Annotated in this window: 120 protein-coding genes; 27 read left to right on the top strand and 93 right to left on the bottom strand. The window is 35.7% G+C overall.

What is annotated here, in order from left to right:
* Positions 1 to 31: 31 nt before the first annotated feature.
* The 3 genes from EKM68_RS06935 to EKM68_RS06925 all read right to left on the bottom strand — a co-directional run bounded on the left by EKM68_RS06935 (position 32) and on the right by EKM68_RS06925 (position 2,871).
* Entirely contained in the window at positions 32 to 1,198 is a 1,167-nt protein-coding gene (locus tag EKM68_RS06935) for a PH domain-containing protein (protein WP_125589180.1), read from the bottom strand.
* A complete protein-coding gene (locus EKM68_RS06930) occupies positions 1,188 to 1,673 on the bottom strand; it encodes a PH domain-containing protein (protein ID WP_125589178.1) in 486 nt (161 codons plus the stop codon). Before EKM68_RS06930 ends, EKM68_RS06935 begins: the two co-directional genes overlap by 11 nt.
* An 88-nt stretch (positions 1,674 to 1,761) precedes the next feature.
* A complete protein-coding gene (locus EKM68_RS06925; RefSeq protein ID WP_125589176.1) occupies positions 1,762 to 2,871 on the bottom strand; it encodes an SLC13 family permease in 1,110 nt (369 codons plus the stop codon).
* A gap of 201 nt (positions 2,872 to 3,072) precedes the next feature.
* Between EKM68_RS06925 and EKM68_RS13550 the strand changes: the two genes are divergently transcribed.
* Together EKM68_RS13550 and EKM68_RS06920 are read left to right on the top strand one after the other, a co-directional pair.
* Positions 3,073 to 3,225, top strand: coding sequence for a DUF6095 family protein (locus tag EKM68_RS13550; RefSeq protein ID WP_164509377.1), 153 nt, complete (start codon positions 3,073 to 3,075; stop codon positions 3,223 to 3,225).
* Positions 3,226 to 3,302: 77 nt separating this feature from the next.
* Positions 3,303 to 3,497, top strand: coding sequence for a hypothetical protein (locus tag EKM68_RS06920; RefSeq protein ID WP_125589174.1), 195 nt, complete (start codon positions 3,303 to 3,305; stop codon positions 3,495 to 3,497).
* A gap of 63 nt (positions 3,498 to 3,560) precedes the next feature.
* On the opposite strand, the gene EKM68_RS06915 is transcribed toward EKM68_RS06920, so the two are convergent.
* Both EKM68_RS06915 and EKM68_RS06910 read right to left on the bottom strand, forming a co-directional pair.
* Complete coding sequence (locus EKM68_RS06915; RefSeq protein ID WP_125589172.1) at positions 3,561 to 5,147, bottom strand: Nramp family divalent metal transporter; 1,587 nt, start codon at positions 5,145 to 5,147, stop codon at positions 3,561 to 3,563.
* 38 nt (positions 5,148 to 5,185) lie between these two features.
* Positions 5,186 to 5,626: a universal stress protein gene (locus EKM68_RS06910; RefSeq protein ID WP_125589169.1), complete on the bottom strand. Its 441-nt coding sequence runs from the start codon at positions 5,624 to 5,626 to the stop codon at positions 5,186 to 5,188.
* Positions 5,627 to 5,978: 352 nt separating this feature from the next.
* Here EKM68_RS06910 and EKM68_RS06905 point away from each other — a divergent pair, with 352 nt between their 5' ends.
* Positions 5,979 to 6,668 (top strand): metal-dependent transcriptional regulator, encoded by a 690-nt coding sequence (locus EKM68_RS06905; RefSeq protein ID WP_125589167.1) that lies wholly within the window; start codon positions 5,979 to 5,981, stop codon positions 6,666 to 6,668.
* On the opposite strand, the gene EKM68_RS06900 is transcribed toward EKM68_RS06905, so the two are convergent.
* Entirely contained in the window at positions 6,650 to 7,558 is a 909-nt protein-coding gene (locus tag EKM68_RS06900) for an ROK family protein (RefSeq protein WP_125589165.1), read from the bottom strand. The two genes, EKM68_RS06905 and EKM68_RS06900, sit on opposite strands and share 19 nt — an antisense overlap.
* 140 nt (positions 7,559 to 7,698) lie before the next feature.
* Here EKM68_RS06900 and EKM68_RS06895 point away from each other — a divergent pair, with 140 nt between their 5' ends.
* A complete protein-coding gene (locus tag EKM68_RS06895) occupies positions 7,699 to 8,466 on the top strand; it encodes a biotin--[acetyl-CoA-carboxylase] ligase (protein ID WP_164509376.1) in 768 nt (255 codons plus the stop codon).
* Here the strand turns inward: EKM68_RS06895 and EKM68_RS06890 are convergent.
* The 11 genes from EKM68_RS06890 to EKM68_RS06840 form a co-directional block, all read right to left on the bottom strand.
* Complete coding sequence (locus EKM68_RS06890) at positions 8,458 to 9,684, bottom strand: NRAMP family divalent metal transporter (RefSeq protein ID WP_125589161.1); 1,227 nt, start codon at positions 9,682 to 9,684, stop codon at positions 8,458 to 8,460. The two genes, EKM68_RS06895 and EKM68_RS06890, sit on opposite strands and share 9 nt — an antisense overlap.
* Before the next feature lie 31 nt (positions 9,685 to 9,715).
* The gene (locus EKM68_RS06885) at positions 9,716 to 10,465 is read right to left on the bottom strand and encodes a LamB/YcsF family protein (protein ID WP_125589159.1); all 750 of its coding nucleotides are present in this window, start codon (positions 10,463 to 10,465) and stop codon (positions 9,716 to 9,718) included.
* A gap of 19 nt (positions 10,466 to 10,484) precedes the next feature.
* On the bottom strand, positions 10,485 to 11,792 hold the full coding sequence (locus EKM68_RS06880) for an acetyl-CoA carboxylase biotin carboxylase subunit (RefSeq protein WP_125589157.1): 1,308 nt from the start codon (positions 11,790 to 11,792) through the stop codon (positions 10,485 to 10,487).
* Positions 11,793 to 11,803: 11 nt separating this feature from the next.
* A complete protein-coding gene (locus EKM68_RS06875; protein WP_125589155.1) occupies positions 11,804 to 12,211 on the bottom strand; it encodes an acetyl-CoA carboxylase biotin carboxyl carrier protein in 408 nt (135 codons plus the stop codon).
* Between the two features lie 15 nt (positions 12,212 to 12,226).
* On the bottom strand, positions 12,227 to 13,243 hold the full coding sequence (locus tag EKM68_RS06870; protein ID WP_125589153.1) for a 5-oxoprolinase subunit C family protein: 1,017 nt from the start codon (positions 13,241 to 13,243) through the stop codon (positions 12,227 to 12,229).
* Positions 13,236 to 13,970, bottom strand: coding sequence for a 5-oxoprolinase subunit PxpB (gene pxpB / locus EKM68_RS06865; protein WP_125589151.1), 735 nt, complete (start codon positions 13,968 to 13,970; stop codon positions 13,236 to 13,238). The genes EKM68_RS06870 and pxpB overlap by 8 nt, the downstream gene beginning before the upstream one ends.
* 584 nt (positions 13,971 to 14,554) lie before the next feature.
* Positions 14,555 to 15,112, bottom strand: coding sequence for a ClbS/DfsB family four-helix bundle protein (locus EKM68_RS06860; protein WP_225422975.1), 558 nt, complete (start codon positions 15,110 to 15,112; stop codon positions 14,555 to 14,557).
* A gap of 157 nt (positions 15,113 to 15,269) precedes the next feature.
* Positions 15,270 to 16,145, bottom strand: a complete 876-nt coding sequence (gene sdaAA / locus EKM68_RS06855) for an L-serine ammonia-lyase, iron-sulfur-dependent, subunit alpha (RefSeq protein WP_125589149.1) — start codon at positions 16,143 to 16,145, stop codon at positions 15,270 to 15,272.
* Between the two features lie 9 nt (positions 16,146 to 16,154).
* Entirely contained in the window at positions 16,155 to 16,826 is a 672-nt protein-coding gene (sdaAB, locus tag EKM68_RS06850; RefSeq protein ID WP_125589147.1) for an L-serine ammonia-lyase, iron-sulfur-dependent subunit beta, read from the bottom strand.
* Between the two features lie 137 nt (positions 16,827 to 16,963).
* Positions 16,964 to 18,175 carry an amidohydrolase gene (locus EKM68_RS06845; RefSeq protein ID WP_125589145.1) on the bottom strand — a complete coding sequence of 404 codons (1,212 nt, stop codon included), beginning with the start codon at positions 18,173 to 18,175 and terminating at the stop codon, positions 16,964 to 16,966.
* Between the two features lie 15 nt (positions 18,176 to 18,190).
* Positions 18,191 to 19,372: an MFS transporter gene (locus EKM68_RS06840; protein ID WP_125589143.1), complete on the bottom strand. Its 1,182-nt coding sequence runs from the start codon at positions 19,370 to 19,372 to the stop codon at positions 18,191 to 18,193.
* A 297-nt stretch (positions 19,373 to 19,669) separates the two neighbouring features.
* On the opposite strand from EKM68_RS06840, the gene EKM68_RS06835 reads away from it, so the two are divergent.
* A complete protein-coding gene (locus EKM68_RS06835) occupies positions 19,670 to 20,881 on the top strand; it encodes a GGDEF domain-containing protein (RefSeq protein WP_164509375.1) in 1,212 nt (403 codons plus the stop codon).
* Between the two features lie 79 nt (positions 20,882 to 20,960).
* Here the strand turns inward: EKM68_RS06835 and EKM68_RS06830 are convergent, their stop codons facing one another.
* The 6 genes from EKM68_RS06830 to EKM68_RS06805 form a co-directional block, all read right to left on the bottom strand.
* Positions 20,961 to 22,388 carry a C69 family dipeptidase gene (locus tag EKM68_RS06830; protein ID WP_125589139.1) on the bottom strand — a complete coding sequence of 476 codons (1,428 nt, stop codon included), beginning with the start codon at positions 22,386 to 22,388 and terminating at the stop codon, positions 20,961 to 20,963.
* Positions 22,389 to 22,487: 99 nt separating this feature from the next.
* On the bottom strand, positions 22,488 to 23,894 hold the full coding sequence (locus tag EKM68_RS06825) for a C69 family dipeptidase (RefSeq protein WP_125589137.1): 1,407 nt from the start codon (positions 23,892 to 23,894) through the stop codon (positions 22,488 to 22,490).
* 94 nt (positions 23,895 to 23,988) lie between these two features.
* On the bottom strand, positions 23,989 to 24,477 hold the full coding sequence (locus EKM68_RS06820) for an isochorismatase family protein (protein WP_125589136.1): 489 nt from the start codon (positions 24,475 to 24,477) through the stop codon (positions 23,989 to 23,991).
* A gap of 80 nt (positions 24,478 to 24,557) precedes the next feature.
* Positions 24,558 to 24,836 (bottom strand): hypothetical protein, encoded by a 279-nt coding sequence (locus EKM68_RS06815; protein WP_125589134.1) that lies wholly within the window; start codon positions 24,834 to 24,836, stop codon positions 24,558 to 24,560.
* Positions 24,837 to 24,953: 117 nt separating this feature from the next.
* On the bottom strand, positions 24,954 to 25,376 hold the full coding sequence (gene arsC / locus EKM68_RS06810; protein ID WP_225422974.1) for an arsenate reductase (thioredoxin): 423 nt from the start codon (positions 25,374 to 25,376) through the stop codon (positions 24,954 to 24,956).
* A 12-nt stretch (positions 25,377 to 25,388) separates the two neighbouring features.
* Entirely contained in the window at positions 25,389 to 26,393 is a 1,005-nt protein-coding gene (locus tag EKM68_RS06805) for an NAD-dependent epimerase/dehydratase family protein (protein WP_125589130.1), read from the bottom strand.
* A gap of 92 nt (positions 26,394 to 26,485) precedes the next feature.
* Here EKM68_RS06805 and EKM68_RS06800 point away from each other — a divergent pair, with 92 nt between their 5' ends.
* Together EKM68_RS06800 and EKM68_RS06795 are read left to right on the top strand one after the other, a co-directional pair.
* The gene (locus EKM68_RS06800; RefSeq protein ID WP_125589128.1) at positions 26,486 to 27,133 is read left to right on the top strand and encodes a TetR/AcrR family transcriptional regulator; all 648 of its coding nucleotides are present in this window, start codon (positions 26,486 to 26,488) and stop codon (positions 27,131 to 27,133) included.
* Between the two features lie 68 nt (positions 27,134 to 27,201).
* Complete coding sequence (locus EKM68_RS06795; protein WP_191987375.1) at positions 27,202 to 28,230, top strand: LCP family protein; 1,029 nt, start codon at positions 27,202 to 27,204, stop codon at positions 28,228 to 28,230.
* 87 nt (positions 28,231 to 28,317) lie between these two features.
* Here the strand turns inward: EKM68_RS06795 and EKM68_RS06790 are convergent, their stop codons facing one another.
* A complete protein-coding gene (locus EKM68_RS06790) occupies positions 28,318 to 28,641 on the bottom strand; it encodes a thioredoxin family protein (protein ID WP_125589126.1) in 324 nt (107 codons plus the stop codon).
* A 172-nt stretch (positions 28,642 to 28,813) separates the two neighbouring features.
* Between EKM68_RS06790 and EKM68_RS06785 the strand changes: the two genes are divergently transcribed.
* The gene (locus tag EKM68_RS06785) at positions 28,814 to 29,086 is read left to right on the top strand and encodes a metal-sensing transcriptional repressor (RefSeq protein ID WP_125589124.1); all 273 of its coding nucleotides are present in this window, start codon (positions 28,814 to 28,816) and stop codon (positions 29,084 to 29,086) included.
* Positions 29,087 to 29,196: 110 nt separating this feature from the next.
* Here the strand turns inward: EKM68_RS06785 and EKM68_RS06780 are convergent, their stop codons facing one another.
* From EKM68_RS06780 to EKM68_RS06765, 4 genes are all read right to left on the bottom strand, one after another.
* On the bottom strand, positions 29,197 to 30,144 hold the full coding sequence (locus tag EKM68_RS06780; RefSeq protein ID WP_125589122.1) for a DMT family transporter: 948 nt from the start codon (positions 30,142 to 30,144) through the stop codon (positions 29,197 to 29,199).
* 63 nt (positions 30,145 to 30,207) lie between these two features.
* Complete coding sequence (locus tag EKM68_RS06775; protein WP_125589120.1) at positions 30,208 to 31,041, bottom strand: methyltransferase domain-containing protein; 834 nt, start codon at positions 31,039 to 31,041, stop codon at positions 30,208 to 30,210.
* A gap of 98 nt (positions 31,042 to 31,139) precedes the next feature.
* Positions 31,140 to 31,841 carry a VIT1/CCC1 transporter family protein gene (locus EKM68_RS06770; RefSeq protein WP_125589118.1) on the bottom strand — a complete coding sequence of 234 codons (702 nt, stop codon included), beginning with the start codon at positions 31,839 to 31,841 and terminating at the stop codon, positions 31,140 to 31,142.
* A 16-nt stretch (positions 31,842 to 31,857) separates the two neighbouring features.
* Complete coding sequence (locus tag EKM68_RS06765; RefSeq protein WP_125589116.1) at positions 31,858 to 32,556, bottom strand: VIT1/CCC1 transporter family protein; 699 nt, start codon at positions 32,554 to 32,556, stop codon at positions 31,858 to 31,860.
* Positions 32,557 to 32,787: 231 nt separating this feature from the next.
* On the opposite strand from EKM68_RS06765, the gene EKM68_RS06760 reads away from it, so the two are divergent.
* Entirely contained in the window at positions 32,788 to 33,246 is a 459-nt protein-coding gene (locus tag EKM68_RS06760) for a Fur family transcriptional regulator (protein ID WP_125589114.1), read from the top strand.
* Positions 33,247 to 33,302: 56 nt separating this feature from the next.
* Here EKM68_RS06760 and EKM68_RS06755 read toward each other — a convergent pair whose 3' ends face one another.
* Entirely contained in the window at positions 33,303 to 33,584 is a 282-nt protein-coding gene (locus EKM68_RS06755; RefSeq protein ID WP_125589113.1) for a hypothetical protein, read from the bottom strand.
* Positions 33,585 to 33,729: 145 nt separating this feature from the next.
* On the opposite strand from EKM68_RS06755, the gene EKM68_RS06750 reads away from it, so the two are divergent.
* Together EKM68_RS06750 and EKM68_RS06745 are read left to right on the top strand one after the other, a co-directional pair.
* Positions 33,730 to 34,428 carry a response regulator transcription factor gene (locus EKM68_RS06750; protein ID WP_125589111.1) on the top strand — a complete coding sequence of 233 codons (699 nt, stop codon included), beginning with the start codon at positions 33,730 to 33,732 and terminating at the stop codon, positions 34,426 to 34,428.
* Positions 34,418 to 35,815 carry a sensor histidine kinase gene (locus EKM68_RS06745; RefSeq protein WP_125589109.1) on the top strand — a complete coding sequence of 466 codons (1,398 nt, stop codon included), beginning with the start codon at positions 34,418 to 34,420 and terminating at the stop codon, positions 35,813 to 35,815. The genes EKM68_RS06750 and EKM68_RS06745 overlap by 11 nt, the downstream gene beginning before the upstream one ends.
* 24 nt (positions 35,816 to 35,839) lie before the next feature.
* Here the strand turns inward: EKM68_RS06745 and EKM68_RS06740 are convergent, their stop codons facing one another.
* Positions 35,840 to 36,130, bottom strand: a complete 291-nt coding sequence (locus EKM68_RS06740; RefSeq protein ID WP_125589107.1) for a helix-turn-helix transcriptional regulator — start codon at positions 36,128 to 36,130, stop codon at positions 35,840 to 35,842.
* Complete coding sequence (locus tag EKM68_RS06735; protein WP_125589105.1) at positions 36,123 to 36,503, bottom strand: type II toxin-antitoxin system RelE/ParE family toxin; 381 nt, start codon at positions 36,501 to 36,503, stop codon at positions 36,123 to 36,125. The genes EKM68_RS06740 and EKM68_RS06735 overlap by 8 nt, the downstream gene beginning before the upstream one ends.
* 249 nt (positions 36,504 to 36,752) lie before the next feature.
* On the opposite strand from EKM68_RS06735, the gene EKM68_RS06730 reads away from it, so the two are divergent.
* The 3 genes from EKM68_RS06730 to EKM68_RS06720 are packed head-to-tail and all read left to right on the top strand — an operon-like array spanning position 36,753 to position 39,814.
* On the top strand, positions 36,753 to 38,261 hold the full coding sequence (locus EKM68_RS06730) for an AMP-binding protein (protein WP_125589103.1): 1,509 nt from the start codon (positions 36,753 to 36,755) through the stop codon (positions 38,259 to 38,261).
* A gap of 3 nt (positions 38,262 to 38,264) precedes the next feature.
* A complete protein-coding gene (locus EKM68_RS06725; protein ID WP_125589102.1) occupies positions 38,265 to 39,083 on the top strand; it encodes an ABC transporter permease subunit in 819 nt (272 codons plus the stop codon).
* Complete coding sequence (locus tag EKM68_RS06720) at positions 39,083 to 39,814, top strand: ABC transporter ATP-binding protein (protein ID WP_191987374.1); 732 nt, start codon at positions 39,083 to 39,085, stop codon at positions 39,812 to 39,814. Before EKM68_RS06725 ends, EKM68_RS06720 begins: the two co-directional genes overlap by 1 nt.
* A gap of 44 nt (positions 39,815 to 39,858) precedes the next feature.
* Here EKM68_RS06720 and EKM68_RS06715 read toward each other — a convergent pair whose 3' ends face one another.
* From EKM68_RS06715 to EKM68_RS06680, 8 genes are all read right to left on the bottom strand, one after another.
* Positions 39,859 to 40,377, bottom strand: coding sequence for a helix-turn-helix domain-containing protein (locus EKM68_RS06715; RefSeq protein WP_125589100.1), 519 nt, complete (start codon positions 40,375 to 40,377; stop codon positions 39,859 to 39,861).
* Positions 40,378 to 40,492: 115 nt separating this feature from the next.
* Complete coding sequence (locus EKM68_RS06710; RefSeq protein WP_125589098.1) at positions 40,493 to 41,620, bottom strand: zinc-ribbon domain-containing protein; 1,128 nt, start codon at positions 41,618 to 41,620, stop codon at positions 40,493 to 40,495.
* A 9-nt stretch (positions 41,621 to 41,629) separates the two neighbouring features.
* Positions 41,630 to 42,430 (bottom strand): SGNH/GDSL hydrolase family protein, encoded by an 801-nt coding sequence (locus EKM68_RS06705; protein ID WP_125589096.1) that lies wholly within the window; start codon positions 42,428 to 42,430, stop codon positions 41,630 to 41,632.
* The gene (locus tag EKM68_RS06700; RefSeq protein WP_125589094.1) at positions 42,430 to 43,284 is read right to left on the bottom strand and encodes a zinc ribbon domain-containing protein; all 855 of its coding nucleotides are present in this window, start codon (positions 43,282 to 43,284) and stop codon (positions 42,430 to 42,432) included. Before EKM68_RS06700 ends, EKM68_RS06705 begins: the two co-directional genes overlap by 1 nt.
* Before the next feature lie 184 nt (positions 43,285 to 43,468).
* Entirely contained in the window at positions 43,469 to 44,314 is an 846-nt protein-coding gene (locus tag EKM68_RS06695; RefSeq protein ID WP_125589092.1) for a PTS system mannose/fructose/sorbose family transporter subunit IID, read from the bottom strand.
* A complete protein-coding gene (locus tag EKM68_RS06690; protein ID WP_125589091.1) occupies positions 44,314 to 45,060 on the bottom strand; it encodes a PTS mannose/fructose/sorbose/N-acetylgalactosamine transporter subunit IIC in 747 nt (248 codons plus the stop codon). The genes EKM68_RS06695 and EKM68_RS06690 overlap by 1 nt, the downstream gene beginning before the upstream one ends.
* 5 nt (positions 45,061 to 45,065) lie before the next feature.
* Positions 45,066 to 45,557, bottom strand: coding sequence for a PTS system mannose/fructose/N-acetylgalactosamine-transporter subunit IIB (locus tag EKM68_RS06685; RefSeq protein WP_125589089.1), 492 nt, complete (start codon positions 45,555 to 45,557; stop codon positions 45,066 to 45,068).
* A gap of 2 nt (positions 45,558 to 45,559) precedes the next feature.
* Positions 45,560 to 45,979: a PTS sugar transporter subunit IIA gene (locus EKM68_RS06680; RefSeq protein WP_125589087.1), complete on the bottom strand. Its 420-nt coding sequence runs from the start codon at positions 45,977 to 45,979 to the stop codon at positions 45,560 to 45,562.
* A gap of 268 nt (positions 45,980 to 46,247) precedes the next feature.
* Here EKM68_RS06680 and EKM68_RS06675 point away from each other — a divergent pair, with 268 nt between their 5' ends.
* The 3 genes from EKM68_RS06675 to dagF (EKM68_RS06665) all read left to right on the top strand — a co-directional run bounded on the left by EKM68_RS06675 (position 46,248) and on the right by dagF (EKM68_RS06665) (position 51,075).
* Positions 46,248 to 49,049, top strand: a complete 2,802-nt coding sequence (locus EKM68_RS06675) for a sigma 54-interacting transcriptional regulator (protein WP_125589085.1) — start codon at positions 46,248 to 46,250, stop codon at positions 49,047 to 49,049.
* 174 nt (positions 49,050 to 49,223) lie between these two features.
* A complete protein-coding gene (locus tag EKM68_RS06670) occupies positions 49,224 to 50,324 on the top strand; it encodes a DgaE family pyridoxal phosphate-dependent ammonia lyase (protein ID WP_125589083.1) in 1,101 nt (366 codons plus the stop codon).
* A gap of 10 nt (positions 50,325 to 50,334) precedes the next feature.
* Entirely contained in the window at positions 50,335 to 51,075 is a 741-nt protein-coding gene (gene dagF, locus EKM68_RS06665; protein WP_125589081.1) for a 2-dehydro-3-deoxy-phosphogluconate aldolase, read from the top strand.
* A gap of 42 nt (positions 51,076 to 51,117) precedes the next feature.
* Here the strand turns inward: dagF (EKM68_RS06665) and EKM68_RS06660 are convergent, their stop codons facing one another.
* The 19 genes from EKM68_RS06660 to EKM68_RS06570 all read right to left on the bottom strand — a co-directional run bounded on the left by EKM68_RS06660 (position 51,118) and on the right by EKM68_RS06570 (position 65,198).
* Positions 51,118 to 51,768, bottom strand: a complete 651-nt coding sequence (locus EKM68_RS06660; protein ID WP_125589079.1) for a histidine phosphatase family protein — start codon at positions 51,766 to 51,768, stop codon at positions 51,118 to 51,120.
* Positions 51,769 to 51,819: 51 nt separating this feature from the next.
* Positions 51,820 to 52,473, bottom strand: coding sequence for a histidine phosphatase family protein (locus EKM68_RS06655; RefSeq protein ID WP_125589077.1), 654 nt, complete (start codon positions 52,471 to 52,473; stop codon positions 51,820 to 51,822).
* Between the two features lie 103 nt (positions 52,474 to 52,576).
* The gene (dagF, locus tag EKM68_RS06650) at positions 52,577 to 53,317 is read right to left on the bottom strand and encodes a 2-dehydro-3-deoxy-phosphogluconate aldolase (protein WP_125589075.1); all 741 of its coding nucleotides are present in this window, start codon (positions 53,315 to 53,317) and stop codon (positions 52,577 to 52,579) included.
* Positions 53,318 to 53,355: 38 nt separating this feature from the next.
* Positions 53,356 to 54,021 (bottom strand): DUF4310 family protein, encoded by a 666-nt coding sequence (locus EKM68_RS06645; RefSeq protein WP_125589073.1) that lies wholly within the window; start codon positions 54,019 to 54,021, stop codon positions 53,356 to 53,358.
* A gap of 11 nt (positions 54,022 to 54,032) precedes the next feature.
* A complete protein-coding gene (locus EKM68_RS06640) occupies positions 54,033 to 54,812 on the bottom strand; it encodes a DUF4311 domain-containing protein (protein ID WP_125589071.1) in 780 nt (259 codons plus the stop codon).
* 2 nt (positions 54,813 to 54,814) lie between these two features.
* The gene (locus EKM68_RS06635) at positions 54,815 to 55,183 is read right to left on the bottom strand and encodes a DUF4312 family protein (protein ID WP_125589069.1); all 369 of its coding nucleotides are present in this window, start codon (positions 55,181 to 55,183) and stop codon (positions 54,815 to 54,817) included.
* A gap of 18 nt (positions 55,184 to 55,201) precedes the next feature.
* Positions 55,202 to 55,555 (bottom strand): SFCGS family glycine-rich protein, encoded by a 354-nt coding sequence (locus tag EKM68_RS06630; protein ID WP_125589067.1) that lies wholly within the window; start codon positions 55,553 to 55,555, stop codon positions 55,202 to 55,204.
* Positions 55,556 to 55,568: 13 nt separating this feature from the next.
* The gene (locus EKM68_RS06625) at positions 55,569 to 55,907 is read right to left on the bottom strand and encodes a hypothetical protein (RefSeq protein ID WP_125589065.1); all 339 of its coding nucleotides are present in this window, start codon (positions 55,905 to 55,907) and stop codon (positions 55,569 to 55,571) included.
* A 9-nt stretch (positions 55,908 to 55,916) separates the two neighbouring features.
* Complete coding sequence (locus EKM68_RS06620) at positions 55,917 to 57,017, bottom strand: DgaE family pyridoxal phosphate-dependent ammonia lyase (RefSeq protein WP_125589063.1); 1,101 nt, start codon at positions 57,015 to 57,017, stop codon at positions 55,917 to 55,919.
* Positions 57,017 to 58,144 (bottom strand): amidohydrolase/deacetylase family metallohydrolase, encoded by a 1,128-nt coding sequence (locus EKM68_RS06615; protein ID WP_125589061.1) that lies wholly within the window; start codon positions 58,142 to 58,144, stop codon positions 57,017 to 57,019. Before EKM68_RS06615 ends, EKM68_RS06620 begins: the two co-directional genes overlap by 1 nt.
* 89 nt (positions 58,145 to 58,233) lie before the next feature.
* Positions 58,234 to 58,938, bottom strand: a complete 705-nt coding sequence (locus EKM68_RS06610; protein ID WP_125589059.1) for a GntR family transcriptional regulator — start codon at positions 58,936 to 58,938, stop codon at positions 58,234 to 58,236.
* Between the two features lie 197 nt (positions 58,939 to 59,135).
* On the bottom strand, positions 59,136 to 59,960 hold the full coding sequence (kduD, locus tag EKM68_RS06605) for a 2-dehydro-3-deoxy-D-gluconate 5-dehydrogenase KduD (RefSeq protein WP_125589057.1): 825 nt from the start codon (positions 59,958 to 59,960) through the stop codon (positions 59,136 to 59,138).
* Between the two features lie 71 nt (positions 59,961 to 60,031).
* Positions 60,032 to 60,679, bottom strand: coding sequence for a bifunctional 4-hydroxy-2-oxoglutarate aldolase/2-dehydro-3-deoxy-phosphogluconate aldolase (locus EKM68_RS06600; protein ID WP_125589055.1), 648 nt, complete (start codon positions 60,677 to 60,679; stop codon positions 60,032 to 60,034).
* Between the two features lie 43 nt (positions 60,680 to 60,722).
* A complete protein-coding gene (gene hxlB, locus EKM68_RS06595; RefSeq protein ID WP_125589053.1) occupies positions 60,723 to 61,265 on the bottom strand; it encodes a 6-phospho-3-hexuloisomerase in 543 nt (180 codons plus the stop codon).
* The gene (locus tag EKM68_RS06590) at positions 61,262 to 61,885 is read right to left on the bottom strand and encodes an orotidine 5'-phosphate decarboxylase / HUMPS family protein (RefSeq protein ID WP_125589051.1); all 624 of its coding nucleotides are present in this window, start codon (positions 61,883 to 61,885) and stop codon (positions 61,262 to 61,264) included. Before EKM68_RS06590 ends, hxlB begins: the two co-directional genes overlap by 4 nt.
* Positions 61,886 to 61,887: 2 nt before the next feature.
* Complete coding sequence (locus tag EKM68_RS06585) at positions 61,888 to 62,847, bottom strand: sugar kinase (protein ID WP_125589048.1); 960 nt, start codon at positions 62,845 to 62,847, stop codon at positions 61,888 to 61,890.
* A gap of 37 nt (positions 62,848 to 62,884) precedes the next feature.
* The gene (locus tag EKM68_RS06580; protein ID WP_125589046.1) at positions 62,885 to 64,177 is read right to left on the bottom strand and encodes a transporter permease; all 1,293 of its coding nucleotides are present in this window, start codon (positions 64,175 to 64,177) and stop codon (positions 62,885 to 62,887) included.
* Between the two features lie 3 nt (positions 64,178 to 64,180).
* A complete protein-coding gene (locus tag EKM68_RS06575; protein ID WP_125589044.1) occupies positions 64,181 to 64,930 on the bottom strand; it encodes a sugar phosphate isomerase/epimerase family protein in 750 nt (249 codons plus the stop codon).
* 13 nt (positions 64,931 to 64,943) lie between these two features.
* Positions 64,944 to 65,198 carry a hypothetical protein gene (locus EKM68_RS06570; protein WP_125589042.1) on the bottom strand — a complete coding sequence of 85 codons (255 nt, stop codon included), beginning with the start codon at positions 65,196 to 65,198 and terminating at the stop codon, positions 64,944 to 64,946.
* A gap of 248 nt (positions 65,199 to 65,446) precedes the next feature.
* Between EKM68_RS06570 and EKM68_RS06565 the strand changes: the two genes are divergently transcribed.
* Entirely contained in the window at positions 65,447 to 66,433 is a 987-nt protein-coding gene (locus EKM68_RS06565) for a LacI family DNA-binding transcriptional regulator (RefSeq protein ID WP_125589040.1), read from the top strand.
* A gap of 56 nt (positions 66,434 to 66,489) precedes the next feature.
* Here the strand turns inward: EKM68_RS06565 and EKM68_RS06560 are convergent, their stop codons facing one another.
* The 25 genes from EKM68_RS06560 to EKM68_RS06440 all read right to left on the bottom strand — a co-directional run bounded on the left by EKM68_RS06560 (position 66,490) and on the right by EKM68_RS06440 (position 90,872).
* Positions 66,490 to 66,975: a PTS sugar transporter subunit IIA gene (locus tag EKM68_RS06560; protein WP_125589038.1), complete on the bottom strand. Its 486-nt coding sequence runs from the start codon at positions 66,973 to 66,975 to the stop codon at positions 66,490 to 66,492.
* A complete protein-coding gene (locus EKM68_RS06555) occupies positions 66,976 to 67,758 on the bottom strand; it encodes an HAD-IIB family hydrolase (RefSeq protein WP_125589036.1) in 783 nt (260 codons plus the stop codon).
* 2 nt (positions 67,759 to 67,760) lie between these two features.
* Positions 67,761 to 69,443 (bottom strand): PTS transporter subunit EIIC, encoded by a 1,683-nt coding sequence (locus EKM68_RS06550; RefSeq protein WP_125589034.1) that lies wholly within the window; start codon positions 69,441 to 69,443, stop codon positions 67,761 to 67,763.
* A 108-nt stretch (positions 69,444 to 69,551) separates the two neighbouring features.
* Positions 69,552 to 70,313 carry a MurR/RpiR family transcriptional regulator gene (locus tag EKM68_RS06545; RefSeq protein WP_125589032.1) on the bottom strand — a complete coding sequence of 254 codons (762 nt, stop codon included), beginning with the start codon at positions 70,311 to 70,313 and terminating at the stop codon, positions 69,552 to 69,554.
* Between the two features lie 162 nt (positions 70,314 to 70,475).
* Positions 70,476 to 71,435, bottom strand: coding sequence for a sugar kinase (locus EKM68_RS06540; protein WP_125589030.1), 960 nt, complete (start codon positions 71,433 to 71,435; stop codon positions 70,476 to 70,478).
* A gap of 3 nt (positions 71,436 to 71,438) precedes the next feature.
* Complete coding sequence (locus EKM68_RS06535; RefSeq protein WP_125589028.1) at positions 71,439 to 72,185, bottom strand: sugar phosphate isomerase/epimerase family protein; 747 nt, start codon at positions 72,183 to 72,185, stop codon at positions 71,439 to 71,441.
* An 87-nt stretch (positions 72,186 to 72,272) separates the two neighbouring features.
* Complete coding sequence (locus EKM68_RS06530; RefSeq protein ID WP_125589026.1) at positions 72,273 to 73,172, bottom strand: aldose 1-epimerase family protein; 900 nt, start codon at positions 73,170 to 73,172, stop codon at positions 72,273 to 72,275.
* 23 nt (positions 73,173 to 73,195) lie between these two features.
* Entirely contained in the window at positions 73,196 to 74,158 is a 963-nt protein-coding gene (locus tag EKM68_RS06525; RefSeq protein ID WP_125589024.1) for a C-terminal binding protein, read from the bottom strand.
* A gap of 21 nt (positions 74,159 to 74,179) precedes the next feature.
* Positions 74,180 to 74,944, bottom strand: a complete 765-nt coding sequence (locus EKM68_RS06520) for an SDR family oxidoreductase (RefSeq protein WP_125589022.1) — start codon at positions 74,942 to 74,944, stop codon at positions 74,180 to 74,182.
* Position 74,945: 1 nt separating this feature from the next.
* Positions 74,946 to 76,199 (bottom strand): MFS transporter, encoded by a 1,254-nt coding sequence (locus EKM68_RS06515; protein ID WP_125589020.1) that lies wholly within the window; start codon positions 76,197 to 76,199, stop codon positions 74,946 to 74,948.
* Between the two features lie 114 nt (positions 76,200 to 76,313).
* Positions 76,314 to 76,994, bottom strand: coding sequence for a FadR/GntR family transcriptional regulator (locus EKM68_RS06510; RefSeq protein ID WP_125589018.1), 681 nt, complete (start codon positions 76,992 to 76,994; stop codon positions 76,314 to 76,316).
* A gap of 141 nt (positions 76,995 to 77,135) precedes the next feature.
* Entirely contained in the window at positions 77,136 to 77,786 is a 651-nt protein-coding gene (locus EKM68_RS06505) for a histidine phosphatase family protein (protein ID WP_125589016.1), read from the bottom strand.
* A 70-nt stretch (positions 77,787 to 77,856) separates the two neighbouring features.
* Positions 77,857 to 78,519 (bottom strand): deoxyribose-phosphate aldolase, encoded by a 663-nt coding sequence (deoC, locus tag EKM68_RS06500; RefSeq protein ID WP_125589182.1) that lies wholly within the window; start codon positions 78,517 to 78,519, stop codon positions 77,857 to 77,859.
* A gap of 656 nt (positions 78,520 to 79,175) precedes the next feature.
* Positions 79,176 to 80,039: a class II fructose-bisphosphate aldolase gene (locus EKM68_RS06495; RefSeq protein WP_125589014.1), complete on the bottom strand. Its 864-nt coding sequence runs from the start codon at positions 80,037 to 80,039 to the stop codon at positions 79,176 to 79,178.
* Positions 80,040 to 80,055: 16 nt separating this feature from the next.
* Positions 80,056 to 80,451 carry a tetratricopeptide repeat protein gene (locus EKM68_RS06490; protein ID WP_125589012.1) on the bottom strand — a complete coding sequence of 132 codons (396 nt, stop codon included), beginning with the start codon at positions 80,449 to 80,451 and terminating at the stop codon, positions 80,056 to 80,058.
* Between the two features lie 11 nt (positions 80,452 to 80,462).
* Positions 80,463 to 81,752 carry a PTS sugar transporter subunit IIC gene (locus EKM68_RS06485; RefSeq protein WP_125589010.1) on the bottom strand — a complete coding sequence of 430 codons (1,290 nt, stop codon included), beginning with the start codon at positions 81,750 to 81,752 and terminating at the stop codon, positions 80,463 to 80,465.
* A gap of 26 nt (positions 81,753 to 81,778) precedes the next feature.
* Positions 81,779 to 82,078, bottom strand: coding sequence for a PTS sugar transporter subunit IIB (locus EKM68_RS06480; protein WP_125589008.1), 300 nt, complete (start codon positions 82,076 to 82,078; stop codon positions 81,779 to 81,781).
* A 14-nt stretch (positions 82,079 to 82,092) separates the two neighbouring features.
* Positions 82,093 to 84,189 (bottom strand): BglG family transcription antiterminator, encoded by a 2,097-nt coding sequence (locus EKM68_RS06475; protein ID WP_125589006.1) that lies wholly within the window; start codon positions 84,187 to 84,189, stop codon positions 82,093 to 82,095.
* Between the two features lie 229 nt (positions 84,190 to 84,418).
* Complete coding sequence (locus EKM68_RS06470) at positions 84,419 to 85,069, bottom strand: histidine phosphatase family protein (RefSeq protein ID WP_125589004.1); 651 nt, start codon at positions 85,067 to 85,069, stop codon at positions 84,419 to 84,421.
* A gap of 50 nt (positions 85,070 to 85,119) precedes the next feature.
* The gene (locus tag EKM68_RS06465; RefSeq protein ID WP_125589002.1) at positions 85,120 to 87,174 is read right to left on the bottom strand and encodes a BglG family transcription antiterminator; all 2,055 of its coding nucleotides are present in this window, start codon (positions 87,172 to 87,174) and stop codon (positions 85,120 to 85,122) included.
* A gap of 58 nt (positions 87,175 to 87,232) precedes the next feature.
* On the bottom strand, positions 87,233 to 87,862 hold the full coding sequence (locus EKM68_RS06460) for a beta/alpha barrel domain-containing protein (protein ID WP_125589000.1): 630 nt from the start codon (positions 87,860 to 87,862) through the stop codon (positions 87,233 to 87,235).
* Positions 87,863 to 87,873: 11 nt separating this feature from the next.
* Positions 87,874 to 88,767 carry a 4-hydroxy-tetrahydrodipicolinate synthase gene (dapA, locus tag EKM68_RS06455; RefSeq protein ID WP_125588998.1) on the bottom strand — a complete coding sequence of 298 codons (894 nt, stop codon included), beginning with the start codon at positions 88,765 to 88,767 and terminating at the stop codon, positions 87,874 to 87,876.
* A gap of 29 nt (positions 88,768 to 88,796) precedes the next feature.
* Entirely contained in the window at positions 88,797 to 90,056 is a 1,260-nt protein-coding gene (locus EKM68_RS06450) for a PTS ascorbate transporter subunit IIC (protein WP_125588996.1), read from the bottom strand.
* 33 nt (positions 90,057 to 90,089) lie between these two features.
* Positions 90,090 to 90,380: a PTS sugar transporter subunit IIB gene (locus tag EKM68_RS06445; RefSeq protein ID WP_025024678.1), complete on the bottom strand. Its 291-nt coding sequence runs from the start codon at positions 90,378 to 90,380 to the stop codon at positions 90,090 to 90,092.
* A 27-nt stretch (positions 90,381 to 90,407) separates the two neighbouring features.
* Entirely contained in the window at positions 90,408 to 90,872 is a 465-nt protein-coding gene (locus tag EKM68_RS06440; protein WP_125588994.1) for a PTS sugar transporter subunit IIA, read from the bottom strand.
* A gap of 287 nt (positions 90,873 to 91,159) precedes the next feature.
* Here EKM68_RS06440 and EKM68_RS06435 point away from each other — a divergent pair, with 287 nt between their 5' ends.
* Positions 91,160 to 91,765: a KpsF/GutQ family sugar-phosphate isomerase gene (locus EKM68_RS06435; RefSeq protein ID WP_125588992.1), complete on the top strand. Its 606-nt coding sequence runs from the start codon at positions 91,160 to 91,162 to the stop codon at positions 91,763 to 91,765.
* 97 nt (positions 91,766 to 91,862) lie between these two features.
* Here EKM68_RS06435 and EKM68_RS06430 read toward each other — a convergent pair whose 3' ends face one another.
* The 3 genes from EKM68_RS06430 to EKM68_RS06420 are packed head-to-tail and all read right to left on the bottom strand — an operon-like array spanning position 91,863 to position 95,511.
* The gene (locus tag EKM68_RS06430; RefSeq protein ID WP_125588990.1) at positions 91,863 to 92,837 is read right to left on the bottom strand and encodes an aliphatic sulfonate ABC transporter substrate-binding protein; all 975 of its coding nucleotides are present in this window, start codon (positions 92,835 to 92,837) and stop codon (positions 91,863 to 91,865) included.
* A 3-nt stretch (positions 92,838 to 92,840) separates the two neighbouring features.
* Positions 92,841 to 94,361, bottom strand: a complete 1,521-nt coding sequence (locus EKM68_RS06425; RefSeq protein WP_125588988.1) for an AMP-binding protein — start codon at positions 94,359 to 94,361, stop codon at positions 92,841 to 92,843.
* Positions 94,315 to 95,511, bottom strand: a complete 1,197-nt coding sequence (locus EKM68_RS06420) for an acyltransferase (RefSeq protein ID WP_125588986.1) — start codon at positions 95,509 to 95,511, stop codon at positions 94,315 to 94,317. Before EKM68_RS06420 ends, EKM68_RS06425 begins: the two co-directional genes overlap by 47 nt.
* A 232-nt stretch (positions 95,512 to 95,743) precedes the next feature.
* On the opposite strand from EKM68_RS06420, the gene EKM68_RS06415 reads away from it, so the two are divergent.
* The 4 genes from EKM68_RS06415 (at position 95,744) to EKM68_RS06405 (ending at position 100,211) form a co-directional block, all read left to right on the top strand.
* Positions 95,744 to 96,658: a metal ABC transporter solute-binding protein gene (locus EKM68_RS06415; RefSeq protein WP_125588984.1), complete on the top strand. Its 915-nt coding sequence runs from the start codon at positions 95,744 to 95,746 to the stop codon at positions 96,656 to 96,658.
* Positions 96,658 to 96,771: a putative metal homeostasis protein gene (locus EKM68_RS13545; protein ID WP_164509374.1), complete on the top strand. Its 114-nt coding sequence runs from the start codon at positions 96,658 to 96,660 to the stop codon at positions 96,769 to 96,771. Before EKM68_RS06415 ends, EKM68_RS13545 begins: the two co-directional genes overlap by 1 nt.
* Before the next feature lie 128 nt (positions 96,772 to 96,899).
* Complete coding sequence (ppdK, locus tag EKM68_RS06410) at positions 96,900 to 99,518, top strand: pyruvate, phosphate dikinase (protein WP_125588982.1); 2,619 nt, start codon at positions 96,900 to 96,902, stop codon at positions 99,516 to 99,518.
* Between the two features lie 66 nt (positions 99,519 to 99,584).
* Positions 99,585 to 100,211: a CBS domain-containing protein gene (locus tag EKM68_RS06405; protein WP_125588980.1), complete on the top strand. Its 627-nt coding sequence runs from the start codon at positions 99,585 to 99,587 to the stop codon at positions 100,209 to 100,211.
* A 37-nt stretch (positions 100,212 to 100,248) separates the two neighbouring features.
* Here EKM68_RS06405 and EKM68_RS06400 read toward each other — a convergent pair whose 3' ends face one another.
* The 4 genes from EKM68_RS06400 to EKM68_RS06385 form a co-directional block, all read right to left on the bottom strand.
* Positions 100,249 to 100,665 (bottom strand): Fur family transcriptional regulator, encoded by a 417-nt coding sequence (locus tag EKM68_RS06400; protein ID WP_125588979.1) that lies wholly within the window; start codon positions 100,663 to 100,665, stop codon positions 100,249 to 100,251.
* A gap of 43 nt (positions 100,666 to 100,708) precedes the next feature.
* The gene (locus EKM68_RS06395) at positions 100,709 to 101,188 is read right to left on the bottom strand and encodes a GNAT family N-acetyltransferase (protein ID WP_125588977.1); all 480 of its coding nucleotides are present in this window, start codon (positions 101,186 to 101,188) and stop codon (positions 100,709 to 100,711) included.
* A gap of 1 nt (position 101,189) precedes the next feature.
* On the bottom strand, positions 101,190 to 101,999 hold the full coding sequence (locus tag EKM68_RS06390; RefSeq protein ID WP_125588975.1) for an SDR family NAD(P)-dependent oxidoreductase: 810 nt from the start codon (positions 101,997 to 101,999) through the stop codon (positions 101,190 to 101,192).
* 70 nt (positions 102,000 to 102,069) lie between these two features.
* On the bottom strand, positions 102,070 to 102,648 hold the full coding sequence (locus tag EKM68_RS06385) for a TetR/AcrR family transcriptional regulator (protein WP_125588973.1): 579 nt from the start codon (positions 102,646 to 102,648) through the stop codon (positions 102,070 to 102,072).
* A 99-nt stretch (positions 102,649 to 102,747) separates the two neighbouring features.
* On the opposite strand from EKM68_RS06385, the gene hemH reads away from it, so the two are divergent.
* Positions 102,748 to 103,692 (top strand): ferrochelatase, encoded by a 945-nt coding sequence (hemH, locus tag EKM68_RS06380; RefSeq protein ID WP_125588971.1) that lies wholly within the window; start codon positions 102,748 to 102,750, stop codon positions 103,690 to 103,692.
* 10 nt (positions 103,693 to 103,702) lie between these two features.
* Here the strand turns inward: hemH and EKM68_RS06375 are convergent, their stop codons facing one another.
* Complete coding sequence (locus tag EKM68_RS06375) at positions 103,703 to 104,557, bottom strand: DUF3737 family protein (protein ID WP_125588969.1); 855 nt, start codon at positions 104,555 to 104,557, stop codon at positions 103,703 to 103,705.
* Between the two features lie 75 nt (positions 104,558 to 104,632).
* Complete coding sequence (locus EKM68_RS06370; RefSeq protein ID WP_125588967.1) at positions 104,633 to 106,138, bottom strand: PucR family transcriptional regulator; 1,506 nt, start codon at positions 106,136 to 106,138, stop codon at positions 104,633 to 104,635.
* A gap of 210 nt (positions 106,139 to 106,348) precedes the next feature.
* Here EKM68_RS06370 and EKM68_RS06365 point away from each other — a divergent pair, with 210 nt between their 5' ends.
* From EKM68_RS06365 to EKM68_RS06355, 3 genes are read left to right on the top strand one after another with little or no spacing between them, the layout of a single operon-like run.
* Positions 106,349 to 108,304, top strand: coding sequence for an oxidoreductase (locus EKM68_RS06365; protein WP_125588965.1), 1,956 nt, complete (start codon positions 106,349 to 106,351; stop codon positions 108,302 to 108,304).
* 15 nt (positions 108,305 to 108,319) lie between these two features.
* Positions 108,320 to 109,180 (top strand): SDR family NAD(P)-dependent oxidoreductase, encoded by an 861-nt coding sequence (locus EKM68_RS06360; protein WP_125588962.1) that lies wholly within the window; start codon positions 108,320 to 108,322, stop codon positions 109,178 to 109,180.
* Positions 109,181 to 109,192: 12 nt separating this feature from the next.
* Positions 109,193 to 110,041 (top strand): acetoacetate decarboxylase family protein, encoded by an 849-nt coding sequence (locus EKM68_RS06355; RefSeq protein WP_125588960.1) that lies wholly within the window; start codon positions 109,193 to 109,195, stop codon positions 110,039 to 110,041.
* A 42-nt stretch (positions 110,042 to 110,083) separates the two neighbouring features.
* Here the strand turns inward: EKM68_RS06355 and EKM68_RS06350 are convergent, their stop codons facing one another.
* A complete protein-coding gene (locus EKM68_RS06350) occupies positions 110,084 to 110,590 on the bottom strand; it encodes a hypothetical protein (protein WP_125588959.1) in 507 nt (168 codons plus the stop codon).
* Positions 110,591 to 110,832: the final 242 nt, after the last annotated feature.

Here is a 110,832-nt window from a genome sequence, read left to right as displayed (position 1 = left end):
TTCATTGATTTAGATGATTAACTATACCAATTTATAAGAATAGGTCGATACTGTTGCACTTGATTTGACAATTTGGGTCTGTAATCAAGCTAAAAACAAGTGCATTACGCAAATCATAATAATAAGTCTTTGCCGCCGCAGGTTCCACTCTCAATTCATCCACTGGAATGTGTGGAAAAAACTTTCTCAAAAAATCATTCAGCTTAACCGTTTCAATTACTGGCATAACAATAATATCTTTTTCTGTTTCTTCTTTTTTGGAATTAGAAATAATTACCAACTTGACTGATGCAATATGTAGCATTCTTCTCAATAAAGTTTGTTTGACTACAACTGCCTGAATCCTGTTCTTAGACAAACTAGTTTTTTTTGTCTTAAAAAATCCATATTGCATTTCAAATTGATTATCAGTCTTATCCAGATGAAAGTGATAATACTTGGCAATCAGAACAAATACCGAAACCAAATAAAAGAGCAGCAATACTATCAGCAGTCCACCGACTACTAACAACCATCCTAAATGTACAAATTCATTAGCAGCTTCTTCGTATAATTGCTTACTGATCGAATGCTGGATCTTCCCATAGAACGCTAGAACCACTAACAATCCTGATAAAAATGCTGGTGAAGTCAGAGAGAATTTTAGTAATTCATGCCAAGTTATCGAATATGATTCTGTTACCTTGCTGATAGACGCTTGTTCCAATGAGGTTTTATCAAAAAAAGTTTCCTGTGAAACATTTTTTGTAACTTCTTCTGAATTAAATTTTTGTTGATAACGATTTAGTTCGTCCTTAAGTTCCACAGGAACTGCAACCAAGCTCACTTCTGGACCTTCAGAATGCCCAGCCGTCTCTATTTCTAGTTCTTCTAGCTTGAATGGCTTCAAAAAGAACCATTGATTTGCCGTTACATTCTGAATTCGATCATACGGGATATGATTAACTTTTTTTACAAACACACCGTTTTTAATTAATATTTCATTATCAAAAAATTGATAACTGAATGTAAAATATTTAATAACGTCTCCCGTGACAATCAATATTATTATTGTCAATAGACCCAAAAGTGACCAGATCTTAGACTGATTATAAAAAGCAAACACATACACAATCGCCGGAACGATCCAATTCTTAATATCCTTGTACAAGAAAAACAACATTGCCACTGGATGTAGCCTTTTCGGATCAGATATCATTCTTCGCCTCCTGAGCCAGCTTCATGATTGTTTCCTTCAACTGATCAGCTTGTTCCGAATCAATCCCGTCAATTTCACTCTTACCTGCTGCAGTCACAATAACGATCTTCTGCAAGTTTTTCCATCGCAAGATTGGGCCTTGCTTAAGAGTGACATTTTGTACTCTAGCAATTGGAATAATTATTTGCTTCCTGAAAAAATATCCACTATGCAATTGAACTTGTCGATCATCAATATAATATGTCCAGAAATTCCATAAATACACGACATAAAAAAAGCTGGCAATCAAACACATTGACCCAATTGCAATAACAATTCCTTCTCCTATATTGAAATAATTACTAGTATCATTCGGTATAACTAACTTGATCAAACTAACAGCTTGAACAACTATCAAGAAGATAATAAATTCAATTACTGCGTGAATTCGCCAAATAGTCTTAATGCTCTTAGGCAATTTTTCTACTTTGTCCATACATCCCCATCCCTCTATGATATTTCTTTTGAGTATATCAAAGGTACCGAAACAAAAAAAGAACCTCACACAATGTGTGAAGCTCTGTCTAAAGTCCAAAATCAATTAAGAAATATCCGATTGTTCCAATTATCAACAACATTGAGAAATTAATAATACTGAACCACATTAGATACTTACCAGGATGTTCTTTGAAGAAGAATCTATATTGTTTAAAGGCCAATAAATTAGCCAGTGAGGCCACTACTGAACCTAGTCCACCGATATTGGTACCCAAAAATACCGCATGAACATAAGTAGTAAATTTAGAAATCAAAATAGTCGATGGGACATTACTGATAAATTGACTAGTAATAATTGAGGTTAAATATGTGCTTCCCTTTGTCTGAATAAAGTTATGCAAATGATTAACGATTGCCGGATCACGATTAAGATTACCAACTGCAATAAAAAAGCACATAAAAATAAGTACAATTGAATAATCGACCGATTCCAGAATATGAGGATTAATAAAAATCACTAGTAACAAAGCAGCAATCAATGAACCCCACATAGGAATAACTTTGAAAATTCCCAAGAAAATAATAACTGTAACAAAAGCTGTCAAAGTCAGACTAGGAATATTTAATTCGACTGTTGGTAGTTTACTCAATTCCACTTTGTCTTTGGCAAAAAATCTTGTTACTAAGAAAATTGCTAGAAAGTTAACAATTGTAATCGGTGCAGACATTGTAAAAAATTGAGCTATTCCTAAGTTATAATGTGTCAATAGGAACAAATTATGTGTATTACCGAAAGGAGTAAAGATACTACCTAAATTAGCTGCCATAGCAATTACTATGACAGGAAATACTGGATTTACTTTTAAATGTTTAGAAAGTTGGTAATATAAAGGTACCAACGTCAAAATAGTAACATCATTAGTTAGGAACATCGCTCCGAAAAACGATATACTTGCTAGTATGAGCATCATTTGCCGGGTAGTTTTTGCCTTATGTGTTAAATACGCCGCATAATACTTTAAAAAATCTAAATAATCATAAATTTGAATTATGATCATCATTGATAATATGGAAGCTAATGTCTTCCAATTAATATCCATTAACTGCGGTGGACTTATAAAGATGGAAGTGAGGATTGCTGCTGCCCCAGCAATCCACAAAACCTTATCTGAAAAAACTCGTTTTAATACAGCCATTTACGTTTCCCCTAAAAAAGAAATATCCTCATTAATATAAGTATAAGGATATTTCGTGAAATGAAAAAGATAATTATGGAAATTTGCTATTTTAATTTTGGCTTCTTAAATTTTTAAAAATATTTTGTTACAAAAAGCCTTATACATTTTAACTTAGATATAATTAAAATGAAAGACTACCAAAATCCAGGAGATGATAATATGCAAATATTTTTCGCTATTTTAGTATTTATAATCGGTATCGCAGTCGCTACAATATCATTCAAAGCTAAGAAAGAATCAATGTATTATCTACTATTATCAGTCGGAACAGCAGTTTTCTTTTTTGGAATCTTTTTGATATTCCCTAAATAAAAATATTTTTCTTCCCTCCTTAAAACGTTTTCTGTTATAATTCTTTTACTAAAAAATTTTAAGGGGGACGACGTCTAATGATCTTAAAAAGAACATCTATTTTGCTATTGGTATCAATGATACTGACTATTTTGGAAATGACAGTAAATCCAGGATTTCATCTTGGTAGAATTTTCTTGGTCATATCAAGCATTTTATTAGTCGCCGCTGCTTTGTGGTTTGTAAAAGACAATTATCAAGTCACTCCAAAAGCAGAAAAAATTAAAAAATAACAATAAAAAGGCTCAGATTGCGAATTTGCAATCTGAACCTTTTTGATTTATTTCAAACGTGTTCTATTCTTCATCAGCAAGTTTTGATTTAGCCACTTGTTCTTTAAGTCTCTTATTACCATGTTGTAAATCAGTTACCGTCCAAACTAACAATGCCAAGACAGCAAATATTAAAATATAAGCAATGATTTTAGACACAGTCGTATCAGATGACGATGGATTATTTCCAAAGAATGCCAACACTTGGTCTGGCAAACTGATCAGGTTCAATATTGTCAAACCTACAACTGAGAACCAACCTAACGCCTTGATCCACCCACTGTTCTTAAATCTATGTCCCATCTCATCTTCACTATCTGTCATCATCAATAATGGCAACATTGAAAATGGTAAGGCGAAAGCTAAGAAAACCTGTGAATTATTCATTAAATTATTCAAAGCAGTGTGTTCATCAATTGCGCTCTTACCGCTAGTCAACATAACACAAATCAAAACAGGAATAACTGAGATCAAACGTGTTACTAATCTTCTTAACCACAGAGGCATCTTCATGTGGACGAAACCTTCCATTATAACTTGACCAGTTAATGTACCAGTGATAGTTGAGTTTTGACCAGATGCCAGTAAGGCAACAGCAAACAATGTTGAAAGAATACCTGATTTAGCAACGCCAATCAAAATATTATTGCTCATTGTCGAAGTATCTGATAATGCTTCATACAATCCAAAGAATGAAGGATCTTTAACTGAACCAGTCTTAAATACCGCAACACCCATGATCAATAGCAATGCATTAACAAAGAATGCAGCTGTTAATTGAATATTTGAATCCCAAGCTGAGAATCTAACATTTTGAGCAACTGATTCCTCATCATTGTGATCAACCTTACGTGTTTGAGAAATAGCTGAATGGAGGTACAAATTATGAGGCATAACAGTTGCACCAATGATACCTAAAGCACCACTCAATGGTGTCATACCGGCAACCTTTTCGCTAGAAGAGAATGTTCTAGCGGTTGGTATCAAGCCCTTAATAACTCCACCCCAATCAGGGTCAGACAATGCGACTTGATAAACAAATACGAATAAAATAACTAAAATCAAGCAAACAACGATTGCTTCGATTTTTCTAAAACCAATTTTCGTTAATAATAGCAATACTAAAACATCCAAGACAGTAATGAATACTGCAATTACTAATGGAATGTGAAACAACAAGTACAATGCGATGGCAGCACCGATAACTTCGGCTATATCTGTCGCCATGATCGCAAACTCTGTTAAAATCCATAAAACAATTCCTAATGCCTTACTCGTTCTGGCTCTAATGGCTTGCGCCAAGTCCATACTGCTTACAATTCCTAGTTTAGCAGCCATATATTGTAATAACATGGCAATTAAACTAGAAATTAGAATAACTGACATTAGTAAATATTGAAAATTTTGACCACCAGTAATTGATGTTGACCAATTACCTGGATCCATATAACCAACCGCAACTAGCGCACCTGGTCCTGAATAAGCTAATAATGTCTTAATAAATCCCTTATCCTTTGGTACCGAAACCGTACCATTGATCTCTTCTAGTGAAGGACCATTCGCATATTGGATAAGTTTATGCTTGCGTGGAGTCTCATTTTCCTTTGCCATAAATTAATCTCCTTAATCCTAAATAACATATTTAATTTTCAACGAACAATCATTATAGATATCGGTGAATACTTTGCCATATAAGCTGCTTGTGAGCCAAAGTATTTGCGTAGTCCTCGTTTTGATAATGAACCGATAACCAACAAATCAGCTTCTGAACTGGGAATAACTTTTTTAACAATAGTTTCACCCGGATCCCCTTCGGCTACGATAGCCTCGACCTTCTTCACACCAGCATGCAATGCTACATCACGATACTCTAATATGTGTTGATCGAGCTCTTCTCTTTCACCATGGACATAATCTTTAGTTAAAGCTTGATAGACGTTCATTTCATCATTCTCCAAAATTGAAGTAATGATCAATGTAGAACCATCCTTGATACAACGTCTCATTGCATAACGAAATGCAAGTTGAGCATCATCAGAATCATCTACACCTACTAAAACTCTTTTAAAACTATTTTTAGTTTCTGACACTCTTACCACTCCTTTCTACGACCCTTATTCTATCCCAAATTAACTATCTGTAAAGATTTTTTTAGGAGTGGCTAATAAAAGAATCACATTTTTTAATTAAAAACGAATTTTAGAAAGCGGTAACTTGCTTAATATAATAGTCATTTCATTTTTAATATCAGTTCCTGAAAAAAGTTATGAAAACTTTTACCATCAGGATATTCATTGATATCATAATAATAAAAAAGCTCATTTTATACAAAATAATTTATTTTCTTAAATATTTAAGTTAGCTTAGCCTAATTTTAAAGTTGACATAATCTATAAATAAAAATATGCTTAGGTTATTAAAAATATATTCTGGTGATTAATAATGAGTGATTTGAATTTTTTGAAATTAATATATGAATTGGGTGGTTCCTTACACAACGTCAGTAATGGAGATATTGCAAAAAAAGCACATCTTAGTAATGCCTCGGTCACCGAGCGAACTAAAAGTATAGCTGAGAATACTGGTCTATTATCATATACAAAATACTACGGATCTAGATTAACCGAAAAAGGCATCTTACTAATCAATCCTTACATTCAACAGCAACGACTAATTGAAGTTTGGCTAGTTAACGATCTTGATTTCTCATTAGAGGAAGCACATAAGGAATCTGACATTCTCACCAATAAAATCAATACACAATTTATTGATCGTTTAAATGACCGATTGAATTATCCAAAATTTTGTCCACACGGAAATATCATTCCTAATAACTCACAAATGATTACTGATAATCAGCTAACCTTAGTTGATAACCTAGTATTAGATCAAAAATACATAGTCAAAAGTTTTGCTGAAGACAGCTATATATTCAGTATTCTGGAAACTATCGATATTAAATTGCAAGACACGGTTCAATTATTGAGTGTAGCAGAGGATAATATCATAATCTTTAATTTAAGAACTGATACCAAACAACTGTTGCCCAAAACATTAGGAATCAATTCGCGTAGAAAAAAAGAGTTCAGCCATTGTAGACTGAACTCTAATAATTACGATTTTATTTCTTGAATCAATTGATAAACTGCGCCAATCATTTTGGCGTCACCACTGGCCAACTTTGCAGCAACCAAGTTAGGAACACTCATCGATGCGATACTATTGCGTGATTTCTGAATCCTAACTACTTCCTGATTTAATTTCTCCATAAACTTTTCGTTTTTGGTAATACTGCCGCTGAGTACCACTGCCTCAGGATCAAACGCCATATTGAGATTGATTATTTCCTTAGCTAAACTATGACAATAGCTCTTAAGAACATCCCCAGCCAATGGTTCACCACCATTAGCACGATTAATGACCATTTCCGGACTAGTAGCACCATAATCAGTATACTGATTATAACGACGCAACAATCCGAGGACCGGTGCGCCACGATAATTCAAAGACCCCATTTCAGTATCAATATCATCTTCATCTGTTAGCATCCAGCCAAACTCACCAGCTCGAGAATGCGAGCCATGATATATTTTATCATTAATAATAATTGCTCCACCAGCACCAACATCTAACAACAAACCAACATAATCATGATAATCCTTTGCTACTCCCAGCCACTTCTCGGCAATTGCTACAGCATTAGCGTTGTTCTCAATATAAACTGGCAACTCAGTCTTCTCTTCCAAAATATCCTTCAGATTAACATCATACAATGGCTTAACAATGCCAGCGGTAGTCAATAACCCATTATCCTGAACTATCCCTGAAACACTAACGGCAACACCTTCAAATTCTCCAGCCTTCTGATCTAAGTCAAATAATGCATTTTGAAGGTTTACCAATACCTCTTCTTTTTCACCTGTCGCAGACAATTCACTCCGATTTGATAAATTCCCAAATTCATCGACTCTGGCGTACTTTATTGATTTACCACCTAAGTCGACTCCAATATACCCACTCATAATTTCTCCAGCTTATCTTAAATTAATAACATATAGGGTTATTATACCAGTTATACCAATTGGATATTTGGGTCTGTTGTGTCATGCTGCCCTCAATTCACAAAATTAATAATGATAAACTAATATTAAGAGGAATTAATATGACAAATAAACCTTTAAATAAATCAGAAATTCAAGCACGATTGAATACTCCAATCAAGATTTTAAAATTCAATAAAATTGATTCCACCAATACTTTTTCTAAAGAATATATAGTCGAACATCATAATGGGATTACAGCTGTGATTGCGGAAACTCAAACTAACGGCTATGGACGTTTTCAACGGGAGTTCTATTCGCCTCAAAATACGGGGATTTATCTGAGTATCATAATTCATACCGATAAAGTCATTCCTGGTCTACTAACCACCATGACAGGACTGGCCATTGTTAAAGCTTTGAAAAAAAGTTTTCATAAAGCTGATTTAAAACTCAAGTGGATCAACGATATCCTCCTCAATGGTAAAAAAATCGGTGGTATCCTAGCGGAAAACATCCCTGATGACAACAAAAATAATTTGATTATCGGTATCGGCATAAATTTAAATACGATCGAATTTCCCAATGAATTAAAAAAAATTGTAGGGTCAATCTCTGATGACCCTACAATAGATAGAAACAAAATAATTGCTGATATTTTAAATTGTTTTTTTGAACAATTCAAAACTTATCAGACTGGTGATTTTTTACCTGAATATTGTGATCTCTGTGACACATTAAACAGAACTGTCAGGATTACCAATGGCAAGCAAAAAATCATCGGACAAGCCATTGATATTGCAACTGACGGATCATTAGTTTTGCTCGATAATAAAAAACTCCGCCACGTTATTAACAGTGGCGAAGTCACAAAAGTATATTTAGAATAACTTAATCAAAGTTTCAACACTAGCAAAGGTCATAAATGCTACTACGATCCAACCAGTTACTGTCAAAATCATTGGGTGATGATAATCTCCGATGATTTTTTGTTTATAAGCGGCTAACAATAAAATAGCCAAAGATATCGGTAAGATAAAACCATTAATAGCTCCAACAACGACTAGTACTTTGGCTGGATTACCAACAAAGTAAAAAATTGTTGCTGAAATAATAATAAATGCCATAACGAAAACCCGATTGTACTTGGCCATTTTATTAGCAGCTCTTTCACTACGAGTGTAATTCAAGAATGAGATTGAAGTAAATGTTGATCCTAAAGTCGAAGTCATTCCGGCAGCGAATAATAAAATACCAAAGAATTTATAACCAAAGTTCCCAGCAGCATACTTAAAAATGGAAGCAGCAGGGTTGGTTGGATCAAGTTTGTATCCCGTAGTTACAACAGCTAATCCAGCTAAAAATAATAATACACGAATAAAGGAAGCTACGGTAATACCGGTAATAGCACCTTCATTAACATATTTCAGTTCTTTTTCACCTTTCAGACCGCCTTCAATCAATCTATGACCACCAGAAAACGAAATATATCCACCAACGGTTCCACCAACAATAGTAACGATTGAATAGAAGTCAATATGTGACGGTGCGAACGTGTGTGTCACGGCAGTTTGATAAGGCACTGCCATAACAAAAATTATATAAATTAAAATAGCAATTTTTACAACCGCCAACAATTGTACGGTTCGATCCATAACAGTCATTGCATTCTTAGCAACAAAAATTGCAATGGCAATACATGCCGCTATCACTGCTCCATTTTCAGCAGAAATACCGAATAGAACATTCAGACCTAGTCCTGCACCACCTATATTACCAATATTGAACAGTAGACCACCGGCGGCAACTAGAAATGAGAGAACATAGCCCAAACCTGGAAAAATTTCATTAGCGATGACTTGAGCTCGTTTCCCACTAACGACAATAATTCTCCAAACGTTCATTTGAACGATAAAATCGACAATTATACACAGTAAAATTGCAAATCCAAAATCAGCTCCCATTTGTCCAGTAAAGGTCGCTGTTTGAGTTAAGAATCCAGGTCCAACGGCTGCCATAGCCATCAAGAAGGCTGCCCCCATGGCAATACTTCTTGGGGAACGAGTGGTAGTTAATTTATCATCTACAATTTCTTCTTTATTTTTCATAAGCTCTTTCCCCACACTTATTATTTAAATTTTAAAACGTCTTAATTTCAATCCCCGCGTTATTCAAACCAACGTGTAATTCCTTAACAATGTCTAATGCCGCCTGATTGTCACCATGAACACAGATGGAATCTGGTTTTAGAGGTATCTTAGTCCCATCCAAAGCAATGATTTCTTGATCATTGACCATTGAAGATACACGCTTGGCAACCTCTTTAGGATCCTTAATGACCGCATTTGGTAAACTTCTGCTTACTAGTGTTCCATCAGCATTATAGTTACGATCTCCAAAGGCTTCTTGTGCATACGGTAAACCAATTTCCTGGGCTGCCTTAATCAACTCACTATTAGCCAATCCATAGATAGGTAACTTTGGATCCACTTCATATATCCCCTGACAAATAGCTACAGCAAGCTCATGATCGATAACAGCAGCGTTATACAACGCACCATGTGGTTTAACATGATGCAATTTTTTATTATTAGTGAATGCTTGCAATGCACCGACTTGATAAGTCACCATATGTTGAACTTGATCAGGTTTCATATCCAACTTGCGGCGACCAAATCCCTGAAGATCTGGAAATCCTGGATGTGCGCCAATTCCAACGCCAGCGGCTTCAGCCAACTTAACAGTCGTTGCCATAACGTCTGGATCACCTGCATGATAGCCACAGGCTATATTGACTGAGCTAACTAATGGAATGATTTCTGAATCTCTTCCCAAACTGTACCTTCCAAAAGATTCACCCAAATCGCTGTTTAAATCTATCTTTGCCATTTATCATTACCTTCTTAATTTATTGTGTTAACTTATCTAACCATCCGATATCTGTGTGATTAATCAAATAATCGGGCTCCTGAAGAACTTGTGTTAAGAAGTCCAAATTGGTGTTGATTCCACCAATGACTGTTTCATCCAATGCACCTGCCATCTGCTTAATCGCACTTTCTCGATCATGACCGAATGAAATTATCTTAGCAATCATAGAATCATAGTTAGGTGGAACCGAATAGCCTTGATACAGGGCGCTATCAGTTCTTATACCATGTCCATCAGGTAAATGTAAGGCTGTCACTTTACCAGCGGTCTTAGCATTGATCCGACATTCTAAAGCAAAGTTGTGTCGTGAAATTTCTGCAAACGGGATCGGTTCTCCTTGAGCAATTTTTATCTGCAGATCAACCAAGTCGACATCAGTGGTTAATTCCGTTACCGGATGCTCAACTTGAACTCGAGTGTTCATTTCCATGAAGTAAAACTGTTCCGGCCCATCATACAAGAATTCCATAGTACCTAAGCCCTCATAGTGAATATCCTTGGCAGCTTTGACTGAAACATTAAACATCTGTTGACGAGTAACTTCGTCCAACGTGCTAGCTGGTGCCTCTTCTATTACCTTCTGGTGACGTTGCTGCAAGCTGCAATCACGCTCACCGATAGCAATAGCATTGCCAAATTGATCAGCCGCAATTTGAACCTCAATGTGTCGAGGATGTGGTAAATATTTTTCAAGATACATATGATTATCACCAAAGTCATTTTTGGACTCTGCCTGTGCAAGATCAAATTGATTTTGAAAGTCTGAATCAGATTCAATGACACGCATCCCTTTGCCTCCACCACCAGAGCTGGCTTTTAGCATAACTGGATAACCAATTTGTTCGGCTGCCTCCTGGGCTGCTGTATAAGTCGTAAAATCTGATTTACTACCAGGAATTACTGGTACACCTGCTTTGATCATCGTCTTACGTGCTGCTGCTTTTTCTCCCATGATCGAAATAACTTTGGAACTTGGACCAATGAACTTGATCCCTTGTTCCTCACATAATTTTGCAAAATTAGCGTTCTCTGACAAAAAACCATAACCGGGATGAATTGCATCCGCATGTGTTATTTGTGCTGCCGCAATGATACTCCGTTGATTCAAGTAACTATCTTCCGGATTGGGACCACCAATACAAACTGCTTCATCTGCCATAGCCACATGCATTGCTGAAGCATCCGCAGTTGAATAGACAGCTACGCTCCAGATGTTCAGTACTTTGCATGCTCGAATAATACGAACAGCAATCTCACCACGGTTCGCAATCAATATTTTTTTCAACTGTCACACCCTCAATCTTTCAGCGTAAATAACGGCTGATCATATTCGACTGTGTCACCATTTGAGACTAGTATTTTGTCGATCGTACCGTCTACTTCTGATTTAACTTCATTCATCATTTTCATAGCTTCAATGATGCCGATCAGTTGACCGGCCTTTACTTTATCCCCGGCTTTTACTAAAGGCGCTTTATCCGGTTGTTCTGAGGCGTAGAATGTTCCAACAAAAGGAGCATTGATTGAATTATTTGGAGTTTCACTGGACTGCTTTGTGGAAGATTGCTGTTCGACGACTTTCTCTGAAGCAACTGTGAGGTTTTTGTCCAAAACCACATGTCCTTGATCATCTTCAACTTCTAAATGACTCAAGTTTGCTTCCTGCATCATCTTAACCAACTTTTCAACTCTACTTAAATCCATCTCAATATTCTCCTTTTACAAATTATTTTTGATCAATCGTTCAATCTTAATTGAGTTTCTTCTTAGTGGACCAATTGGTTCCACATATCGACCCTGATACCATTTTTCATAATTATCATTTAATATTTTTTGATGTGCCACCAATGCATTCATCGCCGTCTCCATATCAACCTCAATAAAATGAAAATCCTTATTGATCTTCATTTGGACCAACTTACTCCAATCAGCCTTGATGACCGTCCCAATAACTGGATAACCACCAGTTGTCTGTCGATCTGCTAACAAAATGATTGGACTGCCGTCACGGGTAATCTGGATATTTCCGAAAACCGTTCCTTCAGATAACAAACTCTTACTTGGGACTGGCAAAGGATTCCCATTCAAACGATAGCCCATACGATCCATTTGCTCAGACACGTGATAACTCTGTTGAGTAAATTGTTTTTGTGCCTCATCCGAAAACATCTGCCAATGCGGTCCCTTAACAAATCGAATGAAATTAGAAGTTTCAACGTCCCAATTAATTTTTCGTGACTGTAAGCTTTGCATGATAACACTGTCACGAATTGGCAAATTGTCACCGGCTATTAATGCTCGTCCTTGAATACCACCCATTTGCGTACGTAGTGTAGTTGAACGACTATCCAATATCGGTTGAGTGACCACTCCGCCGTTAGAAAAGGCGATATAACCATAATTACCAGTTTCCATTGGTCCACATTCCAAAACTGATCCTGCATCAACTTGAATAGCTCGATTTTTTAAAATTCTTTGCCCATTTAATTTGGCGTGCATCTGACCACCAGTTAAAGCAATGAAAGAATCACATTCAAATTTCAACGTTGGTCCCGTCATAACAAATTCCAACGACGCATCGTTTTTATGATTATTGACTAATAAGTTGGCGAGTTGATATTCAAATTTATCCATCGCTCCGGATTCTGGAAAACCTTCGATTTGATGACGTGCTCGTCCCAAATCTTGAATCGTAGTCGAAAGACCTGGTTTGATAACTTTAACGATATTAGTCATTGGTATTGCCACCTTCCGTTATGGTCTTCAGCGTATAGTCTCCTGCCCGATCTCGTTTTTGAATCTCGTAATACTCTGCCTTAGAGATAGCTTTGAAACGAACATAATCACCAGATCTATATTTCAAAACGGGATTATTTCGATCATACAATTGAATAGGCGTTCGACCGATCAAACGCCATCCACCCGGAGATTCGACTGGATACATACCTGTTTGAGCTCCGGCGATGCCAACACTACCAGGAGCAATCGACTTGCGTGGAACCTTCAATCTTGGCATCGCAATTTGTTCGGGAACTGATCCCATATATGCAAATCCGGGTAAAAAACCCATCATAAAAATAAAATAGTCTGTCCCGGTGTGCAATTTGATTAATTTCTCAACGCTAACAGAAGCAAATTCTGCGACATCTTCGAGATCCGGACCAAATTCCTCATCGTAACAGACTGGTAATTCAACAATTTTTTTGACTGACATATCTTCGCCACTTGACGATGCAATCAGCGAATCTATCTGACCTTCTAATAATTTAAAACTAGTCAAATCGTAATCAAAATTAACTGTTAAAGTGTGATATGCGGGAATAACGCCTGTGACCCCGGCCGTTTCTTCTTCAATTAGCTTCTGGGATACCTGCTGGACTAACTTGTTCTCTTCAACATTGATCTGCTCGGGAAAAACAACTTCCAAAGCCTGTTCATTAATTTGAAAATAAGAATAATCCATTAGTTTGTCCTCCACATTATTAGAAATAAATTAAATTAATTGTAATAGTATTTTGTGAATCATTCAATGATAATTTGAATTTTTGTTTCTTTTTTCAGACGTTAATCCTGTCATATCAATCTTAACAAGATATAAATAAAATTATAGTTATCAACTAATTATTAACAATTTTGTAATAATGAAGCTCTTTTCTATTAGAAAACATGATAACAAAAAAGCTTTGATACAACCAAAATAATTATATTTGGTTATATCAAAGCTACTATAAAAGATTGATCTACTTATTGATAAAATAATAATGTTGCCTTGCCTCTCCGCAACGGATTGGAGGTTTCATTAATGTTCATTCATATCCTCGCCCCACTTGTGGTTTCACTAGTTTCAATTTGGTTTACTGAATGGTTAAAGAGTAAACACCACAAGAAACATTAGGCAATTTTAGCTCACGAAAAAATACCCCTGACGGGTGTGACCGTCAGGGGTATTTGTGTGGTTTCATTTAAAACATTCATATTCTCTACGGTTAGAGTATATCACGTACAGATCAGAATGTCCTAATTAGTTATTTGATATTTGAATCTTTACTATACTCTCTGTCTCAGGTTAAAGTTTTTCCACTTCTTAACCTGACGGCTATAGTTAGTAAAAGGTGAAATAGCATTAATTCTGATCCATTTTGATACGGGCCACATTGCCTTAGTTGTTGCCCATTTTCTTTCTCCGGGTTTGAATAGTTCATCTTGAGACATTTGATTGATCCAATCAATTAATTCCTCAACTACTCGTTTCAATTCTTCTTTTTCATTGTCCAAGCCTTGGGCACCATATTTGACATTAAAATCATCGTACAGTTGTCTAATCTGATCCCATTTATAGCCTGGAGTTGGTGTTGTGATGTCTTGGCCGCCCTCTTCGGCCTTTTCCCACGATAAAATCATGTGAATCCAACCAACTTGATATGAAAGCATCTCACGCGGTGTCTTTTCTACTTGTTCGATTCTCTCATCTGCGACATTATCCGTAATACCTTCATATTGATCAATGAATTGGTGATAACTCTTTCTAATTTGGTCTATTAATTCTGATGAATTCTTATATACCTGCATACATTCGCTACCCTTCATTGATTTTAAAGATTCCACACGGGACCTCTCCAATATCTATTATAGACGCTTTCTTGTCACAACTGTTGTAAAAGGCTTAATAATTAATCTTATTCTAATAATTAAAATAATTTTATGCTTATTAATCACTGTAAACACAAAAAAAGAAGCTACCGAGGCAGCTTCAAATCTTTCATTATTTTTTATCGTCACCGAAAATTTCTTTTTTCAATCTCAAAGCTGTTGGTGATACAGCAAGTCCACCTTCAGCTGTTTCCTTAAACATTGATGGCAATTGTTGACCAACACGGTGCATTGTCTCAACAACCTCATCTACGGGAATAACATTCTTAACTCCAGCCAATGCCATATCGGCTGAAATCATTGCCTGTGAAGATCCCAAAGCATTACGTTTGACACACGGAATTTCTACTAGTCCAGCAACAGGATCACAAATCAATCCCATCAGATTCTGTAATGTCATGGCAATCGCATATCCAGCTTGCTCCGTTGTACCACCTTTAGCAATAACTAGAGATGCAGCTGCCATCGCACTAGCAGAACCCACTTCAGCCTGACAACCACCTTCAGCACCAGCAATTGATGAATTATTGGCAATTGCCAATCCAAAGGCACCAGCTGTAAACAAGAAGTTAACTTGGTCCTCATGTGACATATCTAATCTGTCTCTAACTGCCATTAAAACTCCGGCCAAGACGCCAGCACTACCAGCGGTTGGTGTGGCACAGATCAAGCCCATCTTTGCATTAACTTCATTAACTGCCACAGCATTTCTAGCAGCTTCAAGAATGGGCTGTCCACTCAAAAAATCACCTTTTGCAATATATTCATCCATTTTTTTAGCATCCCCGCCAGTCAAGCCCGTAACTGACTTAACTCCAGCAATACCTTCTTTAACAGACCCTTCCATTGCCTCAAGGTTACGTTCCATTAGGGCAAAAATCTGTTCACGTGTCCGACTAGTATTTTCCATCTCAGTTACGATCATTAATTCCGCAACTGATGAATAATCCTGACTCTGTTTGATTAAATCACTAACTGTATAGAACATAAGCTTCTCCTATTCAAAGAAAGTAACATTGTCCATGTATTTCAATGAACGTAATTCTTCTAAAATTTCTTTTTGATCTTGTTTATCATCAACTTCGATAATCATAATGGCCTTCTCACCCTTTGATTCGCGAGTAACCGTCATAGTACCGATATTGATATTTCGCTTGGTGAACGCTTGAGTTACTTTGGTGATCATCCCGGCAACATCTTGATGAACCGTGATATACGTAGGTGTTCCCATACTTAGTGAAATTTTGAAACCATTGATTTCAGAAATCTGAATATTTCCGCCACCAATTGAAATACCAGTAACAGTCAATTTGTGATCACCTTTGATCATTGTGATCTTAGTTGTATTTGGATGATCAACTTTGTCACTCTTAGGAACGAAGGCTACTTTGATGCCATCTTCATAAGCAATCTTTAAAGAGTCAGCTAAACGTGGATCATCAGGCGTCATCCCTAATAAGCCGGCGACTATCGCAACATCGGTTCCGTGTCCACGATAAGTTTTTGCGAATGACTCATACAAATCAACTGTAATTTTTTCTGGCTTTTCGCCAAAAATATCATGAACGACCTTTCCAATTCTAGCGGCTCCAGCTGTATGTGAACTGCTAGGACCAACCATGACTGGTCCAATTATGTCAAAAACACTGTTAAAACGTAAGTCTCCCATAATGTGTACCCCTTATTAATTATCTAATTTGAATACTACACGACTTCTGTAAACAAATCATTTAATTATCAAAAATAATTTAGATTGTATTTCAGAACAACAGCCCTCACCAAATGGCGAGAGCTGCTTCAATTAATTTAATTGTTTAATAAATCTAATGTTGCAGCACCAACAGCTTTAGCAGTTAATCCTAAGGCTTTTTCGTTGGCAATGAATTTAGGACTGTGGTGTGGATAGAAGACCCCATCATCTGGCATCTCTCCAACAAACATATATGTTCCTGGAATATTCTGTGTGAAGTAAGCAAAGTCTTCAGAAGCTGATTCTCGACCTTCGAAGTCTAGGTGTTTGATTTCTTTGATACCACCGTTTTCCAAACTCTTTTGAATTTTTTCAGTTAATTCTTTATCGTTATTCAAAACAGGATAATCATTATTATAGAAGAGATCAATCTTAACATCGAACATGATCTCCATACCCTTAACAAGATTCTTAAAATTCTTCTCAACTACTGCACAAGTTTCATCCTTCATGAATCTAACGTCACCTTCAAGGAAAACAGAATCCTTAATAACGTTGAATGAACCGCGACCATCGAAGTTACCGATTGTTAAAGTAGCCATGTCAAAAGGATTAACACGACGTGAAACAATTGTTTGAGCAGCTGTAACAAAGAATGAAGCTGCGACATTGGCATCATTAGCCAAATGTGGAGCTGAACCGTGACCACCCTTACCGTGGATCGTCATCTTGAAGCTCGAACGACCTGCCATTACTGGTCCAGTTGTACATTCAACCGTTCCATAAGGAATTGGAGCCCACATGTGAACACCAAGAATGGCATCGACACCATCAAGTACACCTGCTTCGATCATACCTTGCGCACCACCAGGAGGAGTCTCCTCTGCTGGTTGGTGAACAATCTTGATTTTTCCAGTTAGATCTGAACGCATCTCATATAATGATTCAGCTAAAATCAACATGTAAGCCGTGTGTCCATCATGTCCACAAGCATGCATTGCACCTGGATTAACTGAAGCATAAGGCAAACCAGTCTCTTCTTGAACTGGTAAAGCATCAAAGTCAGCACGTAGAGCAATTGTTTTGCCAGGATTGCCTGTATCGATCGTAACAACTACACCATAGCCATCGCCAAAGTTGTCCTCCACTTTAACGTCCATATCTTTGTAAAAATCAGCAATGTACTTACCTGTTTCTTTTTCTTCAAAAGACACTTCTGGATGTTGGTGTAAATAGTGTCTGATTTCGATCATCTTATCGTGTTTTTCATCGATTAATTTATAAAGTTTATCCTTTACCACTTGGTCTTCTAATGTATATTCTGTCATAGATATCTCTCCTTTTTAATCCTTAACTAATAAGGTTCCAAATCCACCTATCAAAATGGATACTGCTAGAAAAATGAATCCAATCGAAAAACTACCGCTAGCGGCTTCAACCAGAGCACCAATTATCATTGGAGCTAGGAATCCACCTAAAGTTCCACCAGTGTTGATAACTCCTACTGAAGAACCAATAATTTCCTTTGGAAAAATATATTGTGGCCATGTAAAAGTTGCCGTAAACGCTGAGATGGTAAACATTCCAATCAAGGCAACCAAAACCAATGAAATAGTTACACTATTTACATGAACCAAAGTATAGATTGAAGCGGCCGAAACAATGGAACAAATAATAATGAATACCTTTTGTTTACCGACAAACCATTTTGACAAGATTACTCCCGTCAAAAAGCTACCAATAACTTGTGAAACTGAATTAACGGCTAGAATTGCTCCAGCGGCTCCTAAAGATAGAGAATAGGTTCTGGTCAAATAACTTGGTAGCCAAGACATTGATCCGTAATATGTAATATTCAATAGCAACATAATTACAAACAATTTCAAAACATTAACATTCTTAATAACTTCAGCAAATGATATCTTCTTAGTATCCTGCTTTATTAACTTGGTATCCTTAGGTAATAAGAACAAAATACAGAAGAAAGCTACCAAGAATAGTGTTCCCAACATAAAGTAACCGTAGCGCCAATTCATCGAGATAATATTGGCTCCCAGTGTAAAGGCTAGGATTCCACCAATTCCTGATGTCGTTAAAATACCAGATTGAACCATGACACGCTTTTTCTTGTCAAAATTTTCCGCAACTGCCTTAGAACAAGATGACGGATAGCCGCCATGTCCTAATCCCGCACCGAATCGAATCATCACGAATAACATTAAGCTGCTGACAAAACCAAACATATACGAGAAGAATGAAATAATTGCTAAAGAAATCAGCAAAACTTTTTTTGCGCCAATTTTATCAGCCAACCAACCTCCAGGTATTTGTAAACATGAATATGCTAAGAAAAAGGCACTCATGATCAAACCTGTCTGAGAAGTCGAAAAATCAAATTGTTTTGCAATAGGAATAATTGCCGTGGATACCATGTTCTTGTCCATATAAACCATGGAGTAACCAGCCATTAGGGCAACTATTACCTTAAAGTCTTTTCCGGAAAAATTGCTTGTTTTTTCCTCCATAACATCACCTACACTTATTTTTTTGAAACGTTTACAAAAAACATGCTATCACAAATATTTTCAAATAAATATAATTAGTGCACCAATTCACAATAAATTAGTGAATTCCCTATATTTTAAAAAAAGTATTGTCTTATAAGCGTTGGTATGCTTGACTTTTATGAACTTTGCTTTGCTTTTTTATTTATCAAATATCTAACAAAAAAATAAATGTCATATCATATGTTTTCAACACTCACAATGTCACTTATTAATGCTAAAATAAATATATTAATAACTGAGAAAGTAAGTAAAAGTATGGCAAATTTCGTTAAAAATTATTTAACCTCAACCGACCTTGTGGTTATTCTAATAACGGTCGGTTTAATAACGGTAATTACTTTGGTTGCATATACACTAGAGAAAAAAGTTAGTAAGGCTTCGCCATTTTTCATTCGTTTAGGTGAACATATAATCGAAAGTGCCCTTTTAGTTATCAGTATTTTGGTACTGCGGCAAGTTTTCACTACGATCAATGGCGGTCACTTCATGACTGACGCTTGGTTATATGCCAATGCACAAATTGCAGTGTCTTTCTTCGGAATACTGATACTAAATAATCGTTTAGTCGAATTATTGACCTTAGCCTTTCCTTTTTTATACAATCCCGCCTTCAACGTACCTCGTTTTAGCGGACCATATCTGACGTATTTTTTTGCAATTTTCGTCGTACTTCTGATAACTGTTGATTATGCTTACAGTCATAAAGATGAAATGCTGATATCCAACTACAAATATACGGTTGCACAGACAATTTATGCTTTATGCTGGTGGTCAATTCTTTGGATAGATTACCAATTTAATCCTTACAAAATCATTATTTCAATGGTTTTCTTCGAAATATTCATGGTAATAATTCGAATAACCGAGAAGAGACTTCGTCTGTCGTTCGCTGACTTCAAAGATCTAGAGATCAAGGCGAACTACGATGCACTTACTGGTGTAAGAAATCGTTCATCATTGAATACTACTTCTAAAGAAATATTTGAAGAACAATCCAATACAGATGCGACGCTAGCTGTAGCGATGTTTGATATTGACCACTTCAAAAAATTCAACGATACTTATGGACACGAAATTGGTGATGAAGTACTTCGTCACGTAGCTCATTTGGCTGAAAGAGAATTAATGACTACTTGTAATGAAAAGGGCGCAGGTCAACTATTCCGGTATGGTGGTGAGGAGTTTATCATTATCTTCAACGGTGCCACTGCTCAACAAGCCGCCGAAGTCGTGTATGATATTCGCAAAACTTTAAAAGACATCCCTCTATTCATCAATGGCGCAAAACTAAACGTTACGTTATGCTTTGGAATTACTTCCTTAAAGAAGACTGATAAAACTACTAAAGAGATTTTTGAACGAGTTGATAAGTACCTTTATCAATCAAAAAATAATGGGCGTAATCGTGTCACCGTTGAAGGTGACACTTACACTTATGACAATTTAAAAATTGCTTTTGAGGCATAATAAAAGCCACCCGATCAATAGATCAGGTGGCTTTTTGATTCAGCTTAAACGAGCTACGAAAGCCAAATTTCTGTGCTCTCTATAAATTTGGATCCATCTTAAATGTCAACTTAGACAATTCGGCGCCTTGTGTAACTAACTCGGCTAGTAATGTCTTTGTAGCGTCATTATAATGTGTCGCTATTTCATGATTTTGTGTTGTTAGATAGTCTGTTAGTTCTGAATCAGACATTGTAACAGCTTTTTTGTCGACTGTTTCAATCTTTCTACGAGCCCATGCCGATAATTCTTTTTGATAATCAATGTCAGCTTGAATGAAGTCAGCATAATGTGATTCAACAATCATGGCCAAGGCCTCATACATCCAGTAGGCACTCTTTAGATTCATCTTTTCTGTTAATTCCCGATATGATTCATCAGTATCATTAGCATTAGTAAAGAATGGCACATGTGGACAAAATGTTGGAATACCAAAACCTAACCATTGAACGCCAGCAGCACCATTATTATCTGAATCACGCATTTGTAGAATATGTGAATTAGCAGTACGTGATAAGGAGATGGCACGGTAAGTCTTCTTATCATGTTCACTACCGCTACCTAATGGATCATATTTTGTTTCATTATAATGTGACTTCAAAATATATTGAATGTCTTCAACTGAGATTTTACGTTCAGCTTTGCGAATAAATGGTAGCTCTGGTGACTCAGGGTCTTGTTCAATACTTGGATTCAAATATCTTTGCGCAAACCAAACACGTGGTGTGTTGTAATGGTGGTCTTTTTCAGTATCTGTACCAAAAATATGTCTGAAGTCCCAACGGCCTTCATCTGGATTCAATCCATTTGCTTCAACAAATTCCTGGATTCCATCTGCCCACATATAATTTTTGGAGTCATTGAAATCAATATCTTCAATCGCAATTTGGTTAGCAGCAACAGCATAACAGTCATCTGGAATACGAACAGCTACCCATTGGTGCCCTGTGACAATTTCCATATACCAAACTTCATTATGATCGTTGAATTGAATTCCGTTACCTTCAGCCGAACCGTATTTTTTGACCAATTCACCTAAATAACGTACACCATCACGAGCTGATTTAATAAATGGCAATACCAGAGTTGTTAAAGAATCTTCAGCCAAGCCATCTTCAATATATGGATCATATGCTAAGACACGCTCATTGGCGTAAACACTCTCGGTAGCACTTTCCCCAACATTTAATTCGTTGAAGCCGTCCTCTTCGTTAGGTCCTTCACTCTGATCAGCATTAGGTGTTGAAGTATAGCGGTAACCACTTGCTGGCAGTGGAACAGTTAATTTGTTATAGGCTGAGACGTATGTTTCTTTGCGGCCCGAAACAGCTGGTTGAACGAAGAAACGTTTTGGATGAATAGCAACAACACGATCTTCGTTTCTGGAAATGTAAGTTGCGCCATCCATTGAAGCCTTCTTACCAACCAAAATTGAAGTACATGCTGATAGTTCAATACGATCTGTCATTTTTATCCCCCTAATTTTCGTTTATTAATATAATTATACTCTTAGATGCTAGATGTTTGATATCCGAAACGAGTTCCGAAAATCGAGTTCCTCCACTCTTTATAGATTTGGATCCATCCTGAAATTAAGCTTTGAAAGCTCGGCACCTTCTGTCACTAATTTACCCAATAATTCTTTGGCCTTGTCATTATAGTATGTCGCAATCTCGTGGTTTTGTTTCGTTAAATAACCAATTAATTCAGTTCCTGATAAGGATTCTGATTCATCTTCAGCAGCATCGATCTTTTCTCTAGCCCATTGTGACAATTCTTTTTGATAGTCTAAGTCTTCTTCAATAAATTCCGCATAATGTGTTTCAACGACCATCGATAAGGCTTCATAGATCCAATAAGCATCTTTCAAATTCATCGAATCTGAGATATCACGATAAGTTGCGTCAGTATCATTAGCATTAGTAAAAAATGGAACAAATGGTGTGAAACTAGGAATACCAAAACACTTCCACTCGACACTTAACTTGTCATGGTTCAATTGTAAAATGTGTGAATTGGCAGTTCTTGATAATGCAATTGAACGATAGCGTTTTTTATCATTTTCACTGCCACTACCTAATGGATCAAATTGGGTCTCATTATAGTGAGACTTCAGAACATACTGAATATCTTCAACTGAAATCTTTTTCTCTGGTTTACGTAAAAATGGTAACTCAGGTGACTCGGGATCCTGTTCAATACTTGGATTCAAATATTTCTGAGCAAACCAGACACGTGGTGTGTTGTAATGATAATCGGTCTTAGTATCGGTACCGAAGATATGTCTGAAATTAAATTTACCTTCATCAGGATTCAAATCATGATCTTCAACAAATTTTTGAATTCCTGCTGACCACATATAATTATCTGACTCACCAAAATCAATCTCTTCAATACCAATTTGGTTTGCTGCGAAAGCATAACAGTCATCTGGGATACGAACGGCTACCCATTGATGACCTGTAGCAATTTCCATATACCAAATTTCATCATGATCACTGAACTGAACGCCATTGCTCTCAGCTGATCCATATTTGGCGACCAAATCGCCCAATTGCTTAACACCTGCACGTGCTGAATCAACATACGGCAAGACTAATGTCGTGATTGAATCTTCAGCGATACCTTCAGGAACTAATGGATCGTACCCAAGAACTTTTTCATTACCATAGACACTTTCAGTAGCACTCATGGCAACGTCCTTCTCATTAATACCGTCTTCCTCGTACAAACCTTCAGTTGTATTGGCGTCAGGTGAAGTTGTGTATCGATAACCATTTTCTGGCAGTTTCTCAGTTAAATCATTATAAAAAGATTTATATGTTTTTTCTTGTCCAGAAACAGCTGGTTCTACATAGAACTTTTTCGGATAAATTGCGACATAATTATCTTCGTTTCTGGCAATATAAGTGCTGCCATCCATCGCAGCCTTCTTACCTACCATAATTGATGAACATGCTGAATGTTTTTGCATAATCCAATCCCTCCAGATCAAGACTTAATACTATCCTCAATATAGATGAATCGCTTACAAAAAGAAACCCCACAAATGTGAGGTTTCTTTAATTTTATACGAAAGTAAGAAATCTTTTATCCCAAATATTCTCATAAAACTCGATCGTATTTTCGGCAGACATATAATTATTATCATAAGTCGAAGTCATATCGTGTTTCATGATAATTTTATATCCTAGTCCATGTGCCATCTTGATGGTTGCATCACAACAGATTTCAGTTTGCACTCCACAGAATTCAATTGTGCTCAAATTGTTCTCTTGTAACAAATTATTCAAGTTTGTTCTATAAAAAGCATTTGCATGCGTTTTTTCAACGACCATATCGTCATCATTGATGTCCAATCCTTTGGAAAATTGCCATAAGTCACTGCCTCTAACAACATCTTGGTCATTATGTTGAACAAAAATAATTGGCAAATTGGCAAATCGATAAGTATCGATTCTCTTATTAACAGACTTCAAAAGTCCATCGTAATTATAACTATATTTCAAAGCATTTTGCATATCGATAACAACTAATACTTGTGCTAATTTTGACATAATGTCATCCCCTTATTCATCTATATAATAACAAAAATTCGAACAAAAAAACCCCAAAACAGTTGGAGTTTTTTTAGGAACTAGACGCTCATTTTTAGAGGTAAGAATTTGATAATGTACTTGTTAGGATCTACCCGTGAATCAGATAGGGCTCTAACCAGATCTCCCTCTTTATAGTCGTTGAGATGTTTGGCATTTAATGTCAAAGTATTTTTGATCTTATCGTGACTCCATTTACCCATTTCTTCCAATTGTGGATAGTCAACTGGATTGAAATTAGTTGGTTCAGAAAAGATCACCTTGACCTCCAACGCATCGACGTAGTCCCTAATACTTCTAATTACGTTTTTGTTTGTCAAAAGATCATCTCCCCATAAAATAATTTCTGCAAACGTTTTCACATCTCACCTATATAATATCACTCCTGAGAAAAACAAATAACCCCATTTGTGACAAAAGTAACAATTTTTCTTAAATTAATTAACTATAATATGGGTATTTTCACTGAAGCTAACAATTTTTCTCTCTATCTGGTTACGAACTTCACGAAATACACGCATAACCTCTTCTTCACTACCAGTAGCTTGAGCTGGATCAGGTAAGCCCCAATGTAAGTGAGTTACTCCTTGCGGTACCATAGGACATTTGTCTTTGGCATCCCCACAAAGAGTTACAACAAAATCACAACTATTAAAGTAATCTGTATCAATCAACTTTGAGGTGTTATTTGAGATATCAATATCGACTTCTTTCATACTTTCGACCGCACGCGGATTCAATCCGTGGACTTCAACACCAGCACTACGAACCTCCCAGTTTGGTAAATATTTTTTGGCTAACCCCTCAGCCATTTGTGAACGACAGGAATTACCTGTACAAATAAAGTAAATTTTTTTCAAAGTCATTACCTCCTATAATAAGTTTAAATCTATCATAGATTGCGCTGAATCAATAACAGTTTGTGCTGGTTTATGTTGTTTCCAACCTAAATCCGTCTCAGCCAGCTCTGTAGAGTGATGATACTTACGATCTAGCATTGGAACCAACGCTCTTAACCCAGGGACAAATTTAGACGTAATTCTAACTAATGAATTGGGGGCCACTCTTGTTGTAATACTTAAATTTGGAAATTTATTTTTGTATATCTGTGCAATCTGTAGCATCGTCAAGGACTGAGAAGCTGCTAAATAACGCTGTGAAATAGCCTTATCAGACTCAAATGCCAATCGATGTAGATTGGCCAAGTCACGAACATCACTGATTTCCATTGGTACTTGGGGAATAGCTGGTAATCCTTTGAGAATTTGTCTTAAAATTCCATTTGAACTCATTGTCTGTTCTGACATAATCGGACCAAAAATAGCGCCTGGTAAGATAGTTGTTAATTCAAGATTGTTTTCTTTAGCAAAATCCCAAGCAGCTTCTTCAGATCTTACTTTGGAAATTCGATAAGGATCCAGCTCAGGATTGTTCACATCTGTCCAGAAACTCTCATCCAAAGTAACATCACCTACGGAATTCTTCGGTGTCGATACAGCTTGCGAACTGGTCATAACTACTCTATTAACTCCTGCCTCTTTGGCAGAACTCAAGACATTCAATACACCATTTTTGGCGACACTTGTAAGTTCCTCAACCGATTCAGTCCCGTGCCCCATTGGTGAAGCAACATGTATTACACCATCTGTATCTGAAATAGCTTCAACCCAGCCAGCTTTACTAGATAAATCAGCTTCAAAAAATGACAAATTATCTAATTCAGACTTACTTACATATTTTTCAATATTATTATAAATGGCCTCTGCTTTCTTCATTGAACGCAAACTACCTTTAACTGCATATCCGTTCTTCAAAAATTCAACAATGACCCAACCGGCAACAAATCCTGATGCTCCTGTAACAACAACTTTTTTCATTTTAATTGACCTCTTTTTTAAATTAGACAAATAATACAATTTTATGTCTAATTTGTAAAGCTTATAGTATAATTATTTTTAGAGGTAAGCAAATGGACAAAAGAGAAGAACTAATAATTAAGTTAAATCACATTATTTTAATTAAGGGATTCCAAAAATCATCGATGGCTACCCTTGCCAAAAATATTGGTATAAGTCGTGCGTCATTATATTTGTATTTTAAAAACAAAGATGAAATAATTCAGGCGGTAGTAAATCGTCATCTTGAATTTATAAAGAATAATCAATTCAACGACACTGATAATCCTGATGATCTTACCAAAGCGTTACTTAATACAATGTTACTAACTGGTTCCTCAACGACTACTTTTGAAAATGAATTACGCGATGCGTATCCGCAATTATTTGTGGAATTTCAAAATAGTTATGAAGACTATTTTAATAAGTTCTCGTCGTTTTATAAGAGTATGCAAAAAAAGAAATATTTTGTAGAAAATATTTCAGCAGAATTCGTTGTCTTTCAAAACAAAGCAACTATCAATGAAATCTTGAAACAAACGTTAAATGACAAATTAGCCATTAACCATGCTGAAAATTTTTTGAATGAATATTTTATCTCACAGTTGAATAGCATCGTTGAACCAGTCACTAGAGAACAAATGAATCTTCAAAAAATTGAAGGTTTCAAGAAATCTATCATAACTGAATTTCGAACCACTTATTCTCTTTCTTCTAGATAATTACTTTACATTATTAAGTACTTATGATTAAAATAGATACATCACAAATGTATCTTTTGGAGAAATCAATGAAAATTTTTAAACGTATAGTTATTGGACTAGTTGCTATCTTGGTCGTAATCGGAATTGTATTAGGTGTTTATGTATACCAAGGTAAAAAAGCTCTTGATTCAATCGATAATAATCAGAATAGCGTCTCAAAGAAGATCGACGAAGGAAAACCAATCTCAATACTGTTATTAGGTGCAGACACTGGTGCCGACGGTCGAGTTGATCGTGGTAACTCTGACACTATGATGATAGTCACTCTAAATCCTAAGACAAAATCATCCGTTATGTACTCAATCCCTCGGGACACCATGGCTGAAATTGTTGGTGCTGGAAAGAATAAAAAGGACGTTCAAAAAATTAATGCGGCCTACAACATCGGTAAGGCTACGATGGCCAAAAATACTGTCGGTAAGTTACTTGGTATAAACGTTGATTACAGCGTAGCAATCAATATGGCTGCACTCGAAAAAACCGTTAACTTTGTTGGTGGTGTAACAGTTACTACACCTATTAAAGTTAGTTTTGGCGGTGTAACCATCCCTAAGGGAACTCACCACTTAAATGGTAAACAAGCATTAAGTTACGTTCGAATGCGTTATGAGGATCCGCGTGGTGATTATGGTCGTCAACTTCGTCAACAGCAAGTTTTGAAGGCAGTGGTCAAAAAATTACAACAACCAAAATACTTAGTTAAGTTACCTAGCTTGATCACTAAGTTAGGTCCAGACATCAATACTGATTTAACTGATGGTCAAATGGAAAGCTTTCCTATTAAATACCACAGTGCAGGCAAACATATGACTTCGTTACAATTACAAGGACAAAACGCTTGGATCAATGGTAGTTCATACCAAATCTTATCAAATAGTACACTACAAAGAGCTTCTGATAAATTGAGAGCTAACTTAGATTTAAAGCAACAAAAGTTAAATAATACTGAAACCCAATTGAATAAGCTCAATACAGGATTCTTCAATAATCCTGATAGTACAGATTATGATACTAATGGGCTTGATACCACCTACTACACTAATAATACGTACTAAAAAATCCCCGTATTTACTAAAATACGGGGATTTTTTACGTTATGCTCAGAAGCTAAACGTGTTTTGCCACGCGCTCTTTGCCTCTTGCTACATATACTGTTCCAAAGCCGCACGGAACTTAGCCTCTGGTTGATAACCAACCATACGACCAACAACGTTTCCATCTTTTTTGATAATAAAAGTTGGAATACCCTGGATACCAAAGTTATTTGGTGTCTCAGGATTATGGTCAACGTTCATTGATGTAAACTTGATCTTATCACCTAGTTCATCATTTGATGACAACTTCTCAAGAATAGGATTCATCATTTTGCATGGAGGACACCAGTCAGCGTTAAAATCAGTGATTACTAGACCTGTTTTTGTTTCATCGTTATAAGTCTTGTCAGAAATTTCTGTGATATTACTCATATTAAATACCCCTTATGATTTACTTTTAACTTCAACAATTAATATACCCCCTGGGGTAAAATATATCAATTAATTTGATTCCAGTGTGATAGAGATATTTAAACATATAATTTGAGGTACACTACCCGGCCGGGTATAATATGGTTGATATTAATTAATTAGGAGGCCTCATATGTCTCAAACTGAAGAAGAACAACTTGCCAGCAAACGCATCACTAGCCAAATCAAACGATCCCGTGGTCAACTCGATGGGATCCTACATATGATGGAAGAAGGACGGCCTTGTGATGATGTACTGGTGCAGTTATCCGCTGTTAAGTCTGGCGTTGATAAAGCTATGAAACTGGTCATTGCTCAAAACATTCGCAAAAATGTTAATTGTGTTGATGAACAACAACTCAAAGATTTGCAAGATTCATTAGATTTAATGTTAAAGACAAAATAAGTAGCTCTCAAAACTGCATTGTAAACGCGCAAAAAAACACAACTTCCCCCGTTTAACTACAAAAAATCCTGTATTTACATAGTAAATACAGGATTTTTTCACGCTCTCTTTTAGTTAGCTTCGTTTGATTCATTTTGTTCTTCATCGACTTCTTCTTGTTCTGAGCGTTCAATCGTCTTTGTTGGCAAAGCTTGTAAAAACGTAGTGGATAGAATCAAAACTCCACCAATAAGCTGTACCAAAGTAAACGGTGTACTTAGCAATGTCACGGACAAAATCGTTGCCGTTAAAGGTTCAAATGAGCTGAGCATACTAGTCGTACTTGGCGATAGATCTCGCAAACTACTTAAGTAGAATAGATAAGCAAACATCGTTCCAAAAATAATTATAAAGAGAATACACAAGATTCCCATCAAATTAAGCTTTGGCACTGGTTTAGTAGTAACTTCGCCAATAAACGAAAAACTACTAATCAGCATTGCCCAACCGACAACTGAACGAGCATCGTATTTCGTCAGTAATCCTCGTGGTAACAACGTATAAGTTGCTGAAGCAATACCTGACATAACACCCCAGAATAGTGCCAAAGGTGATAGAACTAATCCGTTTAAATTACCATTAGTCACCAACAGAAAAGTTCCTATCAATGCCAATATCACTGAAATAACGTCCGTTCGCCGTGGTAATTCTCGATTGGCAATCGTTAAATACATAATAATAAACAATGGTCCCAAAAACTGTAATACCGTTGCCGTTGGCGCATTACCATAATTGATTGCCAAGAAGTATGTCCATTGAGATGGTAACACTCCTAAGAATGCAAATAATATCAGCATGATCCAAGAAGATTTTTTCTTCCAAATATCAAATACTGAACTGCCCGACGTCATTCCATACCAAATCAATAATAGCAATCCGGCACTAAACAAACGAATTCCAACTAACCAATTTGGCGAAACGTGTAACCCTGAGAACAAATATTCTGCACTGGTTCCGGAAGCTCCCCAAAGTATTCCTCCGGTTATAACAAAGAAGAGCCCTCTCTTTTTATTTTTCATCCATAATCCCTCACTAACAACATTGACTATTATGGACCTTATTAACTCATTTTTTCAATGCTGTTAGGCTTTACCAATCAAAATCTTGGAATCAACGGTAATGTTCTTAACATCTGTCCAATCAATTTTTTCGGTATCAACATTAAATAATAGTGGTGTCATTTGAATGAAAGCATCGCGAACTCTTTCTGATACTTCGTAAGTCTTAGTCGCATCAATCTCATCAATAACAGTGAAATGTTCTTCAAAATAATCGAGCACCTTTTTATTAGAATAACTATCGCTACGCAAGTATGCACTAGCCTTTTGACGTAACTCGATCACATGATTTTCTCCAGGAATAACTTTGATCAAATAACCATTATCTGTCAAAATACGATGGAATTCATTGTAATTAGCCGGTGAAAAAATATCCAAAATGCAATCCATGCTATTATCTTGCATCGGTAACTGTGCCAAATCACCAACAAACCATTTCACGGTATTATCAGTATCTTGACGTGCTGCCTGTTGTACTGAATCCTTAGAAATATCAAATGCCAAAACTTGTTTTTGAAGTGCTTGCTTTATTTCACGTGAATAATAACCTTCACCACATCCAGCATCTAGAATACTGCCCACTGGTAGCCCTGTGATGATATCTATCAATTTACTCAAGATATGATCATACAAACCATCCTTTAGTATCAATCCACGATTTTCAAAATTCTCTTTATCATAATTTTTTTGCTGCTTCATATTCAATAAAAAGTTAACGTAACCATACTTTGATATATCAAAGTTATGGTTGTTGATACATACAAGACTTGTATCTTGTAACTCTAATTTTTCCTTGCAAATAGGGCAACTAAAAAAAATGTTACTGTTTTCAAATCGTTTGATCTTTTCTTTATTCATTTATATTTACCGTTTCTAATTAGTCTTATTTCAGTCTATCACACAGAACAAATAAAAAAGGATTCCGATTTCTCGAAATCCCCACCCTATTTCATCTTTTATAACATAAGACCAACTGAATAGTGAATAATCATCGTAATAATACCAACAATAACGTTTCTTATAATAGCGGTCTTAACTAACCCATCGCCTAGTTTAGCACTCAAAAATCCTGTCAAAGCTACTGACAAAGTAACCGCCAGAATAGTTCCTGGCCACTGCATTGATACTGGCAATAACGTCATGGCAAACAGTGGAAAAATCCCACCAGAAGCAGCAGCAACTAGTGAAGAAAAAGCTGCATCCCAAGGATTCATATAGTGTCCAAGGTCTAGATCATATTTAACTTTAACTACTGTACCCAAAGCATCTTTTTTCATCAATTCTTCAGCAATTTCAGTAGCCGTTTGAGCAGTAACGCCACGTTCCACATAGAAGTCAGCAACTACTTGAACCTCATCTTGATAATTAGTCTTAATCAATTCACGTTCTTTTTCAATAGCTGCTTTTTCTGTATCCTTTTGGGAGCTGACTGAAGCATATTCGCCAGAAGCCATTGAAAAAGCACATGCTAGAAGATCAGACAAACCGGCGATGAAAATTGTAAATTGATTAGTTGTCGCAACGGCTACTGAAAATAAAACACCAACAACTGTTAGAATTCCATCATTGGAACCGAGGACACCGGCCCGAAGCGTATTAGAACGTTCGGCCATAGTCTTTTTTTGTTTTTTTGGTTTTGGAACGTTGATAGCCTTCATCAAATTTGTCACTTCCTTAATGTGCGAATAATGAACCTATTAAATAAGTTACGATCATGGTTAGTAATCCTGAAACAACATTTCTAAATACTGCCTTTGCCCTATTTGCATCTCCCAGTGCAGCAGCTGTGTATCCTGTAATGGTTAATGCAATAACAACCGCAATGACCGTCGCAACTAGTTTGATATTGGCTGGAAATAATGTAATTGATAGCAATGGAAGTATCGACCCTGTAGGAAATGAAATCATGGATGCCATTGCGGCAGCAATTGCACTCGTGTGCTCTTTAGGATTGAATCCAAAACGTTCACGAACTGCTACATCTAGTGGATCATCACTCATCATTTCTTTAGTGGCTTTTGATGCTAAACCCTCTGAAATACCGGTAGCATGATATTTGTTCTTGATGAAATCAAATTCTTGATCATAGTGTCCATCCAGTGCCGCTGACTCTCTCTCAATAGCGCGACGTTCACTGTCACGTTGCGTGCTAACAGATACCCATTCACCCATTGCCATAGATATTGTTCCGGCAAGCATTCCGGCAATACCAGCTAGGAAGATGGCATAATTGCTACTTTTTGCACCCGCAACACCAATAACGATACCGGCAACTGAAACAATTCCATCATTGGCACCCATAACACTGGCACGCATGACATTGATTTTTTCAGCTAAACTTTTAGTCTTCTTGATTTTTTGTGCTTTTTGCATTTTCCTCGCCCCTTATTTCGATCACTCTATGTTGTAATCATTTCTAGTTTGGAATGATCCTCATTTGCTAACGAATACATCATAATACTTTTTTTAAAAAAAGTAAAACCATAAACTTCTTTGCATACAATCCATCCAAGTGGAAAATAATTGATATTTTTATACCATGGGGTTTATAATTACTTTGTAATGATTCCAACATAGGAACTCTTACAGAAAGGAAGATTGCTTATGGCTAATAATTCTGTCATGGAGGATACGCTTAAAGTATTAAAGGACCACAAGTTACGTGTTACTCCCCAACGTCATATTATTTTGGCATACCTTGCCAGTCATCATAATCATCCTACGGTTGAAACTATCCGTGATGGTCTAAGCAAAGAACTTCCAAATATGGGTTCATCTACCATTTACAACACTCTCAATACTTTTGTAGAACATAGACTGGTTGTAGAATTGCAAAATGGTGATGGCAGTACTCACTATGATTATTTTGGAACGCCACATTACCACGCAATATGTACGAATTGTGGTAAGATTGTTGACGTTACGTATCCCGGATTTAGTAAAGACGAAAAAACACTAGAAGAAAGAACTGCTGATATTTCTGGATATATGATTTCTGGCAATCACATGGAAGTCTATGGATTGTGCCCCGAATGTCAGGTTAAATTGGGTGTTAAAAAATAGAAAATGATACAAAAAAAGAAGTTGCCCCTCAAATGAAATGAGCGAGCAACTTCTTTTTAATTATGAATTCCAAAATACATTGCTAAAACAATATTCAATACCCATATGAATATTGAAAGGCCATAGAACCACTTCATTCCTGTCGTATATTGATTAAAGTTGTGTAAAACAACACCCTCACTGTGTAGTTGAAATAAACCGATAAAAAGCATTATTGGAATAAAGAAAAGCATACCGACAAGTGATATTGTTAAATAATTGAAATTTTTTAATTGGATTCCTAAGATAAGAAGAATGATTAAAATAAATACTGGTAATAATGCCATTATTCGTTTCATATTATTTTCCCTTCCATTATGGTACTTAAAGTATCCCATTACTCTCCAACAACACATAACAAAAGGATCATTTAAATTAAAATATATTTCAATAAAAAAATTATCAATTATAATGAATACAACGAATACCTTTCAGGAGGTCCCAATGAAAAATACTATTTTAATTGTCGAAGATGAATTAAGTCTCTCAAGTTATTTAACAAAAGAATTACAGTTTGAGGATTTCAATGTTGTTGTTGCTAATGATGGTTTGGAAGCGATGGACAAATACGAAGAAAATCAGAATGAGTTACTACTTATATTATTAGATTGGATGTTGCCAAAGTTGGATGGTATGGAAGTCTTACGTCGAATTCGCAAACACGATCAAGTACCAGTCATTATCATGACCGCACGTGACTATGTTGGTGATAAAGTTGCTGGGCTCGATAACGGTGCTGATGATTACATAACTAAACCCTTTGAAATCGAAGAATTATTAGCTCGCGTCCGCGTCATCCAAAGACGAATCGAACAAATGACGGAACCAGATCAAACTTACCAACTATCTGATTTGACACTAAACACAAAGTCTCATCAAGTAGTAAGAAATAACGAAAACATTCAGCTTACACGTCGTGAATATGACCTATTACTCTTCTTCTTGCAACAAGTTGGTAAAGTCTTCACCCGTGATGAATTACTCGACAACGTTTGGGGTGAAGACTTTCTTGGCCAACAAAATGTCGTTGATGTCTACGTCGGTTATTTGCGTAGCAAGATCGATGGTAAAAATAATCAGCCACTGATCCAGACAATCCGCGGTGTCGGCTATTCGATTGAGGATACCGCGAATGAACACTAAAAATCATGGCAAAACACTTACTTACGAGCAACTGATAAATCAGGCCATCAACCGCTTAGTTGTCATCATTACCTTGTCCATCAGCCTAATAATTCTAGTTACAGTGGGATTCCAACAGGCATCGTTCACTTCTCATGACGCTCAAGGTCTCATGACAAGTTTGAATCGTTCTAACATCGAAAGTATTCCAAGTTTCATTCAATGGAATAATGAAAATGAACGGCATACTAAGCAAAACTCTTTTATTCGTGTCAAAACCAAAGATAAATCAGTAACAGCTGCATCATTAAAACAAGAACGAGTTATTATGACTTCTCCTTCTTCCAAAAGATTTCTTTCTAAAAAACAATACCGTGTCTTCTTTTCAAAAGACGTCGTCTATATCCCACAATATGGATTATTCCTCTATTACCAACAACAAAATAATTCGACAACTTATCAACTTTGGGTCAGCTTAAATAATCTTATTAGACGTTTAGTTTTGTTATTGATTATAATCAGTATCATTGTCTTCGTAACCCTTGGATTTGGTACATGGTGGGCTCGAAGATTAGCTCAGCGACTCAGTGCACCAACACTAGAACTGGTTGGTGAAACTAAAAAGACGACTCAAAATTTGGATGTCAATCAACCCACATTAAATGTTCCCAAAAGTCCAGTAGAGATCAATGAATTAGGAAATTCTTTCAATGAATTGCTGAAGGTTCAAAATGATCGCTTAGCTCGTGAAAAACAGTTTGTTTCTGATTCTTCACATGAGTTGCGGACTCCCATCGCTGCCATTAGAGGAAATATTAATTTGATCAAACGCCGCGGTGACAAGCATCCAGAAGTTATTCCTGAATCACTGGATTTCATCGATGAAGAATCATTGCGCATGCAAAACTTGATTGAAAATCTTTTGCACCTATCACGTGCCGATAAATCTGAAATCGATTTGACTGAAATAAACTTATCAGAATTAGTTGAACAATTGACAACTCATTATCAGAATACAATTCCGCAAAAACTAAATACGGAAATTGAATCTGACCTGCAAGTTCGGGGCAACGAAGACATGATCCATCAACTTACCATTGCCTTGTTGGACAATGCCAGCAAATACTCACCCAACGATATGCCAATAACATTAGGTGTTCATAAAACTAAACATGGCATCGAATTAAGTGTTGCTGACTTAGGTATTGGCATTCCTGATGATAAAAAAGCCAAGATTTTTCAAAGATTCTATCGTGTTGATGAATCGCATTCTACGGAGATCAAAGGCAGTGGTCTCGGTTTGGCAATTGTTTCAAAATTAGTAATCCTAAATAATGCACAAATTGAGGTTAACAATAACGAACCTCAGGGAAGTGTATTCACAGTTACATTTAAAGCACTTGACTAAGATCAGCCAAGTGCTTTTTTTGTACTATTCAAATGATATTTTTAAGTTCTTACCAACCGCATCACCGATCTCATACAATGTTTTAAATGTTGGATTAGCATTACCATTTTCAATTCTAGCCACCGTCGATTGTGGCTTATTTATCTTTTTAGCGAATTGTTCCTGCGTTAATCCAAGTGATTCACGGAGTTCTGTGATAGCAACCGCATAACGCATTTTTTTCATTTCCTCATCCATCATTTTCTCTAGCTCCGGATCTTTTCTCTTTTCATTTTCAATATAATCTGTTGCACTTATATATCTAATTTTATTCATTTTGTAATCTGCTCCTATTCATTAATAATCTAGCGTGTCTTATTTCACGTTGTGGTGTCTTTTGAGTTTTCTTAGTAAAACCATGAGTTATAACGTATATATTTCCTTGTTTATGAAAATACAAACATCTTTGAATATTATTACCAACTTGGAAACGGTTTTCATAAATATCAGAATCTAGTTTCTTTACCCATTTTTGTTTTGAAGCAATTGGGATCCATTTTTGTTTTGAAGCAATTGGGATACCCATTTCAGAAATTGCTTCAATAACATCGTAAACTTTAAGCTTGTCTTTTTTAGGCAATTTATTTACAAAATCAAGTATTTCACTTTTACCATTTATTTCTAAAAATACAAATTCCACTTTATTCATCGCACATTATATCATATATGATATAATTTCACTCCTTCAAAGGTTTATTTCAAAAGCTACCTATAAAGGAAAATACGTAAATCCAGCTAAATAATTTTATATAAGTATTTTAATAAGAAAATCTTATTTAATGCTTAACGAAAACCAGTAGTTAGAATCACAGCATATTTGTAAACTAGGTTTATTCAATCAGAGAAAACAAACTTTAAAAAATATAAACCACGTATTCGAAAGGACTTGGTGACATATATGTCTAAATTAACTACTCAACTAAAACAACAATTAACTAATAATCCTACACGTCCAATAATGCAGGATGCTGAAAAACACTGGTATACCGGATCAGAATTAAATGAAGAACGTGAAACATGGTTACAATATTTCCAAAATCAAGGTATCGGCTATAACGATGTGGTTCTGGTCGCCTTAAATAATTCAGTAACATACTCACTAGTTACTCAAACTCTTTGGGAAATCGGCGCTATCGTCCACCCAATCAACCCTGCAGTTACTGAGATTCAATTAAGTGAGTTTGAGGAACAGTACAATTACTCCGCAATGATTCTCAATTCAGATATTGAAGAACCGGATACACTAGAAACCACATTTGAAAAACGCCCTAAACTAACTACCCTCCATGAAACAGAGGTCGAACTATATATTCGAAAAATCCATGAAGCACATCTTGCAAAGGAACCATTCGATAATCAATTTGCCGTCATCATGCACACTTCTGGAACCACTGGCAAACCAAAGCGTGTGGGTCTAACTCATGAACAATTATTCGCAAATGCCAACAATATCATTGATAGTGAAGATTTGACCGACTTCGACCGCACTATGATCGTAATGCCTTTATTCCATGTCAACGCAATGGTGATTTCCAATCTTGCTACCAGGCTCTCAGATGGTCAATTAATCTTTAGACCAAAGTTCAGTGCTCATTTATTCTGGAAGGAAGTTTTTGACGAACAACTAACTTGGGTTTCATTAACACCTGCCATCATAGAAATATTATTGCAGCGTGATGAACAACCTAAATCAAATAAATTGAGATTCTTAAGAACCGCATCTGCTCCACTACTACCAAGTACCCACGAAGAATTCAGATATCGATTTGATATTCCATTGATCGAAAGTTACGGAATGACTGAAGCCGCTAGTCAAATTGCTCAAAATCCGCTCAACGCACCCAAACAAAATAGCGTTGGTTTAACTTACGGAACAGACGTAAAAATTCTTGATGGTAATTTAAATGAGTTAGACGTTAACGAAGTCGGTGAAATTGCTGTTAAAGGAGAATCGGTAATCGATCACTATCTCGATCCACAGCCAGAGACCTTTTCCGACGGTTACTTATTAACCGGTGACCTAGGAAAAATCGACAGCGATGGTTACTTATTCATCGTGGGCCGTCGTAAAGAAATGATTATTCGTGGCGGTGAAAATGTTAATCCATTAGCCGTTGAAGATTGCTTGAAAGTTCTGACATTTATCAAAGAAATCGCCGTAATCGGTACACCAGATAAAATATTCGGTGAGGCAGTGACTGCAGTTATTATCACTAATGACAATCAAACGGACCACCGTTATCAACTAGCATTGCTAAAAAACTTAGCTAATAACCAACTAATGCCTGCCGAACGTCCGACTGAATATATCTTCGGTCAATCATTACCTAAGAACGCTACTGGCAAGGTTCAGCGTAATTTGTTAGCCAAAGAAATCGAAGAAAATCAGTACATCAAGGAGGCTTAGTTGATGCAAAAATCTATTGAAATTGATACGGCTAAACCTAAAATAAAACGATTTAGCATCCCTTATGAAAAAACACTGCCATTTTTAATTCCAATAATCTTGGTGCTAGTTTGGCAATTAGCTAGTTCGGTCGGATGGTTATCAAGTTCCGTCTTACCATCACCTCTAGCAGTTCTTCAAGATGGCATCAAATTAACAGCCAGTGGCGAATTACCAAAAAATCTAAGCATTAGTTTATATCGCGCAACCATTGGATTATTGATCGGTGGTGGCGTCGGATTCATCCTTGGGTTCATCAATGGGATGTCTAAGACATTTAGTCTCCTGTTCGATTCATCAATTCAAATGTTCAGAAACATCCCTCATTTGGCACTTATTCCCTTAATCATTCTTTGGTTAGGAATCAATGAGTCAGCAAAAATCTCACTAGTCGCCATCGGAACTATGTTTCCGGTGTACATCAACACTTATGCCGGAATTCGTTCCGTGGACAAAGATTTGATTGAAATGGGAAAATCATATGAACTATCTAGATTCGATATGTTCAAAAAAATCATTTTTCCTGCTGCTCTACCGCAAATCCTAGTCGGCGTTCGTTATGCGCTGGGCGTTATGTGGACAACCTTAATTGTTGCTGAAACAATTTCAGCCAGTTCGGGTATCGGATATATGGCAAACAACGCTGAAGATTTCGTTGATATGGAAACAGTCGTCTTATGTATCGTCGTTTATGCGATCCTCGGTAAAGTATCAGATCTCATTGCCAAAAGTTTTGAAAGTTTATTGCTGGAATGGCAAACAACTGGAAGGAGTAACGCTTAATGAATAATACAAATACAATGATAAAAGTAAATAATATCGGTAAAATTTATGGAAACCAAACTGCACTACAAGGAGTTAATCTAGACATTCACCAAGGTGAGTTCCTAGCTCTAGTCGGTATGAGTGGCGGTGGTAAAAGTACCCTGATGCGATTAATTGCCGGACTAGAAAAACCCACTAGTGGATCAGTTGATATTGCTACAGGAAATACTAAATCGTTGACTAGAATGATGTTTCAAGAGGATCGACTCTTACCTTGGATGACCGTCATTGAAAATTTGTCATTTAAATCTAAAAAGTCCGACGAAATCAATCATGCACAAGAACTATTAGACTTAGTAGAATTAAGTGAATACGCCGATCATTATCCTAATCAATTATCTGGTGGTCAAAAACAACGTGTCGCTCTGGCTCGTGCATTGATGACAGATCCTGAAATTCTATTATTAGACGAACCACTAGGCGCCTTAGATGCTCTGACTCGCCGTAAAATGCAGGATTTGATTATAGATATCTGTAAGAAACAGAATCTTACAACTATACTAGTTACCCATGATGTCGATGAAGCCGCACGAATGGCCGATCATATTGTCGTTATGAAAAATTCCACCAATTACTATGAAACCGATGGTCCGAAAGATATTCGTAATCCTGGACAAGTTGGCTTAGTAGCCGAACGTGTCCTAGATGCAATTATGGAAGAAGACACTCGTATTATGAAGACAGCATAAAAGGAGCCTGGCAAAATAAATGCCAAGCTCCTTTTTGTTAGTTTTTAACGATGATTGAATCCATCTAAAAATCCTGTTACTAAGTCATAAATATTCGGTATCATCGTTATTGTTATCCAAATAATTGCCAAAGGAACCGTCCATTTAGAAACTATCTTATCAATGTTCTTCCATTTAATACTCCAAATCAATCCAAAAAATGAAATAAAAATTGGTAATGTCAGCCAATTGTACATACTATCTTCCGATATATGTAATACCGTCGTTGAAAAAATATATAAGACAATCGCTAATGTGAATCCTATAATAACTGCAAACGCTGCTTTGTTCATTTTTGGTCCTTTTTCCAATTCGTTCATAAGATTCTCGTCTCCCTTTATTAATTCATCTAAAGAGATATCAAATAGTTCACTGATAGCAACAACATTCGCAAAACTTGGTAGCGAAGTTCCATTCTCCCATTTGGAAATTGACTGACGAGATATATGTAATTTTTCTGCCAATGTTTCTTGAGACATATTATTCTGTGTCCGGCGCTGTTGTATCTGTACTCCTATTTGCATTTTTCTCTCCTCGATTCATTTCCAGAATATATCGCGACTAGAATCTTGACTAGCACTTATTGGTTGCACGGATGGTGAATTGGAGTTGCACCGTTATAACGATACTTTTCTATTGTTAGTTCCACTTATACCAAGATGTATCGTATTTAGATGAATACAATTCTGTTCCATCAAAGCTATAAGATTCCGTGACTGAACCACCGCCACTTTGATTATATCTAATCTGAACATGATTCCCATTTCTATTAACAACTTCGTAAGTACCTGATTTGTCTCCTAACTCATAAGTACCATCTGAATATAAGGACAGATCTGGATCTCCAGTATAGTCTCCAACTAGTGCACCATCTGAATTACTTGAATCCGCTGAACTATCGGAATTATGGTCATTAGATTCGGCATCCGAATTACTACTATTAGTATTAGAATCTGCATTATCATCTGATTCACTAGTTTTTTTCATGACCGTCTTCTTGATTTTGGTTACATTCATAGTGATTTCACTATCATCATCACTGATTGAAATCGTTACTTGTTTAGACTTCGCTTGATCAGATTTATTACGACTCTTAACCGTAACGTCATAAAGTCCTGGAGTCATTTCAGATAACTTATATTCATCACCTTCTGATCTAGCGGCCACATTCTTATCGTCCACGGTAAAAGTAGGATTATCAATATTAGTTTCAATTGATAATTCTTGACTACGAACTTGTATCTTATATTTTTTAAAAATACCTAGTTGCTTACCAGTTTCTTTAACTACAAAGTTGCCATCAGAATGACTACTGTTGATTTGATCTCTGACCTTTTGAATGGCTGAGTTATCTTTGACATACAACCTCTTCAAAGCACCGATTTTTTTAGTTGAAAGTGTATTACCATCTTCATCGATCAGGGCCAATTTCATTTCCCCAGTCTTACCGCTAGTTACCTCATCTTGAAGATTTTGAATTTGACGATTCTTACCGTAATACCAGTTACCTAATAAATACCCACCTAGTAAAACAATAATAATTCCAACAATCCACCAGACAGCAACATTCTTTTTCTTCTTTGGTTGAGGAGCAGTTGTACTCTTCTCCTCGACCGGTTTTTGAACCTTCTCGACTGGTGCTTTCTTATTCTCGGTATTTTCATCTTCCGCAACAAATTTCTTAATGTTAAATCCACAATTGGGGCAAAATTCATCAGTTGGTTCAATTTTGTGACCGCAATTAGGACAATAATCTAGATTCCCCATAATATCCCCTTATTTCATTTCTTGATTTTTTACAGTTTCATACAACAATTTGGCAATTTTTTCGTGTCCCAATTGATTTGGGTGGAAATTGTCCTTCTGGATGTTATAGATTTGACTGTATCCCAAGTCATTCTTAGTAACACTAGGATTGTTCTTCCAAATAGTTGATAAATCTACTACTGGAACGCCATACTTAGCACCGATTCGTTTGATTTCTCGATCATAAATGGCATCATTAGAAACGTATTTACCGTCGCTCGGCGACCAAGTAGTCATCAATAGTATCTTGGCGTTAGTCTGTGACTTAACTTGGCTAACTAAACTATCCAGATTAGTAATAAAGTCTCCCAGATTCTTAGCATCTACTCCGTATGCTGAATCATTAGTTCCAAATTCAATCGTGACAATATCTGGATCAGCCACAATTACATTCTGAACATTTGGTAATCCAAAATTCGTCACCGTCTTACCTACTGACGAATTGTTATCTTCGATTACTTTTTTGCCTGTACCATTGCGCAAGTCTTCCGCAAATAAGCTGGTAAATCTAGTTTGTTCGGTATTAGAAAACAATCCAACTGATAGCGAATCACCTAAGGCATAGTAGGTCAGACTTTTTTTATTAGAACTTTTCAGGTTAGATAAAATTGCTTTTTTATTTATATTTTTAACCTTGGAGGTCTTTTGGTTTTGCTTAGTTTCAACCTTACTATCTGTATTTTTCGAACTACTCTTTTGTTGTGTACAAGCTGTGACTAATATTGTCAAAAGAACAATCAATACAGAAAAAAATATTTTTCGCTTCCTCATTAGCTTAATATCCCTTGTAGCATACCTGATCCGATACTCGAGTAGTTTGCTGCAACCGAACTATAAACGCCCTTTAATACTATGAACAATACGATTCCAACAATGATTTCTGCTAAAACAGCTACATAAATTTTGTCCATTTTTGATTTGCCATCTGAAATCAAAATTGAACCAATGAATGCTATTGACCATATCAATGATAGTAGTGATATGGCAAAAATGAATACGTAAATAAAGCCATAATGGCTTTCAATCATCGAAAAATCAGTTGGCAAGGTTATCCATAAAATAATAATACTAATAATATCCACTACTAACATGCCATTGCTGTAACTTCCCAATTGATTCAAGTAACCGGATAGACTGATATTATCACCAATTAAATACTTCTTTGATAGGAAGCCAACTAATGAAAAAATAACATTATAAATCAACACTATCATTAATAGTCGCAGATAGAGCGAAAGGCCAGTTGGAATAGCAGATATCGAACTTGAATCACGATTAAACGTGTTCATCAATTCGTTAGCCTGTTCCACAAATGCGACCAATATTTTGTTTCCCAAAATATGAAAAATATATGCAACTAAAATTGAATTTAGCAAGAGCGTTACCAGGCCAAAGTATTTGTTACCATTTTTTACTATTGATGGATTCTTTAGAGACTTAGTAAACCATTCAAAATAGTTTAATGAATGCTTTTTGAATACTTGAATCCGTTCGCTTGCCTGTGGCGAACCATTAGTATTTGCTGATGGCTTTGCAGCATCATCCCCAGATAGCTGCATACCACATTTCGTACAAAACTTGACTCCCGTTTTGTTCTCTGCCCCACAGTTTGGACATTTGATCATAATAATCCCCTCCTATAGCTATGTTTTTAGTATAACAAATATTAAGTTATATCTATTGTCTATAGAAAATAATTGTGATATTTGTGGCAGCGGTGCATTGAATAAAAAAATACATAATAAAAAGAACATATCATATATGATATGTTCTTTAAAACGCAATATCTAGGGGAAAATATTACTTCTTTTACAAAATTCCAAAGAATGATCCGACCAGACTAATAACAATAATACTACCTATTATTATTCCATAACGCGGACCTTTCTTTTCCATAAACCAATAAATAGAGAAAACAGCAAGTAACGGTAAAACTCCTTTAAACATACTATCTAATATTGTTTGTAAAACAATTGTTGAACCACCAGATACATGTAATTTTAATGGTGTTGATACAGTAACATAACTGGCAGACAATGCACCCATCATCATCATACCCAAAACATTGGCACCATATATAACCTGTTTGATCATACCATTTTGCAATAACGACGTAATAGAAGCTTTACCTAACCTGTAACTACGTTTAATAAGTAAGTAACTAATATACATCGTCACAATCGTATAAATAACTAATGGTCCTACTCCACCTAGTGCACTTCCTTGTTTTGCCATTGGAATAAAAATTGAAATAATAATTGGCATTAAAGCTGCCCATATAACTGAATCACCAATACCAGCAAGTGGACCCATTAAACCGGTTTTGATTGAAGTAATGGCTGAATCGGAAATTTCTGCACCATTTGCTTTTTCTTCTTCCATCGCAAGCGCAATACCTTGAATTGACGCACCAATGGTACCCTCAGTATTGAAAAATACCAGATGACGTTTCAAAGCATCTTTTTGCGCATCTTCATCATGTGTATATAATTTTTTTATAGCTGGAATCATTGATGCACAGAAAATCAGACTCTGAAGTCTTTCATAGGAATTAGACTCTTCACAACCTAATTGATAGATCCAAAATGCTTTATTAACTTCTTTTTTGGATAATTTGTTAGTCTTTACTTCTGGTTTAGTTTCTGTATTTTCCATTATGCTTCCTCCTTCAACGCATTATTACGAACTAAGAAAGCAATACATGTACCAATGACAGCTATTGCCATAATATCTGCCTTAAAGTACATAACGGCAATAAATCCAATTAAGAAATAAGGTAATAATGTTTTCTTACCAATAACTGATATAGTTAATGCAAATCCAAGTGCAGGAAGAATGGCTCCCATTACTTCGAAGCCATGCATCAACCATTGTGGAATTATACTAATTAAGCTTTGAACGGCACCTTGACCAAAATAATTTGCGGCAAAAACTACTGGGAAACGAATAATTAATCCCATAATTGCTGGATAAAGAAATGCCGCTAAATAAATACCACGATAATTTAACTTTTCTGCGTCATTGTCAGCCATATGTACCCATGTAGCATTAATAGTACGACGCAATTGATCTAGAAATACTCCTAAAACTCCAAATGGAACTGCTAGTGCAACGGCGGCTTGTGCACTAAGTCCAACAACAACCGCAATTGGAATAGCTATTGTTCCAGCTAAGGCAGGATCATTAGGTACATTACCACCTGGTGTGGATGTAACTCCTAAGAACATCAGCTGTACACCTGCACCAATTGTCATTGCATCAGCCATTTTACCTGTTAGAAGTCCAACAACTAAGGCAACGCTCAATGGTTGTTTTAGCATTCCTGAAAATGTATATCCAAAACGAAGATTAGCAAACCAAAAATATAACCCCATTGCAATAGATAATCCTACAGCATGCATTGTATTCACTCCTTTCCATATTTTGAAATAATTTTGTCTAATTTTTGTGGCGTATCTTCAGGAATTGTTTGAAAATAAACTGAAATTCCGTCGTCAGATAAATTTTGTAAAATATCTACATCAGCTTGATCAAGTGTGATATTTTGGAACACAACCTTACGATTTGGACCACCACCAAGACCTCCAACTTGAACTTCACCTTTATATAATCCAGCATCCACAAGTTCTTTGAGTTTCTTTAAATCTGGCAAAATCAACAAAATTTTACCTTTATCCAGGTCTCCAGATTCTTTTGCTTTTTTCATTGATTCAATTCCTAAGCAATCTACCTTAACTTCTGGTGGTGCAGCCATTAAATAAACACTACGCATAAATTCATCTTGTTCTAGTTCTTCGCTTACAACAATAATTCTATTAGCATTTGATTGATTAACCCATTTTGTAACTACTTGTCCATGAATTAAACGACTATCAACTCGACATAATACGACTTCCATAATTATGATTCCTCCTTATTTTTAACCGATACTGGTATTTTCAAAATTTTCTGGCTTTGATTTCCTGCATCTAAAATTTTGTTTACTAATTCATCAGAAATATTTTCATCTTGATGCATTATTGCCTCAATAAGCATCAGCGAATTAACGCCTGATATTATTTTCCAAGGATATTTTCTTGTTAATCTCAATGCCACATTACTAGTGGTACCGCCAGGAATATCAGTAAGTACCAATGTATTTTCATCAACTGGATTAGATTCTTCCTGTATTCTTTCTATGTACTGCTCTAAAGTCATAGAAGGCTCCAACGCTATATCAAATACATTTTCTGTTTTTCCAACCAACATGCCCATACTACTGATAAGTGAGTTGCCCCATCCACCATGTGTGAGTAAAATGATTTTGTTTTTTTCTCTCAAATTTATCCCTCCCATCTGCTCACATTACTAAAAGCAATCTATATGCCAACTTCTCAAAATGCCTATTTCAGTGAACTTAAGATGATTTACTAATACACTTAGAGCGGTTTAAAAAACACTTATGTAAAAATAAAATACACTCATAAATCAATATTTTGCCAAATCAAACAGTATAATAATATAATTTTTAAGGAGCTAGTTATCCCAACAAGCTAAGTCCATAATAAGAATTAATCGTATTCTTTTATATTAATAAGGAGGTGTTTTTTTGAAACGTAATGAAATAATTTATGATGCTCTCCAAAAATATTGGGCTCCAAAAACCAAAGAGATAGTTTTAAAAGAACAGGGAAGTAGTGCCGCTGATTTGGAAAAATCAACGGGTATTTCTAGATCCAACAGCAGTTTAGAACTCAATCGGCTTGTAAAAGATGGTTTGGTTGTGAAGATCAAAAAGTATCCAGTAAAATTCATTCCCGTAACTGTACTTAAACAAAATGAAATTAATATTCCTGATAAATTCATAACAAATGATTTGAATAAAAAAATAGAATCAAGTATATTGCCACAAACTACTGGAGATCCTTTTAACCAAATAATTGGAAGCCAACAAAGTTTAAGAACAGCAGTGAAACAAGCTAAAGCCGCAATAATGTACCCTCCGACAGGACTTGATATGCTTTTACTAGGACCCACAGGATCCGGTAAAACATTTTTTGCAAACGTTATTTATGAATATTCTAAATTCCGAAATCAGATTTCAGATACTGCCCCATTTATTACTTTTAATTGCGCGGATTATTATAATAATTCTCAACTACTACTATCGCAGCTATTTGGGTATGTTCGCGGTGCTTACACCGGAGCTGATAAAGATAAAGCTGGGTTAGTTGAAAAAGCCAGTGGTGGTGTACTACTTTTGGATGAAGTTCATAGACTTCCTCCAGAAGGTCAGGAAATGCTGTTCACATTTATGGATACAGGTACTTTTTCAAGATTGGGTGAAACAGGGAAACGTCGACAGGCAAACGTACTAATCGTCGCCGCAACTAATGAAGATCCCAAATCGAACTTACTTGAGACTTTTCTTAGAAGAATTCCAACAATTATAAAAATCCCTTCTCTTAGTGAGAAAGGATTACGTGAACAAATTCAAATAATCAATTACCTTTTCAGAAATGAATCTAGTCGTATAAGAAGAGATCTTGATGTCAGCGTAGATGTAATTGAAACATTACTTTTTAGTGATAACTACGGTAATATCGGTCAATTGAAATCTCAAATACAATTAATTTGTGCTAGAGCATTTCTAAATAGTATTGATGAAGATGGTGATGTTCTGGTTAATCGCTCCACATTACCGGAGGAACTTCAAAAGAACAAATTACGCCAAACTGAAAAGGGACTGATCACACAGGTGACTTCACTGGTACCATTACATTCAATCTATTCATATGATTCACGAAGAACTTCTTTACCAATTGAGAAAAACATATATCAAGATATGACTAAACAAGTTGAACAATTGAAATCACAAGGCATGGATAACAAAGATATACAAAATTCTATTATGCATGAGCTACGTCAACACATTAATGAATTTTTGAAAGAACCCGCCGAGACGATAAAATTACAAAACTTTATAAGTCCCCGAGTACTGAATCTAACTAAAAAATTATATAGAATTGCTGAAGATAATTTAAATGAGAAGTTTGATGAAAGATTTATATATTATATTGGTATGCATATAGATACATACTTAAGTAACAGAAATCGTGAAACACATGTATTAATGAAAAACGAAGTTGATAGAATTCAAAAAGATTACAAAAATGAATACATTGTTGCCAAACTATTTAGTAAGGAAATATATCAAGAGGAAGACTTGATTCTTCCAAATATTGAAGTAATATATTTAACTTTATTACTTTCATCATTAGAAAAAATGCATACCGGATCAAACAATAAGGTCGGTATACTTGTAATTGCTCATGGGAATAGTACCGCTAGTTCAATGGTTGAAGTTGCTAGTGAATTATTCGGAGCAAACAACATTGCGTCATTAGATATGTCTTTAAATACCTCTCCCACAGATATTATTGATAGAATGGTTGAAAAAATAAACTTGCTGAATCAAGGATGTGGCGTTTTATTACTTGTTGATATGGGATCATTAGTACATCTTCAAGAACAAATTGAAAAGAAAACAAGTATACCTATAAAAATAATTCCATTTGTAACAACACTAATTGTCTTGGATACAGTCAGAAAAACTAACTATTTAGATATGGATTTGACTGGATTACATAATTCTATTAAAAATGATTTTGTTGAAACTGTAACATCTTCCCTAAGGCAGAGCGATTCAAACCTACCAAAAGCTATCTTATCTATTTGTATGACTGGAAGTGGCACCGCGGAAAGATTAAAAACAATTATAGTAAACATAGTTAATGAGACTACCTCTGAACCAGTGGTAGTTAAAACAATATCTGCATTAAAACTATCTGAAGAAATACCCAAAATAAAAGATAAATTTGACATAATTGCTACAGTTGGCACTAGAAAGACTAATCTTAAGGTTCCACATATTACTCTTGAATCACTTATTGGCGGAAATGGCGAAGAAATATTAAGATCCACAATTGGAAATAAAGAAATAACAAGAAAAAATACAAAACATGGCCATGAAAGTATTGTTATTTCTGATATTTGTATTGATATTTTAAAAACAAGCTTAATTTACTTAAATCCATATTTAATGACTAAAACATTGATTGCTTGGATGAATAATTTAAGTTCTGATATGAACGTTAAATTTTCTAATAGTATGATAGTCAAATGTGTAGTTCATACATGTTTTGTTTTTGAAAGAGCCTTGACCAAAGAATCAATAAAATATCCAAATACCCCTTCTGAACAAATAGAGAATATTTATCAATTAGTCAAAAAAACTTTATCTCCATATGAAGGTCAACTAAAAATACAAATTCCGAAAGATGAATTATATTTCATTTCGGAAATAGTATCTGAAGAAAGTTCAAATAAAAAATTAAAAATATTCAAATAAAGTGTTTTAAACTGTTTGGGAAGTGTTTTAAAATAACAAATACTGTTTCACATAATAAAAAAGGAAGTCCTTCAAATAAGGACTTCCTTTTTTTGGCATTGTTATTGCTTATAGGAAATTGAACAACCATTTATAAATTATTTTGTAATTGGTTAAGTTGGGAGGAAAAAATGAATGAATGATTTTTATAAAGATTACAGTTTGAAACATGTAATAAATGCAAGTGGGAAGATGACAATTCTAGGCGTATCTAAAGTACCCTCTATAGCAATAGAGGCACAAAGATTTGGAGATACACATTTCTTTGAAATGTCTGAATTAGTTAACAGAACTGGTGAACAAATCTCAAAATGGTTAGGCTCTCAAGGAGCTGTTGTCGTAAATTCAGCATCTGCCGCAATTGCACAATCAGTTGCCGGAATTATCGGACAAGGCAGTATGCATCATGTATACCACCCATTCGATGAACGTTATACAAATCGTGAAATCATTATTCCAAAAGGTCAAAACGTTGATTATGGAACTCCTGAAGAAGTAATGATTGAACTTGGTGGCGGTAAGGTTGTTGAAGCTGGTTATGCCAATATGTGTAGTAAAGAACACATTGAGATGATGATCACTGACAAGACAGCCGCAATCTTCTATGTAAAGAGTCACCATGCAGTTCAAAAGAGCATGTTAAGTGTTAAAGATGCAGTTGAAGTTGCACACAAACATAACTTACCATTGATTCTTGATGCAGCGGCTGAAGAAGATCTTAAGAAGTACGTTGAAATGGATATAGATGTTGTTATATTTAGTGGTGCAAAGGCACTTGAAGGCCCCGCTTCTGGTCTCTTATTTGGAAAACAGCCTTATATAGATTGGATAAAGCTGCAATCCAGGGGTATCGGTAGGTCAATGAAAATTGGCAAAGAAAATATTCTTGGTTTAACTACAGCTCTAAAAGAATATCTAGAAAACGGTACTGAATCCGGAAAATCTATGATAAATAGATTAACTCCATTTATTGAATCCTTAAACAAAGTACCACATATTAGTGCTAAACAAGTTCAAGATGCGGCGGGGCGCGAAATATATCGTGCTGAAATCACAATCCAACCCGATAGTTCCAAAAATGCCAAGACAGTGTTAAAAGAACTGAAGAATGGAAAAATTGCAATATATACTCGTGAATACAGATCTAATGAAGGAATATTTGAATTAGATATTCGTGCGGTAGACAGTGAAGAAATGAATATAATTACAAACAAATTAAAAGAAATTTTAAATTAGGAGATACTTGATGAATAAAACGCCAAATTATTATAAAAATCGTGTCGCACTAAATGTTTTAGCGGGATCAGTTCAAAATGCCAAAGATTGTTACGAAGCCGCAGATCATCATATCGTATTGGGTGTTCTCACGAAGAACTATGATACTGACGAAGCAGCTATTAGAGATATGAAACTATATCAAACAGAAATTGATAATGCTATTTCTGTTGGATTAGGTGCTGGAGACCCTAACCAGAGCCAAATGGTAAGCAGAGTATCACAGATAATCCAACCACAACATGTTAACCAAGTCTTCACAGGGGTCGGCACGAGTCGGGCGCTTCTGGGACAAAATGAAACGGTCGTTAACGGATTGATCTCTCCAACAGGAAAACCAGGTATTGTTAATATTGCTACTGGTCCGTTAAGCAGTGGTCAATCGGCCGCTGAGGTTCCTATCGAAACAGCCATCGCCATGTTAAAAGATATGGGTGGCAGTTCAATCAAGTTCTTCCCAATGAAGGGATTGGCACACATTGAAGAATTCAAAATAATTGCTAAAGCTTGTGCAGACAATGATTTCAATTTGGAACCTACAGGTGGCATTGATCTAGATAATTTTGAAAAAATACTAAGTATTGCATTAGATGCAGGTGTTAAGAAAATTATCCCTCACGTATACAGCTCAATTATTGATAAAGAAACAGGTCTTACACGTCCTGAGGATATTAAAAAATTACAGTCAATTATAAAAAAGTTAGTTGACTAGCAAAAATACACTTCATCCTTGTTTGTTGAATGAAGTGTATTTTTATTCTGGTAACAAATTAAATTTTTCAAGTCTGAAATCATCATCAGTCAAATCGGTTATTGTTATACTTCCATTGTCTGGAAAAGCTCCGCGGGAATCAAAGTTTTCACCAAAGTACTTCAAAATAAGTGTCTCCAGAAATGCTCCATGCGAAACAACTAGAATCGTCGAATCAGATTTGTTGTCATTAAGTAATTGTTTCAAAACAGCATCAATACGAACTGCCACATCTTCAACGTTCTCTGCCAATCCAGTAGGATCAGACTCTTTCAAAAGTCCTCTGACCATAATGGCACTAAAAGCATCATCGGATTCATTTTTAATTAATTGACCGTACTTCTTGCTCATTAGATCCAAAACATCTGAACCTTTATCGCCTTCAAAGGATCCAAAACACATCTCTCGCAAGTTTTTAATAGTGGATACGTCAGCATTACTAGTTAAATTTTCACGCTTAATAATATTTGCAGTATCAACCGCACGTTTCAAATCAGAACTATAAATAGCATCAAAATGAATATTCTTGAGATATTCTCCTGTTCTTTTTAACACTGATACACCCTCAGCCGTTAAAGGTGTGTCAGACCAACCTTGCATTTTATTTAGCATGTTAAACATTGTTAAGCCGTGCCTTACAAAGTATACTTTCATGTTTTACCTCTCACATTAGAAATCATTACTTCTTATTATATGCTATGATTTCTAATTTTTAGGTAAGATGTTGAAATCGGTCACTTTAAATCCATTATTATTCAATGTAGTTTTTGTAATGCTACCGTTATCAGGAAATGCATCTGAAGGTTCAATATTAATATCTGTAAAATTCATCATCAGTGTTTTGATAAATGTGCCATGTGTGACCACCAAAATTCTAGAATCAACGGCATTTTCATCCAACAATTGTTCAAATCCTCGTTTAATTCTATTTTCTATTTCTTCGGCACTTTCGGCAAAATTTAATGGATCAGCCTTTTTCATAGCATCCCTGACGAAACTCATGGAGTATTTCTTAGCTAAATCATTTTGATTGGTAACCCCATATGGTTCACCAATCGTTTTCCAAGTATCTGTATTTTTCAATCCTTCAAATGACCCGAAAAATATTTCACGAAAGTTTTTACTAGTTTTCAAGTTTAAATCACTAGCATCATTTTCTTTTTTTATTATTTCAGCAGTATCCATAGCTCTCTTTAAATCTGAACTATATAGCGCATCAAAGTGTACCTTGCTTAAATAACTACCAGTTTTCTTTAAATCTTCAATTCCAGTATCAGTCAATGGTGAATCGGACCAACCTTGCATTTTACTCATTAAGTTAAAAATCGTTTGTCCATGTCTTACAAAATATACTTCCATACTTTCCTCCCACGGGACTAATAATCTTCTTAATTATCGCATAACCACAACAAGCCCAGTATCTGTTTTAACAAATACCGAGCTTGTTTTTTAGGATTTATTATTAATCTAATACTTTTTTGATAATTTCAAACAACGTCTTAACATCCTCTGGACGTGTATGACCTGTTTCTTTATCAATAATTGAGCTGTATACGTGAGGAATAATCTTCTTAACACCTGCATCTACAGCAACTTGAAGAATTTCTTCAAAGTTATCAAGATCCAAACCGCCAGTTGGTTCTAGATAGAAATCATTGTCCGCACAAGCCTTAGCAACTACTTTGAATTCTTCAATGTGTGCCAATCCCTTCATTGGGAAGAACTTGATTGAACTGCCACCCATATCCTTCAACATGGCAATAGCTGTTTCGATAGGAACTTCAGCAGCTGGTTGATCACTGCTCAATGGACCAGTAGCAACATTTACAATACCTGGTTTGCCTGTTGGTGATACCAATCCATTAATGAATGTATCTGATTGACCTAATAGAGCTCTACTTGTACCAACACCTGTGAATACTTGATTAATATGTTGTGGTTGTAGTTCAGCAGATATTCTACTTACCATTTGGCTTTGTTTAGGATCTCCAGCACCTAAGCCAACAGAAAGTGCGTTATCAGTTTCTGCTTGATATAACTTCATATCCTTAATAGCTGCTTCATCAGTATCATAGTTCTTTGATAGAACACCTAGTACGATATGATGATCTGCGGCTTCATAACAATCCTTGGCATTTTGAACTGATCCTGCCAAAACGTTTAGTGCAACACGATCTTTATAAAAGTTAGGTACATTTGACATAAGTAAGACTCCTTCACGTAGTTAATTATTAATTTTTGTTATTTAAGTGATACTGGGAAGAATGCTCCGAAGATCATTGCTCCTAAAATGGCTCCACCAGCGATAGGTTTCTTCCAAAGGTAGAAAATAACTGCTCCGATAACAGAACCAATACCGATAGGAATTGATGCACTAGTAGCGCTAAGAATAATTAGTGGTCCAAGGAAACGACCTGATGAATTACCAGCACCCATCATAACGTCAGCACCGAATGTAGCATTTGATTGATTAATAGTATACTTACGAACCAAGGTAATAATTCCACCGATTATCAATCCTAGAACTAAACCTGTGGTAATTGATAACCAAAAGTTAGTTATTGGTGCCTTCCAACCAATACTCAAGAGAATAGCAGGAATACCAATACCAACACCGGTTAAAATAGAACCACCTAAATCCAAGATACCAACTAATGATCCTTCAAGAATACGAGCAAATAAGAAACTTGCACCAAAGGCTGCAGCGGCTCCATAAGAACCACCATCCATACCAGCCTTTAGCATGGCAACAATAGCAACTTCATTAAATGCTCCAACGTTATATACAAAGTACATGTGAGTACCAGCAAAAACACCAGCAGCCATTATTCCAACCATAATTGGGAATGACCATTCAGAATACCAAAAGCTCTTTTTATCTATTTCCATTGTCTTTTCTTCATCCATGATGTCCCCTCCTATTTAATGTTGAACACACTGTGCATATTATTTATGAAGCTTGGTACTTGTAGCTTGAAACTTTCAATCATTTGAATATCGAACCCTCTAAAGAATCCACTCAAGATGAATAGTGCAATGACGGCACCCATCATAACTCTAGTAATACGTGTCCAACCTAGTTCATCGACACCTTTACCAATTAGAATACCAAGAACAACACCAGGAACGGCATTACCCATGATCATAGCTGAAAGACCACCGAAAATTGTTGCCCATAATCCTGAACGTTTACCTGCATCGATAGCAGCTAGCCAGAAGATAATAGGCATAACTATATTGATAAGTAAGTCAGCGGCTGGAACAAGAACCTTAACAGCTGTAACTTGAAGTGACTTAGGAATAGCAGAAGCTGTTGTATTTAGGAATGAAACTACAATAATACCAATAATAGCTCCAGCAATTGCCATCTTCTTAGGGTCATGTACTGTTTTTTCTACTCTTTTATCTTTTAATAATAGAACTGATGCAGCCCAGTTAGGAATAACACGGTGTGTAACATCTTGTGTAAAAGCACCGGCACCAACTGTTGAAGCCCATGCATTGAAGAAGAATCCTAATCCGAATGAAAAATGTGATGCTGGATCTCCTTCGCAGGCATTCATCTCACCAAGAGTTCTAAATGCTCCCAGTGCTTGAACAGTAGGTGCATTGAACATTCTGGCAGCACCCATTCCAGCTGCGAATCCAACCAATCCACCGATCAAAATTGATTTCAGTAAAATGATGAGTATTGTCATATCTAACTCCCCTTACTACTTCTCAACGTACTCAGTTTTGGCAACCTGACACCATTGGGATCTTTTATTTGTTTTTCCGTAAAGTCTATTTCTGACAAATCCATATATTTAATTTCAACACTGATACTCATTGAAACGTTATAAATAGTTCTCTTTCTAGGTAGAAAAACAAAAAGGAAGTGTTCTTTGTATTCTTTACATTCTGCCTCATCAATTTCTATTGAAACTGGTGTAATCTGCACTGTGATTTCGTTTTTCTTTCTAACGATTTTAGATATCTTGGATAACCCGTCAGCGACTGCTTCTTGTTTAGTTTGGCCTGTTCCAGATACTTGGATTTCTTCGTTAGCTATCTTTTGAGAGTTCTCCATTGTTATCAACCTCAATCCCTATGAATGAACACGGTTATATGTTTCAACCAACTTAGTACCTAATTCTTCCTTGTCCATGAAACCAAATCCTAAAGCTTGAATCCCGTCCTCAATAGCTGTAATTCCTTCTTGAACTGAACGCATACTGTGGCGTTCTGTGTATCCATATTTGTTCTTTGCAGTGATTGCTCCAGCACCACCACTACCGCAGAATGAGATACCAAAATCTGCTTCATGCTTCTTCATTTCATCACCAAGACGCATATCTGCACCCATACCAGGCACAACATAAACTTCTCCGCCTGCAGCTTCGACACCTTTAGCAACTTTTTGACCTTTACCCATTCTATCTGCAATAACTACTTTAACCATAATTACGTCCTCCTTATTTGCGTGCTACTTCAAAATGTACTGCTAAAATATACTTTTCTTGATCTTTTAAATTTCCAATTTTATCAATAACTTTGCCAGCTAACTCAACACTATCTTCTGGTAATCCATCAAATACCGAAACATCTACATCATCTAATTGTCTATTGTCTTCTGATCTTTCAACCATTTCAGCAACATGATTAGTTAGAACTTCAGCTTGTGTTTCATCAGGAAATGAATTTATAGTTTGCATCTGACTTAGTGTGTATTCAAGTATTTCTCTAACTTTTTTGGGATCAACGCTGTCTTTAATCATTTTCTCGGCAGCTGCGTTTAATTCGATAGTATTCATAGATGCCACCTACTTCATTATTTGTTTGATCTTATCAACGATCATTGTCATTTCTGATTCATGTACTGCACGAACGTCAAATTCGATAATTCCCATGTTTGCACGATATTCTCTTGTGTAAACCGCTGGACTATCCTTCTTTAATTCTTCGATCAACTTAAGCGCATCGATTGGTGCTTCATTATTAACTGTGACACTTGCACGATAAATATCACGACCAGCAGCATCCTGTACAATTTTTGCATCGATTCCTTTGATCTCATTCAATTCTTTAACGAATGGTGTCAATCTTTCTTTCATTGAATCACCAGTCTCAGGACCGAATTCCAAGTAATCTTCAATTGCCTTTGTAAGACCCAGGATGTTATCCTTACCGATCTTCATTGATCTACCAATACCTTTAGATTGTAATCTGATCCAATCGAAGTATGGTTTCTTACCTAGAGTCAAGCAAGATGATGGACCTGAGAATGCTTTGGCACCACTATAGATAACAATGTCTGCACCCATATCAACGTATTTTCTAAGATCCTCTTCTGCGGCTGCATCAAGAATCAATGGAAGATTGTGTTTGTGTGCGACTTCAAGTGCATCTTTGACACTCAACATACTCTTTTGAACTGCATGGTGACTCTTTACGTACAAAATTGCGGCTGTCTTATCAGTGATCATCATTTCAATATGTTCTTTACTGCACATATTAGCGTAACCAGCTTCGACAACTTTACCGCCACCAAGTTCGATCATTACTTCTTCAGGTGTGCCATAGTCAACATTTTGACCCTTCGGAATGATGATCTCACGATTTGTATAACGCTCATCGAAGGGGTGATATACATGATGCATACTGCCTTGTCCAATAACTGCTGCAACTGATTGAGCAATTGCAGCTGATGCTGATGCAAGAACCACTCCATCTTCAGCTCCAATGACCTTTGCTAGATGTTGACCAGTTTTTAGAACCAAGTCACTCATTTCAAAGAAATGTTGTCCACCAAATTTTTGTGCTTCTAGAACATCATCTGAAACCTTCGAAACACCTAAGATCGTCATTTTCCCACTGGCATTAACTACTTGTTTCAAACCATATTTTTCGTAAACATTTTCCATTAGAATTCCTCCAACTTAGTTTCATACACATTTCCTGCAACAACAGCATAATGTGGAACTACTACTTTATTTGTGGTTTCTGTATTGCCATTTGAGTCTGTTAATTCCTTTTCTTTATCTTCAATACTGAAGATTGTTAGGTCTCCATCAAAGCCCTTCTTCAATGAACCTTTGTTTTCAAGATGGAAATTATCAGCTGGATTAGTTGTGATCATCGGAATAATTTCTTCCATTGTATATCCAAGATGAAGCATCTTATCCAAGCATGTAGCCAAGTTATAAACCGGGCCATTCTCTCTATTTCTGTGGTACAAGTCACTACTGATTGACTTAGGTGTCAATCCAATGCTCTTAGCAACTCTAGCAACTTCAAAGTTGAAACTGTCTGTACCGTGACCTACGTCAAAAATAATTCCTCTATTATATGAATCAATTGCAAATTGTTTGATTTCATGTAAGTCCAAATTCATAATTCCGTTTGGCTTACCGTTGTAACAGTGAGTAATGATATCCTCTGGATCTAGCAGATCCATAATGTCGCTTAATTCTGGAGGATTTGTTCCAATATGAACCATCAATGGAATATTATTGTTAAGCTTTTGGATTTCCTTAGCACGTTCCAAAGGATGAATCCCACTTCCAGCAACAACTGATTTGCTCATTCTGGCTTTGATACCAACTACAAATCCTTGATACTCATCGATCATGTTCTTAACTAAATCGTTTTGAATACGATCCATATGTCCTAATTCATCTTGAGCAATAATTCCTGTTTTGGAAATATTGCACATTGCATAAACATTAGTTCTTACTTTTTTTGTTAATTCATAAAAATCAGGTAAATTGTCAGCTCCGGTTGAACCTGCATCAACAACTGTAGTAACACCAGCATCGACACCGTCCAAATCAGGCTTATCATAATATAGCGTTAGTTTCTCATAACAGTGAACGTGATCATCGATCCATCCAGAGCTTAGATAATATTTAGATTCCAAATCCAAAACTTTTTTTGCACTAACATCGCCGTCAATATGTGATTGAATATCAATAATTTTTCCTTGATCAATTAATACATCAACGGGACTTCCAGAAATTGTCTTACCATTCTTTACATATAAGTCGATCATTTCAAGTCCCCCTTATTTATTACAAATAGATAATAACATTATAACGTTATATTGTAAACGCTTTCTAAAAAATAATATTCTTAGCCTACTTAAATTTCGTATTTAATTTTATAAGGAAATTTATTGGTAAGATAAATAGCCTCGGCATATTCAACCAAGTTATCAACTTGATCGTATGATTTTCTTATTCTTTTAATACCCACTTTATCATCGGTATCAAACATTTTTTGTTGATGCTCACTGAGAAGACATCCATAAAAATCATCGTCAAACCTATTAACCATTTCACCCATTTCTTTGATTACTTGATATAAAGAAACATTGTCTAGATCTTTTCTACTTTCCTCATCAAGTTTAAAGGGTAAATAATGTTTAAAAACAATAAATGGTTGCTTATTCAATTCGTAAACTTTAGTTACTTCAGTAATACAACCAGTTAAATGATTTAATTCAAAGGTCGCTGGACTGTCTTTAGCAGGTATCTCTCTAATAGATACAATTTTCTTTTTAACATCGTTTCCATTATTCTCCAAAATACTACTAAATGATTCGGCTTTAGATAAACGGTTGAATAATCTATTACTGATCACAGTGGTCCCCTTACCACTTTGCTTAGTAACGTACCCTTCACTTACAAGCATCTTAATAGCATTTCTGACTGTTATTTTGCTAACATCATAAATCTTTTCCAATTCTATTTCTGTTGGTAAGAAATCTCCGACAGCATATGTACTGTTCAAAATTTTCTTTTTTAAATCTTCTGCAACGCTCTGATATAATATTTTTCTTTCCATAATTACTTTCCCCTTATGCGTTTATATGCATAAAAATGTATACGCATTCACTATTATTTTTATACACCATTTTAAGGAATTTAGCAATCTTAAAAATTATAATGTTATAACATTATATGAAATATATAATGTACAAAAAAAGAATCGACCAATCTGGTTCGATTCCCAATATATGATTTTTAAAATATCGAAAAATATTATCGTACCAAGTATCCACCATCTACAGCTAATATATGCCCATTAACATAATCAGATGCTTTGCTTGCAAGAAATACTGCAGCACCCATCAATTCTGATGGTTCAGCCCAATGCCCTGCTGGTATTCTATCAAGAATTTCTTGGTTTCGCTTTTTATCAGCACGAATTGGAGCTGTATTAGCAGTTTTTATATACCCTGGTGCAATCGCGTTAACTTGAATATTATATGCTCCTAATTCACTTGCAAATGACTTAGTTAATCCCGCAACACCATGCTTAGCCGCAGTATATGATGGAATAAATTTGCCACCTTGAAATGACAGCATAGATCCAATATTAATTATTTTACCTGACCTTTGCTTTGCCATAATCTTGGCTGCTGCCATTGATAAATGATAAACCGCATTAAGGTTAATATTAATTACATCGTCCCAATCCTTATCCTTGGATTCGAGAATGGAATTACGTCGAATCATTCCAGCATTATTTACTAGAATATCAATATGACCAAATGACTCAAGTGTCTTACTAATAACTTGGTCTGCAATTCCTTCTTCAGTTAAATCACATGCCATGAATTCTACTCTACGTGCCCTTTTCTCAATCATTTGACGTGTAGAATCCCACTCACGTTTGCTATGTGCGGCTATAAATATATCTGCACCAGCTTCTGCCAAAGCAATTGCATATCCTTGGCCCAACCCGGTATTTCCTCCGGTTACAATGGCCACTTTTCCGGTCAAATCAAAGAAATTCATCTTAAATTGATCTAGCGCTTTTTCATTTTTCATAATTTCATCTTTTGATTGTTCCAAAATTACTATCCCCCGTTTATATAACTTTAGAATTTAAAAGAGATGTTCCCAATAAAGAAACATCCCTTTTATTTGAATAACTATCCTCTAATTTTAAGAATTTCTGCGTGATATGCTTCTGCATTCTTCTTAACTTGTTCATAGTCACCTTTAGCTGCTGGTCCAACCAAGTTACCACCAGCACCAACAACGATAACGCCTTTGTCGAACCATTCTTTCATGTTCTCCAATGATACGCCACCAGTAGGCATAATATTTACTTGTGGGAATGGTCCCTTAAGTGCTGAAACCATACCTTGTCCTACAACTGAACCAGGGAAGATTTTAACAATATCTGATCCATATGTTAAAGCATCTTGAACTTCTCGTGGTGTCATGCATCCTGGCATATAAGGAATTGCATAAAGATTACATAACTTTGCTACATCTTTTGAAAATGATGGGCTAACAACAAACTTAGCTCCAGCAATAATAGCTAAACGAGCAGTGGCTGGGTCAAGAACTGTCCCTGCACCAATAACTACATCACTATCATCTTTATATTCTTCGGCTAAGTCTCCAATGATTTCATCCGCATGTGGAGCAGTGAATGTCAATTCGATAGCTTTAACTCCGCCTTCAATACATGCTTTGGCAGCATTATAGGCTTCTTCTTTAGATGCACCACGAACAACTGCGACAACACCTGAATTTTGAACATTTTTTAAAATTTCTATTTTTTGTAACATTTAATTACCACCTCAATAAATTTGTCGGACAGTATATATTTTACTATTCCATATTACTATGTGCTGATTTAGCCGAATCATTTGAAGTATGATCACGTCTACTTAACTTCAAGCACAATGTATCTAAGGTAATATGTACACTTTGATCAAACAGAGTACTTAAAAGTTGGATTGACTTTACGCCGTCTCCACCTTTAGTGGCACCCGGAACAACAATAGTTGCATCACCCAATTGACCAAGTGGTGAATCTTCTTTACTAGTTAAGGTAACTATTTCTACTCCGTCAGCTTTTGCTTTTTGTGTTAATTCTAGAATACTTGCTGTCTTACCAGAACCTGATACTGATACCAATACATCACCTGATTGAACTGAAGGCGTGATTGTTTCACCAATTACATATACTGTATAACCAATATGCATCAAACGCATCGCAAATCCTTTTGCCATCAATCCAGAACGACCGGCTCCAAGAACAAAAATGCGTTTATCCTTTTTGATCAGTTTTTCAGCATTATCTATTTGGTTTTCGTCGACCATATTCATAACTTCGTTAACTTCTTGCATAATTTGACTGATTAATGTCATTTTATTGCCTCCATGAATTGTTTAGCAGATTCCACTGGATTGTCTGTCTTAACTATTTTACCACCAACAATAATTGTATCGGCGATACCTTGAGTAGCAATTGCTTTAGCTTGTTTCAAGTCAATTCCACCAGCAACAGCAATTTTCTTAATTGCTGGGAAATTCTTCTTGAATTTATCTAAAGTGTCCACTGCATCAAAGGAATCCTTTGAATCTTTTGAATGATGTAATCCATATATTGCATTATCAAAGCCAGAAATTTCTTTGATCTTATTATTATCAACTTCTAATAAATCAATCAACATTTCTTTGTTGAATTTTTCAGTTACATCATAAACTTGTTCAATCGTGTCTAATGATGATCCAGCCATAACGGTTAGAATATCAGCATTAGCATCGAATCCCTTTTCAAACTCATATACGCCTTCATCGTTTGTCTTCAAATCGTACAAAATTTCTGAACTTTGTAAATTAAAAGGCGCACTCTTAAGTGCCAATAAACCATAGTCTTTAATCAGTGAAGTACCTAATTCAATAATATCAACTACTCCATTTAATTCATGTGTCAATTTAACTGCATCATCTAAAGTTACTCTATCAATGGCCACTTGAAGCTTCATTATTATTCTTGAACTCCTTCTTTTGCGTAAAATTCTTTCAATCCATCTTTATCTGGATATCCATCATTATCACCCAATGTTTGAACTTGTAAAGCTCCGACTGCATTTCCACGTAGAACTGCATCCTTCATTGGTTTACCTTCAAGAAGTGCCGTGATAACACCCAAAGCAAATCCATCACCGGCGCCGACAGTATCGACGACCTTATCGACTTTGAATCCTTTAACTGTATAGCTGTCACCATCTTTAGTCTTAACATAGGCACCCTCGGCACCTATTTTAACAACAACGGTCTTTGTACGTTCACCTTTTAAATAGAAATCAGCAATCTTTTCAGGGTCATCTGAACCCATCAAAATCTTACCTTCTTCAACACCTGGTAAAACAATATCTGCTGAAGCGGCTAATTCATTGATTGTACTGATCATCTTTTCTTGGCTACTCCATAGTGATGGTCTTAGGTTTGGATCAAATGTTACAAGAATACCCTTATCGACAATTCTCTTTAGTAAAGTTCTGAATGTTTCTTCAGCAATATCTGAAATTGCTGGGAAAATTCCTGACATGTGAGCTACCTTAACACCATCTAAGTCAACTTTATTAATCACATCACTTGTAAGATGTGAAGCAGCTGATCCTTTACGATAATTAAATGTATCTGGATCGCCTTTTGTAACTAATTGTTTTAATTGATGTCCTGTAAAATTATTAGGATCCTTTGAAATATACTTTGTACCAACATCATGACTTAAAATTGTCTTAATAACATAATCACCAAATGGATCTGCTCCAACTTGAGAAATATATTCTACTGAATGTCCTAAACGACGTACACCAATCGCTACATTTAGTTCAGCTCCACCCATGATTTTATGAAAATTAATTGCATCTACTAAAGATACATCTGAATCCTTTGAAGCAAAACATACTAATGGTTCACCAATCGTAATAACTTCACTCATAATAAAACTCCTTTGATTTAACTAATATTTTTTTGATTTAACCGAAGAAATAATAAACTAGAACTTCATTAATAATTGAGACTATCCACATGACCGGTACGCCATACTTCAAAAAGCTCTTTGATTGAACTTTCATGTAATCTAGTCCCCAGATATTCCATGATTGTGTGATATCTGTTGAAATAGCTAGCAACGTTGGCACATACAATAGTGGTAGTAAGAATGCATCACTGAATAATCCTGTACCAGATAGAACTGCGGCTGTGGCGGCACCAGCACCCCATACGTGCAATGGACCACGGAACAAAGCCAATGGTGCTAAAACACCTAGAGCAATTGCTAAAATTAAGTGATCGTGAGGTAAAATTGCTTGGAATATTGGACGGAAACGCGCAGCGTTCAATGAAGCAGCTCCACTGAACATTGTTAATGCCATTAAGAACATGATTAATCCTGAAATATCACTAATTGATTTCTTAATTGACTCGTTCAAGAAACTAACGAAAGCCTTGTAATTTTTCATCTTACCAGTTAATAACATGGCTAATAATGTTGAAACTGTTAGAGCTGGAATAGCATCCCATTTAAAAATCATATTCATTGCAACTGGGATAATAGGAATGATGAAAGCAATCTTGGGAACCTTATTACCATCAGCAACATTATCCGAACTTGCACCAATAATTTCCAAGTTTTTCTCCGCTTGAGATGGATCAATCTTTTTACGGTTAACAATTAACAATATAATTACTGCTGTTAATTGAACTAATGCTGCAATTACACCAAAGACAAGATATGAACCACCATAAACAGCCTTTGGGAAAAATGCCTTAATTTGATTATATAAAACAACGTTGATATACATTGGAGCACCGATTGATAAAGCAAAGACTGACAATGCCAAGTCTCTAGGTAAACCAATTGATAGAAGGATTGGAAGTAAGATAACACCAATAGCGATAACCGAACCAACGCCATAAGCACTAACGAAGATAAAAGCAGTAACGATAATAACAAGAATACCGGCAATTAATGGTTTCTTTTTACCGACCTTATTAGTCTGCTCTGATATTGCCGGAGCAATACCACTTTCAACCAAAACACGTCCAAACCAGGAACCAAACACAATGTAAATAATTGTAGGACCATAATTCAACGCCGGTTCAGCAAAAACTTTTTGAATGGCTGTATCAAATGGAACCATACCAATCAAAGCCCATAAGATGGCCATTACGAAGAATCCGACCATCAAGTTACCACCTTTAAGTATGTAATAGATAAAGGCAGCAAACGTAATTAATAAAAGTATTGCGATTACTGTAGAGCTCATATGCTATGCACCTACCTCTTTATGAAACAATTGTATTTGTCCTTTAATTTGTTCATCTGTATCCATTGGATATTCAAGAGCAAAGTAAACATCTTTTGGTAAATATGTAAGAATATTTTTCCAATCATAAATACCAACGTTTAAATCATCAGAAGTTGATAATTCACCTTCATTGTCAATTGTGTTCTTCAAGTGAATGTAATGTGTATATGGTGCCAAAGCTTTAGCACTTTCAACTGCATCACCATGTGTAAATGCCCAGTTACCAAGATCATAAACATATCCAATTTCTGGTAGTCCTGCTTCATGTGCTGCTGATAGGAACTTCGTCAATGCTTTAACTGTACCTGAAACTTGGGTTTGATCATTTTCAACGTTCATTTCAATTTTATCAATTGGGAATTGACTCAAAGCTTCTTTTAAGTCTCCCGTAAACTTATCAAAATTACCGATATTGAATTTAATTTTCTTTAGGCCTAATGTTTTACCTTCTTCGAAATATGTTTTCAGCATTGGATTTAATGAACCGTCGTCTTCAAACACGACATCAGGAACACTATAGTTAACAATCAAATCATGTTCTTTAGCTTTCTTAGCTGTCTCAGGTAATTCCTTATCTAGATCTTTGAAATATTCACGACGTACTTCAATACCGTCAGCACCTAAGCTAGCAACACGGTCTACTAAGTCAACTTGATTTGTTCCTTCCTTAACATCCTTTTCAAAAATCCATGTGTTTAAAATTAAAGTCATTTTTTCCACCCCACTAATATTTGTTTAAATCACGTACTCTACTGATTAAATCTTCAAAACTCAAATCCTGAAATTGAGTTCCATCTTTATCAAAACTCTTTTGTTCAGCATTATTAAAATCTTGGGCCAAATAATATGCAGTTAGATAACTAATTAAGTAATCCTTTGACTCCTTGATAAGTTCCTTTTTATCCAACCCTTTCTCATAATTAGAGCTAGCAAAGTTCAATGCAAATTTTTCTGGATCAATTTGTGTTCTCTCTGACATATGCACATCTCCACATCATTTAATTTTTGTAACCCTTTACAAAGCATATGGTAAACGTTTTCCTAAATTAATTCAAGAACTATTTATATTAAATATAATTGCTTTCATAACAACTTTTATGCCAAATCATTAACTTTACGGTGCTAGTAAAACGTTTACCTTGATTTTAACCATTTGAATTGCATTATCCATTAGCACAGTATGATATAGTATTATTAGTATTTTTAAGAATAGTGGTAAATAAAATAATGAAAAAGAAACAAAGTGCCAATATGAAGGATGTGGCAGCACTTGCAAATGTATCAATCGCTACTGTCTCCCGATTTTTAAATAATGATTTATCCAGAATGTCAGAAGAAACTGCTGAGAGAGTTTCCGAATCAATTGATAAGTTAAATTACGTTCCTAATTCTGCTGCTCGTCAAATGGTAACAAAATCAAGTAATATGATTGCGGTGGTTGTTGCAAATATCGATGATTATTTTTCAACCGAACTTTTTAAGGGTGTAAGTTCTATCTTAGAGAGTAACGGCTATATTGGAGTTTTATTTGATACAGATACAAGTCAAAAAAGAGAAATTCAATTGATGGATTCGGTTAATAATCACAGTTTTGATGGATTGATTTTTCAACCGTTAACTAGCGATATGAACCTAATTGAAACCGAAATAAGACGAGATATACCAATTGTTATCGTCGATCGTGAAGTGGAAAGATCATCTTGGCCTCAAGTAATTACAAATAATTACAGTGCTGCTCGTAACGCCATGCTGTATTTTAGAAATCAAGGTTATGATCACGTAATAGTAATCAGTTCAGACATTAATATTGCTTCAACTCGTCGAGAACGTTATCAAGGAATTACATCTGTTACAGATAATGTTGATGTAATTGAAATATCAGAAAAATCTCATAATCATAAAGAAATTCACGATAAAATTGTTTCCTTAATAAAAAAATCAGATGAAAAAACTTTGATTTTTGCCATCAAGGAACGTTGGTTACTGGAGTTCATGCCTGGTTTAATTGCTAAAGGATATGTGGATGATAAAAATGTTACTGCTACTGGATTTTCAGATACCGATCTAGCCCGTGCAATAGAACCGCAAGCTAAATTAATTGAGCAAAATCCCTTCCTAATGGGAGCCAGTGCAGCTGAAGTTATGATTGATCTATTAAAGGATGACGATAAGGACATCCCATCAAAGCTGATCATTCCTGCAAAGCTAAAATAAAAAACACAGTCATTCTATATGAGTTAACCTCACGTAGAACAACTGTGTTTTTTTTATTAAGCAGTAACAATTACTGCTGCTATATCTTCATTACTCTTATTTCCTGGTTTAAGATTAACTGATAATCCTTTGTCATTACCATTAGTCATAACGACCATTGTTGTTGTATCCTTACCAGCTTCCTCGATTTTATTTAAATCCATGGTAGCAACCTGTTGACCTGCATTAACTTCATCACCAACATTAACTGCTATATCAAATGGAATCCCTTTTAATTCAACGGTATCAATTCCCATATGAACTAAAACTTCTGTCCCATTAGAGGTAGTAATACCAATACCATGTTTAGTATCAGGAATCATTGAAACTTTTCCAGATACTGGAGAATAGATATTATTATCTGCTGGTAAAAAGCCATATCCCGCACCCATTATTCCAGTATTGAAAACAGGATCATCAACTTTAGACAATTCAACAACTTCTCCGTTACCAATCGACATTAAAGTGTTTTCATCTGAATGTTTTTTTAAGAATCCAAACATCTATATCATCTCTTTATACATTGAATTTAATTTTTCTGAAACATCTGCAAAACTATCAATTGCATAGTCTGCCTTATTTTTAACTTCAGGTTTAGCATGGGAAATGCAGAAAGAAATATCAGCTTTTTCAAACATCGGAGCATCGTTGCCAGAATCACCAACTACAATTACATCACGCTTGTATTTATTCTTTAAATATTCAACGGCTGTTCCTTTTGAACTATTTTTAGCTGATATTTCTATTCGTTGTTGAGTACCACCTTCATAAATCGACAATCCAGGAAACAATTGGATCATATTACTAAATACCTTATCAAATTTTTCTTTACCAGGACGAACATTTATTTTATAAATATTCATATCTCTGACTGTATCAAACGGATCATTCAGTGTTACTAAATTCATTCCCCAAAGTCTCTTAGGATCAGTGGCTTTGTAACTTCCAATCCTCTTTAAACCATCTAAGGCATCAAAAATTATATTATTAGATTCTAAGTAACTTAATATTTTGCAAAGATCATCATGTTGGATCGGTTTATCAACTAAAAGTTCTCCGTTAGTTCCTCTAATTAGGGATCCATTAAACCCGACACCAATATCAAATTTTATTCCATTATCTTCTTCAAGGTAGTCTATTTCTTTTAACGATCTTCCAGTTGCAACACCCATGATAAAATTATCTTTCAATTCATGGAAAGCGTCTAAATCTTTCTTATTCACAGAATGAGAATCCATCACGAAAGTCCCATCCAAATCCGTGAGTATAATTTTTTTTTCGTCCATAATTACTCACCAATCCCTAAGATATCTTGGATTTCCATTTTTAATACATTTGCATGGCCTCCGTAAATAGACTGCATCTGCATACCTGATTCATTGAATCCCATCGCACCTAATTTGTTCACAATAGTATCTTTATCAACTACTGCCTTATCTTTAACATTAATTCTAAGTCTAGTGATGCATGCATCAACATCAGAAATATTTTCTGAGCCACCATGTGCTTCAATTAAAGCAACTGCTTGATCATGTGTTGATAGCTTGCCATCTGATGAAGTTGATGCCATAGATGTTGCCTTATTTTCATCCTTTAAGGTATGAACACCCATTTTCTTTCTAGTCTCATCCTTACCGTGAAGCTTGATATCAGCATCATCGTCTTCACGACCAGGTGTTTTGAAATTGAACTTCTTAATCGCAAAAGTAAATACTGCATAGTACATTGCAAAACAGAATACACCAACAATCGGCATAATATACCATTTTGTTTTAGTTCCTTGCAAAACACCGTAAATGATAAAGTTAATTAATCCGTGTCCAGTTGGTGTTAAATATGCAGCACCAAGAGCTGAGGTAACAGCCATTGTCAAGCCGGCTAAAATGGCATGAATTCCATATAGAGCGGGAGCAACAAATAAGAAAGTGAATTCAATAGGTTCTGTAACTCCTGTTAAAAAGGCTGTAGCTGCGGCAGCAAACAGTAAACTACCAACTTTCTTTTTATTCTCTGGTTTGGCACATGTATACATTGCCAAAGCTGCACCAGGTAACCCAAACATGTTATAAACAAATTTACCTGAACTAAAACGAGTAATCATTGGATTGATTGCTCCACCATGAGCAAGTGATGCCATGTATGCAGCAATTGTACCTTGATATTGGCGACCACCAATTGTAAAGATACCACCTAATTCTGTAGTTCTTACCGGCCAATTCAATCCATGATGTAAACCAAACGGTAGTAACAAACGTTCAATAACACCATATAAAAATGTTCCAATAGTTCCAGATTTCAAGATCATAACAGACAATGCTGCAATTCCTGTTTGTACTACTGGCCAAACAAAGAAGAATACAATAGCTGTCATGGCCATAACAGGCATAATCAGAATAGGTACCAATCTTGGTCCACTGAAGAAGTCTAGTACCCTTGGTACATGCATCTTAATTGCACGCTTATGTACAAAATAAACAATTACACCAGTTATAATTCCACCAAAAACATTTAAATCCATAGTTTGAATACCTAAAACTGTTGTCTGCATTTTATCAGCTAATGCTAAAGCAGCTTTAGTTGGGTCCATCCCAGTTGTGTCAACCAACTGACCAGATGTACTAAGTAAAAAATTCATCATGTATTGAAGCGTTAAATAACCCAATAATCCTGAAATGGCTGCAGAGCCCTTTTCATGTTTTGCCAATCCAACGGCAACACCAACAGCAAAGATTATTGGAAGGTTCTTAAATGCTGCTGAACCCATCGTTGATAAGAATCCCATTACAAACTGGAATGTCTCATTTTGCATCCATGGATACATTTTTACAGTATCAGCATTAGTAAACGCTGAGCCTAAACCTTGTAGAATACCTGCAGCGGGTAGAACTGATACAGGTAATAAGAAAGAACGACCAAACATCTCAAATCCCCTGATGAGGTTGTTTCTCTTTTTCCCCTCTTGAGCCTCCATAATTACATCTCCTAACTTACTGACTATACAATATCATCAGATTAGAAAATATTTGATTTTTACATTTTTCCTACCTACTAAGTAAAATTTACCTTTTTGAGTAAAAAATTACTTTTTTTCATTTACATAATTAATTATGTATTCAAAAACCATGTCGGCTGCAACATTTAACATTAATCTTGATCTCATGCGTTTTCTAGGAACAGGTGATTCATAAACCAAAAGATTAGCATCGCTCAACTTCATAACTGAACTTGCATTAGTACCCGTTATTGAAATTACTTTAGTTCCTTTTGACTTAGCAGCTAAAATATACTGATTTACAATATTATTTCCACCACCCAGTGAAATAATGATTATTACATCTTTATCACTAGAAATATCTGCAATATCTCTAATTGAATATAATTCTTCATAATCATTTGACCAATAATTAAGTAATTTCAATTTTCGGTTCAAATCATTCACTACACTGACGCTAGAACCACTACCTACACAAAATATCCTTCTAGCCGAATTGATATACGAAACAAAATCCCTAACTTTTTTCTCACTCAACATATCTATAGTTTTATTAAAGTCACTCTGTGTTCTCTCTGAGATCTTCCCGTAATCTTCAGTTTGAATCTCTTCATCTTTATCTTCCTTAAATTGAGCTGCATAAAATTTAAGCTGACTGAATGAACTAAACTCCAATTTTTTAGATGCTCTAACGATAGTTGCACTAGACAAAAACAATTTTTCAGAAATATCTTTAATTTTAAGTTTCCCCGGATTATTTGATTTAAGAATAAAATCAATAACTAGTTGTTCATTTGCGGTTAACTTGTCATATTTATCCCCTAACTGTTTATAAAAAGCATTATTCATAATATCTCCTTTCAGAAGATGTTTCCCTATAATGTTACAAATTCAATCATATCCTATTACAATAGCAATTATCGTGTTATTTACAATCGCTTCCAATAATATTTTGATAATAACAAAAAAGCCAACATTAAGTTGACTTTTCATTTATATAACTCAATTATTCTATTCACTTACTTGCTCTTTTTGATAAAATTCTTCAAGTCCTTTTTTGTCAGGATATCCATCATTATCTCCAGGAGTTTGAATTTGTAGAGCTCCAACTGCATTGCCACGTTTAACCGCAGCCTTCATATCTTTGCCATCAAGTAACGCCGTAATTACACCAAGTGCAAATCCGTCACCAGCTCCAACAGTGTCAACAATCTTATCAACCTTAAATCCACCAACAGTGTAACTATCACCATCTCTGGTTTTTACATAAGCACCTTCAGAACCAATTTTTACAATTACGGTCTTAGTTCTTTCACCTTTCAAATAAAAGTCAGCAATAGTCTCTGGATCATCAGACCCAACTAAAATTTTGCCTTCATTTATTCCAGGAAGAACGATATCCGCAGATGAGGCCATTTCATTGATTGTTTTAACCATCTTTTCTTTACTGCTCCAAAGTGGAGGCCTCAGGTTAGGGTCAAAAGTAATCAAAATATCTTTATCAACGAGTCTCTTCAGCAACGTCTTAAAAGTTGCTTCAGCAGTATCCGATATAGCTGGGAAGATTCCCGACATATGTGCAACTTTAACACCCTCTAAATCGATTTTATTAATTACATCGCTTGTAAGGTGTGATGCTGCCGATCCTTTACGATAATTAAAAGTTGCAGGATCCCCTTTAGTGACCAATTGTTTTAGTTGATGTCCTGTAAAACTGTTAGGATCCTTAGAGACATATTTTGTCCCCACGTTATGGCTCAAAATCGTTTTGACAACATAATCACCAAAAGGATCTTGACCGACTTGTGAAATATACTCTACTGAATGTCCTAATCGGCGCACTCCAATCGCTACATTCAACTCTGCTCCACCCATTAATTTTTGAAAATTAACAGCGTCCGTTAAAGAAGCATTCGAATCCTTGGATGCAAAAATAACTAGTGGCTCACCGATTGTAATAACTTCACTCATTTTTTATACCTCCTCTAATGTTTGAACCAAGTTCATCTGTGATTTCATTTGTTGATCATTATCCATAGGATATTCAAGTGCCAAATCAACATCATTCGGCAAATACTTAAGTATCTTTTTCCAGTCATACATTCCTTTATTCAAATCATCTGATGTTGATAAATTTCCATTAGTATTAATAACATTCTTCAAGTGAATATACTTTGTATATGGCGCTAAAGATTTTGCACTATCTATAGCATCTTGATCTGTAAACGCCCAATTACCAAGATCATAGACGTAACCAATGTCTAGTCCAACTTCATTTACAGCCTTTAAAAAAGATAACAGTGATGGTACTGAGCCGGATACTTGTGTTTGGTCATTTTCAACATTCATTTCAATTTCATTGGTCGGAAACTGTCCTAAGGCTGCTTTCAAATCACCAGTAAACTTATCGAAATTACCAATATTGAATTTAATTTTTTTGATTCCCATAATTTTCCCTTCAGCAAAATATTGCTTTATTTTAGGATTTAAAGAACCATCTTTTTCAAAGAGTACATCCGGCACGCTATAATATACTTTTAATTCATCAGCTTTAGCCTTTTGGGCTACCTTTGGCAACTCCTTTTCAATATCTGTGAAGTATTCACGACGTACCTCGACACCAATTGACCCTAGATTTGACACGCGATCCAACAAGCTAACTTGATCAGATCCATTTTCTACATCTTTCGCAAAAATTAATGTATTTAAAATTAATGACATTTTATCACCTCATATTTTTTTACAAAATAAGGCTGTCACTTATTTATAAATATAAATGACAACCTATTTATGATACTTGATCAAATTCTATTCAATATCATAGTCGATCACAAAGCTTCGCTCCTGATTAGCCTCTAAAACACAATTACCCTCTTTGTTTTTCAGTTCAATTTCATCACCATATTTATCCGAAACTCCATAGAAGGGCTCTATGCAAAGAAATTTTGCTTTCGGATCATCCTGGGTCCATAAACAAAGCTGTGGGAAATCATTGAAATGTGCTTTTATTGAATGTAACCCATCTTTAGACTTTAGAGAAACTCCATTCAATTGATTATCTTCAGTCATGACTATCAATCCATCTTTGAATAATTCATGACTTAATGGCAAGAAGTCTCCATTGTAACTATCGAGATTTAAGACTTTACCAGTTCTTAATGGTACGCCTGTTTTAAAAGTAAACTCGTGATACTTCAAACCCTTTACTGCAGGATCAAAAGTCAAGTAATAGTCTTCGAACCTTCCATCATTATTAGCTCCAATGGGAACATTAAATGCAGGATGCGTTCCAACAGCAAAACTCATAGACGTATTATTCAAATTTTTCACAGTGTCAATCATACGAAGACGTCTGCCGATTAGTTCAAATTTAATTAAAAATTCAAATTCAAATGGATAATATTTTTTGGTTTCTTCATCGCTTTTCATTGTGAATCGAATGCTGTTATTTGATAATTGTTCAGCTTCATAATTATGGAAGAATCCCACTCCATGTTGTGGCATTTCATATTCTTTACCATCTACATAGTAATGGTCATTCATCGATCTACCAATAGCTGGAAATAAGTTAGGAGCATGTTTTGCCCATATATCAGGATTACCATTCCAAATATAATTAGCTTCACTTTTCTTATCTACTAAGCTAGTTAGCTCGGCTCCCATTTCATTGATTTCAGCTTTGAGATATTCATTCTCAATAGTTTTCATTTTATTATCCTCTGCTTTTTAATTTAAACTGGTGTATTTTCAAGTTTATTAATAGGATAATGAATTTTTTCACCGTTAGAGAATCGCACAGATTCCTCCGCAACCTTACGTTTCAATTCACTTGCGGCTTCTTCTGAGTACCAGGCCATATGTGGTGTAGCAATCAAGTTATCGTGACTGAATAACTTGTTGTCAGATGAGACTGGTTCATTTTCCATACAATCAATTCCTGCACCGGAAATTTCACCATTTGTTAACGCCTTGTCCAAATCATCCTCATTAATAATTCCACCACGAGCAACATTGATAATTACGGCAGTATTCTTCATTTTTTTGAATGCTTCATAATTAAATAAATCAATATTTCCATCTGAAGGAATATGAAGAGAAATAGCATCTGAATTTGCAATTAGTTCTTCTAGACTAACTGAGTTGATATAGCTGAATTCTTCTGAATTCTTAAAATATGGATCATATCCCATAATTTTGAATCCAAGCGCATGTGCCTTTGAAGCAAAATCACGGCCAATTCTTCCTAAGCCCACAACCCCAACTGTTTGTTCACTAAATCGATGAATGGGAATTGATTTTTGATAATCCCATTTATTATTTTTAGTATTATCATTCATCATGACAATTTTTCTCTTAAGACTTAACAATAGAGCCATTGCATGATCTGCCACTTCGTTCATTCCATAATCGGGAACATTCCCGACCTGGATTCCATGTTTTGTAGCTTCTGGAAGATCAATTGTATCAACTCCAACACCATATCTAACAATATATTTCAAAGATGGAATAGCATCCATTACCTTTTTAGTGATCTTTGCATATTGAACAATAAAAATTTCACCATCACTACATTGATTAATTACTTCATCTTCAGTTTTGGCATTACACAAAGTCACTTCCATATTTGCATCAGCAAAAACTTTTTTCTCAATATCAACACTATCATGGTCACAATCAGTAATATAAACTTTCATGATTTCATCTCCCGTATTTTATTATTTAACTAGGTATCCACCATCAACTGGAATAATTGCACCATTAATGTAATTTGAAGCATCAGATGCTAGCCAAACGACTGGGCCCTTCATATCTTCTGGTTGTCCCCATGCTTTAGCAGGAATTCTGTTTGTAATTGCTTCATAACGAGGATTTGCTGGATCTAATAAAGCAGTGTTCATCTCTGTTGCCATGTATCCTGGTGCCAAAGCATTGACATTAATACCTTTCTCAGCCCATTCGTTACATAGGGCCTTTGTTAATTGAGCAACACCACCTTTTGATGCTGCATATGCTGGAACAGTATATCCACCAAAGAACGAAAGCATTGATGCAATATTGATGATTTTTCCAGAACTATCTTGTGATATAAATTGTTGTCCAGCTAACTTACAAAGTCCAAATACAGCACGTAAGTTAACGTTAATAACAAAATCCCAATCTTCCATAGGGAATTCTTCACTTTTATGTCTGCGTTGAACACCAGCACCATTAACTAAAATATCTAAGTGGCCGCCCAAATCTTTTACAGCTTCCTTAAAAGCTTCTTCGCGTTTACTGTCGTCTCCTAGATCAGCGATTACTGAATGACATGTAAATCCGTTTTTTGTAAATTCTTCTGCCACTTCAGTTGCCTTTGGGTTAATATCTAAAATTGTGACTTCTGCTCCTGCTTCCATCAAACCTTCTGCCATACCATGGCTTAATCCTTGCGCTGCTCCTGTAACAATTGCTTTCTTACCAGTCAAATCATTTAAGTTCATTTTATTTTCCTCCTAAATTTAAAGCTTCTACATTTATTGTTTTTTTATGAGAATCCAAATATCTGTTTAATAATCCTAAAAGAACCATTGCTACTGCAACCATAGCTAACATAATAATAAACACCGGAACATACGAACCTGTACTTTCATAAATTTTGCTTGATCCATAGGATCCAATAAATACTGAAATAATTCCGTAACTGTTAATTACACCAAAGTTTAAGGCCATATTTTTAAGACCCCAAACCGATTTCGTAAAATATGTCATTACGATCAATATTGATCCAAACGACATACCACAAAGTAAACAACCCAAGGATAGAATTACAACATTGTTGTTATATTCGGATAACAGTAATAATCCTATCGCAACTACATATAAACAATTTGAGAATAACATTGTTTTTTTTCTACCGAACCTGTCTAATATAAAGCCTCCAATAAGACGTCCACCACCGTTACCTAAACTCACCAATCCAACGATGATTGCTGCCAAAGTAGCTTCTATATGATGTTGATCGGGTAAACTCTTACCAATACCTAAAATTCCTAATCCAACTCCGCCTAATAGAACCATCCATAAATAGAATAAGTAAAAAACTGGATCACGTAGCATATCATGAAAGTCTTTATCTTCTGCATCAACTGAAGAATTCTCTTTATCAGCTTTCACTTTAATAATATGATCATTTTCCGTAGGATTTTTTATTACAAACGAACTGAATACTACTAATCCTCCAAAGATCACACCAATTGCTACAAATACCGGTCTCCAAGGTAGAATTGCATAAATCTTGGTAATGATTGGCCCCAATATAAATGCACCCATTCCATAACTCATCAATAATGCACCTTGAGCTTTTCCAACCTTGTCAGGATACCAAGCAGTAATTGTAGGTAAAATTCCGTTATAAACGAAACCTATACCAAGACTTGTTAACACTCCATATAACATGTACAGAACCAATAAGTCATATGGATCATTAGCAAATGCCGAACCAACGAAACCTATAAATATTAAGACCGCTCCCCAGTTGAAAACCATTTTAACTGTATGCTGTTTCAATAATCTCCCAGCAATAATATTACCAATCGTAAAACTTATTATTGAAAGTACAAAGATCATTGAAAGTTCAGACGGTGTCCAATTGAATTCATCTTTCAAAGGAACCATGACTATTGTGTATGCGTATATCAATCCTAAAGAAAGTAATAATATACACGCATCCAATAGAAGATACTTTCTCTTTCCCACTTATAATTCGCCTCTTTCTAAAAAACAAATATTTTTAAGCAAGCGCTTACCATCAAATGTAAAAAAAGTCATCTGATGAATTAAAACTATCATGCATCAGATGACTTTGTCAATTTATTTTTCTATTAAACCTTTAAACGCTAATCTATTATTGGACATATGAACCATCATTGCATCGTGTGCCAGTACTGGGTTATGAGCTGCGATAGATTGGCAAATTTCTTTATGAATCTTGACTGTAAATTTTTTTGCATCTTCATCATCATAATTCTTATTGAACAATGAAATAGAAGTGTTTATTATCGGTAAAATATAAGAGTAAGCCATGTTATTACTAGCCTTTGCGATTAATGAATGAAATTTTATATCCAAATTAACATGATCATCATTTCCATCATTAAACGATTCTTCTATTTTTTTTGCTAATAATTTTATTTCATAAATTTGATCATCAGTAGCATTTGTGGCTGCTAAAGCTGCCACCTCGGGTTCTAGTACGTAACGCATATCATAAAAATCACTTATCATTTTAGTTTTGTCACGTATCATAGTAAGTCCAAAAGGATCAGTTGACCGGCCTTCTTTATCACTTACATAAGTTCCTGATCCCTGCCTAACTTCTAAAATATTCCTTGAAATCAGTATTCTTATAGCCTCTCTAAATGTACTTCTACCAACATCTAAATCGGTTGATAGAGTATATTCATTTGGAAGTTTTTCACCAGGTTGAATATTATTTCTTTTTATATATTCAATGACCTTTTCTGTAGTTTGTTCAACTAGGTTTTGAGCCATAACATATCCCTCCAAGTCATCATATGTATTTGTCAAAATATTAATAAGCTTTATTTCTATACATTTATTATACTACACTAACATGTGATGACTTTCCAAATATTACAAGCAATGAATCCAAATTACTTTTAATGTGTTGTACTATTTAGGTAATATATTATATTCAACCACTTTAAAGGTATCGTTTGTCAAAAGTGCCTTCGTAATACTTCCATTTTCAGGAAATGATTGTGTAACATCGACTTTAGGTTTGAAATATTCTAAAATAATCGTTTCAATTAAAGTCCCATGTGTGACCACAAGAATTCGAGAATCATTGGCATTTTCTTTTCTTAATTTATTTAATCCATTATTAAAACGAACTAACAAATCATTGTAATCTTCGGCATATCCCCATGGGTCTGCTTTTTTCATAACACTCCTTGTAAATTCCATTGAATATTTTTTTGCGAAATCTATTTGATTAGTAAATCCGTAAGGCTTTGCTAACTTTTTCCACAATTCTGTACTATTCAAGCCTTCCAAAGATCCAAATGAAATTTCACGAAAGTTCTGACTAATTCTTAAATCTAATGAACTCACTTTATTTTCCTTTTTGATAATATTTGCAGTATCAATTGCTCTTTTTAAATCAGAACTATACAATGCATCAAAGTGAACATTTTCAAGATACTTTCCAGTCTTTTTCAAATCATCAATTCCTTGTTTTGTTAATGGTGTATCTGACCATCCTTGCATTTTATCCATCAAATTAAACAACGTTTGCCCATGTCTTATAAAATATATTTCCATCTTTACCTCCCACACTAGAAAACTAGGGAAATGCCAAAGACCGACATTCCCCTAGCTTATTTATTAAAATTTACTTTTTATTAACGATTGATATGCTTTGACTCGTACCTAATCTAGATGCACCATTCTTAATCATTTCCATAGCCTCAGTATACGAATGAATACCACCAGATGCTTTGACTAGTGTATTAGGCCCAACATTCTTTTTTAAAATAGCTACATCATGAGCGCTAGCACCTTTTGAAGAGAAACCTGTAGAGGTTTTAACAAAATCTGCACCATTATTCGAAACGATTTCTGCAGCTTTTGCCTTTTCTTCATCAGTAAGAAATGAAGTTTCAATAATAACTTTTAAAATTCGTTTGCTTCCATGTGCTAGCCTTGCAAGTGTTTTTATCTCATTGCCAACATATGTATAGTTCCCAGCTTTAAACATCCCGATATTCATAACCATGTCCAGTTCATCCGCACCATTTTGTATTGCATTCTCTAATTCAAATTCTTTAACTGTTGTTGTGTTTGCTCCCAAGGGAAACCCTATTACTGTAGCGGTTTTAACGTTTGTGTCTTTTAACTGTGAACTGACATATTCCACCCAAAATGGATTTACCATAACTGAACAGAACTTATATTCTTTGGCTTCATTTATCATATTCTCAACGTCGGTCTTAGTTGCATCAGGTTTAAGCAAAGTATGATCAATAAAACTATTTAAAGGTTCATGGCTTTGCATTATTTCTGATATTTTATCAATAATTCCTTTATAATCAACCTTAGAAAAATCTGAGACATCTACTTTGAATACTTTTCCTAAAGAAAAATCATCATACTTTTTGCCTGTTAAAAAGTTTTTCAACTCTTCTTTTGTTGGTTTTATATCTGCCTTACTCCTATCTTTTAATACATCTCCAGGTTGATAATGATTCATTAAATGTCCTAAGTGTCGTTCCGGATCTAGATCACGTTTTATCTGGCGTTCATACAAAGTATCAATATCCGCCGTCAAAACTACGGAAATATCTTGATATTCAAACTTATCACTTAATCTCTTCAAAGTACCCCATTGTTTAAGACTAAACGGATAATCAGAGATAATTGAATTTCCTTTTTCCATTTCGGTTTTAACTTTCTCCAAGTAAAGCTGTAATGCCTCATAGTCAAGCATTTCTTTCTCATCTAAATTACTAAATCCATATTTATCATAAAGATATTCTTTTTCTACATCGATGGATAATTCTACAAGACCTGAAATTTTTTCTCGTATCATTCTATCAAAATAGGATTTACCCGTTCCTGGTGACCCTGCCATTAACAACAATGTTTTTTTCAAAATAATTCCTCCAATAATATAAAAGAGTTTCTGCACTCAGCAGAAACCCTTTTTATTTTTTATTCTGTAACCGCTGAAATTGGGCTTTTCTTATTCATAAACAAGTCAATCTTGTGCGCAATAATATCATGTACCGCCTTGTTACATGGCATTATATTATTTCTAAGTGAATTATTAACTTCAGTTTTTCCAAAGTATTCTTGAGCTGTTCTAGTCCAAGCAACCAATAATTCTGTACCAACATTGAATTTACGAATTCCGTTTTCTGTCAAACGGTGATAATCATCCTCATTAACACCGGTTCCACCATGTACAACCAATGGTTTGTCAATATCGGCATGGATTTCCTCAAGTAATGGGAAATTTAACTTAGTCTTTGATTGGAATTGACCGTGGTGAGTCCCAATACCAACAGCCAATGCATCTACATCACATTCTTTTACAAACTCAATTGCGTCCTTAGGATCCGTGTATTGTCCCTCTTTAACTGTGAATCCTTCTTCAGTACCACCGATAGTACCTATTTCCGCTTCAACAGACACTCCGTGACCATGTGCATACTCAATCACGCGCTTTGTTTTAGCGATGTTTTCCTTAAATGGTAATAACGAACCATCAAACATTACTGAACTATATCCTGCATCAATAGCATCTTTAATATCAGTTAAGTCTCTAGCGTGATCTAGATGTAATACTACATCTACAGCTTCTTTGTCTGACATTGACTTACATACAGCAACGAAGTTACTCATGCCAACGTAACGTGCAGTTGAAACACTTGTTTGTATAATAATTGGTGAACCTGAATCACGTGCAGCTTCAATCATACTTGGTACCATTTCTAGATTATGTGCATTAAATGCTCCAACGGTATAATCCAATTCTTCTGCTTCTTTTAATACTGATGCTAACGTTTTATACATTATATAAATCCTCCAATTAGTAATTTGATTTTAAGACACGTTTTGAAATGCTCATTAAATCATCCATTTTCCCGACATACTTTTGAATACCATCATCATTCTTTTGATATGCAGCTTCTTTTCTTTTTTCTTCGTACAATTTAAGTAATGCGTTGTACGCATCTCCAAATTGTTCTTTTTCATTTAGACTGTCTTCGTAATACTTGATTGCATTATTTTTATCATCTAATTTTTCATACGTAGATCCCAAATTATTTAAAGTAACAATTTTGTCATTACCAGATTGCTCTTTAACAACCGCCTTCAATGATTGAATTTCATTATTCAAAGTACTTTTTTCTTCATCAGTTAATTGGACTTTCGTCTCCTCAACTGGTTTTTTTTCTTTTTTATTATTAAATAAACCAAACATGTTTTACCTCCTTAAACTGCCTTAAGAATTGGTGAAATTATCCATGCATACATTAAGCAAGCTACGATTGTATCTGAATCTGTTGCTGAGGCATTGGTGAATCCCATATGTGTTAGAACTCCTACTAATAGTGCGGGTAGCAATGTAATAAATAGTCCGTGAATAACACCACCAATAATTGCGCCACGACGACCACCAACTGCATTACCAAAGATACCAGCAGTACCACCAGCAAAGAAGTTAGTTAACATACCAGGCAAAATAACGGCTAATCCGAATACTGGTAGGAAAAACATCCCAATGACTGTTCCAATCGTTGTTGTAATAAATCCAATAATTACTGAATTTGGTGAATATGGGAACAGAACTGGACAATCCAGCGCAGGTTTTGAATTTGGAACAAGTTTCATAGCAATACCACGGAAAGCTGGAACAATTTCACCAAGTAATAGTCTTACTCCGGCTAGCAATACGTAGACACCAACAACGAATTGAATGGCTTGTAAGAATGCAAACATCATATAATTCATGCCACCAGCACCGATTGCTCCATACTTAGGACCAGCAAATGCTGCCGTAACAAGATATAACGGAACCATAACTACCATTACGGATAGATATGTGTCTTGCATAAATTCCAAACTCTTTGGTAGCTTCATATCTTCTAGTGAATGTTTTTTTTCACCACGTTCACCGAACAACCATGCAGCACCTGATTCAACCATGTAACCTACGGTACAAAAGTGTCCCAGAGCAATCGCATCATTACCCGTAATTTTTCTAACAATTGGTTGTGCAACAGCAGGCATAGCAACGGCAAATATACCACCTATAACACTTCCCAAAGCTATTAGCGGAAAACCACTTAGACCTGCAGCATGACCACCGATCGTAGTCATAGTTGCCATCCAAAGAAGTGCTTGTCCTGTTAGGAAAATATATTTCCATGGACTAAATCTTGCAATTATAATATTTACAATAAAAATACCTAAAAACGTCAAAGCAATTTCATTACCCAATCCCAGTTGATTCATTGCTTGACCATTTATGGCCTCAATGCTGGGAACAATCCCCCTTAAATGGAAACCATGTGAGAAAATTTTTCCAAAATAGGTCAAACTGGCAACGATAATGGAAGAACCGGCAGACAAAACTTCAAATCCAAGCAATGTCTTAAATGTCCCGGCAAGTACGCTACCAAAAGACTTTCTCTGGAGAATCAAACCCAATGCAGCAATCAAAGCAATGGTTATCGCAGCTTGAGTCAAAATATTATCAATAATAAATTTAATAACAACCATGACTAGTCACCCCTTATCCGATTAAATTATTCTAGTTCCTTAATAACTGGAATTAGTTTCTCCTCAATTTCTTTTTGATCTACGATATTGTGCAAAAATACAAATCTAATTGCTGGATCCAAATCAAATTTTTCAAATTGTGGCTTAAAATTCTCTGCCGAAACGATGATATCTGTTCTCAAACCAGGTGTTGATGAAATCGCCTCGTGATCCATAGATTCATCCAATCCATATTTACTTAACACATCTTCAGCAGTCATTTGACAGGCAAGACTGCTGCCCAAACCAGCTCCACAAATGAAAAAGATTTTAAGTTTTTTTGCCATAATTAATATCTCCTCTAATTATTTTGTGTTTTCTTTTCAAACAGTGTTTCTTTAAAACTCTCTAAATCTTTGATTCCAGATAATTTTTCAATTCTTCCTGGATCTGACACTAATTGAACAATTGCTTTCATAATATTCAGATGTGAATAATTATTTACAGCTGATAGACAAAATACGAGAGAAACTGGATCATTATCTTTGTTACCAAAATTAACAGGTGTTGATAATGTCAATACACTGACACCCAATTGATTGGCACCTTCTTCAGGTCGTGCATGTGCGAGCGCTAAGCCAGGCCCTATAACTATATATGGACCAAACTTTATAACCGCTTCTAACATTGCATGAACGTAATGATCATTTATAACATTGTCATCAACCAACGGCTGAGCAGCCAATTGAATTGCTTCTTTCCAATTATCAACTTTTTTCTGAATTTGAATTCTATCATCTGTTAGTAAATCCTCTAGCATTGGTTGCACCTCCTTCTTATTTACAAATAAATTATTGTTCCTGAATTCATTAGATAAATCCTTAATAAATTCATTCGTAACACTATGATACGTATCGCTAACACAGCCCAAAATATCATCAAATAGCTTGTTAGCATTTACCCTTGGCGATCTTTTAGATGCTTTATGTCCTTTTAGAAAATTATTAATTACTAAATAATCACTTTCTTGTGGTATCGGTGGCAATTTGATGCTCGGAATACTGCCTGTTTCAACCTGAATAGTTTTTACAACCAAATCAATTGATAGCTTTGATAGAACCTTAATATCAGAAACACTTAATACTGCTAAAACTTCGATATTAAACTTTTTCTCTAAATTTGCCGCTAGCAGATGTCCAGTTGCTAAGCCATAATTACAGACAACGGCTACTCGATATTTGTATTCTTGATCACGCTCTATTTGCATCTCAGCAGTTCCAAAATATACTGTTATATAGCAGATTTCGTCATCCGATACTTCAAAATCCTGATCTTTGAAATAATCATTCATAAATCTATCAATGTATCCATATATATCTGGATAATTAGTTTTGATTATTTGTTTCAACGGATTATACGATTGAATTCTCTCGTGAAGCCTGTAAACTAAACCAGTCAGATGATTATATAATCCTTCGTACAAATCCTCTTGTGTTGAAAGTGGAAGTGACAACTGTTTTTCCATATATGTTACTAATTGCATAGTTAAAATCTGTGTTTCAACCCATTCACTATTAGTATTTTTCATATTTGAATTAAAACTATTCAGAACGAAATATATATAGCGAAACTCTGTATCATCAATATTTTCTAATTTAAAATCAGAAGATAATTTATTAACGTAATTAATTATCTTTTCATCCCTGGGAACCCATTTGTCATGGCTCTCAGCTACGATTCGCCTATCACTCAATATCCTTTGAATCCAAACACACGAATGCAAAATCAGCTGATAATCATTGGCAACATTTCCCGTCGAACCTACTTTTTGAATTTCATCGGAATATATCTTTTTTACTGCCTCGATTAATTGCACAGGAATTAATCGTTCAATACTATTAGAAATAATATTGTTATACGTTGAATCAATACTAATCAATCTAGAAAGGTCAGTATTCTGTGTAATTGCATCCGCAATCATCATCCTAATTGACCTCTCAGCACCCTCTATCTGCACTCCACCTTTTGCACTAGTGACAGCCTTCAAGGAATATCTTTCAAGAAAGCTCCTTAGTACTCTCATATCTTCATCAATTGTGCTTTTGCTTATTTTCAGTTTTGCCTGCTCCTGATAAACGAATACTGGAGTATCCTTTATCAAAACATCAAAAAGTAAAATGACAAATCTTTCTTTTGGTGAATAATAATCTGCATCATCTCCCAATATGCGAAGATCTTCGATTTTATTTAGATCATCTTTTAAATGATCTAAACGAATGAATCCTCTATTTTGATAGATATCTGAAAGACCACTTTTACTAAAAATCGAATTAATAGTTTTCAATTCATTTCTAATTGTTCTATCTGAAACGTTTAACATTTCACCTAACTCGTGTATTTTCATTCCGTTAGGTTTAGAAAGTAATATATGAATTATCCTATCTGTTCTTTTGGTCATCTTCCCTTACCTCAACCCCAATTCTATGTGATCGCTTTCAAAGATTAAAGTTCATCTTTTTTCAATATCAAATGGAAAAGTTCTCTACTCAATATTGAGGACACAAAAAAAGCCGACCCAAAGGTCGACCTGATGTATATTTACAAAATCAGAGTTTTTAATTCTTCAAAAATTACAACAAAAAAGAGATAATCATCGATTATCCCTTACGTAGACACAGCATTCAGCTTTATTTAGGTACAATATTAAATTCTTTTAAACTAAATTTATCTTTATTCAAATTTGTAATAGTAATACTTCCATTGTCTGGAAATGCTCTATAGCTATCAAAATTACTTTTGAAATATTTCAAAAGTAAAGTTTCTATATACGCACCGTGTGTTACAACAAGAATCCTAGAATCATCAGGATTCTCATCCAATAACTGTTTTACAGCCCTCTCTATCCTAACTCCCAAATCAGATGTATCTTCTGCCCAGTGCTTAGGATCTCCTTTTTTCAATACTTCCCGAGCAAATTCAATAGAATACTTTTCTGATACTTCATTTTGAGTAGAACAACCGTATGGTTTTGCTAACATACCCCATGTTTTTGCAGCCTCCGATCCTTCAAAAAAACCAAAAAATATTTCTCGAAAGTTACTACCTATTTTTATTTTAGGAGGATTTTCCAAATTCTCATTTTTGATTATCTCTGCTGTATCCATGGCTCTCTTCAAATCAGAACTATAAATAGCATCAAACTTAGTGTTCTGAAGATATTTTCCCGTTATTTTTAAATCCTCAATGCCTTGTTCTGTAAGTGGAGTATCCGACCATCCCTGCATTCTATTTATTAGATTAAATATTGTCTGACCGTGTCTTACAAAATAAACTTCCATAAAAATCACCTCCTGACTATTACACGATATATCCAATATACTTAAAATTGTTATTCATTCAATTGCTTATAAATAAAATTCATTACCTCATCCACTGTTGTTTCGGGATCATCCAATAAATGTAAGAAACTTTTCATATTCAACAAGAACATCAAATCTTGTAAGGCGCTTAAATGATCCGTTGAATTGATTGCACTTAGTACAAAAATATATTTGACTCTTTTACCTTTACTTAAAAATATCGGTTCACTCAAGGTAGTGAGTCCAATGCCAATTTCCTTAGCTCCATATTGTGGATTAGTATGTGGTAATGCTATATCTGGAGCAATAATAAACGTAGACTCATTATTATTTATCTGGTTAATTATTTCATCTACATACCCTTGACTAATTACTTTTTTACCTAGTAATGGTTGTGAAGCATATGAAACAGCCTCAGCAAAATCCGCACTATCTACTTTTAACTTTACAAATTCTGGTTTTAGAACATCCAATAAAGAAATTTTGCGTTTATTAAATACGGCTTTTGGCTTGAACACATTATCAGCAAGTTCTTTTCTAATTCTATTTAACATGTCCGAGTTATCAACGTTATGACCGACGATTCTCATAACCGAATCCAGCGTTGGTACAACAAAGTCAGTAGTAGAAAATTCACTATTAACTTTTTGCATAATTGAATACTTATCATTAGTCGTCATAATAGGATTAATAACAAAACAAGGCTTACCTTTAGCAAATAATTCACTACGATAAAACGTTGAAAAGATCATATCTATCTCTTCTATATGTTTATCCAGATCTGAATACGGAAACGGCATCAGAAATTTAATATTAGGAAATAAACTGGTCAACTGAAGGTATGCAAGCGCCGAACTTCCAATTCCATTTGGGCACACAATTGCGGCTGATAGAAAATGTTTCTTTTGACTATTGGAATTGTAAATGAACCCAATTAAATGAATTGTCAAAAACGCTATTTCTTCATCCGGGACCTTTCCTAGTTCTTCCCTGAATGGTACTACAGCTTGAGTAACCAAAGTGAATATTTCTCCATATTCCTGGATAACTTGCTTAGTCAAAGGATTAGTAATTGGAAATTTAAATTGGAGTCTGAAATACATGGATCTAAAATGCGTAAATAATTGATGAACCACTTTGTCATTATCAACAAAACTAATACCTGATATATCCGAAAACTGTTTGACGATTGAACCAGTAATATCGTAAATATGTTTATCTTCAATTAAATTATCATATCCTCCAATACTTAGACACAATACTATTGTCGTAATGTACTTAACTGTATTTACGTTGGTTATCCCGAGTTTTCCAAGTATCTCTTCCGAAAATGTGTATTCATTCGTTTTATTTATTTCGTAATATTTTGCCTTTGCAGGCATATAATTGGGCTTCATTAATAACCTATTCAAAATTATTACCAAAATATAACAGAATTCTCTTAATCTGTTTTCAACGAAATCAATGTCATACTTGTTTGATGCATTAGAGACCATGTTAAATATATTTTTGATTTTATAATCACTATTTAACTTTATAAAATTATCTAATAAATCTGCTCTATTCTCGACTAATTCATTAGCAACTGATTTTATCAAATAACTTCTTACAGCATTTTCATTTCCAACAATTTTATAACCATTTTTTCTGTCATAACTTATCTTCAGTTGCTCATCCAATAGTTCTACTTCTAATTGTTTTAAATCCTTAGATACTGTGGATTGACTAACTTGTAAAAGTTCCTGTAGATGAACTAGGGATAAATAATCATTATTTGTAGATAATAATAAAACCAGAAAAAGTTTACGTTCCTCTGTACTAAGAATATATCCTTTCAAAGAGGTTAAATTATCTGATACTCTTATACTCAAAAGAAACTTATAGGTGTCACTTGGTACTGTTATATATACGCCTTCAGAATCAATATTATTCTTATCCTGACTTGATAAGTATTGATTTAATTTTTCTATCGAATATTCTATTTGTCGATCGGTTAAAGAAAGACTCTTAATTAATTCGTCCTTTGTCAAAATTGGATTTTGAATAAGTTTATCAATAATTTGTAATTGCTTTTTATCTAGCATCAAAGTCCCCCTCTTCAAAAAAACTGACAGCCCTGTATAAGACTGCCAGCTTTAATTATTATTTTTGACGGAACTCGTCGATTTTCTTTCTAAATATTGCAGCATTTTCAGCAATATCATCAACGGAACCTTTTGATAAGGCCCCACCAATACCAACTACATCCGTTCCTGCTTCTAACCATTCTGTGATATTATCTACATTTACTCCACCAGATTCAATTAGTGGTAGATAAGGAATCGGTGTTTTCATAGTTTTGATCAATTCAGGACCGACAATGCCACCATATGGGAATATTTTGACAAAGGTCGCACCGGCTCTTAACGCTTCAATAGCCTCAGTAACTGAAGTACAACCAGGTGCATAGGGAATTTGATACTGATTACATAGGATAGCCACATCTTTATCAAAGATTGGTGAATATATAAAGTCGGCACCGTTAGAAATTGCATCTTTAGCAGTTGGTCCATCTAAAATTGTCCCAGCTCCAACCAACAACTTATCTCCAAATTTCTTTTGAAGTGTTCTAATAGATTCTGGAGCGCTAGCTATTGTATAACTAACTTCCATAACGTCTACTCCACCTTTAACAATTCCTTCAGCAATTTCAACTACTCTATCAGGTTCAGCACGAACGACTGCAAGAGCACCTGAATTAATGATTCTATTCATTCGATCTAGTTTCTTCATAAGATACACCTCTAAATAATCTTGTTATCCTTATAATATTTGACCATTTCTCTAATTTTTTCTTCTTGTTCCGAAGTTGGCATACTTGCGGGATAACGTGCAGGTCCAACATCAACACCAGATGCAGTTACTGATGCCTTAAGAGCTGTTGGAGTGGTACGCATATGCAATATTTCTCTCAAAGGTTCAATTTGTTTTTGACATCTTTCTGCGTTCTCCAGATCTCCATCTTTGAAATACTTGTAAATATCAACATCATTTTGTGTTAATAAATTTGCTGTGGCTGCAATGGCTCCATCACCACCAGCTTCAAGTAGTGCCAATATTTTAGAATCTGAACCTGATAGAACAGCAAAGTTCTTATCATTGCGAAGTTTCAAGTAGCCCTTCATATTATCAATTTTTCCAGAACTATCTTTGACGCCGATGATATTCTTGTTCTTTGACAAAACTGCCACAGTCTCTGGATCCACATTGACACCTGTCTTACCAGGCATGTTATAAATTAAAATTGGTACTGAAACAGCATCTGCAAGTTTTTCAAAATGATCAATTAATTCTTCTTGTGTTGGTGCTACAAAGTATGGTGTAACAACCGACAAAGCGTCAGGATTCAAAGTGGCAATTCTTTTACTAAATGCAATTGTTTCCCTTGTGCTATTCAAACCTGTTCCAACATATACATTTGTTCTGCCTTTAACATAATCGATGACATACTTAGCAAATTCATATTTTTCGTCTTGCGTAAGGGCATAAGCCTCTCCATTTGTACCTAATATGAAAATACCGTTAATCTTATGTTCTAATAGACGATCCAACAGCTTGGCCGTCTTCTCGTAACTAATATTTTGATCATCATCCAGCGGTGTAACCATCGCAACTATGATTCCTGAAACATCAACCATAAATTAAAATTCCTCCTAAAAATGAATTATTAGTGAATTAAACCTAAGAACCAATTTAATAATGAACCGATAACGTTGTAATCGACGTTAGGGAATGTTGATCCGGTAATACCCATTCCAGCAAATGTTGGATATAGCAATAATGGTAAGAAGGCTAATAATAGTCCGACTACAAATGAACCTAATACGGCGCCTCTCCAACCACCGGTTGAGTTACCGAATATACCCGCTGTACCACCTGAGAAGAAACAAATGTGAGCAGCCGGAATAATAACAATAGGGAACTTCAGGAATACCATTACAACAATTGATAACAAACCAGCTACATATGAGCTCAAGAATCCAACCAATACGGCTGTTGGTGCAAATGGGAAGATTGTTGGAACATCCAAGGCTGGACGTGATCCAGGAATGAATTTTTCTGAAATAGCAACGAAAGCTGCTGTGATTTCGGCCAAAAACATACGAACACCAGTCATCAATATAGAAATTCCGGCTGTAAATGTTAGCGCTTGGATCATTGGGAATACTAACCAGTCTGTTGTACCAGCAAGTTTTGAAACGACTGTCTTACCTGCAGCGATTGCAGCTACATAAAAGATAATTATCATAACAACTGCAACACCCATTAAGAAATCCTTGAAGAAGGATAACCATTGTGGGAAGTTAATATTTTCTGTTGTTTCATCTTTGTGTTTTTTGAAAACTCCACCGAGTAAACCAGATAGAGCATAACCAATCATATTGAAGTGACCAATGGCTTGGAAATCTCCACCAGTAATTTTTCTCATGAATGGTTGACATAATTGTGGCAGTGCTGCTGAAACAAATCCTAATAATGTACCACCGACAACAATGGCGATCGTATTACTGTATCCATATGATTTCAGAATTAATGCTAGAACACAGGCGAAGAACAAACTGTGACCACCTGTGAAGAAAACGTTCTTAAATGGTGTGATTCTGGCAAATACCAAGTTCATGATAAAGCCCATAATCAATGTAACTGAAACTACAAAACCATATTTACCTTGTGCTAAGGCTGTGGCAGCCTCAGGTGAGGCAATAACACCAGTTAAATGAAAACCCTTTTGAAACATAACGTTAAAGTTTTGTAACGTCCCTGTCATTGTTGTGGCACCAACACCAAAGATCAAGAATCCAATGGCTGTTCTAAAAGTACCAGTTAATACTTCGGTTGCCTTTTTATGTTGGGCAACCAAACCAATACAAGAAACTAAAGCTAATAGAATTGCTGGATTAGATAGTAAACTTACTAAGAAATTCATACATTCGTCCCCCTCAAATTTTTAATTTAAAATTTATTCTTCACCGATGTTTTTCAATGCAGCAGATAATTTAGTATAAATTTCATCTTTATCAAGAATATTTTTAATTCCAACTACTTCTTTTTTAATTCCTTGCTCCTTTAGTTCATCTGCAACATCACTCAATGAAACGACGATTGGTCCATCAAAGCTTGGTAAACCATCTAATGATGAGTGTTCTACTTGAACGGGAAGATCATGTTCACTAATAACCTCATTTAATTTAATCTTTAACATCAAACTTGATCCAACTCCTGCACGACATGCTACTAATGCTTTAACCATAATAAATACTTCCTTCCACTATCCTCATTAGGATATTTTCTTATTTAATACAGAATCTTTTATGAACTGTAAAATTTCTCTTGAGCTCTGTGCCTCATCCAAAACCTTATAGAATTCACTGCCAGATAATAAGCCTACTAATTCTTGCATTGCTTTTAAATGCGAATCACTATCAGGCGCACTTAAAGTAAACACATATGAAACGGGATCATTATCAGCATTATTAAATTTTATTGCCGGTTTCAAAGTTGAAATACCCATTGCTAATACCTCAGCTCCAGATTCACTAGGTGCATGTGCCAATGCTACATGAGGTGCAATGACAAAATATGGTCCATATTCATTAACAGAATTAATAATTTCAGAAACATAATTTTCTGTAATATAATCATCATCCACCAACGGCTGTGCAGATTTTCTAACTGCATCTTTCCAATCACTGGCTTCAATATTAAGTTTTATCAAATCCTCTTGTATAATCTTTTCAATCATTAACAACACCGCCTAATTTCTTTTACGAGTTCATTATAATTTCGTAATAAGTATCAAAACAACTGGAATCGCTTTCAGCTTTTGCCTGATGGTCTACATAAATTACAATCATAATAACTGTAAGATCTCTACAAAGGCTAATCCATAGCCCTTTTCAAGTGATAGTGAACTATGTAACATTGTACTTAGTAACACAACACAGACACAATATGGCAACAATCATAATTGACCATATATGGTCAATTGATTAAGAATAAAACCAGAAAGTTGCAATGGAGGTAATATAAATGTCTGAAAAATATTCAGATCTAATACATGGTTTTATTCAAAGTGAAATTGACGCCGTACAAGAAATCGATAATAATGTGGATGAAAATTACGATTCAGTAATAGATACTCTATTAAATATGGATGGAAAATTGATTTTTATGGGTGTAGGTAAATCAGGCCTAATAGGTAGAAAATTAGCAGCAACATTTTCAAGTACAGGTACACCATCATTTTTTGTTCATGCAACAGAAAGTGTTCATGGAGATTTGGGAATGATTCAGAAAAATGATACAGTCATTCTCATCTCAAATAGTGGTGAAACTAAAGAGATTTTGGCTCCAATACCATCCCTTAAGAGAATTGGAACAAAACTAATTGCATTCACTGGCAAAGAAACCTCATCATTAGCTCAACAATGTGATCAAACTCTAGTTATTCCCATTGATCATGAGGCAGATAATCTAAATCTTGCTCCTACAAATAGTTCAACCGGGGTATTAGTTGTTGGAGATGCAATTGCTTGTACACTATCTGAGCTAAAGGGCTTCACCAAAGAAAACTTTGCTACATTTCATCCAGGTGGTGCACTTGGTAAAAAGCTTCTTAAATCTCAATCTGTTTAAAACTAATAACAATTATGCAAAGATGCTGAAAAAATCAGCATCTTTTTTTGTACAAAAAAAGCCGACCCAAAGGTCGACCAACAAAAATTCTATTAAACTATTCAAGATCAACATCATCACTGACATCAATTTTCTTCTCAATGAATCCTTCTGAGTAGAACAAGTCAGCAATTTCCTGCTGCTCTTTAACATACTTACTACTCATTGCGGATATTCCATAAGTCCTACGCTCAACCATCTTCTTAACGACTGACTTCGAGACACCTAACGACTTACTCATCATGGTGATCAATTCACTATGATTATTATTGGCCCAAGTCATGTCATCTTGCAGGTACTCGATCAAGTACTTAGTAATGTTCTTATTATTCTTAGCAAAACTTGTTGTTGAAAGAATATAATCCCGATTATTGGTAATACCTGAACCGGTAACTAGTACTTTGGCATTCTGATTGATCTCAGCTTGCGATGTATAAGGATCCCAAGTTGCCCAGGCATCAACTTTTCCTTTAGAGAAGGCGACACTGGCAGATGACTGATCCATATTGACCCAAGTTACATCTTCGGCACTCAGTCCAGCTTTCTTCAAAGCTTTCAACAGCATATACTGTGAACTGGTTCCTTTGGTATAAGCGACTTTCTTGCCTTTTAAGTCAGCGACTGACGAAATACTCGAACCCTTATTGACTAAAATTGCGGACCCTTTTGCCTTCGAATACCCAGCCGCAACATAGGTCAGCTTGGTGCCAGCGGCTTGTGCTGAAACTGGCGGTGTATCACCAGTTCTGGCATAGTCAACTGAGCCTGAATTTAAGGCTTGCATTAATGAACTACCATCTGAGAATTCCTTCCAAACGACTTTATAGCCTTTTGCTTTCATTTTCTTAGCGAATTCACCACGTTGTTTGGCAATATCAAACGGATCTCCTTTTTGATATCCGACTGTAACGGTGGTTAATCCGGAAGTACTAGCTCCAGCATCGGTTTGTTTGAATCCATAAAAAGCGATACATGCCCAAAAGATTAATACAACACTGATCAGTAATTTTTTGAAACGTCTTTTATTCTTCATTCATTAAGCACCTTTACCTACGGCCTCTTCTAAGATTTGGTTGCGTAACTTCACGCGAAGTACTTTACCAGTGGGGTTTCTAGGATAATCATTCACAAAAATAACTTTGGTGGGTTGTTCAAATACTGCCAAGGTTTTTTTGGCGTGATCCAAAATTTTTTGTCTAACAATACTTTCATTCTGGACATCTTGACCAATAACTACTGCCGTGACGGCCTCACCATACATTGAATCCGGTGTTCCGATAACTGCAATTTCTTTAACACAATCTAGTTGACTCAGAGCATTTTCAACATGCGCAGGTGCTACTTTTTCACCGCCGCGACTAATAATATCCTTTTTACGTCCTTTGACGAATAAGTATCCATCATCATCTAGGTAACCAAGATCACCTGTTAAGAACCAGCCATCTTTGAATGAATCCGGATGCGGATCCATGTAATCTTTGATCACATGATCACCACGAACTGCAATCTCACCGACTTGATTAGCTTCTGCTTTGAATTTATCATCAATTAAAATTGCCAATTCAGTTTTAAATGGTTTACCAGCTGAACCAACCTTGGGTGCATCGAAGGGATTAATCGTACACTGACTAGCGGTTTCGGTCATCCCATAGCCCTCAAGAATTATTGTATGGAATCGATTTTGAAAGGCGGTCAATTTATCTAATGGTAAGGCAAATGACGAACAACGAACAAATCTTAATTTGATATCATCGCTGTACATTTGATTAGCTTTCTCATTTATTAATAAGATATTAACAATCGTCGGTACGACTGAGACCCAGGTTACATGGTTATCTCGTACTTGGGTCCAAAACTTTGAAGCACTGAATTTTTTGGCAATAACAACCTTTCCACCTGACAATCTGGTCGATAAGAGTGATACAGCCTGAGCATTAATATGAAACATCGGCATGATGATCATAGTTGTATCATCACTAGTCATCTCGTGGCTCTCAATATCATGATCGACTGCATTCTTCAGTAATTCATGAGTAATACCGACGCCTTTTGGTTTACCGGTAGTTCCTGATGTGTTTAGAATCAATGCCAAGTCCTTTTCAACCGGTACTTGATCGATGTGACCGATAATGTTTTGATCTCTTACGATTGATAGATGTATTGAAGTTTTTAAACTAACCTCATCAATAATCGTCACTGAACGATTATCCATGACCGCCGCGATTAAGTCTTCTTTGACAATGGCGGCTGCATACTGATGTTCTTGCAGTTCTTGTTGTAATTCAGCGGCTGGTGTTGTATCAGCAATCGGATGTACGATTGCACCAATTTCCCAAATTGCTTGAACGATTGCCGGATAGGCTCCGTTATTCTCTTGGCAGACTAGAACAACATCGCCGTGTCCGACTTTCAAATCGATCAAATCATTCTTGATCATGTTGACATCATTTTTTATTTCTGTTCCAGTGAACCACATATCGCGGTTTTCATCCTTGATGATTTTTTCTTCACTATTGTTTTTCAATTGCTGGTTTAATTGATTGGTTATTTTTGACATTTAATGTACTCCTTTTGAGTTTTTGAGGTCTTCCAATTAGGATTCCAAATGGTGGTACTTTGTAGCAGAACCATGAGATGAGGAATGCTCCTCCTAAGACGAAAGCATATCCAAACGGCAACATCAGTAGCATTACCCATGATGGAACATGGAATAATGACAAAATTCCGTACAATGTTAATACTGGAAGACTTTGAACGAGATATAATCCGAATGAAACTTTGGATAGGTTCTTAATTGTATGGTCTAGCCATACTGGTAGACCGTTCTCTCTTGCATGTGCATATTGACGTCCGATCCAAAAAACAAAGGCAATCATCACTACGTCGTAAACGAAAATAAATGGTTGATGGATCGATAGGGTTCCACCGCTACTTAATTTGAGAATATTCTGATCAAAGTAGAATAATCCAACTGTACCAAGTGCTAAAACGGCTGTCGTCCAACCGATTGCCTTATGAAACTTTTCAATAAAGGCATCAACTGCGTCATAATGTATGGCAACAAATGCTCCGGCTATGAAGTAGAACTGATAAGTTAAGACATTCATTCCATATGCGCTAAGCAGATACGGCCAACCGCTGCGATCGACTCCTGGTAACCAATACTTAATTCCAATGGTAATAACCAATTGAAGTAAGGCACTGATTCCCAAAATAGTCAGATGATGCTTTTCAAATTTTTTAAACATTTTGATGATAAGTGGGAAAATCAGATAAAGCTGGAATGTAACAATGATGTAGTACATGTAATATTCATTACCATGTAGCCAAGCATCAAGTAGATGATTCCAATAATCACTCCAGATTATCGTGCCACCGGCAAATATAGTGGCAAATAACATAATAATGGCATTCCAACTAAGATATGGAATTCCAACACTGGTATAACGCTTCTTCCAAAAACTTAGCCAGTGATTATCACGATTGTAATAATTAAGGACTAGCACAAGGCCGGTCATAAACATGAAACCCATTCGGGTAAAGTGAAGCGACAAATGCGTTGCTTCCAAAAATAATTTACTGAACGAACTGTCTGCCATATTCGATTTGAATGCCGTTGTTGTGTGATTAAGTAACACACCACCGATAAAAATAACTCGCATCAGATCAACTTCATGCAAATATCGTTTCTTTTTCTTTTCGGCCAAGAGCTCACCTCTGTATCTTTTCTATATTTCTTTTGTCTCGTAAAGCATATATAAGTTATAGCATCCCTATTAGACCAGGGTCTTGATGATTAGTTAAGGTTAAAATATGAATTTCTTATATTTAATTTATAATTAAGTTTATTTGTAAATGATAATAATTACTATTTACAAATAAACCACAATCATATATTCTTAATTAGTAATAATTACTATTTAAGGGAGAAAATTATTTATGTTTTTCAAAAGATTCAAAGTTCTAATTGCTACTATTGGAATTGTGCTATTAGGAGTTGCTCTAACTGCTTGCGGGAACTCCAGTAATTCATCATCGTCAAATAACAAAATCAAAATCGTTGCTACAACCGATTTTTATGGCGAAGTCGCCAAGTCCGTCGTTGGTAATAAGGGTTCAGTTGAATCGATCATCAACAAACCTGGTGTTGATCCGCATGATTATGAACCCACCACTGCTATTGCCAAAGATGTCTCCGGAGCTGATTTCACCATTGCTAATGGTCTAGGATACGATCCGTGGATGAACAAGTTGAGTAAGAAGAAAGATAGTACTTTCATCAAAGTCGGTGAAAATATCCTTGATAAAAAGACTGGCGCTAATCCTCATCTCTGGTATGATCCAGCAACTATGCCAGCACTAGCAAATCAATTGGCGAAAGAATTGAGTCAAAAATATCCTAAGAATAAAAAGTATTTTGAAACTAATGCTAAAAAATATATTGCTTCATTAAAGCCAATCCAAGACGAATTAACTGAATTAACCAATAAGGCCAAGTTAATGTCTAACAAAGAAGTTTATGTCAGTGAACCAGTCTTCGATTACGCAATCAAAACAATGGGCTTCAAAGTTGGTAATACAAACTTCGAAAAAGCTGTTGAGAACGGCACTGACCCATCGCCGGCCGTTGTAAAAAATATGCGCCGAGGCATTTCAGAAGGAAAAATTTCATTCTTAGTGTATAATTCACAGTCCGACAGTAAAACTGTCGACAATATGATTGCCTTAGCAAAAGAAAAGAACATTCCTATTCTAAAAGTCACTGAAACATTACCTGCAGGTAAAACTTATAAAGAATGGATGCTATCGCAATACCAACAACTAAATAAGATATTAGAAAAAGGAGCAAAATAATGGCAGAAAAACTCGATCGGTCTAGTGCAATGAGACGTCTTAATTCAAAAAACAAGAAAACTCAACGTCGTGCCAAAAAAATAATAAATCAGCTCAAACGTACGAAAGCCTAGCGATTATCGCTAGGCTTTTTTGATTGGTATAGGTGAAATTATAGAAACCGCTTGCAATTATTTAAAACATCATATATATTCTAATTATTATTTAGCACGTCATATTAATAATTAAGGAGTTATATATAATGAGACAAATTTATTTCTTTTCTGAAGGTAACAAAAACATGCGAGACTTACTTGGAGGTAAAGGAGCTAACCTAGCCGAAATGACTCGTTTGAATCTGCCAGTACCTCATGGATTCACTATCACAACTGAGGCTTGCCATTCATATCAACAAAACAGTCATCAATTAAGTGAAGCTCTAAAATTGGAGATTGATCACGCGTTAGATAGATTAAGTGCATCTACTGGAAAAAAATTTGACGACGAAACTGATCCACTGCTTATCTCAGTCCGTTCAGGAGCCGCAATCTCCATGCCAGGAATGATGGATACGATTTTGAATATCGGTCTAAATGACCGTTCAGTTGTTGCCCTAGCTAAGATAACTGACAATGAACGTTTTGCTTACGACAGTTATCGTCGCCTTCTAGCAATGTTCGGTAATGTTGTTTACGGCATCAACGAAGATACTTTTGACAACGTGCTAACTGAAACAAAAAAAGCCAACAATTATCAATCTGATCTAGAATTGACAACTACTGACTTAAAAAATATCGTTACTCGTTTCAAAGAAATTTATCAAAATGAGGCCAACAAAGTTTTTCCACAAGATCCTAAAGAACAATTGCTATCAGCTGTAGATTCTGTCTTTTCATCATGGGACAACAACCGTGCTCGTATTTATCGTCGTCAAAATGACATCCCTGAAACACTTGGAACAGCCGTCAACGTTCAAACCATGGTCTTCGGAAATTCTGGTGAGGACTCAGGTACTGGCGTTGCTTTCACAAGAAATCCTGCCACTGGTGAGAAGAACCTCTTCGGCGAATACTTACTCAACGCTCAAGGTGAAGATGTAGTATCAGGTGTCCGCACTCCTGAATCAATCGAAACTTTACGTGAATCAATGCCTGCAATTTATGATCAATTTGCTAAAATAGCTGAAAAACTGGAAACACACTATCGTGATATGCAAGATCTAGAGTTTACGATTGAACATGGCAAACTATATTTACTACAAGCACGTGCCGGTAAACGTACCCCTGCTGCAGCTGTCAAAGTTGCTGTTGACCTCGTAAATGAAGGCTTGATCGACAAGGAAACAGCTATTAAACGCATCAAACCAGAATCAATTTCAGCTATGCTTCATTCTGAATTCGCCCACAAAGCTCTGGAAAGACAGCATGTTCTTGCCACTGGATTGCCTGCATCCCCTGGTGCAGCGAGCGGACAAGTTTATTTCACCGCTGAAACGGCTAAAAATGCTCATGATGATCAACATCAAAAAGTCGTCCTCTTGAGACAAGATACTTCACCAGAAGATATTGAAGGCATGGTCGTCAGTGAAGCAATCGTCACTTCACGTGGTGGTATGACATCTCACGCTGCAGTTGTTGCCCGTGGAATGGGCTCGACCGGTGTCGTCGGTGCTCATGCACTCCAAGTTAGTTATGCAAACAAGACCGCTACTGTTGAAGATACAGTCATTCACGAGGGTGATTGGATTTCAGTTGACGGAACTAGTGGACACTTGTACTTAGGCCAACTAGAAACATCTGAAGCCAGCATCAATGACGATTTATCGATCCTACTAGAATGGGCCAAGGAAATCAGTCGGATGGGAGTTTACACAAATGCAGACACACCCGCTGACTTCCAACGCGCCTTAGAATTTGACGCTGACGGAATTGGATTAACTAGAACAGAGCATATGTTCTTCAAACCGGAACGCTTACTACAAATGCGTCGCTTGATCCTCGCTAAAGACGCTGAAGGTCGTAAAGATCCGCTCGCAAAAATCCTTGCTTTACAACAAAATGACTTCTACGAAATCTATAAATTATCTGCTGGTAAGTCCGTCACAGTTAGATTGCTGGACCCACCACTGCATGAATTCCTACCACATGATGAAAAAGAAATTGCCTTAGTTGCTGAAGAAATCAACACAACTGTCGATGCTCTGAAGGCTCGAATTGATTCACTAAAAGAACTTAATCCAATGCTCGGACATCGTGGAGATCGACTAGCTGTTACCTATCCCGATATTTATCAAATGCAAGTAACTGCCATCGTTAATGCCGCTATTCGCCTGAATCAAGAAGGCTTTGATATCAAGCCACATATTATGATTCCATTGACAAACTCAAAGACTGAAATGAAATGGGTCCGTGATGTTGTTGAACAGACTATTCAAAAGCTTCTAATTGAAAACGATGCTCGCTTAGAATACAAGATCGGTACAATGATGGAAATGCCTCGTGCTTGTGTAACAGCTAATAAAATTGCTGAAGTCTCAGACTTCTTCAGTTTTGGTACTAATGACTTAACACAATTAACCTTTGGTTACTCACGTGATGACGTCGGGTCATTCATGTCTGAATACATTGCTCAAGGAATTTTGCCAAATGATCCTTTCCAAACTGTCGATACTGAAGGCGTCGGTGAATTGATGCGCATGGCAGTCGATCGTGGCCGCAAAACTAACTCCGAACTACCGATTGGTGTCTGTGGTGAAGTTGGTGGAGATCCTAAGTCGATCCAATTCTTCGAAAAGATCGGTATTTCATATGTATCTTGTTCACCATTTAGAATACCTGTCGCAAGAATTGCAGCCGCTCAAGCAACATTAGCTAATAATTAGCTTTCAAAAAATACTACGTGATATTATAATTAATGTAACAACATATACTCTAGGGAGATATATATCATGTATTTAACTGACCGCCAAAAGCAAATTATCGATATGACCAGAAAAAAAAGTCCGATGACAAGTGAACAGATTGCTGCAAGATTGCAACTAAGTGTGCCTACGATCCGTGGGGACTTAAGATTGCTCACAGCAACAGAGATATTGAAGTCGCGTCCAAAAGTAGGATATGAATTCTCACAATTACCTAAGTCCAGCTTGGACTTTGATGAATTGTTCGGAGAATCAATCGCCCATATCCTTATTCAACCAATCTTCGTTCAACCCAACACGACTTTACCTGAATGTGTCAACAAACTGTTCATTAATGATGTCGGGTCATTATATGTAACAGATAATGACAGTAAGCTACTAGGATTGATCTCGCGCAAGGACTTGTTGGCTGTGACGGTCAATAACGCTGATGCAGATTCGATGATCGCCAGCATGGTCATGACAAGGATGCCTAATTTAATAACGGTTGACGCTGATATGTCGATCATCTCAGTCGGAAAACTACTCTATCAACATCAAGTTGACTCACTTCCAGTTACAAAAAAAGACGACCCTACTCAGGTCGTCGGTAAAATTACAAAGAACCGTATCTTTCAATATTTCATTGAAGTCGGTTTGAAATATACAGATTAAAAGCCAATCGAATTGCGATTGGCTTTTTTGTGTTACCTTATTTTTTTGCTGCACACTCAGGACAAAGTCCATAGATCTCAATGGCATGTGACTCAACTTCACACCCTGGTAACTGATCAGTAAAAAAGCTCAAGGGACAAGCCTTTAACTCAATTACTTTGCCACAATTAGAACAGATAAAATGATGATGATGCATCTGATCAAAATCACACTGAAACTTGATCATCGCTTTATTTTTTTCCTGATATTCAACTAATCCAATATCTGAAAATTCCTTCAGATTGCGGTAAACAGTATTATTACTGATTCCAGGATAGATGGACTTCATATATTCATCCACATCACTGATTTGAATGTACTTATTCGTATAATTACTAAGAAATTCAATCAGATCCATACGCTGCTTAGTTACCTTATAGTGGTTATCTCTTAAAATCTTAATTGCTTCTTCCAAAGACCCTCACCTATGCTTTTTATTCTTCGACTAGTGTAACATACTACTCAAAATTCCATGCATAGACTGATTCAGCCAGTTCTTGTTCGCCGATTTTAAGGGTCCGTTCTTCAAATGGTTCGGCACCAAATTTTTGATAAAAATATTTGGTGGGATTATCAAATAGTACGTCAACAAAAATATTTTTATAATTTTGCTGCTTTAAGTAATCTAATCCTTTTAGTAGAAGTTCTTTTCCAATACCCATTTTTTGATAATCCTTTAATAGGTATATGGCGCCTATACATGCCTTACCGTTTTTGACCTCGGCGCGAATGTACCCTACTACTGTATCTTTTTCTACATCTACAAAGATTTTGACATCGGGATCGTTCAAAAATCCAGTCCATCTATCGACTGCTTTAGACAGATCCATTGAATTTAAAAAATCAGCATCCACAATACCGGAATAAGTCTCTTGCCAACTTTCCAAATTAACGGTCGCAATACCCTCAGCGTCTTTAATATTAGATTCCCTGATCATATTACTTGATTATTCTCGTAACAACTTTTTTATACAATCCTGGCATTGCACGGCCAAATGCAACTACTGCATGATCAGTAAATGAATTGAAATAACGACGTTTTGGTTTCAAATCTGTGGCAGCACGATAAAATACCTTAGCCAGATCCTCTGAAGTTGCACTGAATCCTTGACCAGTCAATAAACCACTTAACTTATCAACTAGTGGTTCATAAGGTGAGTTCTCAGCTAAATTCTTACGGGCATTATCGACTGCTACTTGACTCCACTCTGACTCTGTTCCTCCTGGTTGAACTACAACAGAACGAATACCGAATGGCTTGACCTCTAGGTCCAAAACATCACTCCACATGTTAAGTCCAGCTTTAGTAGCGTGATACCAGCCTCCGAATGGTGTATAAATATCTCCACCGATCGAAGAAATATTAACGATACGGCCGTTTCCTTGTCGACGCATAACTGGTAAAACTAATTGTGTTAACATATCAACACCAAACAAATTAACATCAAATTGCTTCTGAGCATTTTCTACGGGAACTTCCTCAATGGGACCAAATTCACCATATCCAGCGTTGTTGACTAGAACATCGATTCTGCCTTGTTCAGCCACCGTCTTATCAACTAACTCACGTAATGATAGTTTATCCGTCACATCTAATCTTTGCGTGTGGATTCCTACTTCTTTTAAGTCTTCTAGTTTTTCAACACGACGTGCTCCACCATAGACTTCAAAACCATGTTCATGGAAGTAAAGTGCTGCTGCATGTCCCATTCCTGATGAAATTCCTGTAATAATCGCTACTTTATTCATATTTGTATCTTCTTTCGTTTTTTTATTTATAGAACAATCATTTAGTTAAAAATTAAATAAAAAGTCGAATCTAATCGACTAAACTATTCTTAACTAAGATATCTAGCAACTCTGTTAATTCATTGTCAGGTACTGATTGACCTTTTCTAAAGTAATATTCAATGATCTGTACTAATGGCGATAATAGAATAGCAAACAAGATAATTGGATTATTTGTGACCCATTGATTACTTTTTACACCTTCTTCAAACAAATCTGTAACTGGTTGAGCCATTTTTTCAGATGTCTCCAAAACTTCCGGATCAACTAAATTACAATTTGATTGAACTGATCTCATAAAGTTTGATTCCAAGGGATGTGCGACAAAATGTCTAGCAAAGTGTTCCAAGACATTTCGTACTTTGACCTTATATGAATCCGAATCACGTAATTTTTCAGATAATCCTTCATCGGTCCTTCGCTTAACTTCCAAGTAAATCTTACCCAGCATATCAGTCTTATTTTCGAAGTAAACATAGATGGTCGCCTTACTAACACCTGCCTTCTTGGCTATCTTACCGATCGACAGGTTAGTGATACCTTCTTCATATGTAACTTCAAAAACTGCTTGCACTACTAGTTTTCTTTTTGTTTCATCTATCTTTCGCATGTCACTATACTAAACGGTCGTTCTCTTATTGTCAAGAATTTATTAAAAATATTATGCTATGATAACCTTAATAATATTTTTGGAAAGGATTACACGCTTATGACTAAAGGACTCTTATTAGTTAATTTAGGTTCTCCAATTGCTCCAACACCAGACGCAGTCAAACCATTTTTACGTGAATTTCTGGGTGATCAAAATGTCGTTACAATGCCAAAGTTACTTTGGCAGCCAATTCTACATGGCATGATCTTACCATTTCGTTCCAAATATTCTGCTGGATTGTATCAGCATATCTGGAAAGATTCTGGTTCCCCACAAATCTATTACACAGATAAGATTCAAAAAGAAGTTCAACGATTACTTCCAGAATGGCAGGTAGATATAGCAATGACCTATGGTGATCCCGATATTGTCGCTACCTTGCAACAGATGTACGCCAATGGCTGCGATAACATTATTGTTTTGCCATTATTCCCACAATATACAAAGAGCACTCACGATACGATCATTGAAAAAGCAAAATCAGCCAATGTGCCCATTACTATTATCAAAAAATTCTTCAATGAACCAGAATACATTAATATTTTAGCAAGAAAAATCCAAGAGGAATGGGATCAAGATGACTATGACCAACTAATCTTCAGTTATCACGGCATCCCGCAAGCAATGGTCAAACATGGTGATCCCTATCAGGCTGAATGTATAACAACTACTGCCGCTGCTTCAGCCAAACTAAACATTCCTGAAAGTAAAATCATGACCGTCTATCAATCAAGGTTTGGACCAATGCCTTGGCTACAACCATATTTGAAACAGACCTTACCTAAATTAGTGTCTGAAGGAAAAAAGAATGTCTTGATCGTTACACCTTCATTCACAGCTGACTGTCTTGAGACACTTGAAGAAGATGGCATCAGAAATTATAATACCTTTAAAGAAAGTGGCGGAAATAAATACAAACTAGTCCCACCTATGAACGATGACGTCGACTTCAGTGCCTTCATCGCTGAACTTGCAGTTGAATATTCCACAAAAAAAAGCTGAGAATTTAATCTCAGCTTTTTGCGTGTTCTGCAGTTGTAATTTCAGTCTTATTAGCATCAATATCATCATCATCAAAGATAATTTCACCAATTGATTCAGCAGAAATCTTACCATTGATGGGATTCTTAACACTGACAATACTTGAAGTGATTTCAGCATCAATATCTGAACAATATTCAAAGGCTAAGTCTGTCTCTAGCAACTTACAATTTTTCATAACTAGATGATCAATGTAACAAAGTCCCTGATCACTCTCAATCGTACAATTGATCAAAGTAAGATTCTTAGTATTCCAGCCTAAATATTCACCATTGATTGTTGAATCATAAACTGTCACATTTTCACAGTTCCAAAAAGCATCTTTGGAAACAAAAGTAGAATTGTGAACTTCAACATTCTTTGCACCATCAAAAATATAATTACCGATGAAACTAGAATCATCGACACGAATGTTTTCACTATTCATACCAAAGTAATTACCATTGGCTTGCACGTGATCCAATTTGATATTTTGACAGCTCCACAATGTTTCTTCAGCGTCAGAAAAATGAACATTAGTTAGTTTAATGTCCTTACCACGACGGAATAACTTCGGTGCCTGTAACGCACTATCAGTTATTTTGATGTCATCAGTATACCAAATACCAGAACGTGACATGGTTTCAAAGATCGAATGATCAACATTGATATGTTTGCTATACCAAAGAGGATATTTCCATTTAAAAATCGTATTGTCAATATCAATATTACGGCTCTCTTTGAGTGGTGATTCGCCATCACCAAAAGTTGAATCAGAAATTACTGCACTGTGTTCACCGAATAATGAACGTTCGCCAGTAAATAATTTATTTTTATAATTAGTCATTAATATACCTCCATTTGTAACACAAGTATCATTTAACACCTTAAAGTTCACTTCAAGGCAAGACTTTTTGTATATTTAACTAATATATTCTTTCAAACGAAAACTACAATACAGTTTGAACCTCGTATTAGCATCCCTTAAGTCTATTCCCGTCAGTTCTTCCATTCGCTCAATTCGATTATGCAAAGTATTACGATGAATAAATAGCACGCTCGCCGTTCTAGACAAATTGCCATCTTGTTGAAGATAGCTCAATAACGTTGGAACGAGTTCTGTATCATTCACACTATCGTATTTTTGTAGCGCCTGTAAAGCTGGATTAACGAAGAAAGGTAAGATGGCATCATGATTGATCCTAGCAAGCATCAATTCAAAATATTGATCTTCGCAAAAAACCACCGGCTCACTAACCTGACTTAGTTTCATTGTCCGCTTGCAAACTGTATATGCCGCTTTGGTATCAGTTGGTTTGGTATAGAAATTAGACACAAAGATATTACAATGAGCCTTCTGAGCTACCTCCAACAAAATATTCCCAAATTTTTCACTGTGATAATCACTCAATGAGATCGGTAAAAGTCCCAAACAATGATGCTGATAAATCGTCGATAATATTTGTGGAAAATAAGCATTCAAGCCGTGTTTCAATTGTTGTTGAATCCCGCTTAATGACTGTTTAGTCAACGGTTCACAGGACAATAGTACCATGGCATCAGGTAATTTAACTTGTTGACTTGCAAACATATTCTCTACATTGACCGACTGCTGTTCCGTCAGTAATACGTTCAACAACCTATCGCGATTCGATTCTGTCGGGGCACTCAAATGGTTTCTGACAATTTGACTTGATAATATCTTCCCGACCTCCGGTAATAGTTCTTTTGTTCGGTCATCGAAGACAGATTGATCATCAAACATAACTAAGAAACCAAGTAGTTGATTTTTATTATACAAATTAGTCACTCGGCGATGAAAATTGGACTTCGGGCAAGGTACATTATAGACAGCCTTCTTGTATTCCGACTGAGTTCTAACTATTTCTTTGACCGCTCTAATGAAGTCATAGCTACAATATCCTTGCTTCAAAATGCCGCTCCACAATGGATCAGTAAAGCCATAAACATCTGAATACAACAAAATTTGATATTTAGTATCAATGATCATCAAAGTATTATTCAATAATTGCGCTGCACGATTAATATTAGTCTTAGGATTATCTGTTACAGCGTCCATTGCTAGATTAGTAATAGCGCTGTTCTGGTTTTGGACTTTTTCGAGGATTGTATTAGCTTGATTGAAAACTCGAATCAATGGTTCATTGCTCAACACATTGTCCGCCTGATTAACCTGACATGGACACAAGACGACTGCTGAATTTTCGAAATTTTCATCCTTATCAAAATTCAACAATTCTAGTGGTCCATCTGCTTGATTTTTTCCAATGTACATTATGTCAGAATCTTTTTGTTGGATCTGTTGTGGCTTAATTTGGATTCTTTTAATGTCAGTTTTCCCAGTTACATTAATGTGCCCAATTACAAAATATTCCGACAAATCGTTAATAAGTTCACTAAATTGCATTTTTTTCACACTTTCATGAGTGGACCAAATTTACCAATTTAATATTTCAAATAAAGGATACAGTTATATTCTTACAGTATCAAGCTAGCTGTGCAACTTGCACAGCTAAACCAATTCAATTCTATTCACTAAGTATCTTTATCATATCAACGCCCTAGTCTATTGTAAAGACGGTAATGAAAACGTTTCTACGATAAGGAGGCACTTTAAATGACCCAATTTAAGAAAATGTTCACAAATGGTCATATTGGAAAACTAGAATTGAAGAACCGTGTTGTTTTCCCAGCCATGGGCGTATCATTAGCCGAATTAAATGGTGAGGCAAGTGACGACATCATCCGTCACTATGAAGAACGTGCACGTGGCGGTGTTGGTCTGATCATCACTGAAATAACCCGTGTTGACGATGAAACAGGTGTTGGTACATATAAACAACTCTCAGTTACAGACCCAAAGGTTATCCCTCAGCTACAAAGATTAGCTGACTCAGTTCACAAATACGACTGTAAGATTTTTGTTCAATTACATCACCCAGGTCGTGAAACAAATGAAAGTTTGATCGGTGGCAAGCAAATGGTTTCCGCATCTGCTATCGCTGACAAATTTGTTAAACAAGTTCCTCGTGCAATGACAACTGATGAAGTAACAGCTATGGTTAAGAAGTTCATCAAAGGCGCTGTCATTGCAAAGGCCGGTGGCATCGATGGTGTTGAGTTACACTGTGCTCACGGATATTTATTAAATCAATTTATTTCGCCATATTCAAATCACCGAACAGATCGTTACGGTGGTTCATTCCATAACCGTCTAAGAATTGTTCAAGAAATTATCGCCGGTATCAAATTCATGTGTGGACAAGATTTCCCTATTAGTGTTCGTATTTCTGCAGATGAATTCGTTGACGGTGGTATGAAGATCGATGATTCTGTCAAAGTTGCTAAAACACTTGAGAGTTACGGTGCTGATGCTATCAACGTATCCAGTGGTATCTACGAAAGTGCTCCAACGATTATCGAACCAGGATCATATCCACAAGGCTGGAAGAAGAATCTTTCAACTACGATCAAGAAAAACGTCAAGGTTCCTGTTATCGCTGTAGATAACATCAAAACACCTGAATTCGCTGAACAGTTACTTGAAGAAGACGCATCTGACTTCATTGGAATTGCTCGTGCAAGTTTGGCTGATCCAGCTTGGGCTTACAAAGCACGTACTGGACAATCTGACCAAATCACCACATGTATCGGTTGCCTACTCTGCTTCCAAGCTCTTAGTGAAGGTAAACATGCTATCTGTGCTGTTAACCCTAGAGCTGGACGTGAAAGAGAATTTTCAGCATTAGCCAAAGATGGTAACGGACAAATAGTTGTTGTTATCGGTGGTGGGCCTGGTGGTATGGAAGCTGCTAAGACATTGGCAGACCGTAACTTCAAAGTTGCCCTCTTCGACAAGCACGAACATCTCGGTGGAACATTGAATCTCGCTATTGTTCCTCCATTAAAAGACAAAATTGAATTATTCAGAGATCACATTATCAACCAAGTTAATAAACGTAAAAATATCGAACTTCACTTGAATGAAGAAGCTACTGTAGCAAGTATTCAAGCACTAAATCCCGTTGGTGTCTTCTTAGCATCTGGTGCCAAACCAATTATTCCAATGCTTCCAGGAATGGACGGCAAAAACGTTGTTACTGCTGAAGATTACTTAGCTGGCAAGGCTAAAGTAACTGGCAAAGTAGTCGTTGTTGGATCAGGAATGACCGGACTCGAAACATCTGAAAAACTTCTTAAAGAAGGACACGAAGTAACAATCGTTGAAAAACAAAAGGCAGTTGGACCAGGTATGAATCCTACCCTATTAATGGATGAAATGACTCGTCTCAAAAAGCTCAATCCAACTATTTTGGTTAATAAACAAATGATTGGTGCTGGCGCAACTGGCATCAAAGTCTTAGACAGCATCGACCATGGTATGATGGGAATTCCTGCTGATACAATCGTGCTTGCACTCGGAGTTACACCAGATACAACTGACACTGATCCATTTGTTGCTGTATTCGATCAAGCCAAAATGATTGGTGATGCCAGCTCAAGTGGTCAAATTGCTGATGCAATGAAAGATGGTTACACCAAAGCTTATGTTTTCGAACCAGAAATGTGCTAGGAAGGAGAAGTAATAATGAAGGATTTCAAAGATAAAGTAATGTTCCTGACAGGTGCTGCCCATGGATTTGGTACTGAAATTGCCAAAGAAGGCGCACGTCGTGGAATGAAACTAGCTCTAATCGATATCGATGAACCAGCGCTCAAACGTGTTTACAAAGAAGTTGCCGACATGGGTGCTCAAGTAGAAATGATCCCAGCTGACGTAACTAAAGAAGAAGACGTCGACAAAGCCGTTAAACTAACTATGAAGAGATTTAATCAAATCGACCTACTGATCAATGATGCCGGAATTGCTTTGCCAGGAAGAGTCTGGGAGCTTCCTAGCCGTGACTGGGAATGGATCATGCACGTTAACTTGATGAGTCAAGTCTATGCAATGCAACAAATCATTCCAATCATGCTCAAACAAAAGACACACTGTGCAATCTTGAACGTCGCTTCAATCGCCGGATTGATCGACACACCAGGAATGCCAGCATACCATGCAAGCAAATTTGCCAGTGTTGGTATGACTGAAGCAACTGCTTATGACTTACAAAGAATGAATGCTGATATCGAAATGCACGTAATGTGTCCAGGATTCGTTCAAACTGACTTATATCACACCGAAAAACACAGACCAGCTCAATATACCGATACAACAGATCCATATTATACAAGCGATGTTTTCAAAGGTGGACAACAAGTTTCAGAATTTGTTATCAAGAATGGTATGCCAATCGACTCGATTGCATTGACAGTCTTCCAAGCTCTTGAAGACGATGAATTCTATATCTTGACTCACCCAGTATTCAACACAATGATCGGTGATCGTGTAAAGAGAATCGTAAACGGAGATAAACCAGACGTACATGTTATGGATGGATTAATGTAGGAGGGCAAAAATATGGCAAGCTTCTTAGTATCAGATGATGACGTAAAGAATTTCTTAACATTACCACGAATGGATGATCAAGAAGGATTATTATTCTCATATGCAGCACCAGAAAAGGTTTTGAAAAAATTATTACCAAAACCTCTCAAATTGGTAGCTCCAGTAGTATGTGGATATGTAGTTCAGATGGGCAAACCAAGTTTTGGCCCTACATACATGGAAGCAGTTCTCTATGTACTGGCAAACTTCAACGATAAAATGATCGGTGCCTATCCATTCACATTATTACTCGACGGACCAGGAGCCGAAGCAGCAGTCCTTGCTGGACGTGAAGGTGCCGGTATCCCTAAGAAATTAGCTGATAGTGTTCAAATCAGAAGAAATGATAATTCAGCTACTGCCAAAGTAGTTCGTCATGGTGAAACGCTATTAGATTTGAAATGGGAAAAAGGCGAATACAATGATGAGAAGTTAGGACATCAAGTATTCGATCCACAGTCAGTTCTTAACTCACAAGCTGAAACAGCCAGCATGTTCTACACTTGGGACATGGATCAAGTACAAGATGGAAGTAACGTCTTCTCAAATGTTAAATTAGTCGCAACACAAAGTACGACTGTAACTGACAGTTTTGAACCCGGCAAGCTAGACATCAAATTAGGTTCAACCGATGATGATCCACTTGGAGAATTAGCAGTCTTGAAACCATTGGGTGCAGCTTGGGTTCACATCGACACATCAGTCATGCACAACACACTGAAATTGGCTGACGTCGATGCTAAGGAAACAATGCCTTACATGATAACTGGACGTTATGACCGTGGCATGATTAACCCCAAAGCAAATACATTTATCATTTAAACATCAAAAGGATTGTTATCTCAGATGAGACAACAATCCTTTTTATTTCGTGCTGATACTATTTTTTAATTTTGTTAATGCTCCATTATCCGATAAGGTCCTATATTGCTTATAGGCTGAATACCAATTACCATTGCTGACTGACTGACGTAAGCTGTTATATTTACTATCCGAAAAAATCTTTTTCGTAGCAGAATCAGCTTGAGATGAGGTTAGTGCAGTATTTTTTTTCAACAAAGAAGCAGCCTTTTTTTGATTATTGGCGGCTTGAATAATATCTGACATTTTAGTCTTCTTTAATGCTTTTGTAGCTTTATCGACCTTTTGATCATGTTTCAAATCACCATTTTTGGTTGAATCAACTTTCTTGATCAGTTCATTTTTGACGACTTTGTCCGATGGTGTGTCATTACCTCCACTGATGGACCTTACCGTATTATTTAATGGAAAGAAAAAGACTATTCCTAAAAAGATTAATACCAAAATGGTAGTCAAGGTTATCCAAATCGCTTTTTTATGTGATTTCTTATGATATCTTTCTTGGCGCAATGATCTCACCTCTTATAATTAGTTAGGTTTCTTTAAGTTAATACGACAATGGTAACACGTATTGTTGCGAAGATACCATATCAAGTTGATATACAAACTAACGACAAATTAATAAACAACGACAAAAAAAGGGAGGACTGAATGAACAGTCCTCCTTTTAAAATTGCGTGGCAGCTTCCTATCCTCGCGGGTAGTTTCCCACCAACTACTTTCGGCGTGAAGAAGCTTAACTTCTGTGTTCG

The sequence above is a fragment of the Companilactobacillus jidongensis genome (genome assembly GCF_003946575.1).
GTDB classification, from domain to species: Bacteria; Bacillota; Bacilli; order Lactobacillales; family Lactobacillaceae; genus Companilactobacillus; species Companilactobacillus jidongensis.
Note: the sequence above shows the minus strand (reverse complement) of the source record. Positions and strands in the feature narration are given on the sequence as shown.

Coding starts and splice junctions, on each gene's coding strand:
- EKM68_RS06690 (WP_125589091.1), bottom strand. CDS start 45,060: ATGCATGCTGTAGGATTATCTATTGCAATGGGGTTATATTTTTGGTTT.
- EKM68_RS06630 (WP_125589067.1), bottom strand. CDS start 55,555: ATGGTTAAAGTAGTTATTGCAGATAGAATGGGTAAAGGTCAAAAAGTT.
- EKM68_RS06575 (WP_125589044.1), bottom strand. CDS start 64,930: ATGACTTTAATTTTAAACACATGGATTTTTGAAAAGGATGTTAAGGAA.
- EKM68_RS06765 (WP_125589116.1), bottom strand. CDS start 32,556: ATGCAAAAAGCACAAAAAATCAAGAAGACTAAAAGTTTAGCTGAAAAA.
- EKM68_RS06490 (WP_125589012.1), bottom strand. CDS start 80,451: ATGTTTGGTTTATTTAATAATAAAAAAGAAAAAAAACCAGTTGAGGAG.
- EKM68_RS06795 (WP_191987375.1), top strand. CDS start 27,202: ATGAAAATTTTTAAACGTATAGTTATTGGACTAGTTGCTATCTTGGTC.
- EKM68_RS06435 (WP_125588992.1), top strand. CDS start 91,160: ATGTCTGAAAAATATTCAGATCTAATACATGGTTTTATTCAAAGTGAA.
- EKM68_RS06760 (WP_125589114.1), top strand. CDS start 32,788: ATGGCTAATAATTCTGTCATGGAGGATACGCTTAAAGTATTAAAGGAC.
- EKM68_RS06365 (WP_125588965.1), top strand. CDS start 106,349: ATGACCCAATTTAAGAAAATGTTCACAAATGGTCATATTGGAAAACTA.
- sdaAA (WP_125589149.1), bottom strand. CDS start 16,145: ATGTTCTATACAGTTAGTGATTTAATCAAACAGAGTCAGGATTATTCA.
- EKM68_RS06495 (WP_125589014.1), bottom strand. CDS start 80,039: ATGTATAAAACGTTAGCATCAGTATTAAAAGAAGCAGAAGAATTGGAT.
- EKM68_RS06385 (WP_125588973.1), bottom strand. CDS start 102,648: ATGCGAAAGATAGATGAAACAAAAAGAAAACTAGTAGTGCAAGCAGTT.
- EKM68_RS06560 (WP_125589038.1), bottom strand. CDS start 66,975: ATGTTTGGATTCTTAAAAAAACATTCAGATGAAAACACTTTAATGTCG.
- EKM68_RS06405 (WP_125588980.1), top strand. CDS start 99,585: ATGTATTTAACTGACCGCCAAAAGCAAATTATCGATATGACCAGAAAA.
- EKM68_RS06615 (WP_125589061.1), bottom strand. CDS start 58,144: ATGATCGACTTATATGTAAAGAATGGTAAGACAATTTCTGGAAGTCCC.
- EKM68_RS06360 (WP_125588962.1), top strand. CDS start 108,320: ATGAAGGATTTCAAAGATAAAGTAATGTTCCTGACAGGTGCTGCCCAT.
- EKM68_RS06600 (WP_125589055.1), bottom strand. CDS start 60,679: ATGTTACAAAAAATAGAAATTTTAAAAAATGTTCAAAATTCAGGTGTT.
- EKM68_RS06505 (WP_125589016.1), bottom strand. CDS start 77,786: ATGGAAATATATTTTATAAGACATGGGCAAACGTTGTTTAATTTGATG.
- EKM68_RS06640 (WP_125589071.1), bottom strand. CDS start 54,812: ATGACAATACTCATCATTTTACTGAAATCAATTTTGATCGGTGGATTG.
- EKM68_RS06875 (WP_125589155.1), bottom strand. CDS start 12,211: ATGGATTTAAGTAGAGTTGAAAAGTTGGTTAAGATGATGCAGGAAGCA.
- EKM68_RS06870 (WP_125589153.1), bottom strand. CDS start 13,243: ATGACTAATATCGTTAAAGTTATCAAACCAGGTCTTTCGACTACGATT.
- EKM68_RS06715 (WP_125589100.1), bottom strand. CDS start 40,377: ATGCAAATAGGAGTACAGATACAACAGCGCCGGACACAGAATAATATG.
- EKM68_RS06375 (WP_125588969.1), bottom strand. CDS start 104,557: ATGACTAATTATAAAAATAAATTATTTACTGGCGAACGTTCATTATTC.
- EKM68_RS06805 (WP_125589130.1), bottom strand. CDS start 26,393: ATGAAAAAAGTTGTTGTTACAGGAGCATCAGGATTTGTTGCCGGTTGG.
- EKM68_RS06530 (WP_125589026.1), bottom strand. CDS start 73,172: ATGAAAACTATTGAGAATGAATATCTCAAAGCTGAAATCAATGAAATG.
- EKM68_RS06450 (WP_125588996.1), bottom strand. CDS start 90,056: ATGAATTTCTTAGTAAGTTTACTATCTAATCCAGCAATTCTATTAGCT.
- EKM68_RS06750 (WP_125589111.1), top strand. CDS start 33,730: ATGAAAAATACTATTTTAATTGTCGAAGATGAATTAAGTCTCTCAAGT.
- ppdK (WP_125588982.1), top strand. CDS start 96,900: ATGAGACAAATTTATTTCTTTTCTGAAGGTAACAAAAACATGCGAGAC.
- EKM68_RS06570 (WP_125589042.1), bottom strand. CDS start 65,198: ATGTCAGAGAGAACACAAATTGATCCAGAAAAATTTGCATTGAACTTT.
- dagF (WP_125589081.1), top strand. CDS start 50,335: ATGAATAAAACGCCAAATTATTATAAAAATCGTGTCGCACTAAATGTT.
- EKM68_RS06755 (WP_125589113.1), bottom strand. CDS start 33,584: ATGAAACGAATAATGGCATTATTACCAGTATTTATTTTAATCATTCTT.
- EKM68_RS06670 (WP_125589083.1), top strand. CDS start 49,224: ATGAATGATTTTTATAAAGATTACAGTTTGAAACATGTAATAAATGCA.
- EKM68_RS06660 (WP_125589079.1), bottom strand. CDS start 51,768: ATGAAAGTATACTTTGTAAGGCACGGCTTAACAATGTTTAACATGCTA.
- EKM68_RS06390 (WP_125588975.1), bottom strand. CDS start 101,999: ATGAATAAAGTAGCGATTATTACAGGAATTTCATCAGGAATGGGACAT.
- EKM68_RS06885 (WP_125589159.1), bottom strand. CDS start 10,465: ATGGCAAAGATAGATTTAAACAGCGATTTGGGTGAATCTTTTGGAAGG.
- EKM68_RS06625 (WP_125589065.1), bottom strand. CDS start 55,907: ATGAATACTATCGAATTAAACGCAGCTGCCGAGAAAATGATTAAAGAC.
- deoC (WP_125589182.1), bottom strand. CDS start 78,519: ATGCAAAGCCATGAACCTTTAAATAGTTTTATTGATCATACTTTGCTT.
- EKM68_RS06790 (WP_125589126.1), bottom strand. CDS start 28,641: ATGAGTAATATCACAGAAATTTCTGACAAGACTTATAACGATGAAACA.
- EKM68_RS06355 (WP_125588960.1), top strand. CDS start 109,193: ATGGCAAGCTTCTTAGTATCAGATGATGACGTAAAGAATTTCTTAACA.
- EKM68_RS06770 (WP_125589118.1), bottom strand. CDS start 31,841: ATGAAGGCTATCAACGTTCCAAAACCAAAAAAACAAAAAAAGACTATG.
- EKM68_RS06440 (WP_125588994.1), bottom strand. CDS start 90,872: ATGATTGAAAAGATTATACAAGAGGATTTGATAAAACTTAATATTGAA.
- EKM68_RS06745 (WP_125589109.1), top strand. CDS start 34,418: ATGAACACTAAAAATCATGGCAAAACACTTACTTACGAGCAACTGATA.
- EKM68_RS06645 (WP_125589073.1), bottom strand. CDS start 54,021: ATGGATGAAGAAAAGACAATGGAAATAGATAAAAAGAGCTTTTGGTAT.
- EKM68_RS06930 (WP_125589178.1), bottom strand. CDS start 1,673: ATGGACAAAGTAGAAAAATTGCCTAAGAGCATTAAGACTATTTGGCGA.
- EKM68_RS06740 (WP_125589107.1), bottom strand. CDS start 36,130: ATGAATAAAATTAGATATATAAGTGCAACAGATTATATTGAAAATGAA.
- EKM68_RS06825 (WP_125589137.1), bottom strand. CDS start 23,894: ATGCAAAAACATTCAGCATGTTCATCAATTATGGTAGGTAAGAAGGCT.
- EKM68_RS06580 (WP_125589046.1), bottom strand. CDS start 64,177: ATGAGCTCTACAGTAATCGCAATACTTTTATTAATTACGTTTGCTGCC.
- EKM68_RS06735 (WP_125589105.1), bottom strand. CDS start 36,503: ATGAATAAAGTGGAATTTGTATTTTTAGAAATAAATGGTAAAAGTGAA.
- EKM68_RS06905 (WP_125589167.1), top strand. CDS start 5,979: ATGAGTGATTTGAATTTTTTGAAATTAATATATGAATTGGGTGGTTCC.
- EKM68_RS06415 (WP_125588984.1), top strand. CDS start 95,744: ATGTTTTTCAAAAGATTCAAAGTTCTAATTGCTACTATTGGAATTGTG.
- hemH (WP_125588971.1), top strand. CDS start 102,748: ATGACTAAAGGACTCTTATTAGTTAATTTAGGTTCTCCAATTGCTCCA.
- EKM68_RS13545 (WP_164509374.1), top strand. CDS start 96,658: ATGGCAGAAAAACTCGATCGGTCTAGTGCAATGAGACGTCTTAATTCA.
- EKM68_RS06900 (WP_125589165.1), bottom strand. CDS start 7,558: ATGAGTGGGTATATTGGAGTCGACTTAGGTGGTAAATCAATAAAGTAC.
- EKM68_RS06395 (WP_125588977.1), bottom strand. CDS start 101,188: ATGATCAGGGAATCTAATATTAAAGACGCTGAGGGTATTGCGACCGTT.
- EKM68_RS06820 (WP_125589136.1), bottom strand. CDS start 24,477: ATGTCAAAATTAGCACAAGTATTAGTTGTTATCGATATGCAAAATGCT.
- EKM68_RS06800 (WP_125589128.1), top strand. CDS start 26,486: ATGGACAAAAGAGAAGAACTAATAATTAAGTTAAATCACATTATTTTA.
- EKM68_RS06540 (WP_125589030.1), bottom strand. CDS start 71,435: ATGAGTGAAGTTATTACAATCGGTGAGCCACTAGTTATTTTTGCATCC.
- EKM68_RS06520 (WP_125589022.1), bottom strand. CDS start 74,944: ATGAACTTAAATGATTTGACTGGTAAGAAAGCAATTGTTACAGGAGCA.
- EKM68_RS06480 (WP_125589008.1), bottom strand. CDS start 82,078: ATGGCAAAAAAACTTAAAATCTTTTTCATTTGTGGAGCTGGTTTGGGC.
- EKM68_RS06725 (WP_125589102.1), top strand. CDS start 38,265: ATGCAAAAATCTATTGAAATTGATACGGCTAAACCTAAAATAAAACGA.
- EKM68_RS06370 (WP_125588967.1), bottom strand. CDS start 106,138: ATGCAATTTAGTGAACTTATTAACGATTTGTCGGAATATTTTGTAATT.
- EKM68_RS06655 (WP_125589077.1), bottom strand. CDS start 52,473: ATGGAAGTATATTTTGTAAGACATGGACAAACGATTTTTAACTTAATG.
- EKM68_RS06890 (WP_125589161.1), bottom strand. CDS start 9,684: ATGAAAAATAAAGAAGAAATTGTAGATGATAAATTAACTACCACTCGT.
- hxlB (WP_125589053.1), bottom strand. CDS start 61,265: ATGACATTAATCAGTCAAATTATGCAAGAAGTTAACGAAGTTATGAAT.
- EKM68_RS06430 (WP_125588990.1), bottom strand. CDS start 92,837: ATGAAGAATAAAAGACGTTTCAAAAAATTACTGATCAGTGTTGTATTA.
- EKM68_RS06465 (WP_125589002.1), bottom strand. CDS start 87,174: ATGCTAGATAAAAAGCAATTACAAATTATTGATAAACTTATTCAAAAT.
- pxpB (WP_125589151.1), bottom strand. CDS start 13,970: ATGGATTATTCTTATTTTCAAATTAATGAACAGGCTTTGGAAGTTGTT.
- EKM68_RS06920 (WP_125589174.1), top strand. CDS start 3,303: ATGATCTTAAAAAGAACATCTATTTTGCTATTGGTATCAATGATACTG.
- EKM68_RS06635 (WP_125589069.1), bottom strand. CDS start 55,183: ATGGAGAACTCTCAAAAGATAGCTAACGAAGAAATCCAAGTATCTGGA.
- sdaAB (WP_125589147.1), bottom strand. CDS start 16,826: ATGGGAGACTTACGTTTTAACAGTGTTTTTGACATAATTGGACCAGTC.
- EKM68_RS06915 (WP_125589172.1), bottom strand. CDS start 5,147: ATGGCAAAGGAAAATGAGACTCCACGCAAGCATAAACTTATCCAATAT.
- EKM68_RS06840 (WP_125589143.1), bottom strand. CDS start 19,372: ATGGAGGAAAAAACAAGCAATTTTTCCGGAAAAGACTTTAAGGTAATA.
- EKM68_RS06565 (WP_125589040.1), top strand. CDS start 65,447: ATGAAAAAGAAACAAAGTGCCAATATGAAGGATGTGGCAGCACTTGCA.
- EKM68_RS06525 (WP_125589024.1), bottom strand. CDS start 74,158: ATGAAAGTTTATATTACTGATTGTGACCATGATAGTGTTGATATTGAG.
- EKM68_RS06485 (WP_125589010.1), bottom strand. CDS start 81,752: ATGGTTGTTATTAAATTTATTATTGATAATATTTTGACTCAAGCTGCG.
- EKM68_RS06460 (WP_125589000.1), bottom strand. CDS start 87,862: ATGAAGAAACTAGATCGAATGAATAGAATCATTAATTCAGGTGCTCTT.
- EKM68_RS06475 (WP_125589006.1), bottom strand. CDS start 84,189: ATGACCAAAAGAACAGATAGGATAATTCATATATTACTTTCTAAACCT.
- EKM68_RS06835 (WP_164509375.1), top strand. CDS start 19,670: ATGGCAAATTTCGTTAAAAATTATTTAACCTCAACCGACCTTGTGGTT.
- EKM68_RS06935 (WP_125589180.1), bottom strand. CDS start 1,198: ATGATATCTGATCCGAAAAGGCTACATCCAGTGGCAATGTTGTTTTTC.
- EKM68_RS13550 (WP_164509377.1), top strand. CDS start 3,073: ATGCAAATATTTTTCGCTATTTTAGTATTTATAATCGGTATCGCAGTC.
- EKM68_RS06705 (WP_125589096.1), bottom strand. CDS start 42,430: ATGAGGAAGCGAAAAATATTTTTTTCTGTATTGATTGTTCTTTTGACA.
- EKM68_RS06535 (WP_125589028.1), bottom strand. CDS start 72,185: ATGTCATTAATTTTAAATACATTAATTTTTGCGAAAGATGTAGAAAAT.
- EKM68_RS06510 (WP_125589018.1), bottom strand. CDS start 76,994: ATGGCTCAAAACCTAGTTGAACAAACTACAGAAAAGGTCATTGAATAT.
- dagF (WP_125589075.1), bottom strand. CDS start 53,317: ATGTCAAATGTACCTAACTTTTATAAAGATCGTGTTGCACTAAACGTT.
- EKM68_RS06555 (WP_125589036.1), bottom strand. CDS start 67,758: ATGGACGAAAAAAAAATTATACTCACGGATTTGGATGGGACTTTCGTG.
- EKM68_RS06710 (WP_125589098.1), bottom strand. CDS start 41,620: ATGGGGAATCTAGATTATTGTCCTAATTGCGGTCACAAAATTGAACCA.
- EKM68_RS06895 (WP_164509376.1), top strand. CDS start 7,699: ATGACAAATAAACCTTTAAATAAATCAGAAATTCAAGCACGATTGAAT.
- EKM68_RS06585 (WP_125589048.1), bottom strand. CDS start 62,847: ATGAGTGAAGTTATTACGATTGGTGAACCATTAGTATGTTTTGCTTCA.
- EKM68_RS06780 (WP_125589122.1), bottom strand. CDS start 30,144: ATGAAAAATAAAAAGAGAGGGCTCTTCTTTGTTATAACCGGAGGAATA.
- EKM68_RS06685 (WP_125589089.1), bottom strand. CDS start 45,557: ATGGAAGTCGTATTATGTCGAGTTGATAGTCGTTTAATTCATGGACAA.
- EKM68_RS06545 (WP_125589032.1), bottom strand. CDS start 70,313: ATGAATAATGCTTTTTATAAACAGTTAGGGGATAAATATGACAAGTTA.
- EKM68_RS06695 (WP_125589092.1), bottom strand. CDS start 44,314: ATGGAAAATACAGAAACTAAACCAGAAGTAAAGACTAACAAATTATCC.
- EKM68_RS06720 (WP_191987374.1), top strand. CDS start 39,083: ATGAATAATACAAATACAATGATAAAAGTAAATAATATCGGTAAAATT.
- EKM68_RS06700 (WP_125589094.1), bottom strand. CDS start 43,284: ATGATCAAATGTCCAAACTGTGGGGCAGAGAACAAAACGGGAGTCAAG.
- EKM68_RS06830 (WP_125589139.1), bottom strand. CDS start 22,388: ATGACAGATCGTATTGAACTATCAGCATGTACTTCAATTTTGGTTGGT.
- EKM68_RS06425 (WP_125588988.1), bottom strand. CDS start 94,361: ATGTCAAAAATAACCAATCAATTAAACCAGCAATTGAAAAACAATAGT.
- EKM68_RS06785 (WP_125589124.1), top strand. CDS start 28,814: ATGTCTCAAACTGAAGAAGAACAACTTGCCAGCAAACGCATCACTAGC.
- dapA (WP_125588998.1), bottom strand. CDS start 88,767: ATGGTTGATGTTTCAGGAATCATAGTTGCGATGGTTACACCGCTGGAT.
- EKM68_RS06610 (WP_125589059.1), bottom strand. CDS start 58,938: ATGGAAAGAAAAATATTATATCAGAGCGTTGCAGAAGATTTAAAAAAG.
- EKM68_RS06590 (WP_125589051.1), bottom strand. CDS start 61,885: ATGAAGCTTCAAGTGGCCATTGATAGAGTAACTTTAGATGATGCAGTT.
- EKM68_RS06620 (WP_125589063.1), bottom strand. CDS start 57,017: ATGGAAAATGTTTACGAAAAATATGGTTTGAAACAAGTAGTTAATGCC.
- EKM68_RS06775 (WP_125589120.1), bottom strand. CDS start 31,041: ATGAATAAAGAAAAGATCAAACGATTTGAAAACAGTAACATTTTTTTT.
- EKM68_RS06470 (WP_125589004.1), bottom strand. CDS start 85,069: ATGGAAGTTTATTTTGTAAGACACGGTCAGACAATATTTAATCTAATA.
- EKM68_RS06550 (WP_125589034.1), bottom strand. CDS start 69,443: ATGGAGGCTCAAGAGGGGAAAAAGAGAAACAACCTCATCAGGGGATTT.
- EKM68_RS06730 (WP_125589103.1), top strand. CDS start 36,753: ATGTCTAAATTAACTACTCAACTAAAACAACAATTAACTAATAATCCT.
- EKM68_RS06925 (WP_125589176.1), bottom strand. CDS start 2,871: ATGGCTGTATTAAAACGAGTTTTTTCAGATAAGGTTTTGTGGATTGCT.
- EKM68_RS06845 (WP_125589145.1), bottom strand. CDS start 18,175: ATGACAGAATATACATTAGAAGACCAAGTGGTAAAGGATAAACTTTAT.
- EKM68_RS06445 (WP_025024678.1), bottom strand. CDS start 90,380: ATGGTTAAAGCATTAGTAGCATGTCGTGCAGGAGTTGGATCAAGTTTG.